Below are 84,607 nucleotides of genomic sequence, written 5' to 3'. Positions count from 1 at the left end.
CACGACTGGAGCTATACAGAGACGGCAGCATACATCGAAGCCAACGGGGGCATAGTTCCACCTCACTTAATGCAACAAGCCCGTATCGAGGCCGCCAGGCCGCCTGAAGTCGATGATGAAGAAAGTACCGTCGATCAAGATCAGTTGGATGAAGAGGCCAGGCAGCATCAAGCCATGCGGGATGGCAAAGAGGCGTTTATAGCGGAACGCCGCGCCCTGGTGGCGAAGATCGTGGATGACGGGAACTATGGGGACATCGATGCCGACGGCGATGGCCGTGAAGGTGAATTCATCGGTGCTGAATATGAGTCAGAAGAAGAGTTTGATAACGACCTGACAGAAGAGGAGCTGTATGGGCCGGAGGGCGGGGATTATGGCGCGTAGAAAGAAGATACGCTCTATAACAGCAGACCCTCGCTGGCGGGACATGGTTATTCGGTACCGGTATGATTGGGCGCGGGCATCCGTAGAGTTATTTGGCAAGATCCCGAGCTGGCAGCAAGAAGATATCATCAACGCAGCACAGGGAACGGGGAGCCGCACAACAGTGGCGTCTGGGCATGGTACAGGTAAGTCAGACATAACCTCAATCATGATCCTGTGCTTCCTCATGTTCTATCCGGAGGCCCGTGTTGTAATCGTCGCGAACAAAATTCAGCAGGTAATGACCGGCGTATTTAAGTACCTGAAACAAAACTGGAAAGAATGTGTCCGGAGAGAGCCGTGGCTCCAAAATTACTTCGTTGTTACCGACACTTCGTTTTACGAGATCACAAGTAAGGGATCTTGGACTGTGATGGCCAAAGGCTTCCGTCGCGGTAACGAAGAGGCGTTGGCCGGTGAGCACGCAAAACATCTTTTCTACATCATCGACGAAGCATCTGGCGTTAGCGATAAAGCATTCGGTGTGATCACCGGCGCACTAACTCAAGACGATAACCGGCTGTTGCTAATCTCGCAGCCTACCAGGCCAAGCGGGTACTTCTATGACTCCCACCACAAGCTTGCGCGTAACAAGGACAATCCTAACGGCGATTTCACGGCCATAACACTTAACTCGGAAGAATCGCCCTGGGTTAACGCCCAATTCATTCGCAGTAAGCTGCTTGAGTACGGCGGCCGTGATAATCCCGAGTATCAGATCAAGGTATTGGGCCTGTTCCCGAAAAATGCCAACGGCTTCTTGTTGGGCCGGGATGAGTGCGACAGGGCCGCCAGGCGAAAAGTCAGGTTACACAAGGGATGGGGTTGGATCGCGTGCTGCGACGTCGGGAACGGCCGTGACAAGTCGATATTGAGCATCTTCCGCGTGTCTGGCAGCAGGCTTACTCGCCGAGTTGTCCCGTTCAAAGTGCTGGAGATGCCTGGTGATTGCCATCCAACGAAGTTCGCACATGCCATATTTAACGAGTGCTCCCAGGAGAAGTACCCCAACATAACCATCGCGGTGGATGCCGACGGCATTGGTGATGCGACCGTTAGAGAGCTGGAATCGTTGGGCGTTCCTGTGGTTCGTATCAACTGGGGTAAGCCGATGCACTCCCGCGAAGATAAGCAACGATTTGCCAATCAGCGGGCCTTTGCCAACATCATGGCCCGCGATGCGGTTAAGTCTGGCCGGATGCGCCTGGATGCCAACCAGGCTACAGCCGAGCAGGCCAGCAAGATCCCGGTGGACATCAACGAAATGGGTCAAAACGTGATCATGAAAAAAACCGTCATGCGGCAGAAGTTGAATATCAAATCTCCAGACCGGTGGGACACGTTCTGCTTCGCTATGCTGGTGGACTATGTAGCAGCGAATGACGATACCGGGTTTGACCGTGAAAGCTTACGTGTTGATGCACTGAAGTATCTCGATGCATTTGATGATCCGGAGGAAGGAGTGGCATAACCTCCTTCCCGTTGCAACACATCAATTTTTAGCCTTTGGAATAGCTTTGCTAGTAATACGCGGAACTCGCTTCCTTTTCGCGTCAAATGCCTTTTTTTCTGCGGCGATCCTATCACTATCTGCACGTCCAGATCTTATGCGCAGGCGGAGCACTTCGCGTCGGGCCTCGTCAATTTCTCTCTTTAATTTTTCTTTTGCCTGGTTCACATCGTCGAGGAAGTAAAAAGACACGTTAGAGCTCGCTAGCGCGCAAGGCACCGGCTTAATGCTTGCATAAACATTAGACCGGACGCCTGCGGCGTTGTTTTCGACGATTGGCTCATATTTCAGTCGAGAGCCATTGATAACACAACCGTGGGCTCCCACCCGCGTGGATTCGATATCTATAAAGCCATCGAACTTCCCAACAAGAGTAGTCACATCTTCCTGTAATGCTTCGTTCTTGATCTTTACAATAACATCGGTGTAACCACTTTGCCGCCGCACGAGTATGGTGTCTTCTGGCATGGCTTCGAAGCGCTCTATATCGGCTTCATACACAGCGATCGCCGCATTTATCATAGCCAGTTCGCTTTTTGGCAACATTCCTGACTCCACTGTCCTGCGCATCCGTAGATGCTGGGTCAGCTTCTTTTGGAGTGTCAAGATCACTTTATCACGGTGCCACTTTATTGTGTTTGCCGCTGGTCTAATGATGATGCCAGCTAAGTCACCATCTGCCGCGATAATTGGTATCGGAGAATAAAACGATGGGGGCAAAGGCATAAGCTTCAGTGCGCGCCTGGACTCAGCAATTTGGTAGAAGAGCTCCCATTCCTTTTGTAGATGTCGCAGGCGATCCATCACTTCCGGATCATTGATCACTGCCACCGGCCGTTCCACGGCCTCTCCGCTGTCGTTAATGTATGCCGCATTGTCGTGTAAAATCTGAATCCACTCCCTTCGCACTTCTTTAAATGCTTTAAATGCGGTATCGAAAATGATGGAAGTATTCATTATGTAATTCATTCCCATACGTTAATAAGCGCTGCACAGTCCTTCCTATAACCCCGGAAGTCTAATTACCAATTAGTTTATTAGACCAACTTTATTTTAATACGTTTCAACACGAATTGAGAATGTTTTTTGCTGGTTAGATGAAATATGAGGGATTTATGAGACTAAACCTACATAGCCTCCACAAATGGAGGGTTTTTTTTATACTTTAGTACAGGGGGGGGGCCAGTCTATCGTACAGGTGGTTTCGCAGGAGCTAATCTGTCAATGCCCCCAGAAAGGGGCTTTGGGAACAGGACAAGCCGCTAAGCCATTAAGTTAGCAATGTTAACTATTGGCTTACGAAGCATTTATTTGGCTCAGGATCTTTATTCTCCTGTGTGCTTCCGGCATGCAGTCACATGGAAATTCTACGCTTAATACACACATCATTTCAGTGATAAAAGAAGATGTCCCTATAGTGATGAAATTTTCATTTGCCGATTTCAGTATTTGATCGTGATCAGGAGAGGTTAAAGAACTCACGAAATTCCCTTTAAAAGAATAGTCTGTTTTCATTCCATATCATACGTATTTTATATGGTTTTGGATCGGTGTCCATTACAAATTATATCAATGGATGACCGTTTTTTTGAGTGGGTGTAAACGAATCTCTTGCGTTTGCGTCCTGTTCCGCGAGTTTTGTCAAAAAACAGCATTATATCTACAGGGCGGCTTCTGAGCTTAATCATAGGCGTTCTTTACTTCCAATCAATGACTTTATATAATGGGAGTTATATAAAGTTATGCGGTTTGAAGGGGGAAGGGTATGGCCGTTCAATGGGCGTTTATCGCCCTGCATCAGCTTTTCTCCTGGCAGCTCGTCGACGGTAAAAATCAAACCTGCCTACGTCCGAATCACTAATAGGGGTTTAGACTCGCACGGGCCTCTTAGCTACTACCAAGAAAAATCCTATAAAAAGTAGCATTCGGAATCAGTATCGCTACAGAAAATCTGCAAGGTAATCCCCTTGCGAGTGACGTATTTTTCACGTAGCGCCACCAGCGTTAAAACGAAGGAAAGAACATGGAAAACCTCAACGGCCTGAATTCACTTATCGCCCTCGACGCACAGGACGATATATCCGCACGGCTGCGCGAGCTCGTTCGTGATAAAGGGGCTTTCGCTGCCAACACCTGGGAGCAGTTAATCAGCGTTATGCGAATAGTTGCAGCGTGGGCGAAAAAAGAAGGTCGAATTTTTTTCCCAATGAAAAGTACCGACCTCCGTGACTATATTTCCCACATGGAAGAAAAAGGTATGGCCGTCAGCACAATCCAGGTGCATACATCAATGATTGCTATGTTACATCGTGAGGCGCAAGTAGTATCGCCAACCTCTTCATCTACGGTCAGGCGAGCCATGAGGCTGACCCGCCGCTCCGCGCTTGTTGCCGGTGAACGCACTGGCCAGGCTGTACCGTTCCGGCGGGATGATCTGTTTAGCCTCGATGTACTCTGGGTTGCTTCAGATCGTGTGGCCATCATCCGCAACTTGGCTTTTCTCCATGTCGCATACAGCACTTTGCTACGTATGAGCGAGATCTCCCGCATCCGGGTTCGCGACATCGGTAGAGCTCCCGATGGTCGAATCATCCTTAATGTGGGCTATACCAAGACAGTTCTCAAAGCTGGGGGCGTAACCAAATCACTCAGTTTTCAGTCGAGTGAACGACTCACCAGCTGGATAAACATGGCCGGGTTGGCCGACCACCCCGACGCTTTTCTCTTCTGTGGCACCCACCGAACCAACAAGGCGATCATCAATACGACCAAACCTCTTACCGCCCCATCGATGGAAAAGATCTTTTCTGACGCATGGGCAGCACTGGAGAAAAACGACGTCAAGGCCAACAAAGACCGGTATACATGTTGGACTGGCCACAGCGCCCGTGTTGGAGCTGCACAAGACATGGCGGCCGCCGGTTACAGCGTGGCCCAAATCATGCAGGAAGGTACATGGACAAAGCCTGAAACCGTCATGGGGTACATCCGTCATATTGAGGCCCAAAAAGGGGCTATGTTGGACTTCATGGAGCATGGCAAGAAGACCAACTAACAAAAATAGCGTTAAACTAATTATAAATTAGATATACAATGACAACGTTGTTTTATCGGGGGGTCTTGTGTCTAAAATTCATGCATCCAAGGTCTTCATTTTGGACAACCGGCGAGTTACCCTGGCCGCCGGTTTTAAGCATAAAACCCCCGTTGTTGTACTGGGCCTAGAGCTGCCAGATCACCCCGCGTTACGAGATATATCGATAGACTACACAATGCTCAGCCTCGATCGTGCCATCACCTTTGTTGACCAGGCAACAGCTGAAACAGCCCGGCGAGGCATGCAGGATTGTGAGGCTAAATTCGCAGGGGTGCTTGCTCATCTCGCTACGGCGTTCGCTGGCTCAAACCACCCTAAAATTCCTTCCCGCTCTAAATTATTCAAGGATCACGAATGAAATACCGCTTAACAGATGACCTAAGCTTGACCACTACTGATCGCAATCTCGATATCGTTGAGGCTTCCAATGCGCTTGCACTAATTGCAGGCCTTAAACATGACCCGGTTGCCAGCCTGGGGCCAGCTAACGTGTTTGTTGCAGAAAACGGTTCTCGCACCTGGATCCGTAAACACCCAACAGAGGGCAGCGCTCCAGATTTCTCCGCGTATGAAACCATGCCCGAATTACGGCCGTTCGAGAATCTAGCGTTTGGCCAAAGCCTCGTCCGTTCGATGGGCTTAGTTGTTTCCCCTGTCGTTTTCAAAAATGGAGATCTAATCGGCCAGTGGTGCGTAGAGCTGAATACAGGTTACGGTGCCAACGACATGGCCAAAACAGGCCTGAAATTTGGCGCTACAGAGCCGGTTTCTGAGGTTTCGGGCGTATTAAGCCATGCCATCTGTTTTGCCGCGCTGCGCATCGCAGGTATCGGCCGCAAGGCATACGTGTTGCAGCCCGCCGTCGAAGGCGAAAATCTGACACTCCAGTTCATGAGCGACACGACTTATCAGTGGATGCTTGAAAATACGGATATGGGGAAGGACGTTTTTCATGTTCCGGCACTGGATGAATACGCGTTTACTGGCATTTCAGCTGAAGAAGCCGCAGCTAAAATTGAGGCCATCATGTCGGTCGAGAAAGCCCCCGAAGATGATGATGAGCCAGACCAGACCGAATTGTCCATAGCCACAGGCACTGCTAACGCTGAAGAACCTCCCAAGGTGGGGTGATTGCTGAATGTCTAATGTCATCTATAAACTAATTGTTTAATTATTTACATGGAATGAACTATGAATTTTGGGAAATTTACCGCGAAGGCTGGAATGGCAAAGCTCAGATGGTGTTTAGAGCTGGTGGCCATGCGATCAGTAAGGATTGTTCTGCTTCTGGCTACGCAAAAGCCGGGATCGTTGGCGAATCCATTATTCAGCCACACCTTGTTTTGAAGAACGCACAAGGCCTGATACAACCTGGCTGGGGTTTGTCCTTGAATGTCTAATTTTTTATTTACTTTTGCGCACCAGGCGGATAGTATCGATTTCGTATCTCATGTATGCCATCTCTTTGTTAGTTAGGTACCAAGCAGTCCTTGTAGCTTGAGGCGGTTCGGTTTTGGGGTTTTGCTTTTCGACACGAAACCACATTTTCAGCACGACAGCCGGATCCCCATGCAGCAGAAACCAACCGCCTTCGGGCGGTTTTTTTCTTTCTGTATGAGGTGAATTTTATGTCAGCCGCTTTACCCATCTGCGTCGCAACATTGACCGGCCCCAACGCTGTAATGCTTCGCGCCCTTTATAAAGATAACGTCCTGGTCATGGACGAACCGACTAAGTACGCTCCCACACTGACAGGCATCAACGACAATCTCGTTCCTTCGCTCCGCAAGTTCGCCAGCAGAGGCATGCTGACGATCGTCGATGAAGTCTCTGGTGACGTATCAAAAGCCACGGGAGCTAACCGTGTCCGACTTAGTGATAAACACCACACTGGCTCGCCAGTAATTTCCGTCGCTCTGGAACGCTATAACGAACTAAAACGCACTAAAGCCATAATCCTACCCACGACAGGCGGCCGCTTCGAAATCCCCCCATCGATCGTCGACGTCTCGTTTAACTCAAGTGGCGAAGCCGTCTACAACATAGCCTGGGCAGAAATCAAAGCGGAACACATTCTGACAATATTGTGTTGTTACGCCACGTTCTACCAGCCGGTGGGCAGCACTGGCTACATCAAAAAAATGATGAGTGCCCTACATCCCCAAAAAGCTGAAGTAAATACCGGGCCAGAATGGATTACCGAGGCAGTAATCAAAAAAGACATCCGGCCGGTGACACTGGCAGGAACACGACATGACGAGGACACAATCATCTTATGACCACTTACAACCGACTGGACGATCGCTGCATCGAAGACCCCATCATCCGGGCATACCTACACAATGAGGTGATCCGGAAATCCAATAGCCAGGATGTAGACCTATACCGTTACGATATAAAACCCGATGAGGAATACCGCCCTGACTTGGTAGCACATCGAATCTGGGGCATTTGCGAGCTGCGCTGGTGCGTTCGGCTGCTCGCCGGTACCGTGGCGGAGTACGAGCCGCTGCCGATTGGCCAAACCCTCTCTGCTCCTTCGATCGCATGGCTGCGTGAAAGGATCCGCCACTACGTTGATACCGGTGAATTACCGGCCATCCAGGCGCTGTAGGGGGGCTGGTGGACGGTTTCAGAAAGGATGATAACGGCCGGTACATCTCAGATGGTTTATCGCCTAAACAATTTGCACGCCTCTTCGACCAGATCCAGAAGGAGCGTGCGCATTCGCGTCGGCGGATGAACGGCAGCAGGCACCTCACGCCTTCCCTACTCAGAAATAAGCATTTAGACGACATTATTGGGCTCGGCAAAAAGAAAGACGGCACTTTCTTCACGATAGAAGACCTTAAACAGTTCGAAGCCAACCGGGGCCAGGCACGGAAGAAGTTCACAAATACCCAGCCAGGTATCACGTATGCCCAGCTCGTGGCCCACTCTCAAGCGATCGACGTCAAACGGGCAAACAACAACGTAGACGACGGTTCGGGCATTTCAAATGCCAGCTTTATCGGCTTACAACACAACGTGGCCCTGATCCGTGTAGCCGCGTCTAATCGTTCAATCGACAGCAGCCACTTGGTGCAACTCCGATTCGAAGAGTGGGATGAAGCCCTGGAGAATGTTACCAATGATCGTGCCGCACTAATGCGCCTGGTCAGAAAGCTGGTGGCCGGACGTGCTTCGATCAACTGCGACTGCGGCCGTTATATGTACTGGTACCGCTATATCGCCACAGCTGGCAATTTCACCATCTCCCCGCCCAAGGAATACGTCTTCCCCAAGATCAAGAACCCTAACCTGCGGGGTGTGGCGTGCAAACACATCATCCACGCATTCACCCGCATGCAGGGAGCTGGCTGGCAAACTCGGATCATTGAATCCCTCATCAAGGCCTCAAAGGGCCATCACTACGGCGACGATCGGAAGAAGACAACCGAATACTTCAGCGAGAGCGAAATTAAGCAGCTCAATCGCAACAGGAAAGGAAAGACCAACCATGCCGCGATAAAGGCCGAGTATCAGCGGTACCAGAAGCGTATCGATGCGCTACAGAGCAAGCTGACTGACAAAGATAAAACCAAGATCGATAACGCTCGGAAGAAGCTGGCCAGGGCGCGCCAGGTGACGGCGCAGGAGCGCGAACGCCGGAAAGCAGCTGAAGCTAAAGCCAAGCAGCACGCCAGCGACGTCGAAGCCTACAAGCGGCAGTTGTCAGACTTATTGAAGATGCAGAAACAGCTATTCATCGACGCCCAGGTAATGGCCGGTAAAACACCAGAAGAGGCGGCCAAGGCCTTCGAACTGCACATTAAAAGCACATTAGGGAAATAAAACATGAGCCGTTACAGCCAATTTTTCGAGCCGGAAAACGAGGAAGAGCTGCCGGAAAATATGCCTATCGAGATCAGGCCAGCACCGGAAGCGCCCACCAGCACGCCTGAGGTTGAACCTCCAGCCTTTACCAACGTTGATGATGTAAATATCAGCGATAGCGACAACGACGGCACAGAACCGCACGGGGAGCCGGATTCACCGGCTACCGCAACAATCCCTCACAGTATTGCATCACGGCCAGCACCGGCGCTAAAGAGCCGATATTCAGGGCACGCGCCTTTTAACGACATGGTGCGCAGAGATTGGCAGCGGGCCATTGCCGCTGACCCTGACGCTTTTGACGCCCTGCTCTACATCCCCAGCGATGCCGAACCCGTTGATTTAGACGACGATGGCCAGCCGGTTGAGCCGAGCTTCACAGAGATCGGTAATAACCAGAAAACGCTAACTTACGGTGACCCTGCGCCGGTGGCCATACTGGATTGCCCGGATGAACGTGCAGGCCTCAATGCGATGGATAACGACGGTGACCAGGATGGTGGCGTTGATGACGTCCTGTTGCTACGGATTTCCCCCCCTCTTGAGGCGATCGAAACGGGAGAAGACGACGACGGTAACCCACATCCGGCGGCCCGCGCCTTTGTGCCTGTTGGCTCTATTTTGGAATGGAACGAATCGTTATCAGAGGGTAACACGGTGCGCAGCTGGTGGTATGTCCACCGCATATTTACGTACGGTACCGCGTCAGTCGGATCGGTTTACTACTGTATCCCGGCGCGCAACTTTGAAGGATCTCCGGAGGCTACACAATGATGGAAAAACTACTATCCCGCTTCAACGAATTGAATTTAGAACCAACCGGCGAATTTGAGGTTTCTGGCTTCCAAGCCGTTGACGGTGCCATTGCAGCCTACATCAGCCGCATGTTTGACAATGCCAGGGTCAATACCAAATCCATAGAAAACGCCTCCTACGTACGATTTATCGGAGGCCCTGCGGCAAATCGAGTTGTCTTGGGGAAGTTTGACGATATAGTCGATTTTTTAAAATCCCTGCGGCGTTCCGATGCCAGGAAGGCCAAAACTGAAAGGCCAAAGAACCCCCAGGTACTGCCTGTGATCAACGTTTCACGCTCTTTCGATACCGCCTTCATGGGCCTAGAGCACAAACGTGATACCCCTGCCCCCCTACTGCTGGAAGTGGTCAGCGATGGGGATGACAAACCCTATGCCACGATCGGCACCACAAATGCTTCACTGACGTACTCGATCACAATACTGGCCGCAGAGAAAGAAACGCTCTCTCTGTTGATTAACACAATCGGCGTTAGCTTCAGATTTGCGGGGCACCGCTCACTATCAGCTCCGATTACGTTAGCTCTGGTTGAAACCGCGTTAGACGCAACATTTACGGATAGCCGCGACATTGCATTCACTGATATCTCGGCTCCGATCGGTGAAGAGCGTATTTTCGCAGCGCAAGCAGTCCTCACGGTATCCGCCGACGTTAAGATGGCCATGGCCGTTAACCCGAGAAAGATCCGCCATGAAGTCCTGACAGCAGTGAAAGAGAATTGATATGGCCGCACAACTGAACCAGTTTTTCCTACAGTCTGTTGTGATCGATGGTGAGGAGATCCCCAGGGAAATGGTCACGACCTCCACTTATTCCTCACACATGAACATGCGCGCGCCGGTGCTGGAGCTGCATGTCCGTGACGTCAACAATCAGCTGATGAACGAGAGGAAAATGAGGGAAGGCTCTTCCCTGGTGACCATCATGGGGGATAGTGAAAACGGGGCTGACTGGAAAGAGGATATGGTGATCGTGTCCTGCCCCTACGGCAATGATACGGTGCGTATTGTGGCCATACCTAAGGCTCTACATAAACTCCACCAGCGGGCCGTTACCCCTCGGTTTTTTGTCGACCAGAACCCCAAAGATATGCTTAGTACACTTGCCGGGGATAGTCTTCAACTGGCAGCCGACCCTTTCAACCAGATCACAACTTATCACCTCGACCCACGAGCAAAGCCGTCAGAGCTCATTGAGACAATAGCCCGCGATCATGGTGCGCGGGCCTGGATTTCCCGTGGCAAACTGAACGTCAGAACACTCTCCGCACTGGAGAGACAAAAACCCGTTGCTAAATACGAAACCAACAACCCGTCGGCTGAGAACCTATTCACAAAAACTCGGCACTTCACCCTCGATGAGGGCTATCTCGACAAGGTTCGTTACCGATTCTCCGCATACCATGAAACCGATGGGTACATTTCTATCGGCAAGAAAGAATATCCGATCAAGATGATTTCCAATGCCAATCGGGAGGTATTGCTGAACCAGTCATTAACCATGATCCCCAAGCTTGATGTTGAATGTGAGGGCAACTCCAGCCTCTCAGTTGGCGAAACCCTCACGGTGTTAATTCAGCGCTATGACACAGAAAGCGCGCTCGATGAGTCGGTGGAAACCAGCATGACCATAATGGGGGTAACACATTACGAAGATCGGCGCTCATACGTATGCCGGATGATATTGGGGGTAGTGAAAAGTGCCTAACAAGATCATTGGTAAACGGCGGGCAGTAATCGTCAACACAGCCCACGAAAGCGGCATGATGAAGGCACAAATACGGCTCATGCACGAGTGGGACGATATGCCTGATCGTGCTCTTCCCTGGGCAGAGTACCTGCTACCGATCGGGGCCGGTTTTATTCCGACGATCGCGGGCGATATGGTGTGGGTGGAATTCCCGTATGACGGAGACTCCCGTCGGCCGATGATTGTCGGCGCAGCACAAGACTGGGCTGGTGGAATCCCTAACGTACCGCCGGAAGCATCTGGCCAGGCTGGCCAATTCATCCCGCCCGATGTTCCTGATGCTCCACCAGCACCGCAGTTGAACCCTACAAAAGATGCCGTACTCAACCGCAACGGTCTACTTGAAGTGCGATCTGAAGGAGGTGGTTTTGCGATCACCCGCACCTCGGACGGGACGACGATTGGGATGAATGAATCAGGGCAAGCGTACATGATAAGCAAAGCCGATTTGTTCCTGAATGCCGGTGGTAAAGTGACGATAGTCGCCGGAAACCAGCTGGACATTAAAGCTGGTGGGAACATGAGTTTTTCCACATCTGGGACGATCAGTTTTAAAGGGGGACAAATCGCCTTTATCAAAGGCTAGGCACTCCAGCGCACCTGTGAACCTGGTGCGCTGGCCATTCCCTTAACCATCTGTACAAATGAACAAAAACTGGTATTGCCTTTCATTAGTCACGATAATCTAATTATGGATTAGATAATCGATGACAAAATAAGGACACACCCTTGTTTACCCTGTTCAAAAATGCGGCGGTGTATTTATATCGCGAAGGCACAATGGTGCCGGAAGACCTTAATGAGCAGCTGCAAGCATTGGCATTCACAGCGTGCGGCCCTCATGACATGAGCCGCAATGGATGGAAAGCCCTAGATGGTGAAGGACAGTACACGCTAAAAATTAATAATCACATCCTGCTTTGCATGCAAACTGAGAAGAAAATCATTCCCCCCGGCCATCTAAAAAAAGAGATAAATAGCCGGGTTAAAGTGATTGAAGAGGAGCAACACCGCAGGCTGAAGTACACAGAGCGCGCAACAATCAAAGAGGACATTCTGCAATCTTTGCTACCTCGTGCGTTTCCACGCAGGACAGAAACACAGATCTGGATAGACCAGGACAACAAACGGGTTATCATCGATACCGCCAGCACAAAGACCGCAGAGAACGCGCTCGCGTTGTTACGCAAAACCCTTGGCTCCTTGCCAGTTGTCCCGCTTACCCCCGAGAACCCTGTCGAGCTGGTCATGACGGAATGGGTGAAAGCGGGTGAAGCCCCTGTTCCACTCCACATGCCCGAAGAATGTGATGCCAAAATGGTAGATATTCTCTCCGACGGCGGCACGGCGTCATTCCGCAATGAGCCTTTGGGCAGCGAGATAATCATGTCCACTATGTCCAGTGGCAAGCTGGTAACGAACTTGAACTTGTACCACGCGACTAAGTTTCACGTTAACTTTACGATGACCGATAGTTGCATATTCAAACGCCTGAAGTTCTCCGATCTGTTCCTGGAAACCAACGACGAAATGCAGGACGAGGACGATGCTGGATCCGACGTTCGCAAGCGAGCCGATTTCCTCCTAATGGCGCAGACCGTCTCTGAAGTAATCAGCGACTCCCTTGCAGCATTTGGGGGTGAAGCAAAATGGAGATAAGCCTTGCCCTCGGTATCGACGTCAATAAGCGAGCTCAACTTCGGGAGAAGCCTACACGTTCTATGTTCAAGTGGGCCGGTGGTAAAGCCTCAATCCTTCAGACCATTGCCCAGCACCTGCCCGCAGGCAAACGCCTGATTGAGCCGTTTGTCGGCGGTGGCTCGGTATTCATGAATTTTGACTATCCAGCGTACCTATGCGGCGATATCAACAATGATCTGATAACTACCTACCGAGTGATCCAATCGTCGCCTGACGAGCTGATAGAGGCTCTTATTGATCTATTCGCCACAAAGAACACGGCTGATGGGTACCAGGCAGCCCGTCAGCGCTTCAACACGGGAAAAGACGACCTGGTGCTGGTGGAGCGTGCAGCTCACTTCATGTTTATCAACCGGCACGGTTACAACGGGTTAATCCGCTACAACCTTTCCGGGGGCATAAACACAAGTTACGGAAAATATAAAGCTCCCTATCTGCCAGCTAAGGAAATAAAAGCGTGTCACGCAGTAGCTGCTCGGTGTGAGTTTACCCATCAAAGCTTCCAGTCCTCGATCGACTGCGCTGGCCCCGGTGATGTAATTTTCTGCGATCCGCCGTATGAACCACTGGAGGGAAAAAAAGGCTTCACGACTTATGCCCCTGGTGGATTTAGTTTTGAGGATCAGCAGACCTTGATGTATCACCTGGCGGCCGCCCACTTACGAGGCGCTGCAATAGTTATCACAAACAGCCAGGCACCGAACATCGTTGATCTGTATGCCAAACACAGAATGACCATCCACGACCTAGAAGCCCCCCGCTCACTTAGCTGCAAAGGCGATACGCGGCAGAACGTTAGTGATTTGATAGCAACGTTATGACAATTTAGAAGGAAGGTACCCATGGAGAAAAAGAACGGTTTGGATGTCCTCGGGGAGCTGACTGGTATTTCCGGTGAGGACATGCGCAGTATAGCCACCAGCGTTAAGGCCAACTTCGATAAGCTTAACGCATGCCCCTACCATGAGTTTAAAGAAGACAACACAAGCAATCCTGCACATCGAAAACAGTACCGCTGCATTCACTGCGATGGCACCATCGATCAATCGCGGTATACCTGGCATGAAAAGGGCCGTAGGGCCAAACCTGGCTACTACCCACGGTCATGACATTCGCCAGTCTACCAAACACCATTTTGGTTAAGAAACATACTTAGCGTACGTTTTCGTACGATTGGGCTTCAGACCCCACCAAGCCCACCCCCGTGGGCTTGCGTCATCATTGTGAAACACTAGTTAGTAATTCATAATTCATAATTCATAATTATGAGTTAATAATCAGAGTTCCGTCATTGCAAATCGTCTAAGGATCCTGCAATTATACGGCCATTATGCCTACGGCCCTGCGCAGGAGAGACAATGCCTAATCGTATCCCGCTTGATCCCGTACTCCCCAAAGAATTCGATAACACGCCAAACGACGCACGTAGCAAAGCGCAATTAGATGCTTGGTGGGATCACCCCTACGGAGTGACACATACCTCCGGGCAAATCCACGTTCGCTGCCTGAATGGTGGTGCCTGGGATAGATCGTCAGTGCTCGGCATTGCTGACAGCTATGAAGATGCCTGCGCCCTGGCTGAAGCCGCCCAAGCTAAATGGGTTAGCCGAAGAGAGGAGCCCGTATTCAAAGTGATCGGGGATGGTACGTTTGCGCTTGTACGACCAGCACAAAGGCCTGACGCGGATGAAATCACAATTGAAACGTTCACATCACTGGAGGAAGCGCAAAAATACATGAATAGGCAGCCAGATAAAATAGATATTTTATATATATCGACCTTAATAACATCATTAATGTAAATGCATTCCTTGTTTACGTTTTGGCCTGGCACTTGGTTATGTACAGATGGTTTTTTTTGTGACTATAATCACGATGATCGTTATAAATACCAAGAATTTTGAAAAGGATTTTACATATGGCCAATTCGATTTATGTAGGTGTTACAGGTGAAAGGCAAGGGTTGATTTCTGGCGGGTGTTCAACGTTTGCATCAATAGGAAATAAGTATCAAAATGGACATGAAGACCAAATATTAGCACTTGCTTTCGAGCATGCTATATCAAGAGAGCAAAACGTTAATCACGGGCCTATTTCATTTGTTAAGCCAATAGATAAATCCTCTCCTCTTTGGGGTGTTGCTATATCAAATAATGAGTGTCTTGATGTGAAGTTCTATTTCTATAGAACATCGGCGTCAGGTACTCAAGAATTATACTACTCCGTGAAATTAACTAAAGCTTATATCAGCCGAATTAATACTATCTACCCGCATGCCATTGACCATGAGAAAAACCAACCTGAAGAAATGATTACTTTAAAATACCAAAGTATCACATGGGAGCACCACATTGCTGGTACTTCTGGTTATAGCATTTGGGATGAAAGAGTTATGTAACCCAAAGCCGCCCTGCTTATTTCCCCAGGGCGGCTTTAAAATTCAATACCAAGGGCAGTTTTTGAACTTTATAATAAACAAAAACACCCATGAAATTAAAAAAGCCACAGCACTGAGATTAACAAAAATCCCACGAAATTTTCTTACCGCCATGTAAATGACAACAGGAGAGAATGCCAATAATATTGCTATTGCCATGGTTCCCCTGTAGTCATCTACAATATAAACCCTAATTGCATCACAAACATTTTTAATTTCATCCCCATCAATATAGGACTCTTCACTTAAAGTGCTGAAAGCGAGTGATGATAACATTAGGAACCAAGTGTACATCACCATGATAATTGATATCGGTGTTATTTTCTTCATGTCATAGCCCAAGAATTTTCATTATAATATATCTTCTTTTGATTATAGTTCTTCCGTACGAACTATATTCTCTTATGGGGTCACCTATTTCCGCATTTATTGACGCTACAAAATCCCCCCTATCTCTTTGTATTCCTCGGTTATATCTTGATGCAGCTATAATTAGCTGCTCATCTGTTATGTTTAAAGTGTCAACTATGCCGGGGTTATCATATACTATAAGATCTCTAAGGTGTTTGGCGACTACGCTTATATTAAATTCATCATCCAAGAGGCAATTAGCTAACTGTAACTGCTTGGTTGTTGTTAATCCATCGGGGTCAATGCCGAGAGTTTCCGCAGCAGCTCTTAGCTGAATTGCCAAACTCCCAACAGATGTTGCATTGGAAATTTTATTTACACTATTATTGAAAAAATCCATGAGCTGATACGCTTGAAGCACGCCAAAGGCTTTCAGTCTCTCGGGGGCACCTGCCACTTCTGCTATTGTCACCCCAGCTAAAAGTAACACTGGTATTTTTTCCTGATGTGCATGTCTTATTATTCTGTCTTTATTATATTGAAGATATGCAGCTTTGTACGCCCATAACCTAGGCTCGCCTGTAACCTTAACTGGATCATCAGGGAACAATTTCCATAGGATTACGTCCCCCATATCCCATTTTGGAAATGTTGAACCAAATTTGCAAAATCTATTCATTACAGATGTTCCTTATCCTAGTTTCTAGCATCAAACTCTTCGTCAGCCCTGCGTTGTTCGCCAGCTGTGAATGCTGGTGGAGTAGCTGCATCGATTACCCCATTAAAACGGCACTCGTATCGCTTCGCTTTGCGCTTTGGCCGGTCGTCAGCATCTAACAATTCGCTCGTTAAATACATACTGTTTTTTTCCACAGCATGCAGATTATAAAGGCCGTATGACCCACCAGCCTGCGCATACTCAACAAATGATATAGTGACAACGCTCGCCCCGGCCTGGGTAGATTGTGAGGTTTTTACGTTATCTTCCCGTTCCCCATTCAGCGTTACGATTGTACGGCCTTGGCCATCATGCTGTTTATAGACCAGGATGTTATGCCGATCGCATTGAAACGATATCGCCTGCTGTGCTGCGAATGCCAGGGGGGTAAATAGAGATATAGATGCAGTTACCAGCAATGCCTTCATTTTCATAAAAATCCTTTCTGATTATCGCGGCCAAAAGCCTCCTGTTTGGTCGGTATTGTACCCGCGCAATTTAGCATACAGAAGCAAAACTCAGTTCGGGTACGGTTAGTCCTCCATTGAACAATATGCAGAGGCTACCTTGTCCCAACAAACCCAACCAGCGCCATATCAACAACGAGTTATCGATGAACGATATCAACTGGCCGAAAAGCTAAACGCGCTTTCTAACTTTCTGAACACGGCCATTTTTCTTTCTCTCCCCCAATGTGAACAAACCCTCTTGACCGAACAAAAGGGAATCATGGGTGATTACCTGTCGATTCTAGAGAAGCGTATTTCTCGTTTTACTAAGGAGTGCAACCAATGACACTTTCGACCGGAATCCTTTCAAACCCACATCTCATGACGATATTAAACCCGCAGCAAAAAGAAGTAGCACAAGCATTCTTCTCCCCTGGGGAAAACCGAAAAATAGTGGTCTTAACCGGCCCTACCTGCGGCATGTCGAATAAAATTACCAACATCGCAGTGGCAAATCTTATCGATAAGCGCCGCACGACGATCGTCGTGAGCAACAAAGCAGGCAAGTTCGGGCCAATTGTCATTTCAGCTCTAAACCAGGTGTTACCTAAAGATGAACCGTTGGTGCAGTCAGGAAACCTAATTTTTCAGCGACACGACGCCCGGCCGCGAGTCGTGTTTGTGACTCCCCGCGACTTCACGGACAAGTTCGCCACCAACATGATGGGGCAAAAGCTACCCATCGATATCATCTTCGACGGTCTGGGCGGCTTCTCTTCAAACGGCCATTGGCAACAAATAGTTGAGACGATTTACCCAGACACGATCCTCATCTGTGATGAACCACTGGTGCTAAACGGTGAAAAAGCGCTGGTGCATGAGCTGGCCACCAGCGAGGAATACCACGTCCTGCATCTAGCTACGAAGGATTCTCCGCTGTTAAAACCGAACGTCGATATCCATTCATTCATTAAGGCTGGCGAGACTGAAAATGACTTTCACGCCCGATTGAAAGGGACGTTTGCCTGATGTCACATATCTCAGTCATGGGGGCTATATGTTCAGGGCACGGGGGATTCCCCCCGCGTCCCTGCGTTGAAGGCGATCCATTGGTCACGATCAATGGCGTGCCGGTAATGGTCGATGGCAGTTTATTTAGCGCACACGCAGATATTCAATCTGTGCATGCAGGCGTAGCGGTTTCTACCCGGCCCTGGCTCACAGTTAACGGAAAGGGGGTGGTCTGCAAAGATGATCCCGTCTCCTGCGGCTCTATCGTGGCCACCGGCGATCCGCTGGTGGAGGTGTTCTAATGCTGGATAATCCCAAGCAAATTGCGGCGTTCCGTGAGCTCAATAAATCGGGGTTTACACCATCCGAGTCCGTTTCTGCTGCTGCGGCCGCTGGCAGCCAGGCGCAGAGCAAGTCTGCCGAGTTCTTGGCCCTGATCCTGCCCGAAGTTACGTACCCTTCCAGTATCACCGCAGCGATTAACCAGATCAAAGAGGTGGCCCGGCTCCTGGACGTAGCCGCAAGTGCCGGTAGTGGTTTTGCTGAAGCGTTTTCCTCGTACCAATCTCCCTCGGAACTGATCACCGTCAGCATCGGCTGGGATTGTTACCTGAAGGGAGAAAACAAACCTGTTACCACGCCACCGGCGCTGGTAACCGCGTTAGCAGACAAAGCTGTAGTGAAGTCGATGGCTGACGCTATTGCTAAAGTGATCCCGTCGCCAGTGGCCAACGCGATGAACGCAATTAACACGATCCTAAACGTCCCACCGGCTGGTGGTTCTGGCTCTGGTTCTTCCACAGCGCCACCAGCGCCCTCGCTAAGCAACGATCTGGTCAAAACCCTCATAACTACGTGCGAAGTCATGAAAAACGCGTCTAGTGGCATCCAGGGCGCTGCTAGCGCGGTGAGCGTTTTAACCCGAGATGGCAAGTTATCCGTTGACCAGGCGGCCAAGGCCTTCAGCAACGCAGTGGGAATATCTGTGTTGGATTCCATGGGTACCAGCTCCTCGATGCAGGGCGCGATTACAGCGATCACCCCCACCAGCGTGCTTAACGCCCTATTCGGAGGAAAATGATGTCCCCCCTACCCTTGGTTTTCAGCATTTTGAAAATCCCGAAGATCCGCCGAGCCGCATTGATCGGTGGTGTGGCGCTTTTAGTTGTGGCCACCGCCTGGGGTGGTTATGCAGTCATAGCCAGCAAGTTTGCAGAACAGGCGTCAGCCCTCGAAGAAACCCATGGTGCGCTTCGCAACGCCAACAACCGTAACGATGCCCTGACGTCGGCCTTGGCCACGACCGCCGCCGATCGCGACGACGCAGAGAATCGCCTGGTTGAGCTCAATAAGAAACGCGGCCAAGAAGCCGAGAAATTAGAGGAATTCAAACGTGAAAATGTTGTGCTGCAAGAAAAGCTCGCTCAAGCGATGGTCGATGATCCCTGCTCTATTCAGCCTTTGCCTGCCGCTGTTGTCCGGCTGCACCACGAAAGCATCAGTGCTTTTAACGCCAAATATCGCCCCAGACAGGCACAACAAGCCCATTCTACCGGCGGAAATGTGCCTTCTGCCGGAGGACTTGATCGCGCAGTACGGGCAGTACCCGGCACTATTCCTGCCAAAAGTAATGGAGAGCCTGGCCAAGACGAATAACTACAACATCACCGTTAACGAGATTAACGGGGCAGTTGAGTGACAATGTAACAAATGTATATGTTAGTATCTTCGTATGGCTAGGCTGATCACCGAACGCTCGGTTTCGTCGCCGGGCTGCCATACAATTTTAATGACGCTCAACGAGACGAGGTTGTTATGAGTAAATGGATGCAAACCAGAGTAATCGCTGAAGATATGGGTCGCTATTGCGGCCCTTTTTATTGGTCGGAGAACGCCCCTCATCCCACCCGCTGTTTGTAGATCTCGGCCGCCTGCTCAGCACCGGCCGCAGTCAAAGTTAGGTACAACCGCAGGCTATCATCACGCTCTAACGTAACAAGCCCGTTCTTGGCCATCGTTCTGCACGAAATGCTGTAGTTGTTGGGGAAAAGCTCACTCGGGCGGTTGGCGCTCACAATGTTAAACAGGCCCGTTTGACGGATCCCGCCGGTACGCCCCTTCAAGCGGAAGGCATGAAGGATAAACAGGGTATCCTTTTGAATTGCTGATAGTCTCATATGATTGATAGTCTCATATGATTTTTAGGCTGATGGATTAGCCTTAATCATATCATGTATGTTTAAGAGTGGTGTTGGGAATGTGTTTATAAACTGGATGGATACTTACCCGCGTGTTTATAAACTGGATAAATGATGTGTGCTGGCGCTCAGAACGAAGAAAATGTGTTTGTAAACGGGAAAAGTTATAGGTTTATCCCGGTACCCAGCGCCAAACTTTGCCAAATACCACCAGCCATCCCGTAAGCAAACACATTTTTACTTGAGCCAATCCAGTTTCTAAACACAAAATCACTCGTCGTCGTCCAGGCCTTCGATAGGGCTGACACCGGCTGGCAGATGGCACTTGGGGTTGCGGCCATGTATCAACACATGCCAGTCCTTGTCCCGCTTCTGAATTGAGGCATCGAGATAACCAGTGGCGATCAACTCTTCTACAGCCTTTTTGATAATGCGATTCTGCTGGTTCTGCGGAGAGGTAAGCACAAGGCGCTGCTTAATTCGGTAAAAAGACAACGGGATCGGCTTTCGTGGGAGGCTTTCGATGAACGTGTATAGCGCTTGCGCCGTCCCCTTGTTCGCCAACTTCCTGAGTACAAACATTTGTAGGAGCACCTGGTTGTCTACCTGGTACAGCTCCCACAGTGACTCATCGGCCGTAAGCTTGATAATGTCAGCCTTCACGTCCCAGTTCCCCTTTTGAAGCAAGCCGGTAACAGTCAGTTTGTCTTTGTTTTTTGAGGAAAGGCTAATCGTGGTACCGCGCAATCTGGTCAGCGAGTCGGAGATCCTCTCCCGCAGAACGCGCGTTTTCTCCTTGTCCGGGTATCCGGCAAACGTGGCGAACTCAGAGAAAGGCAGCTCGATCGTGTTTGTGTCCCGGCCATACTTCGAAAATGACAAAATGACCGCTACCCAGACCTTAAAATCAGTCTCCATCGAAAGCCTAGGCCCGCTTATCGTAATGTTTGAGTACCCTTCCGCCTGGGCTATATCAAGCTTGGATAGTTCCTCTGAGGCATCTATAGTAACGCTGTCTGTGTTCTTCCCTTTGCGCTTCAGGCTTGGTACGAACAGACCAAGTCGCATTAGCGCAACAGGCTGCACAGTGCTGTTTTTGTTGGGGGTAAGTTTTGTTTCACCTTTGGATGCAAGAACATCAATTAGACTTAAAGCATTGTTTTTAATGGTCATTAATGGGCTTCTTTGATGATCTGGGTTATGTGGACAAAAGGATCCTTTTACCAGTTTATAAACACACTTTATCCCGTTTGCAAACATATTCATCCCGTTTACAAACATGGTTATCCCGTAAGCAAACACACTTATCCCGTTTGCAAACACACAAGCGTGGCTACAGAGCGCATGGTTAGTGGCCTAAGCGGCTCCGGGATCTTTTTGGTGGTTCTGGGATCGTATTGGTTAATTTATTGGATCTTACACGGTGAATATGTGGATAAGTTCTACTGCATAACTCTAATTGGATGACCGGTTATCACAAAGTGGTTCTTTTTTTACTCAGCTACGCTACGCCAAGTCATAACCACGTCAGTGACAAGCTTTACTGCAAGCGGGTACTCAGAGAATTTCAGTTCTGGATGCTCAGCAGTGAGCAACAGGAATATTGTGAGGATACAATCGGATCTAGGGGCAACAAAGTGCCCGGTAATAACTGACCAGACATCATTGCTATCCAGCTGTAATACGCTAGCACCAGCGCCCGTGGCGGATTCATTACCTGACAAACATTTTTCATCTACCATAAACGGCACTTAATCCCTAGACATTCTCAACAAAAAACCAAAAAAAACGGCCGATCATTTGATCGGCCTCCCTGGAAAGATGTTGTGCTCAAGTTTTATTATGTTGGCGTGTTCTGTAATTCTGAACGCAGTCGATATTATGCAATGTTACACATGTCGTCAACTAATTAAGACGGCAAAAACATGATCACTAAACGTCTAAAATCTGCGCGAATCAGCGCCGGATTGACCCAAGAGCAACTCGGAGTAGCGGCAGGTATTGATGAAAGCACAGCTCGCGGCCGCGTATCGTCATATGAGACAGGTGCCTATCGACCAGTTTTTGAGACTTTGTGCTTATTTGCGAAGGTTCTTGACGTACCGGAGTGCTATTTCTACATCATTGACGATCAGTTTGCTGACGACGTTTTACAACTTTATCGCAAGCGTTATGAACCATTAAGCCCCTAAATGGGGCTTAATGGTTACTCGCGTTGGCTGGAGGCCATTTTCTCAAGCGGCTTTAATTTATTTTGCTGCTCTAACAGTTTCAGCATAGATACTGCTTTGCGTATACCCCGTGTAAAGCTCCCCTCTCCCAAAGACTTTATGAAATCCTCTTCCGGTGGAGCAATAAACGCAGATACCGTCTTAGCGTCCTTCTGCTTTTTTCTCGCTCCCCTCCGTGGCCAGAGAATTTCATCAAAGCTGGGTACCGGCTGCGGCGTCCGTAAATCGAAGCGAAGCACTTCACCCGTAGATGATGTGATTACACAAGCTTCAGCTGTCAAGAACAGATCCTTATCAGCAACCAGTTCGGAAAAATTACGAAAAGCCACATCTTTTACGCCGGAGTGCTGTGGCGTACTTGTCGCTCCGTTGCGATATTCCACGAAAACTGTGTAACGCATAACTAATCTAATCCTGTATTAGTTTATTAGATTTAGTTTAACAAACATCTAGTTAGAACCCCACGAATTTATCTTTCCTTTCCAATAACTCACTTTCAGTAACATCCCAACTGTCGAGAAGTAAACCCCTGTCTGTGCATTTTGATAGGGCGAAAAAGTGTCTGATCCAAAATTATTTCATGAGCGTCAAAAAGACGTAAATAAGCGCGCTGGCCGTGTGCTGGCGTTTACGAGCAACGCACCGATCAACGCTGCTATGAGTGTTGATGATCAAGTTAAAGTGATTTTCCAAGCAGCAATGCAAGACCCGATGTTTGAGGGTGTCAATGAGAATGCTGTTCGCCAGATTGCAACCACCTGGGCAGCGAGTATTAGTGACTATCGACGTGTTCATGGATGCAACCCACCAGCAGACCTGCTGGCCAATGCCCAAAAGGCTTGTGAAAACCTGATCCTAGAATCAGCTCCTGATCATAAACGCAGTGGCGACGGTGCCGCGATGCTGGAATCTGCATCAAGCGACATGCGAACGTCTGAAGGTGTTATGCGCCAAGCCATTTTCATGGCCATGATCCTACCTGCCGCCCTGGGTGCAGCCACCAGTGATATGTGTACTTTTATGCCGGTATCGCGTGACGAATCTGACTTCTATGAAGTCTATAACGTAGCTGGTTCGAAAATGGGTTCGTTCGATCGCGGTGACCAAATGGATCACCTTTCTGCGGGCATATTCTCGCAGATGGGCCGTATCTTCATGTTGAAAGACCAAGATTCAGTTGACGGTACAGCGAAAGAATTCACAATTGCGATCAAGGAGTTTGAAGGTCGTGACATGCCAGTGCGCCGAGGGCGCGTTCGCGTCATCGTGAACCGTCGCATCGGAAAACACTACGATGATGGTGAATGCAGTATCAATTTCAATGAAAAAGATGCCCAAGGCAACGCCTTTACCGTAACCGGAAAGGTTGATTACACCAAAGGTATTGTGGTGCTGAAATTCGAGGAGGCTCCTCCTGCCGGTACTCATATCGCTATGCAAGCCGAATTAGATGTTGAAAGCGATCCAGACTTGATCCCGGTAATTAATCAGGCAATGCGTAGCTGGAAGATGAAGCCTTCACAGTACATCCTTGCCGCTGAGCATACCGTCCAGGCCATGATGGATTTGCAACGTGAATTTGGCTTGAATCTGGCCTCAATGCAGTTTACCAGTCTGACGCAATGGTGCTCGCACGAGCAGGATATGAAGCGTCTGCGCAAGCTTGCTTTCCATACTGTACATAATTACAAGTACGACACGGCACTGCCGCAAAGTCAGCAGTGGGAGCAATGGTGCCTGCTGTTCCGTGGCAAGATTAACGGCATCTCAACAGATATGCGTGACCGTACCAAAAAATACGGTATTCGCGGTGGTTTTGCTGGTGGTGATGCAGCTGGTTACATTAAGTCCCTGCCTACCACCATGTTCCAACCAGCTCCGAACTACGTACAGACGTCATATGTACACTTCATCGGTATGTTGTTCGGTACGATCCGAATCTATGAAGTGCCGAAACCAATTTGCCAGCAATTCGACAAAGAAGGCTATCCGTTCTCCAGCAACGATATTCTCTTCTATTCTCGCGGTGAAAACCTCAGCGAGGCCGGTATCGTCGCCGGTGATGCCGTACCTGCAATTCCATTCACCCACCCAACCACCACTGCCCTGGTTAACCGCCAAACGCTGTGGGGCTCTGCAATCAACGAGATCCATCCACGGAACGGTGAAGACTACTTCGCTCGTTTGACCCTCGTTAACGAGAAGATCGGCGCTATCGATCCGCGCTCTGGGAAGTATATTGAGAAACAACCGGAGGCAGGCGCACCTTTCGTGCCGGTGGAGGGCGTGAGCCTGGTACCGAAGTCAGTAACACTGACCGTTGGCGAGAAGTTCAAATTGAGCCCTACGGTTCTTCCTGAAAACGCGACAAACAAGGTTTTCACGCTGATTTCTAGCGATGAGGTCGTCGCAGTTGTCGATCAGAGCGGTGAAGGTGAAGCGAAAGCTGTCGGTGTTGCGAACGTCACTATGACGAGCGAGGACGGTACAAAAACCGCCGTTGCAAAAGTCACGGTGAAGGCCTAACCCCTGGATTAAGCGCCCCACCCCATTGGGGCGCTTATAGGAATAAAAATGAATAAGATCCCTTACGCGATTGGTACTGCTGCCGGAACGGCAGTAGCTCCGATCGACGCATCAGCAACAATCGGCTCATTCTCAGGTGGAAGCTCTGTTTTTGCCGGGCTAGTTTTTTCCAAGAAAGGCAAGCCAAACACGGTATTGGGTATTACCCCGAATAACGGTAAATCTGTCCTTGGTGAGGCTCCTCGCCCACAAGAAGGCCCGTTTTTTGAACCCCTCCGACATGTCAACCAGGCGTTATCGGGTGGCAATGGCTATGTGGTACGAGTGCCATTCCCAGGGATGATGATCCCTGCGATTCATTTGACGGCTGATACTACAGGTACACCAGCTGTAACTACTGTGAAGGCAAGCACCAGCGCTACCGCATTTGGTGCAGATATTACGGTACCCACGAAAGCTGCAATGACGATCTATGTTGATGATGGCGACAAGTCTGAAAACCGCAAGCTGAGTTTAGAGCCAATCAAAACTAAGCCGGGCTTTTTCGCACTGAAGCTCATGGAAACGGATTCGCTGGGTGCAGTAACAACAATCGAAAGCTACGAAGTCTCGTTCAAAATCGATGCCATTGATGATATGAGCCTTTCTGCTTTCCTCCCCGACGTTCTGGAAAGAAATAACTCATGTCTACGCGCCTTAGCTTCAGAAACGGCGGTACTGCCTGAGACGTTCACCAGCATTAGCCAGGCCTTTGTTGGCGGTAGCGACGGTGATTTCAAAAAGCTCACAACGAAAGACTACTCTGCGTCTATTGCCGTGCTGGACGGCTCGATCGTGGATTACACCGCAATTTTGACGTTGGGCATTTATGACGCCGTGGCTATTGCCCAATTAGCCGATCTGGCCAAGGCTGTACGTGTCGACATGTTTGCTGACGTAGACCCTCGCTTGCCAGCTGATAAAGCGCTAGCGCAGTTGGCAGCGCTTGGCCTGGGTGGCAATGAAAACGTTACTGCTTACTACTACCCATATTCTTGCCGAGATCCGCTTGGGCAGTCCAATGTTGTGTTCGGGTTATCCGGCGATGCATTCACTGCAAAGGCAAAAGGTGTTGCCATGGTGCCAGACATTGGCGGCTGGCATTTCTCACCTGCGGGCAAGGATCGCGGTGTAATTAATCGACAAAATATCAAACCACTTCCGGCCGCTGCAAATATCGATCGTGAGGTCTTTGCAAAAGCACATCTCAACGTTGTAACAAGCAGCGGAGGCGTGATCTTTATTGATGATGCGCTAACAACGTGTGCTGAGGATAACTACAAAAAATATCAGCATGTGGTTTCTGTAATGAACTCCATTGCACGTAACTACTATGCCCTGGCCTCCTCCATCAAACATAGCCCTGACGGCATTACTCGTGAAGGCCTAGAAAAGGGTATGACCCGCCTTCTTGATCGCTATTACGCTGCCGAAGCGTTAAGAAAACCGCGTGATCCTGACCAGGGTGATGTCCCTTACATCTTAACCGTGACTAACACGGACTTTGATAGCTGGCAAACCCGTTGGGAAGTTTGTGTCGTGGGTGTTGCTCGCCGAATCGTCGGTATCCCTGTATTGCTGCGCTAAGTTGGAGAAAAAAATGGATATCTTGAAAAATACCGAAATTAACCCGCTTTACAACGCGGCTTTTTCTGCTCCACCAGCTGCCCCAGGGGACGGTGACGCAATGCTGGAGTCGGGCAAGGGCTCACCCTCTAAAAAAGAAAATGACGGCAAGCAGAGCCTCACTGACGCCATTCTGGAAGCGGTATCTAAACGCACTCGGCAAGATGAACGGTCGGTGGCTGCTTCGTTCCTGATCGAGTGGTCACGTTCCGCCAGCCCAACAAGTAGCGACATTGACGAGTTCGCGATGGTGATGGCAGGTATCAGCGATGATGAAGAGGATGACGACATCACCGATGCGGAAGTAGACGAGTACAACCGCATGCTGTCCATCATTGCTGACGCGGCTGTCTCCTTGGGAGCCGATCAAGACTCCGTGACCGAAATGGTCGATGACGAGGATGACGGCGCGGCGATCGCTGTTGCGGACGCCATCTCTGCTGCAACTGAAGATGACGATGAGTCTATCGCGATCTATACGGTCAGCGGCGATGGTGATGATGACGCGATGCTGGAGGCGAACAAAAAAGTCGTTCGTAATGGCCAGGTAAAGCTTATCCGCAAACGCCCGCGACCAAAACGTATCAATGCAGCGCAGCGTGCCGCTCTCAAAAAGGCGCGCCGCAAGTCGCATACCGCATCGGCTAATCTCTCACGCCGCAAATCACTGCGTATCCGTCGGAAACGTGGCCTATAAAGCGACCTGCCCACCCCTGCGGTGGGCATTTAGGAGGGGCCGGTGATTTGTGGTGCAATTATGCCCGACGGCGTAAGCCCGTTTTTGAAGGCTTACATCACATCGGGTGAACACATGGTTGTTGGGTACATCGGCGAGGGCAGTTCGGCAACGCTTGAAAGCTTGTGGACGTCTCCGTTCGAGAACAACTCCGTTGGCTCGATGGCGGGGATCAGCACGCTGGCGAATGCCACACAGGCAGTATCGGGAAGCACTTCAAAAGCGAAGATAAACAGCATGTTGGTCTGGGAGGGGCATAAGCCCCCGGAGTTCACTTTGTCTCTGCATTTTATGGCGCGAATCGATGCTCAAATCGAAGTTAACGCTGCGATCATGGTATTGCAGCAAATGGCCTCCCCCGACCTGAAAAACTTCCTGCCCGGGGGACGGCGGCCGAAACCCGTTGTTCTGGATATCGGCCGCCGCCAAAAAATTATGCATGCCGTTATTCAATCAGTGCAGTACGAACTTAACGCACCGCGCACGAGCACGGGGATGTATGCCCACAACACAGTGAACTTACAAATTTCAGGTATGACGGCTTACAACGAGTCGGAAATACCGCTTATGTACATATGAGGCAATTATGAGTGGATTTGGTAACACAAAAGCAGACGTCGGGTTTCTCAAGAAGCGTCTGAACCAGAACATCGCAGTAGGCGAAAAGCTGGTCAACTCGGAGTATTGGATGACGATCAAGGGGTATGAAAACCTGTCTATCCTGATCCGTACCGCGCAGCTCCCGGAGATGACCCGTGAAGATGTAGAAGACGTGGCTCCGGGGGGCATGAAGTTCAACCAACATGGGCCGCTGCGCAACAGTGGTGAAATCCAGGTGCAGTGCGTTGAAACCATCACCGGCGACGTTCTAAATTCGGTGAGAGACATGGTTTTCAACAAGCGCTATGTGGATATCACTATCAGCACGACAGCGGAATCCCATGGTGGTGAAGCTAAGGGACACACGCGCAACATGGAGCATTGTAAAGTTTACTGCGATGCCACTGATCTGGCGTCTGAAGACGTCACCGCCGTAGTTCGCCCTAGCCTGCGTATCGTCTACAGCTGGGTGGAGTAAAGCGATGACGATGACGCCGAACGAACTGCTTGAATCTGTAAAGCCCCGTTTCACACCTCTTCTGGTCGTTGAAACGAAGACGCTTGAAAGCCTGCTAATTAAAGCTCTGGCGGCTTATCAAGATAAAGCTGGATTAGTTCAGAAAGTTCGGGTCAATAAGGAGGCGGGGGTATCCCTGCCTTACCCCGATGACTATCTAGCGCTGGTACATGTAGTTGATAGTCGAGGAACGTTCGTCTATAGCGAGGATTTTGGCTCCTCGATCGACTTGGAATTGACCGGCCGCGAGCGTTATCCCTTTACGCTGAGCTATCTGGTTAATCTTCGCGATCGCCCGCTGGATAAATGGACTGTCCCCCCCTCAACAATCGGTATGATCCAGGACTACCTGGAGGCGTTGATTGCCATCCCAAATACCGAACGCCAACGCCGCGTTTCAATTGCAGGAAAGTTAGACACGTCTGCCCTTCCCGATGCCGTCACGCTTGAGCTACGTAAGAATGATCTGGAATTACAAATGGCAGCTAATCGGGCAATTATCGCCGGGGCCACATTATTTGGGTAAGGAGGCGTCGTAATGGGGCTTTTTGATGGTTTATCCAGTCGTTCCAGCTTCAAAAACTCAATGAAAAACATGCTCAGCAACGCTAAAGACACCGCTATTAACGGCTTTATGCAGGGGGCTAATGACGTTGTAAGGGATGCGCTTAATTATGCCCTCAACGGCGGGAATCTCGGTGGTTTTGCTGGTGGTGGGATCGTCAACGGTAAGGTTGGCCACAGCGGCGAAATTGCTTATGCAAAGAGCATGCTGGAAATGGCGATGCGCATACAGTTCTCCCAAGGCTGGCAATGGGTTGTTGAAGCCGATGGCATGAAAGACCTGTTTATGTTCGCCAAAGACGTTTCATACAGCGAAGGGACGATCGAGACGGATGCAAAAATCATCGGTGGTATTCAATTCAATAAGCCGACACACATAACGCCAGGCACCGTCACGATCACTGTACGTGATGATCAGACCGGCCGGATAGCTAAGTGGTTCGATGGCTGCAAAAGCCGCGTTATCAACAGAGACGGCACGATTAATTTAGCCCCCTACTACGTGATGAACGTTCGCGTTTATCGTGTTGGTTTTGATGGCAGCAAGTCTTTGGACGGCGAGTTAGCCGTTATCCCAACGGAACGCGGGGCAACGACACGGGCATATGACCAGGTTGGGGAATTCCTTTCATATCCTTTGACCTTTGTTTGCCACACATCTTCAGATACCAGCTTGAAAGGTATGGCGTCAGCGATGGCCATAGGAACGGCAGGCCGAGCGGTTGATACCTCCAGCATTATTAAATTTTAAGGTATATCGATGTTAATCCCTACCCTATTCCAGCCTTCTAGCCCACGAAACGAAATTAACTTTCGGGCTCCGACTGTCGATGATGCATTGCAATTCAGCGGAGTATCGACAGAGCAGGAAGAACAGACAACGACTAAATATCTCGATGCCATGCAAGTTGGTGATGTGCAGAGTAGCGCTAAATGGACAGCACAAGACCGCAGAACGGCGCTGTGGTGGATTTACACGCATTCGCAGTCTGAGGGCGCTTATCAAACGTTAAGTTACCAATGCGCGCACTGTAATGAGCTACACCATTACGATTTTGACATGGCAGACCTCGCTGACCAGGTGGAACTGCTGACCGTTCCGCCTTACGTCGAAGTAGAGATCCCGGTTAGAGGGGTTCCTTATTTGTGGAATCTGAAGCCACTGGACGGTGTGGGTATGGAGCATTTGGAAATGATGTATTCCAACCTGCCAGCTGAAGATGACCCGGACTATAAGAAAGAATTAGCGAACTTGAAAGTAGTCGAGATCACCTTGCAAGCGCACCTGGCAGACCAGCCAGATGATTTCCAGAAAGCCGCTGAAATGCGCTATGAACTTATCCGCAGCATGGACGTTAACTCCGAATTCGTGGCACTGGCGGCCAATGTGAAAAAGATGAACAAAACCCTGCACCACGGCCTCCCTATCAAAATCCACAAAGGCCAGTGTCAGTTGTACGTGAAACCTCATGAGTGCCCGACCTTGGCTAAGGAGGATAAGACGGTTTCAACCCGGCTGTTCTTTCAGTTTCGGGGTGTCGACTACCTTCCAGGCAATGTCGCTCAACTCCTGGGTGACCCTGATTAATAATCTGGCGTTATACGGTAGGCAACCGATCAGCGACATTGAAAAATTACCTCAGTGGCGTGCATTCAAGATTCTTGATGATCTGGTTCAAATGATTAAAAACTCGTCAGGGAAGTGATAATGCCAGCACGACAGATAAACGCTTCAGATACGCTGTTGGTCATCGATGCGATCGAGAGCGCCAGCGCCAAAGAGCTGGATGTTCTTTCTGATATCCATCGGGCTATCATTGGAAGAACAGCCACCAGCAGCGCAGACAGCCATAAAACCAAGCTGCAAGACTCCAATGCCTCAATACTCGCCAGTATCGCCCGTCGAGAAAGGGGTGGCGACACTTCAACGGTATCAGCTAATCGAAGTCAATTGCATGATTTACGCAATACTAGCGGTGAGTTGAAAATATCGATATCACCTGAAGTATTGCAAATTGGTGATAGTGGCAATCAAAAAACATCTTTTAGTAGGGTTTTTCCCCAGAAATCTGTTGCTGCCGCTGGTTTTGGTGAATTTAACAGTAAATTGCAATCAATTAGCAGCATTGTGCAACCGAAAAGCATTGGCGGAACCTCGAACCTTACGGGGATGGCTGGTGGTGCAACTGAAAATCATCATTTCGTCATCGGAAACACAGCAAGAAAATGGCAATTAAATGACGGTTCTGACAGGTTAAATAGAAATAAAAAACAAACAGATAACGGCGTCACTGGCTCCCGCGATTCGAGTGGCCGGTTTGTCTCTAGAGATAAAGTAGAAGCAGGTACCGAAAAAAAGAAGGATGACCAGGAAAAGAGCCTGATTAAACGGCTTTCGGCGTTCTTCTCGAACAAAAGCGGGGACGGCTCCACCGGCGAGGTGGCAGGGATGGCGGCTGGTGGTGTTCTGTACAGCGCCGGTAAAGAGGCCGCAGGCCTGGTTGGTGGTGTCAACAGTAGCGTCGTCAGTCTCAAAGAATGGCGAGATAAGCGCAAAGAACGGGCCAGCGCTATTTCAGGCGAGCCGATTAGGTTCCCTGGTATGGCGTCAGCAAATGCGCCCACAAAATCGCAACAGGCGTACAGTTCAAACACCACTAACAAGGTTGTGTCTGTACTGACGTCACAGCAGGAGCAGCTTGCTAAATCCGATGAAGAGATCATTCGGATTCTGGGCGATATACGCGATAAGTCATCGAAAGGCGCTGGCGGTGGCCGGGGCATTATTGGAAGCATTCTTTCCGCGCTCGGCGGCCGTGCTATTGGGAGAGCGCTAGGCTCCCGGATCATGAGCGGCATTGCTATGGCCCTCGGCGGAGGGGCGCTCGTTAAGCTGTTTAAACGCCTGGCTGGCGTTGGCCCTGGATCAACTACATCAAGGGGTGGGCGTGGCCGGTCTTCAGCTGGTGGCACACAAGACAAAGCTAAACCAAGAACCAAGGCTGGCAGGCCGAAGGCAAAAGGCGGAAAGCTGGCCAAAATAGCGGCCGGGGCCGGTGGATTAGCGGCAGGTACCTACGGGGCGATAAAAGGCGTATTTGGCGGCGGCGCAAATGATGATGCGGCCGAAATAGATAAGCCTGAGCCAAAAAAGAAAGAGCCGAAACGTCGAAAATCTTCCCGTTCTAAGCGTGGGCGGGCCAGAGCACGCATTACCACTGCGACCAGGGTGCCAGCTGGCGCAGCAGCTACCACAGCTGCCAAAGTGTCTACAGGCGTCGCGGCAGGTGCGGCAGGCGTAGCCGCTACCACGGCGGCCAAGACGGCAACCGGCGCAGCAGCAGCCGGTACCAGTACAGCAGCGGCTAAGGCTGCCACTACAGCAGCACAAGCTCCAGCCAGCGCAGCGGCGACCAAGGTTGCCACTGAGTCTACCGGGAAAGCAGCTGGTGAAAAGCTCGCAGGGAAAGCCGCAGGCAAGCTTGCAGCCAAGGGCGCGCTCAAAGCGATCCCAATCATCGGGACAGTGATCGGTGCAGGCCTGGATGCGGCCGATGGTTACACTGACGAGGAAGCGCAGCGGAGCACATTTAAATTAGCCGAGGGCCAAAAGGTTTCAGGCCGACACAAGACCGAATATGCCGCAGCGAACATAGTCGATATGGGTGGGCTGGTTTCTGGCGCTTCAGGCCTTCTGGCTGATGGGGCACGCGCCATAGGCTTGGATGGTGTAGCTGAGAGCTTGACGTTCAACACAAGCGATATTGCACAGGCTATTGATACCCGTGTGAGTGAGATCGATAACGGCATCAATAGCGTTAAAAGTTTCTTCGACCCAGGAAAAGATGGCCAAGTCGTCGATGCTATACGCGTCGGTGCGAATAAAACTGCCGATGCGGTTAAGGAGCTGGATAAATCGCTGAAGGGCATGTTCTCCTTCTCCGGGCCGGGTGGCGAGAATCCAGCCCAGGGAGAACAACCCGCAGTTCAAGGCGTGGCGGCTCCGGTACAGGGAGTGGGTTCAGCAGTAAGCTCGGTACCGCAGATAAAGGTGCCCCCAAAAAATAACGTCTCAAACGATTTGAATATTGGCGGTGCAAACGCTCGTAATAGAACGTTTAGAAACAACAACTTCGGTAACCTACAATTTGTTGGCCAAGAGGGGGCTGAGTTAGAAGCGCCCAATGCAAAAGGTGAACAGCGGTTCGCCAAGTTCGACTCTCCAGAAGAGGGGTTCCGCGCCCTGGCCAATCAGCTTAGTAGCTATGCTGAAGGCACATCTAAAGCTGTTGGATACCAGAAGCTTGACACTGTTCGTGGGATCATCACCAGGTTTGCGCCCGAGGGTGAGAACGACACAGAAGGCTATATTAAGCAGCTGTCAAAAACATTGGGCGTCAGAGAAAGCGATCGGCTCGACCTGGGCAATGCCGACGTGATGACAAAAGTAATGCGGCAAATAGCCACCGTTGAGGGGGGAGCTCCGCAGGTTTCTGACGAATTCATCAAGACCGCAATCGGGGAGCGTTCTGGCCGCAAATGGGTTGGTGAGTTTAACTCGGAAACGTTGGGTAAAATTAACGAAAAGCGGCAGGCAGAAGGCCTTGCTGCTATTTCTCACAAAGATCAGTTCTCCCGCCCAGAGAAGCGCCCTGCTGGCTCTCGTACCAGCGAGCTTGTAAGTGCTGTGGGTGCTGGTGTTAATGAGGTTGCTGGGGCCGCCGTAAGTGGATATGACACTGCTGCAACGTACTTGGGAGAGTTGGGAGGTAAAAGCGACGCGGCCCTGACTGATTTGTTTAACGTCGAAGGGTTGTCTGTTGTCGCACCAGATCGTGGGCTTACGTTACCTGTTGGTGCCAAGTTGCCACCAGGATTGCAAACTGCTTCGAAAGCGCCTGATGCCATTGGCGCTCTTCAGGGAAAGCAACAGACCACCAGCTATGATAGCGCCCCTGGTGTAGGGATTGGGGAGCGTCAGCCTTCTGTTGTCGACGGCACACGGAGTTTGCCGATGGGCGTTGTCCCGTACAGCAGCGTTAAGAAAGTGCAAAAGATACAACCAGGGGGGCAAGGAACGCCGCAAAACATCGTAGACGCCGGTAGCAGCAGCTGGTGGGATGGTTTCAGTGATGTAGTCATAGAGTCCAGCAAAACCGCTCTAGAAGGGACTGCACGCAATGTCTTGCAATCAGTCGGCGTGGATATCGATAATCCGCTGGGATCCTTTGCTGCGACAGCTGGCGATACTGTCGGCGGTGGTGTTTCCTCTGTGGTATCCGGGTTAATGGCCAATACGCCACTTTCGTTTTTAAGCGACACGGTATCCGGCATGTTAGGCGAAAAATCCAATAGCCTGACCCAGCAAGCGATCGGTGCTTTCCAAAGCACTCCGCCACCGGTTGTGCCGAACCTGGCGGCGAGCGGGGTTGCGCCGGTCTATCAGCGTGATAACGAATCTAGAAACAGTGATGACTCCATAGCCAGCTTGTTGGAGCGCATAGCAAAGGGAGTCGAGAAGCAGCTCAACATGAAGCCCGAGGCGAAGGAAACGAGCGTTAATGTTAATGCTACAACGCACAGCCCGCAGCCCGTACCACGCGCTGAAGTGCCAGTAGAGATATCTGATAGCGCCCTTGAAAGACTGTTTGGCTAACTTAAATCGCGGCAAGGATGCCGCGTTTATTCATACTTCACACTTAATTATCATACTTCATACTTCATAACTATTACTTCTTACTTCTTACTTCTTACTTGTGAATTATTGCGCCCCTTGCCAGAAGGGCGGCAATCGGCCAGGGCCGTCAATAACTCACTTCGCCTAAATTATGGTTCCAGTCCCTCTGTGTATTCAGGTGTAGAAATGAATGAAATAGACAGCCTTCTCCGCGTCACAGGGGAGGGGGTTACGGTCAAGTTGGGTGATGTTGAAGCCATGCAGGCCCGCATCGAAGACTGGCTTCATACGCCCGAAGGCAGCGTGTACGGGTACCCCTCCTTCGGTAACCCCTTGGCTAAGTACAAGCATGAGACGCTGGACAGCGTGCATACGCTCGTGGCCATGGAAAACGACATCATTATCAAAATGATGACGGATATTGCAGATCTGACCCTGGAAGGGATCAGGATAGAGCCCGTTGAAATTGATACTTTTGTTCTGATCATCGGCATACCCGATGATGAACTGATGTGGACGCTGAAAAAGGAATAACACAATGACTTTTCAAGACATATTAGATAAGTTCACGACCCTTATTGAAGGGAACATGTGGTGGCGTCGCTTTGTTAATAGCCAGTTTATGAACATGCTGGCGATCATGGCCAGCCAAGTTATTTATGCCAGTCAGACGGCTGCGGAAAAAGAGCTAACTGAAGGTTTTATCAGTACAGCGTCAAAACGTACATCTATCCTTGCGGCCGCAGAAGATCGCGGGTACATCGCCCGCCAGATTAAACCGTCGTACGGAACCTCCACGGTAACGAACAAGACCCAGCAATCGCTGTCATTGGCAATCTACACAAATCTCATATCAGATGAGCAAAAGCGCTATATGCTCATGGAGCCAGTGATCCTGAAGCCAGGAGAAGTAAAGACCGGGATGGCCACAAAGCAGTTGGAGCGTGAGCGTGTTGTTTTCGACGTTCCCAAGGAAACTGAGTTTTTGACATTCACCTTGTCCAAAGACATGACAAAACGATGTGTTGATATTGATGTGTTCGTCACGGAAACAGGCGTTTTGCAGCAATGGAAAGAAAACCATCAATTCCGCCTTTCCAACAAAGATAGCCGAGACTATGTGAAGTTTTACCGGCCAACGGAACAGATAGGCGTGCGGTTTGGCGACGGTTCAACAGGGAAAATGCCTGCAAGCGGCGAGCAGGTGATCTTAGACGTTTGGCTAAGTGATGGAGACATTACCCTGGTTCAGGGACAGTCACTGACGCCGTATGCTGAGTCCTCTTCGCTGGCAGGTAAGTTAGAGATCAAAACGGATACGCCTATCACCAATGGGGCGGGGTATGAGTCAACAGAAGAAACAAGACTGCGCGCACAATACTTTACTGCATATGATAATCAGGTGGTGTGGGATGGGGACTATAAACATTTCTTGAGAACTCATATTCCAAATTTAAATTGGGTAAATGTGTGGGGTGAAGAAGAACAGGAAAGGTCTACAGGAGTTAAGTCGCTTGAGAATATAAACAGAATTTTTTTCTGTGGGCATAAAAAAGGATTTTCTCAGTCGCAGTTGGGGGAGTTGATTATTTCAACTATTAAAACGATACCTAATAAACTGAACACGAATTTCTTTTACGTAAACTCTAAAGAGAAACCGTTTACAATATCAGTTAAAGGCAGTGTGCGGAAAGGCCTAGATGTAATCGAGGCGGAGAGGCAGATCCGTGAGCAGTTGGAGAATAAGGCTGGGCGTAACTCCAATAGATTTGAACGTAAAAATTCAGACGGTAAAAATAGCGTTGTTCATGATTATTCTGGAGAATCTTCTTATGTTTCTGAAAATAAAGTATGGGCGATAATAGAAAACACCAAACTATTGTCTGAGTTCAAGCTTGAAATTAAAAATCAGAGCCAGATAACGGCGCTTAATGATTTTATTTATCTGAATGTCACCGATTCTAAAATAGAGCTGGATTTTGGAGCTATGTAATGAAGGATAACTGGTTTAAAGAGCAATTGACGCCAGCAAAGCAAAACTCCGGCCTTTGGGCAGGATTTGCTGACGTAGTTCAGTCAATGTTAAGCAGCGTCGTCTTGCCTCTGATTGAGCGCACCGCCAACAGAAAATCTTTGTATTCAATGGGGAAAGACGATTTACGTAAAAAAATGATGGAGTTGGGAAAGTTCTTCTACATCGATAATAAGAATATTGACTCGCTGCCAGTGCTGCTATCTCAACGACTTGATGAAATCCACTTCAAAGGCACTACGCGTCCTATTGAGGCTACGTTATGGCGGGAGTTTAAAAACTTAACGGCCAAATGGGAGCCTCTTTATGCGCCGATTGACCAGGTTAAATATCCCTATGGTTCCTTTTTCATCACTGAACAATATCTGGAACTTTACAAAGAGAGTTATGGTGAATTCTTCCTGACATCCCGCGGGCGCATTAATATTGTTCTTAACGACCTTTACGCTCCGTATTTGGATGCTGAGCCGTCAAAAGTCTTGGAAGAGTTCATGCGGCAATTCAAAATGGTTATCAAGCCATTAATCCCGCTACATATCGTTTTTGACGGGGTGGGGTATCATCTGAATGTTGAGTTGGAGGAAAGGAATATCATCATCACGCTGTTTGGCGTGAGCTCCGACATCAAGAGCGGAACATGGTATTTGCAAAGCTTACAACCAGAAATAGTCCCCGAATCGCTCACCATCGAGCTAACTGCTACAGAGACAATTAACAACATTGCCAGGCCTCTCGAAACAACGCCTGTCTTCCTGGATGACAGGCGGCTTGATGCCTGGGTGCTTGATGTCGTTCCTACGCCGATGATCCAGACGACGCAGCCAGATGCAAGGCTGATCATTGCTGATGGTATAGCCACTCTTGTGACGCTTGGTTACCGGGGATGCAACGTAGAGTTCTCGACCGGCGGCATCACCGGTTTCGTGTTCCCTGAAGGTATCGATCGTGCCATTTTGCCTATATCGGCGGCCGACGTTGGGAAGATAAAGACAATTATTTATTTAGACACAATCTAACAGCCATGCGGGCTGATTTCCATGCTCGCGTTTTAACCCATATTTCATTTCAAAAACTCACTTTACGTACACTCGCCAGTTAATCAACCCAACCATTAACAGGCGTTCACGCATGGCAGAAATCAAAGCTGTTCAAACTGGTGGGAAGCTGTTTCGAGCTGCTCTCCTAGATTATTTTTACAACCGGCGCGCAGAGTCGGAGATCGGAGCGGGATCGCGATTTTTCATGGCCAAAGGCTACTTCGGCACATCAGCACTTGTTACCGTGAATCCGGCCGGTGGCTGGAATCTCGCTGATATCCCACCAGCTTACTCATTGAACGATCTGAAGGGGAAGTTTGCCGAGTGTAATCTCCTTTGCACGGCTAAAAATGGCCTGATCACCATCAACGCAGCATTACAAGATGCATTGCTGCCCGCCGACACGCCTTACAACTTCAATACGTTGATGCTGATTGATGGGGAAGGGAAGGCATTCGCTGTGCTGTGTTGCCAGCAAGATACGCTGTATCGAGGCAAATCCTTCACGGCGGTATTAACCATCGATCAGAGGGCTGGATAATGACTGCGATCACCACGTCGGGCGGTATCACTATTGTTGCGCCGCAGAAATCCACAGGCCTGAGAGCTGACGTCCAATATTTAGAGCCTTATGCCTCCTCAGCACTAAACCGAAAGGCCTACGGCATATTCGGTGCCGGTGTTTACCAGGGCTTCTCTGTCACACCGGGTAAAGGCCTGGCCGTGATCGTTTCGCCGAACGGTACCCGACCGGGTGTTGCATCCGTTGACGTCGATGGCCATCAGATCACCGTGCAGTTGTTGACGACGCAAACTGTTGCCGTTACCGCCGGAAAACTGAATATTGTCGTTTTAGAGGCAAAATATGCGCTGGGTGTCGCAACCGACCAGGTAGACGCCAATTCGAAGATTAAAGCCGCGACACTGAGGGTTGTTAATGATGAGAAAAGCATTGTTGATGGCATGATCGAAATTTGTCGGCTTAGCTTGGTTGCTAACGCCACCAGCGTGGCCGCTGCCAGTATTGACATCGATAAGCGGTTCTCTCTACGGGTGTCCTACGAGCCAACGGATGACATTAACGATGCTCGTGAAAATCGCTTGCTGACAGTCAAAGCAGGTAAATCATTTGTTCCTCTTGCTGGTGGGACAATGATTGGTGCGCTAGGAACGCCCCGAGTAGTGTTCCCCAACGATTCTAAAGCAAATGCCAGTACAGATATGGATCGCGCTGATGGCTTTACAGTTGAAAATCTGACAGCAGCGAATAAAGGGTACCCGGTTCCAGGTGGGTTAGGTACGTTGATGTCTGCCAAAGTTAACGAGGTCAGAAACGTACAGTTAGCGTTTGGTTCGGGAAATACCGCGTTTTACCTGCGCTCATTGAGAAAAGATGATCCAACTTCAGACAAGTGGGATCGTGTTTATACCCAGGCCTTTAAACCAACAGCGGCAGACGTTGGCGCACTGACCGACGTCCAGGCTGCGCAAAAATATGCGCTGCGCTCGATCAAGGTCAACAGCAAGCCGTTATCGGCTGATGTGAACTTGGTGGCAGGGGACGTTAATGCGTATACCAAGACTGAGGGCGATGGCCTTTACGCGGCAAAAGCTAGGAACCTAGCTGACCTAGCCAACAAGGCTGAAGCCCGGACTAACTTAGAATTGGGTTCGTCAGCGACGAGAAACGCCGGTAAAGACTCTGGAAATGTCATGATCAACGGCGATTTCGGTGTTGGCGGTGTAGCACCAATCTTGTCTTCGACAAATACGCTGACAATCATCAAGTCGCTTAATACGGGTAAATACGCTGTTAACGGCGACTCTACTGATATGCCTTCAACCGCGCTTGCCTACGAACTGGATTGGTCATTCACTTCGACTAGTAGTGGTGGTCATGGCTCTTTATTGGTCAAACCGTTGATCAGCAAAGGTCATGCCAATGACCGAGTATACCGAAATACATTAAGGAGAGGAGTCTGGCAGGGGTGGGTTGGGCTTTATGACACAGAAAACAAGCCGACAGCGGCCGACATCGGTGCGCTGACCGACGCTCAGGCAGCGCAAAAGTACGCGTTACGCTCCATCCAGGTCAACGGTAAGCCGCTATCAGCTAACGTGAATTTGGTAGCCGGTGACGTGAACGCCTGGAATAAAACCGAGGCTGATGGACGTTTCCTGATGTTGTCAGGCGGAACGGTAAAGAACCTGACGGTCAAAACAGGATCTACCGGTACAGAAAATACGGCTCTGTTAATTGATGGCGTTGAACACACTCCCCTGGTGTTGAAGCGAGCCAGTGCAACGGCAAACATCTCGATCGGGTTCCAGCTCGGTGGGGGGAAGCCGCTTTACCGGCTGGGGATGGATATCAATAACAACCTCGCCTGGGGCACGGAAGCTAATCAAACGAGTAATGGGGTTATTTATCATACGAAAAATAAACCAAATGCCGTTGATGTTGGCGCGGTGGGCATAACTGGCTCGACAATGACGGGGCCATTAGGAACGCCTCGCGTTGTATTCCCAATGGACACCGTAGCAGTGGCTGCTGATGATGCCAACCGCGCAGATGGTTTTACCGTCCAACAACTCACCGCAACGAACAAAGGATACCCGGTTTCCTTGGGTGTGCTGATGACGGCTAAGCTTAGTGAGTTCAGAAATGTGCAGTTAGCATTCGGCTCTGGGAGCACCCAGTTTTTCCTGCGCTCATTGAGAAAAGGCGAAGCGGCAACAGAGCCGTGGGATCGTGTTTATACCCAAGCATTTAAACCGACGGCGGCCGACGTAGGTGCGCTGACTGATGCCCAGGCTGCGCAAAAGTACGCGTTACGCTCCATCCAGGTCAACGGTAAGCCGCTATCAGCTAACGTGAACCTAGTCGCCGGTGATGTGAATGCCTGGAACAAAACAGAAGCGGATGCTCGCTATCTGATGCTCAGCGGCGGATTAGTAAAAGGGAGAGCAGGGTTTGCTGGTGGCCTTCATCTGGGTAACGTAAACACGCTTATAGAAGCCGGTAATGATGCCGCCGGGTACACGTCCAACAACTTGATGTTGAAAAGCTGGTACGGCATTGGTTTTGCTAATACCTGCACTACGACGGGGATCCAGGGCGTTACTGGTTTCATTAACGTGCGGTACGGCGATTTGCAGATGAAGCGCAATATCACTGCTGATGCTCAAATTATTGAAGCGGGGAAACGTGTTTACTCGCCGAATAACAAGCCTACGGCAGCCGACGTAGGCGCGCTGACCGATGCCCAGGCTGCGCAAAAGTACGCGTTACGTTCCATCCAGGTCAACGGTAAGCCGCTATCAGCTAACGTGAACCTGGTAGCCGGTGACGTGAACGCATGGAACAAAACCGAGGCCGATGCGCGTTTCCTGCTGAAGACTGGCGGCACCCTTACCGGAACTGTAAAAACTAGCGCAGAGATCCAATCAACTACTTTGAATAACTACCGTATTGTTTCAGGAGATTACGGCTCGTTTTGGCGGCAAGATGCTACGGCACTGTATCTGCTGCTGACCGCAGCCAAAGACCAATACGGGAATTACAATAGCTTGCGCCCAATGGCTGTGTCAGTGACGACGGGGGCAATGACGTTAGGCACGCAACTGACGTTTAGTCACAACGAGTGGATTAGAAAACTAGGTATAAATAACTATACAAGCGCCGGTCAAAACTACAACCAGACGAACGGAATGATTCTTCAAGGAGCTGGTGACCAATACGCACAAACGTATTTTCTTGAGACGATTGGAAAACACAGTGCGCTACGGTGGCGGGTTCGCAGCGGTGGTATAGATGCCTGGCCTGAATTTAGAAATGATGGAACCTTGCAACTGAGTGGGAGATGGCCCGCAATCCAAAATAATACGGGTACGACATGGCACCCAGATGGAAATATAGAAGGTTCGTGTTGGGGGGGGTATTTAAGTAACTGGTTAAGTAACAATACAGTTAGCCGGATGTCACGCGGCGCACAAGGCTCTATGACTATGGATGGGGGGTTAGTAGAAGCCCCTGCTGGCTGTGTTCTCACTGGTGGTAATGGTAATGAAGGAAACCAGGTTGGTGTGGCCCTGTACCGTCCGTTGCAAATATGGCGCAGTGGTGGCTGGGTAACAATAGAAGGATGATGGCATGAAACTTATTAATTTGCAGCGTTATACACCAGATGAGTATTTCAATGGTGAAGGTATTATGTATTTTCGTGATGCCACGGGTAAGGACTGGTTTAAACACCTTCCGGAGTTCACCAAAAAATTCAGCCTCGCAATTGATAATGACACGGGGGTGATTAGGAGTATTAGCAAGGATGCATCCCGTCTTTATCCTGTCGGTTTGACTGTTGTTGATGTGGATAATCTGCCCGATGGGTGTGATATTTTAGGTGATTGGATATTTGATGGTGAAAAGGTCATCTTGCGCGCCAAAAAATATGAAGAAATATTGGTGCAAGAGCAGCGATATAAAGACGTTTGCCTTGAGATAGCAACAAAAGCTATAGCACCTATTCAAGACGCAAAAGACTTAGGGGTTGCCACCAAGGAAGAGCTGGCAAAGTTGAAAGAATGGATGATCTACCGGGTGCAGGTGAACCGCATCGATGTGAATGCCAAAATCGATGTTGAGTGGCCTGCAACTCCGGAGTAACCCCTCCACTTGTACCTTCCTCTCAAAGCGCCTCCGGGCGCTTTTCTTTTTCCTGCAAGAAACAGCGTTCCTGGATGAAAAGTCACTTTTGTTAGTCTCGGTTTTGCATCAACAGAGCCGGAGGGAAACGTGCCAACAAGCACACAAACGCTCGTTATTGCTGTGCTGTTATCAGTCCTTGGGGGGCTGGCTGTTTATCTCCAGGGGGTGCGAGAAGAGCGGATCAAGCGTGACTGGTTCAATCTTTTTACTGAGTTAGTGATCGCCTTTGTTTCCGGCGTCATCGCTTATTACTCGGCCGTACACCTCCACTGGGAAGAGCCGCTTTTGCTTTTGGGAGTCTTGGTAGCAAGCAATAACGGCCGCGAAACGGTAACTGTGGCCAAAGAAAAGCTCTGGGTCGCATTACAAAGCATTTTCATAAAAAAGGGGATATAGCGTGATCAGTGAAGCATGCCTTGTGCTGGTAGTTACAGCCGCGCTGGCTGACCGGTACTTATTCAAACGCAGGAAAGTCATTGCGCAAGAAGTCGGGGAGGAAGAGTACATCGATGAGGTGATCCGCTTCCCCGTCAGCTTTAAGACAACGTGCAGGAATGTGAAGGGTGCCCGTGTCGAATACTGCCTCCGGGACAAAAAAGATCCCACGACGGTGATCACCGGCAAGGCCCGATCGCTGTTTATCTCTGCGAAAGGGGTAACGCGGGAATTTCTCTTCTTTAACCGCCGCTATCTGAAGGATGGCAATTGGGAATTGGTAGTGCGAATGACGCACGGCGATAGCCGGATCAATCCGCTTTATCGCCTCTTCCCGGTTCAGTCTGTCGTGACGAAAGTATTCGACATTCCGGCTGATAAGGTAGGCCTGCATGGCCGTTAATCTATTCTCTTCAAACGGTAAAACCTACCACGTCCTGGACTTCAACAACCTCAACGAAAAAGGCCTGGAGCCGCTGAAAAAGGCGATCGGAAAGGCCGGTACCCAGATCGTCAAAATCACCCCCGCTGGCACGGCACGAAAGAAAGACGGTATCCGCATGCGCACCTTCGGGATGAAGGTGATCGATGAGCAAGAAGTAGCAGTCCAGGTAAATGACTCCGGCGACATCTCCGCCATTTCACTGAATAAAAAACCAGTGCCGTTTACCGGGGCCAAAGATCTCGATGCCTTGGCCAAGATTATCGCCAGCGCGGTGTCAGCCAACGCCAGAGTTTTTGCCAAGTCCTTAGCCAGAAAGTTGGCCCGAGCGGGAAAAACCGCCGTAGAGCGCCAAAAAACCGGCCTTAAATCCAATGCGCAGCGCCTCACTGAACAAAAGGAGCGTATCGAGAGCGCACAGCAGAAGATCGTCGCCGCGCAGACCGTGGTTAATGAACGCACAAGCGATCTACAGGCCAAGCGCGCCCAGGCTGAAGACCTGAAAAATAAGCTGCGAGCGGAGCAGGCGCAGGGCAGAACGCTGAAAACTGAATACGAAACGTTAAAACGGGAGGTTGAAGCGTGAAAAATCCATACCATCCGAACAATGGAGTGATGATCGTCAATCGAATTGATCTCGATCCACGGCATGTTACCGACAGGGAATATGCCTCCTTGGCAGAAGGGGAGGGAGAGGCGCTAATGCTGGAAAGCGTCACTATCGAAGAAGTGGAAGACGCGTTTCTTGGCGAGTACCTGGCAGACGCGGGCAGAACTGCCATGTTTGAAGCGATCAGCACCACGAAAAACCGGCTCTCGCATACGATGCGTGCATTCGTTCGCGTCCTCAACTCCGGCCTGAACGGCTCGGGCATCAAAGCGGGGACGGACGAGGCGGGTGTTGATGACTCCGGCACAAGTACCGTTGGCGGCGCGCAGATCGGGAATGTGCGCAAAGTGGCCGGTATCCCCATCATGGCCGCCAAGATCCCGCTGACCGATGGCCAGAGTGTTTCTTTGCTGTTTCATAGCCCCACCGCTGAGGTGAAGCTGAAGCCGCTAGATGTGCTGGTGGCGTTTAAGTTCCTCGTGAATAAGCGAGACGTAACGCACGTTGTAGCGCCGATCGGCGGCCGGGACATGTCACTAAATCAGACCGCCCAGGCTCTTTCTAACCTGGTCGAAAAAAATAGCGCGAAGTTTGGCAAGAGTAAGGAGAGACACAGTAAGCTCAAGCTCGATGTTGAATCAACGGAGGCGGAGGCAGATAAGCTCGAAACCCAAGCGGTTGAAGAGATGGCTAAGGCCGATGAGATCGCGCCGAAACTGGCAGATATCGATACCGAAATCGAAGATTACACCAAAAGCTTAGGTCGTCAGCGCACTGAAAATGAGACGCTGGCCAACGCCATTAAGTCCCTGAAGGCAAAGCGGGCCAAACAGCATGGCCAAGAGCCCAGCGCTCCAGAAAATGGCGACAGTGCCGCAGCGAACGGCCACACCATCCCGCTTGTCGATGTTCAAACGGGGGCTATGAATCCCACGTTAAAAAAGGCATCGATATCTGGTGATAACCCGATCTGGTACTCGCAGAGCAACGCTGATTCCATCTCCTTAAGTGGATCCGTATCCATTGATGGCCAAGGCCCGTCGGCCGCAGCTGTAGAAAGTAAGGCAAAGTTCAAGGCAGCGATCGCAGCTGGCTACCAGTATTCATATTTCCGCATTTCAGGTCTGCAATACATCTACGTTTTTGTTAAGAACGGGCAGGTTCTGACTAAAGCTGGCATGGAAGCCTTCTCGACTCAACCCGAAGCTCAACAGCCAGAAAAAACGGACGACACTCCAGATCTCTCGGGGTTGTGGTATTACGGGATGAAAACTCGTCTTAATCGACGGCCTAGAGGAGGTGTTGCGTCGTATGGCGTTGATGATTTTAAGGCATTGATAAGCCAAATCCCTCGAACGTTTAAAGCTCGCGACATCCGGCATGGCGCTTTGGTGTTCCGCGCCCAGTTGAGCGCCGAAGTAATTGATGAATACGAGCTGGTGGATCTTCAACTGACCACTGAAGAAAAGCGGAAATTTGCAGACATTGCGGGGTTGCGCCTACTACCTGAACTTCCTCCGGAAAATGAGTACACCGGAGAGTGGTATTACGGCATGAAAGCGCGCCCTAACTGGCGGCCTGGTGGCGCAATTAGGACTCATGATCGTGAGGATTTTCAAGCCTTGGGAATAAAAACCCCGCGTAAATTCAACGATAGTGACATTCGGTACGGTGTTGCGGTGTATGACGGCCCATTGAGTGCTGAAAAGATTGATGACTACGAGCTGGTGAATCTTCAATTTACCGATGAAGAGATCCAGGCTATTGCAAACCTTGATTTTTTAAGGCCAATAATCGCTCAGCTAAAAGGCCGCGATCCTCATGCAACCAGCGCAGACTTCTTACGCGATTATCTAAGGAAAGGTGGCATCCATGCGAGTGAAGTTCCTGCGGGTATTTCGTTGGGTGGGGTTATTAGTGATTTGCGGCTTATTGGTCTTTCTCAGCGTACATCGCCTCTCGGGGCTTTAGAGGCATTGTTCAAAGAGGTTTCTCCAGCTGCACCGGCCGCAGAACCGCCAGCGCCTGAACCGGCCCCGGAGCCACCGGCACCCGAGCCGGTACCAGATCCGCAGGTAAGTGAAGCTGATGCGGCCGCCAGCCAGGCTATTGATTACTTGAATGGCGTTGTATCGCTGCAATCTAGCGACATGGACGAGATCCGTGAAGCTCGAGCAAGAACGCGGCAGGCGATCGCAGCGTTGACCAGTGCTGGCCGGTATGACGAAAACGAAAGCCTGGTGAATGACGCGGCACAGCATTTGTCCGATCTGCTCGCCGCAATCCAGCGTGAGGGGGCAGCATGAACTTATCAGCATTGGAACGGCTCGATCTGACCGACCGACTGGATGAGCTGATGCGCAAGTCAGCGGCCGCGAAAGGCCTGGATAAGTTGGACTGCGACGATCTTATCGATGAAGTGATGACGAAGCTAGGTTACGGCGTGGCCAAGGCAGCACCAGTGCCGCCGGTACCCGAAAAAAATGATACCAGGCCTCACGTTGTGACGGAGTTTTTGGAGGGGAAATACGACAGCTCGGAGAAGGTTAAATTTATCGACGTATTGGACGATTTGACGGCCTTCGTCGGTGAGTATTTGAGCTTTGAAGATGTACAGATCGGTGCGTCAAATTGGGTAAGACAGAACCACCCGGAAGCGGCGTAAGCAACATACCAACCCGCCTGAGAGCGGGTTTTATTTGGATAAAGTAATGCAGACCGTTATAAAAAAAATCCAGATGACCACCAGCATTAAGGCGCTGGTGGATGTGATAAGGAAGGCGTTTGGGGGCGGCCGGAAGTCCTATGTGGTGACCGGTAAAGGGGAGGAAGTAAAAACGCAGTTTGAAGTGGTTGATGCGTCAGAATTGCTTATTTCTAACCACCTCGATGGCCGTATTAACGAGGCCTACCCGCAGGAGCTCCAGCCACGCGATCGCACTCGGTTTTCCAGCAAGCTCCAGGTAAACAAAATCTCACGCTCATTACGTCCAACGCAGCTGACCGACTCCGGGCTATCGAGCCACGGAACACCGATCATCGGTGAAGATAACGCGGTTGAGTCCGGCAACGGCCGCAGCATGGGTATAATCCGGGCCTACGCGGAGGGTGGGGCAGACGATTACCGGGCATTCCTGATCAAGCATGCTCGCGATTACGGCGTTCGGGCCAGTGACGTCGAGCGGATGGAGCGACCGATCCTGGTGCGCCGTCGATTGACCGACGTCGACCGCGTGCAGTTTGCAAAAGATTCCAACCTGTCAGATATCCAAGAGATGGCCGCCAGCGAGAAAGCTTTCGTGGATGCCGAGAGCATTACACCGGCGATGATGCAGCTGTTTGCCCCTTCAGAAAGCGGTGATCTGCTGGCGTTCTCGAACGCCGCATTCGTTAAGGCTTTCATGGAGGAAATCGGAGCCACCGCTTCTGCCGGGCTATTGACGGAAGATGGGCGCCCAACTCGGCAGCTCATCGATCGGATGCAGAACAGCATTTTTGCCAAGGCCTACAAGGATAGCCGCCTGGTTAAGCTGGTATCCGAAGAGCCAGATCCCGATATGCGTAACGTTTTAACCGCACTTAACGTGGCCGCCAGCGACTTTGCCCAGATGGTGATGCTATCGGGCGATGTGCATCGCGATACCGTGGGATCGCTGGTGGATGGTGCCGGTGAGGCTACCGCTCTCAACGAAACCGCGCTCAGTGCCCTGAAGGATGCTATCGATCTGGTGCGGCAGTCTAAGGAAACTGGCCAGCATATTCAGGACGTGATCGCCCAGGTGGGCATGTTCGAGGAGGCCACGGATGAGGCAAAGGCTTTGGCGATCTTCATCGTTGGTAACAACCGCTCGGCGAAACGCATGGGCCGGGCTTTCAAGCTGATGGCCGAGCGTATCAAGGACGAACTGATCCACCAGCAGCAGGCGATGGGCGACATGTTTGGTGGCGGTAGCGTATCGCTCCAGGAAGTCCTGGAGTTGGTATCCGAGCAGATGGAAGCTGAGGGCGGCAAGGGGTTTGCGGGGGCGCTTTTCGAATCGTCAAAAAAGGGGGGCGACCCTGTACTGCCGGTGCTGAGAAATGCCAGTAACGTGCAGGGTATGAAGCGAATCATTGAGGCGCTCACTTTGGACAGCACCGGCTCGGTTGAAACGCTGGGTGCAGCCGTGCAGGCAGCAATCAGGACGCTGATAATGACGGCGCTCGGTGATGCCGCAGCGTTGAAGCGGTACCAGGTGTTAACCGCCAGCATTCTGGGTAAGAAACTTGATGAGTTCACTGCAAAATATGGGAGGTACAGCCTTTACGATCTTAAATCATTCCATAGCGCCCATCTGTTCAAGCAAGCAGATTGGTCGGCTCTCTTCAATTCTGGCCAGATTTTCCAGCTCCATGATCTGATCCAGCTGGTCATGGCCAACGCTGCGGAACGCCCGAAGGTGATAGCTGCGGCCCGTGAAGCCTATCCGGTAATTAAGAAGGTTATTGGTCGTTCCCGGACTTTGACGCACGGCTATGTATCAGCAATGGAGCTCATGCTGCCTCAATATCCACCGATTGATGTACATAGAGCAGTGGTAAAGGCCTCGTCGGATAAGGGGGAAAGCGCTCTAAGCGCCACGTCAGTCTATTTTGAGGTAATCAAGGACGTGGAGTTAGGGCGGGAGTTAATGGCAGCTGGTGGCGTAGCGGATGATGTCTCGGATACCAGGGCGCAGCATGCCGAAAGTGTGGAAAAAATTAAGGCCAACATCTACAAATTGTCAGAAAGGGACAATTTAGTCGTGAAATCGCTTCCTTACGAACTGCGTACCGTATTTCCAAACCTCCAGGCGTTGGCTCCGGTCAGGGAAAAGGCTGTATTCGGGAAAGCGTATGGTAAGCGTGTATCCATAACGCCGTGGCTCGAAAGGTATCAACCACAGAACATCCGTCAGCATGCGTCGGCAGTTAGTGCTGATAGCTCCCTGGTTGGCGAGATCCTCAACGAACTGGCGGATATGGCTGAACACCACCAGCGAGCTACTAATCAGCTCTGTGAAAAGCTGTGGTCAGTGGCGCAGGACATAATAGACCGCTCTGATGTTACTGAGGCGGAAGCTGCTGAGTGGATCAAGGGCATCAAGATAAGCAAAAAGGCGATCACCGCCATTGACGGTAAACACGGTGACGGTGCGTTTATGATGGCACTCACTGATATTTATCGACTTTGCCGAGGTGGAATTTCAACGCTTAAGGAGATCACTTACCGCGAGAAGGCCAGGGCGTCAGCCTGCGTAAATGATGGCTCTGTGTGTCTGAGTTCACGCGCTGACTTGGGGGTGTTGTGGCATGAGGTTGGCCATCATTTTGAGTACAGCCATCCAGACCGTCTAGAAAAAGCCAAAGCGTTCATTAACTCTTCAGAGGATGGGGGCTTGATAGATCTTGGCGGGAGGGAAATAGCCATTAACGTCAACTTTAGCGATCCTTACATAGGCCGCCTGTACGGCTCTAAAACCGTTGCAGGGACACGTTCTACCGAGATCTTCTCTATGGCCTTCCAGTGCCTCTACGAGCCGCGCTACGCCGGTAATTCACTACTGAATGGGGATGGGGTTATGGAGTACGTGCTCGGTCTGATTAAGGGGGAGCACAATGCTTAACGTCAAGATGGCTTTTGATAACCGGGAAGGGCTTCTTCAATTCGATACCGGCAGTATCACGGATGTGGCCATGCCGGAGCTGCATGGTGACATTAGCCTGGCGGAGCTTGTGGAAGAGGTCACGGCAGCGCACCTTAACCCGGTTCAAGGCTTCGTCCGTTCGGTCGAGGATGCAACGATATACGAGCTGGTGAACACCCTCCGCCAGGTAGGCTTTGTGCTGGAGCTCGATGACGAAGCACAGCAGCTGTTTGAGGAGGAGCAGGATCGGGAGGTAGAGGAGAGCGATAGCCTGGTTGAGTTCTAGATCACCCACTCTTGCTTTAGCGGCCCCTTTTGGGGCCGTTTGTTCTTCTGGTAGAAAGGCCGCCGGTGCTGGCCTACTGGTTTCACTATTCATATGGTATATGAATAAGGGGGCTGTGCCCCCGGCATGTTACTCTGACAGGATGCCACCAGCGTCAACGAAGACCTTCAACAGCTTTTCCAGCGAATTTTCATGCTGTTCGTAGTTGGCACCAGGGAACGAGGCCCAGGTCTTACGGCATTTATAGATTGCGCTCTCAATTCTGCCAGCATCGATGTCGTCCAGGGCACCCCGTTCCTTGATCTGCTGCATCGCAACAGCATCTTGGCTGGCGGGGGAGAAGTCCGTCAATTTGAGCTGCACCTTGTATGCTTTCCACCAGCGCTTCATAAGCTGATAGCGTCCGGATGCGCTCGACGTCTCGCCTTTTTTGTTAAACACCTTTGACGGGCGTCCATTCGCAAATGGGTGATCGCTGTAGTCAGTGAAAACTTCAAGCTTCATATCCAAACCTGTAACGATTACGTCATAGCCATCGTTTTTTGTCAGTTTGTGGGTGCTTGTGCCCTCGGAAAACGCGATCGTGGCGCGGAATGCCTTCCTGTTAATGTTCATCGTACAACTTCCATTCTGGTGATCGGCGATAGTGCCAACTAGAAGCCTAATGGAAGTGTGTTTTTGTACAGTGGTTATGCCGGGATCGGTTTTTTGCCAAACAGCGCCCGTATTGCATTCAGATGCCCGTGGATTACCGTTGCGTCCTTCTGTGCCCCGGCCTGCGCTTTTGCTAAGGCTTCGTCGTGGCGGCGACCCTCCTCGACGATCCTGGTGTGGTTGTACTGTGTTTGAGCGTCTTGGGCCTTCTTAGCCACGTAGCCCCTCGATCTGCGTTGCAGGAAAGATGCCGTCTGCTTGCGCTTGTGCGCGGCCCTAGTTAGCTCTGCGGCTTCAGCCTCACGCTTTTTACGGGCGGCGATCAGTTCGCTATTGGTCAAGGTGCGCCGCTCGGTACCGGATAGGGTTTTTCCCTGCGAAGCGGTTTCAATATCAGGGCCGGGGGTACCGGCAAGGTTTTGTTCTACTGCTTTTCCAGAGATCGTTACTTCTTTTTGTAGGTCACTTTGTCCTGTGGGGGATGCGTCATTTTGTCCTATGGGGGGTACCTTCTTATTCGTACAAATGTCCTTTAATTTCGACACTTTACGTATAAGCCCGCGAATAGGCGCAAGGGACAGTTCAACGAGTCTCTGTAGATCGCAGTGGGGGATCTTGCGGATGTTTTTAATCTGACTATCGCCCAGGTGAACAGTGAAGAATGCTCGCACAGCGGTAATGAATTCGTGGGTGAAGGTGTACAGGTTCGGCTGGTGGCCCCTGATGGAGTCGGTTACTACAATGCGGGTAACTATTCCGCTGGCTTCGATAATGCGCATGTACCGCTGTACCGTGCGCGGAGATACGCCGGTCTTCTCGGCCATCGTGTTTTTGCTGTAGTAAAGGCGATAAGCACCAGAGGCTGCGGCAACGTTGCAAATCTTCGATAAAAAGTCACATGCAGTACGCGGGAGGAGCGTTCCTTGGAGGTTCCTGATGTAGAATTCCAGCGCAATCCCTGTAACATTATCGCCACAAATGAATGGGTTACGTTGCGTTGTTGTTTTTTTGACGTTTTTTGAATGTGTGCAGTTGATACCAGCGATCTGCTGGGATAAAATAACGTCCGTTGTCATTGATTTGTGTTCCTATGTACCGTGCAAGTCATCGGGTCACATCCTTGATTTCAACCTTCTTTAACTCTCGAAGAAAAAGAAAAGTAGTTAGCTGCTAGGTTCGTCGAAAAACTTATCAGCAAGGTTTAGAAAATGAACGCCAGTTTGCAGCTGGCGTTTTTTTTCGCCTGAAAAACGGTAAATGTTCCTATCCATTCGCGATGAAAGGATCAGTGTAACGATCCTTCGCGATCCGTTGACAGGATGATAAGAGGTGATCGGCGTAAAAGACAATTAATTAATTAGATATACGTGTCCATTTGCCCGGTTATTCGCCGTTTCATGTATGGAAATACAGTGGCTTTCAGGATCCCCTGATCAAAAGATCAGGGAATTGTTGGTTACATGAAGCCTTTGAAACCGACTGGCAGGATAGGGGATATCTCCCCAATTTTTGACGTTTTAGCCGGTGCGACTTCACGACGGCCAGAATTGTTAAGCGGCAGTGAGCTAATGTGGCCCGTTGCGATCGATTCGAACATAGCCTCCACGGTCTTCAGATCATCTTCCGAGCTCATGCTCAACATTGCCGTCTTCTGCTCTTCCGTCAAGAAAACGGGCAGAGTCTTGATCGCCGACTCTAACATCGCGGCTCGCCGCTGGCGCAGTGCCTGTGCTTCATCGAGATCAGCCTTCTGCTGTTTGGCTTCTTCTTCGAGCTCCATCAGCCTGCCCTGCATGATCAGTAAATCGCTTTGCAGGTACATGTTCCGCTGTGCCGACTCGATCATGAGCTCGTGAGACTGCATCTGCTCGAAGTGCTTCAAAATGTCGGCAGCGCCTTGCTCTGAGTAGCCCGATTTAAGCAGTTCGGCCAAGCGTAAGGCGTGGGCGTCTGCGCTTTCCAGCATCGCTGCTTTTCGGTTGAGGCTAATGTAATTCGGTGTTGTCACGTAATCGAAGCCGTGGAAGCTAGACACCCTGGAAAGGGCCGCGTCGCTCCCTCCGGTTGCCCAGCTCCAGCCACCCGCATTCGAGCGTTCCATGCCGTCAACGATATGGCCAGGGTCTGTATCCAGGATTTCCTGCGTATGTTCGATGATCCCATCATCATCCATGCTAATTTTCAGCGTGCGGTTTGATGGGACGTTTTTCAGCATGACGGGTTTGCCGTCGATCGTTACGTAGCAGGCATCTGGAAGGTCAAGGCTTCCCGTCTCCTTGTGATATAGCGCCCGGTTCGTGTGGCTGTAGTAACCGAACATTTCGCCCAGGTTGATCCGCTCTTGGACTTCCGGCGAGTTAATTGTTGCGCGGATCGCGCTCATTAGGTAATTGCGGCCGTTGTGCGGCGTGTGTTTTCGAATGTTGTCTACGAGTGAAAATCGGTCAGTAACAGTTCGCAGTGCTTGCGTTGCCATGGTTTCCCCCCTGGTGGTGAATGACTAAAACGCGACTGCCAACGTTAGCGAAAGTGAGTTTATTATTGAGTGCGTTATTCAACTAATAGATAATTAGACATACGTGACATAGTGATTGTTGTTGACGTAAAACGGTCGATCGGGATAACGTTGCCGGGCTGCGGCAAAATCCGCAACCGGGTGTAGGAACCCGAATCCCCTCCGGCGACACACACGCGCTAGCGTGTTTTTTTGTGTCTAATGCCTGTGCATGTCCAAATTATGGTGGCTCAGGCGGGGCAGCTCTCGGGCTGGCCGGTATCCGTTGGGGCCGGTATTCCTACCCCCGTCTGGGCTACCACCAAATATAGAGCGTAGGAACTCTGGTGGTGGCTTCATTCCCCCAACGGAGCCATGTCATGTTCTTATTCAAATCCGCGGCTATCTGCCGCAGTAGTGAAAACCATCCCCACCAGCTGGTGGCCATTGTGAAGTTGCCACATGGGGAGGTTAGCGAATGTCTCTAAACCTATCCCGACAAGATGTGATCAACACCATGCGCACCAACTTCATTAACCCCCGAGCAGCTGACAGTGTCATCGTGCTGGCCATATTGCTGGCTGTTGACGCTGAGCCGGGGAACGACGCAGATTATGGCCAGCTGGCGGCCTTGGTGAGCCGCGTGGTAATGGATATTAACCACGGGCAAGTGAATCAAAAATGAGAGGGGAAAATATGTCTATCACAACCAAAGATATCGCTGAAGCAATGTATAGCAGCATTGAGGGTTATGCAGCCTACGTTGTTGATTCTATCCAATTCAGCATTGATAGAGATCTGACAGATGAAGAGCAGCAAAATGTCTACAAAACTGTCGAAGACGCTATCGATAAGGTAACAACCGAAATGGAACAAGGAGGCTAAATAACCCCGCTTGGAACCCATAGAAGGCCCAAACGGGCCTTATTCATATGATGGGGGGCGGGGATTACGTGGGACGGTTTGCCAGCAGTTCAGCGACCGCATCGGCGCATTGAGGGCGGATTATGTCAGCATTGTAGCAAGTAAAAATAATGCGCTTACTTGAGTCCGTATTCACATTCCCCTTTGTAGAAATAAAAAGGGTGCCAATGGTTTTTGAGTTTTTTACGGTCTAATGTCAGATGCTTAACGGTATAACAATCATCCTGATCTATCCCTAATTGCACATAGCCTATATGCTCAAATGATATTTTATCGTTAATGAAATGCTTATAATACACTGGGTGCTCCACCACGATATCAGGGGAGTTTTCCCCCATTGTTTCCTCACAATGTTCAAGCAATGCAGTTTCCATTTCTGAAAATGATTCGTGTCCGCGAATTTCAAAAATCATTTTATTTAATGAGTTTTCAAATCTGACTTTTGCCATGTTCAATTCCTTCTGTTTTAAAGGATTATCGCCTTTAGATTGTCGGAAACTGTCTTCCAGGTATATTCACCAGTTGCAGCGTTGACCGCGATGATTTGCATTTCATCAAACGAAATCCGTGAACTAATTATTTGTACGCCATTGCGCTTCAAAAAAACTTGAGCGACAAACAGCGCCGTTCGTTTGTTCGCATCGTTGAAGATGTGACCGCGTGCGATGGCTACCAGATATACGGCGGCCAGATCGTAAATGTCCGTTACACCTTCGTAATGATGCATGTTTAACACCCGGTGAATGATGGCATCGGCGCGGCCAGGTTCGGCCATGCCTGGAACGCCACCATCACGCGAGATTAAGAGGTCATGAAACTCGATCACTTCCTGTGAACTGACTAATTTCATCGTTTTGAAAGTTCCGTGTACGCCGTGCCGTGAGTCTGCATGATCTCGGCAAATTCAGCATCGAGCGCTGCTTTGCGATAACGCTCAAACTCGGTTTTGCTCACAACCACTGCTGATTCACCATTTCGCCGAGTGACTTCAACGGGCTCGCCAGTCGCCGCCATATCAAGGATTGCAGCAAGATTTTCCCGAGCATTGCTGTATGTATAACTGTTCATAGAACCCCCTTCTTTCACTTGTTCATGTCAATTGTACAGCTAATTTGGGGGGATGCAAGGATGTACAGAATGCCAGGAGTTGGGGATCACTCAGCCCGCCTCAGCGGGTTTTTTTATGCCTGATATTTGGCAAAAGGCCACCAGCGGCCCCTTGGCCATGGCTATTCGCCCATCACACTTCTGAAGACCGTCAGCAAATCATCCCGCGAAAGATCGTTCAGGCCAACATTCCCGCGCCTGGCGCTTTCCATCATCGGATCATCCGGCTCGGAGTTCGCCAGCTCGCTGTAGATTTTCGAGATAGTATCGTTGTTCATCTGTAGCATTTCGCCGAACAGTAGATTCATCAGAGCAGGGGAGCCAGCCATGCGAGCATTGTTCTGGATTGCATCGAGAATGCTGACAACCACCGAAACGTAGTTTGCGCGGCTCTCTTGTTCGCGGTTTGCTTCCGCCTGCAGGGCAGTGTTCACGGAGTTGAATTCGATGCGGAACGGCCGTTGGTTTTGCTGATAGACCTTGCCATATTTGTACGCGCAGTGAATATCGATCGTGCGGTACAGGAAGGTGCTGGCGGCCTGGCGGATCCAAAAGCTTCGTTGCGCTGACTGTATCGCCGTCTGTTGCCAACCGCCTTCGCCGAGGCCTCCGGCCATTTGATCTGCCCAACCCAACATTGTGGAGTCGGTACCAACAGTGGAGCACAACTGGCGGAGATGAAACATAACGTCCTCAATGCCGTTAATGTCGGCCGGGATCAGCTGCGTGTCCATCGTTATGCCCCCTTTGCCGTCTCCCATGATCGGAATTAGATGGTTATACACGGTGGGCATAACGTTGCTGTTGCGTGAGTTGCGAGAGATCTCTTCCGAGCTGCGCTTCAGTGATTGGCCAACGTTTCGGGTGTAGGCTGCGGCATTAACGGGATCGAGGTTGCTTGTGGTGATGGCGATCAGCCGGTCAATCTTGGCGGCATTGTTCCTGGTGGCTTTCAGCGCCCGTAAGGCGTCGCAAAGGTTAACAAAGGACTCGTAGCTGTACTCCAGGAACGACGTCCCGTAGTTTTGCGTCTCAATCAGCGCCCGCTGTGACGGATCCCCCAGCAATGAGTAACCCATGGTGCCGGTGTTCATCGGCCGGTTGTTAATGTCCGGCGTCCAGTAGGGAACCTTCATTGACACTAGTTCCCAGGGTTTGGCCAAAACGCGTTGGTTTGTTGTTGGGTCAACAAAATAATCGCCAGAAAACGCCGCCAGCTCGCCACCACGCTCATATTCGGTGATGAGGTGAGGCAAGGTATAGTAACTGGACTCCAGGCTTGTGATGCCTTTCCTGTCTTGCGCATAGGGCCGGATGTAGCTCACACCGAAGATGGCCATATTTAGCGCCCATGATGGCAGGCCGGTATTCAGCATCTCCCCGATATCGTTGATGATCTCGCTACAGCGATTGGACGTTTCTTTGTCGCCTGGATCAAGCGGTGCCAGGTTAAAACACATGCCGCTTTTTTTGTCCTGGGCGAGGGCGTGCGATACGTGGATATTGAGCGCGGCAGATAGCGTTGGTGATCTGGACATCTGGTCAAAGAGGGCGTACCGGGCCAAACGATCTGTTGGCAGCGTTGTACCTGCGCTGACGGTATCACCGGCACTTGATAAGCCGGTTCCCTGGTCATCGATAACCGTCGGCATTAGCGTACGGGAAACGACATTTCTGCCGCCGCCGGTGGCGATCACATTCGAGATATTATCCCCGTCATCGTGCCCGCCCATCATGCGGCGCAGTATGTTTACAGGACTCATCTTGGAAGGCTTCTTCACGATTAAAACTCACAACGTTTAGTGTCAATTATTTAACCCTAATGGATGTGAGTTTTAGTTGAGCTATGAGAGCAGGAAATGATCGGCCGGATATTATTCCGGCGCTACGGACTACAACGTCTGTAAAACAGATAATCCGGGTCATCCGGGCTATTACTGCACGCCGTAAACCTGCGGTGTTTGGTGTTGAAAAACGGCCGGGCGTGAGCATCGAGCGCGAAAGGAAGGAGGCGAACCAGGCGGCGCTGGCGCTATTGGATAGCTTGCCGGATGGTGCCGAGCTTACCGAGGAACAACGTAGCATCTTGGCCAGGTACACCGGCGAGGGCGGGATCGGCGGCAGCGAGTACGAATATTACACCCCACAGTCTGTGACCGAAGGGATCTGGGATCTGCTGGATGCCTACGGCGTGGCCGGGGGCATGGTCTTGGAACCTTCCGCCGGTACCGGCGTATTCCAGGAAACGAAACCCACCGGCGTCATCATGCAGTCGGCCGAGATCAGCGAAGTATCCGGCCGGATTAACCGGCTGCTGCACCCCGAAGACGCGGTGAACATCAACGCTTTCGAATCGCTGGCCCGCGTCACTCCTGATAACAGCTTTGATCACTGCGTTGGCAACGTGCCGTTTGGCCAGAGCCGTGGCAAATTTGCCGAACTTGATACGGTTTACAAAGACGAGTCCTTAGCCGGGTATTTTGTGCTGCGCCCGATCGACAAAGTGCGATACGGCGGCTTGATTTGCCTGATCGTGCCCAACGGCCTGACACACAACACGTCTGACAGAAAATTACGGGAGAAGGTATCCAGAAAAGCCGAGTTCCTGGGCGCGCACCGGCTACCGTCCGGCACGTTCGAGAATAGCGGCACAGCAACGGTTGTTGATGTGTGGGTACTGCGCAAGCACTCCGAAGAGATGACCGAACGGATCATGCATGAGAAGGACAGCGTGCTGGAGGAAGCCAACGTCTTGTGGGACACGTTTATCCGGGGCAAGTGGTTTGATCGCGACGGCCGCCGATTTGTCCACGGCGAGATGACCACGGTCGGTAAGGATAAATTTGCCCGGATGGTGGTTAAGCCCGACGGGATGGTGAACGGGGCCGCGATCAAAACCGCGTTGGCCAAAAAGTTTGAGAGCCGGATCAATTGGGATCTGTTGTCTCTTTCCGAGCCTGAAGTGGCCACCGCCAGCGAGGGTGAAAAGCGGCTGTTTTCCGGCGTTTGGTATGAGTTCATCGGCGGGCAATGGCTGGTGGATGACTCGGCCAACTACGGCGACATCGATGCCGCAAAATATGGGGCGAAGAGCTATAACGATCTGGCGCAGCGGGCCACCAGCGTCGAAGGCCTCTTATCTCTCACACCGGCGCAGCTGGAATCTACCTGGTTAGATTTCCCCGGCGCGATAGCCAACGAATATCACAGCGTTATTGATTTTGCCATGCGCCAAAAGCCTGCAATGCGTGAGCGCGTGCTGCGGGGATCATTGATCGGCGTCTACATCAAGAACGTCCAGGACAAGATCGCCACCGGCTGGCAGGCTGAAGCCCTCGACCGGGAGCTGGCCGATGCACAACGCATGGTGAGCGAGGAGGTTCTCGCACGCGGCAACCCGCATGCCGGGCGTTCTGCCAGGGTGTCCGGAGATGGTGCCGCCGGTTGGCTGGTGTTCAAAGCGAGCGTGACAAAAGACGGCGAACTGTCGGCGCTGCTGCGCGGGGATTTGGATAAAGGGAACACGAAGGCCTACGACGATACCGATCATGAACAGGTAATACGCTACCTCTTTAACCAAATCGACCTGGATCCTATTGAGCTTCAGTCATTCCGTAATGCGTTCGCCGGGGAGCTGCCCGCCAGTGATACCGAGTTACTGAGCTTGTTGGCCACGAAAGACGGCATAGCGGTACAGCCAGACGGCACGTTGATGCCCATGGATCGGGCGACGAGCGGCGATATTGGCATACTCAATAGCCAGCTGCTTGGCGCGCTGGATGGGACACCGGACGGGGCGGTAAAAGACAACTATCACCGGCAACTGGCAGAGATCAAAGCACGCCGGAAATGGACTAAATCGGACGATATCGACTTTTCGCTGAACGATCGCTGGCTCGACCGGAGCATTATCCAAGAATTCCTGCATGAGCGCGGCTACGGCGACCTGAAGTACATACAAAGCGTCCAGGTAGAGAATGGCGAGCTGGTGTCTGAGGATGGCTACAAAGGTAAGGACGGGGTATTCACCGGCTACCGCTATAAAACCGTTAAAACCAGGAACAAGGAAACCGGCGTTGTTGAGTACGTTTATAAGCGCGTGCGTAACAGTGATGGATTCCTGGATCAGTTTGAAAACTACCTGAATGGCGTTAAGCCACGCGGCGTTAATGCTGATCAGTACCTCGACAGCATCCGTGCCCTGGAAGCCGATTTTAACCAGTGGGTGCGCAAGCACGACTCCCTACCGTCCCTGACGCAGCAATACAACGACTCGTTCAACGCCTACATTCCCTTCAGTCACAGCGAAGAGCCATTGAATCTTAGCGGGATCTCGGGCAACCGCATCCCATTCAAGTACCAGAACGCTGAAGTACGCCGCCTGTCGGAAGACGGCCGGGGGATCTCCGGGTTTGGTACCGGCCTGGGTAAATCCACAGTAGGCCTGGCGCTGGAAGCGTACAACTTCGAGAACGGGCGGAGCAAGCGCACAGCCAACGTGGTACCGAAGTCAGTGCTTGAAAACTGGTATCACGAAGCGCAGGACTTCTACGACAAAGCCGCTTTGTCGCAGATCCTGTTTGTCGGCCTCGATGAGGTATTGGGTGATGACGGTAACGTAATGCGGGTTCCGGTGCTCGATGAGAACGGGGAACCGGCAATTAACCCGACCACAGGGAAGCCGATCTATCGTAACGCTGTGAAACTGGCTTCAGCGGAAACGGTGAAAGAGCGGATGAACATGATCCCAATGTCCAATTACCGATCTGTTCTATTGACGAAGGAGCAATTCGCGGCTATCCCGCTGCGCCCGGAAACGGTCAAAGAGCATGCCCGTGATGTACTGTTTGCCGAAGCCCAAGTGGGCCGTGTCAATTTGTTGGGCACAAAACACCGCGACGCGGCGAAGCGCAACAGCATACTGGCCAAGGCCAGTAATACCGGTACCGACAAAAAGCATGATTATCCGTACTTCGAGGATATGCATTTTGACAGCATAATTGTCGATGAGGGCCATAATTACCGCAACAGCTATGCCTCTGGCCGTGAGGCCTCCCAGCTCGCATACCTACCAACCAGCCCCGTGGCGAAAACCGCACGGGATATGGCGCTAAAAACCTCTTACGTCTCCAAAAACAACAACGGGCGCGGCGCAGTATTACTGACCGCTACACCGCTGGTTAACTCGCCTATCGATGCCTTCAACATGCTGTCACACGTCGTCAGCAGCGAAGAGTGGCAGCGCATGGGGATACTGACACCGGATGATTTCGTCAAGGTATTCGGTCAGACCGATCAGGTGACGGTACAGAAGATTTCCGGCGAGGTAGAGAGCAAGCAAGGGCTGGTGGGCTTCAAGAACCTGGACGGCCTGCGCGGTATATTCCACCGCTGGACAGTGCTGAAGACGGCTAAAGACGTCTCCGACACGGTGAAGATCCCGGAGCTCGATGAAAGCAACGTTGTTGTTCCGATGACCGACGAACAGGCGGTTGTTTACGAACAGCTTCGAAAGCGTGCTGATGCCTTGTCAAAAGGGGTAGACGCGGAAGGGGAAGAGGAAGAAAAAGACTCCATCTTCTCCATCATCCGCGACATGGATCGTGTTTGTTTCGATCCAGACGTTTACCACCGCCAGATGACTTTCCGTTTCCCGGCAGACAAAGCGGATGCCGTGGCACAGCTGGTGGAGTCATTGCCGCAGTTTGTTGGCCAGCGTGACGACGAGAGCGACGTGGTGGCCACCGCCGTAGAACGGGTGGAAGTAAACCCACGTATCACAACCACTAGCCGGTATGTGCAGTTGATTGTTGCCGACGCGGCAGAGGGTGAGGTACTGAAACGCCTCAGCAAAGCAGGTCTGCTATCAACCGACATTTCGCATCCGATCCCGCCGAAGTACAGCGCGCTGGTGGAGAATCTCAAAGGCGGGCTGAAAGCCGGTAAGCAGATCATATTCACCGATGAGAAGACCCAGCACGGCAAGTTAGCGCGGGTGTTGGCCAGCGCCCTCGGAATGGATATAGCCGAGTTTGGCATCCTAAACGCCACAACGGTTTCTGAAGCCGGTAAGAAAGGGAAGGGGCCGAAAGCAGTCAAAGAGCCGACGGAGCCGAAGGAAGACGCAACTGATACCGAGCTGGCGGCGTACTACCAGGCTAAAGAAGCTTTTGATGAGTATGTGGCCAGTGTGTCCGAAATCTCGTTGGGAGGACTGGAGCAGATCGCCGCCAACTATAACGAAGGCCGGACGCGTATTCTGATCTGTAATAAAAAGGCCGAGGTGGGCATTAACCTGCACCACGGTACCGGTGGTGTTCACCATCTGACTCTGCCCTGGACGCCAGCCAGTATTGATCAGCGCAATGGGCGCGGTGCGCGAGTGGGTTCAAAAGCCAGTTCGGTGAAGGTCTATTACTACTGCGGTAAGGGTTCATTCGATGAATTCCGCCTCGATACGCTGAAGCGTAAAAAGGACTGGATCACCGAGATCATGACGTCTGATAAGGCCCGGATGTCAAACGCTGACGCCAACAGCCAGGACGAAATGCGCTTGTTGCTGGCGGCCGATCCGGAGGAATATGCGCGCCTGGTGGCGGAGGCCCGCCGCAAAGCTGAAGCGGTTGCGCGTGAAAAATCCCGGCAGCGTGCTGAAGCTAACTTGTCCGAGTTCCTCAAGATGAGCCACGCAGATAAAACCAGTCTGTGGAGCCTAGAGAACAACCTAACAGGTGCCAAAAACCAGCAGGCAGCCGCCACGACAAGACTTGATGATGCACGTAAAAAGCTGCAAGCGAGCATTGGAACCTACATGGAGGATAGTTCTCGAAAACTAGTGAATTACGCGTTACAAGATCTTCAAGACCAAAACAAAAAGGTCACTCGTTTAGAGCGGGTTATGTCACGTACGCGTAAAGCAGCTGATCGCATCAAGCAGCTGAAGCCAGAAATAGAAAGGGCCATAGAGGCCGGTTTATTGAACGTCGACGTCGATATCCTGACCCACGGAGATCTCTATGCGCAGTCTGCGGCCGGTCGCATGTTCAAACGTGGTGGCATCTACAAAAGATCCCCAAGAAGTAAGGCATACGTACGGCTGACAAAGATCGACATTGATACCGGCACGGCAATAGCTGATGTCATTTTTTTCGAGGGGGAAACGCTCGACTCGCTGATGGCCAACATACCGATAAACCTGAGCGACCTGGGGGAGGACAGTGATGTGCCAGAGGCGGAGGCCTCATTGAGAGCATGGGCGGCCGTTGGCCATTACAGCCACAGTATTGCTGAACGGATGTCAAAAGCGGAGTTTGCTAAATACCTGGCCAACGGCTGGCTGGTTTTGAGTGATAGCAGCGTCGTATACCGGAATGATGAAGGCAAACTGATAGCGCGTGGCATGATTTCCGCTTCGTCCAGGGGGATTTCGGCGGATGGCCGCAACTGGCTACAGGCTAATGCCGAGCGTGTTGTGTATCCAGATACCCAAGATGATGTGTTGAAAACCGCAGTGGCCAGCTGGTGCCGGTCGGATGGCGGTACCAGGAACATTGAACCTTTCCTGATTGCGCTTTTCGGCCGGGAATGGCGCACGGAGATCAGCAATTACGGAGAGATCGCCAGCGCCAGTGCTATCAACGAGATCGTTGCGGCGCACGTTGCGCAGGCTATCGATAAAACTGACTTTCGACGTTGGGATTTCAACGGCAATAATCCGGAGCAGTATGGCCAATACATGATCCTGGGCAGTTATGACGCAGGCCAATACATGGGCAATGTGTTGAGTATCTATAAAACGGACTACATTCCAGGCCAGTACCGCAATACCGAAGCATTTCAGCCGGTGCTGGAAGCAGCGTTCCGGCAGAAGGTGCAGGAGCACAACGATCGGGTGATCCAGAAAGCGAAGGACGTTGCTCACGCCACCTGGTTGGAGTATTTGGATAATCTCGGCCTGCCAGTGACAGAAGTGTATGAAGTGGCTCAGACATTTTCGCCTTCTTCCCGCGTATTTTCGTCGGCGTACCGCAGCCGGATGGGGGGATCTGTCAAATATGAGGAATATGGCCTGGCGGCGATGTTCGCACATGCAGTGATCATGGGGCTGGTGGACAAAGAAAGCATCACAGAGGCGGCGTTCAACGGCGGCGATGCGATGAAGGACATGATCGCCCGTATCGATGCCGCGTTTAGCGCTGCCAATGAAGATCACGACGGCCTCATGCTGAAACTGAAGGTTATGGCCGGGCTGATCACCGCAGAAGAGGCCCAGGCTGAAACGAAAGCCGTTGAAGCTGCGAAGGAGGCCCGCAAGGCTGAAGCGACGGAAGTAGCCGAGGCCTCGACCAGTACCGACACCATCACAGTGCGCAAAAATACACAGCCGCTGGTGGGCGGCAAGGCCGCAAACAAGTACAGCTATGGCCCGGATGAAGCCTATGCATTCCAAGACAGCGACGGCATCGGCGGCGCGCTGTATCAGGCCAAGGATAGACTTAAAGACGATTTTGGGGCTAAATATTTGAATGGTAAACGGGCGGGCATGGAATTCATGGGCAGTTGGTGGATTATCCCCGCAACACATGACCTGGCAGACGTTATGGCCGTGATCGCTGAATACCGCTAATTTTAGAGGAGCCGCCCCCGACCGGGGGCGTATTGAATATGACAACATTGATCGACACCGTGCAGCCGTCGGAAGACTACATTGAAAAAATACTTTATTTGCATGCTCTTGAAGGCCGCAGCGAGGAGGAGTTTGTCACGGTATACCTTACCGGACTTGCGTCTCGCTTAAAGGCTAATCCGGCTCTGTATCGAGTATTTGGGCCGTGGTGGCCAACGATTAAGACTATGTTTATTCATGAGTTTGGCCCGGAAGTATTCGCTAACGAAGTGGCACAGGATGTGCGGGCGATTTATAGCCTTTCTCGCCCAGCTCTGTCGATGGTGGCCGCGCACCTGTATAGCGAGGAGCGGATCGAACGTGGCCTCTTCTATGCGCCGCAGCACGAACTTGCAGTGCATGCAGAGGCGGATGATACCGAGCCGTATATTTATTACTGCGACGATGACCAAATGGAAAAACTGATCGCCTGGAAAGGGGCCGTAGCGTGAGGGAAAGGCAGTGGTATACATGGCTGGATTTGGTCGCTATGGCTGACAGCCTGGGGTATGAACTGACCATTAATAACCTGCGGGTAGGCCGTATCATGCGGCTTACCAGCAAAACCGATCCTGAGTGCTGGGGTACCGTTGCAGATCTGAGTACCGGTGAGCCTGTAAAAGGGGTGCGCCATTATTCGCGAGGGGGCTGGGATTGGGCGTTACCCGACAACATAAGGGTTATAGAAGAGGCCCGGAAGCGGGAAATCGAGAGAGCTTAGGCTCTCTTTTTTTTATGTATAAAAACATACAGTTATGAATCGTTAATCATGCATTTGAAATCAAAAGCATGATTTTTGGTTGCGTAAGTCTAATTAATAATTGTATAGTTGCCTTGTGCCGGAAAACAGGCACAAAAAAACCCGCCGGAGCGGGTTTTAATGAGGGGTTGTCGATTGGCGAAAATTTCCAACCCTGTGTTACCTAACAAGGAGAATATTATCATGGCGAAGAATCACGTGTCCATGCCGGTTGATTATGTCAACGTCCAACCAGCGCGGCGTCCAGTAGTTTACCAATCCTCTTCTGTTCCTAAGGCGCTACAGATCATCGGGATGATGTTCGGTACCGTCGGTGTAATGACCTTACTTAATGCCGTGTACGTACTGGCTACTCGTTAAACCCACAGCCCCGGTTGGAACCGGGGCAATACAGAAATAGAAGAGGTTGGTTATGAGCAAGAAATACGGTATTGCGGTATTAAAAGCGGCATTGGTATCCCTGGAAAAGCGCACTATCCAATATGTCATTGATGAGGCTATGGCCTGCGCAAACAAACCTGATGTTAGCGAGTTCGTGCGCGATGTTATTACCAAGGCCATGCAGAGGTGCTGGCGTAAAGCAGTAATGCGGGAGCGTATCGCCACTCAAATTGTTGTGCTGGAAACCGGTTCTGAAGAACAGGCCACGGTGCAGGGCGCTGACGCGCCAAAAACGAACTGCAACGTACAGCCGGAACCGGTGCTAGTTGCATCATTCAAGGCATATAACGTGTACGACCTTCGTCAGCATGTCATGAGCGTTAGCCGCAGGCAGGCAGACTCGTTGGAGTTTGCTATGGAGTACAAATCTCGCAGCCATGGCATTCAATACAAGATGTTCAAGTTGTCGAGCGTCGCCGCCTATGCAGCTCAATACAACGAGGACGAAGCGGAAGCGGTGGCCAGAGCCAGGAGCTTTGGCCACGAACTGTATTTTATGGTTCCACTCGGATGTTCTCTTACCAGCCAAAAGCGGTCACATGCCAATAAATACCTGGTTAAACCTAACCAGTTGATCAGTTTTGATGGCCAATTGCTGCGTGTTGAGCCTGCATCTAACAAAAATATCAAACTGGTACCGATTGGAGAGGCCGCGTGAACATCATGGAAAAAGCCACTTTAAATCAGTTTGCTGCCAAGGTACCGATGTACAAAGTTGCCCTTGCCAGCACGTCACATATATCAGCAGAAGATACGGCAGTGATCATCGGCATGGCGTGGGATAAGCAAGAACAAGAGGGTCTTGGCTGGCTGCTTTGCTCGGGTAGTGGCTGGGTCGTCATTCCTGTAGAGGAGGAGGAGGACTGGGTAGACATTTTCACGAAAGGTGGCATTAGCGGGAGTACCATTGCGGCTATCTCTGTGCTACTTGATGCTGGGTTTCACGCTGTCAATTTTGATGATGGGGCGGCGGTGATCCCCGGATTACCTGTATTCAGCTGGTGATCGCAATGCGTCATACTTCATATTTCATACTTCATAAGTGTGATTTGTGAAGTATGACTTTACAGACGTATGGTTTCGTATAATATTCAGTCATTGCAGGGGATTGCCCCTTTAATATTTCATACGTATGAATTCATAACTCATAATTCATACGTATTAATTAATAAATCATATCGAGGTTCTGATGATCCACGTTATAGGCTCTAACAAGGGTGGATGCTCAAAAACCACCACGGCTATAAACCTGGCGGTAGGCTTGGCAATGCGCGGTAAAGATATTGTGCTGGTGGATGCTGATATGCAGCTCTCTGCATCACGTTGGAACGCAGAAAGGGAAGCGTCAGGCCTGAAGCCCTTGATCACGCTCATACAGAAGACGGGCAATATATCGCAAACATTGCGTAGCCTGGACGAAAAATACGAACATGTGATTGTGGACGTTGCTGGCCGTAACAGCCGCGAGCTGATCACCGCTTGTACGGTAGCCCACCAGTTGATCGCGCCTCATCAGTCCTCACAACTAGATCTTGATACCATGATGGAACTGCAAGAGCAGTTGATCAGCGTGCGCGATTTAAACCCTGATCTGAAAGCGTTCTGTTACCAAAGCATAGCAACAACCAACCCTTTGTTGGCGGGTACAGAGCGTAAGGAGTTCCTGGAGTTCGTGTCAGAGTTTGACCAGTTGGTACCGCTGGAGTCGAAGAGCTGCTTCAGAAAGGTTTACCGTGATGTGATGGCAGAAGGTAAATCCGTGCTGGAAACTGACAATGAGAAAGCAAAAGTCGAGGTCTGGGCTTTGATTGATGAGGTATTCAAATAATGGCGTTGAAGAAACCTAGTGAGCGTGCGAGTTCTTCCCCCGTTCGACGTGCGCCAGTGACCGAGGCTGAAGTAGAAGCGTTGGCCCAACGCTTGGCTGATCGTCCGTACGGTCAGGAGAATGAAGGCGCAGGCGTGGCACAGGTTGAACCAGCTCATCAAGACGAGCAAATGGGACGGACTACGATATCGTGGCCGTTGTCACTTCAACGCCGAGTTGAGGATGTGGCGTTGGCCAATAAGCGATCCGGGAACGGGCCAAAGAGCACAAGTGCATTGATGCGCGTGGCAATGGAGCAGTATCTGGATAAAAGTAATAAGTAATAATTCACATTTCATAAATATTAAGGGTGCCTCAGGCATCCTTTTTTTTGTCCAAAAAGATGATAGTCTAATTACTAATTAGACAAACAAGGACAATTACAGGTGAGTCTCTTAATCGAACGTAGCGCAGGGAAGTTCTACGCGGGGAGGATCTTCCATGGCTACTTCCCAAATGGGGAGTGGTTTGAAACCGCTCCGCCGCATTGGGAGGTGGGGTATTTCCCTGTTGACCCCCGGTACCTGAACGGAACAGGCAATCACAAGTATCAGGTCGCGCCCGGCAAGAAGATCCCCGGCGCACCAGCCCGCTTCGAGAGGCAAAAGGAAGCATTTGATTGGCTGAAGGAGAACATCGATCGCGTGAATGACGAGATCATGGCTCAGACAGAAATAGACAAAGCGGTAGCGCGATAATCAACACAAGATTGGGTTAGGAATGGCACGTATAGAAAAAAGGATAGAAGCTGGGGGCATTTACCGATTGAATGCCTCACGTTCCAAAAAGGTACCAGCGGAAGGCGATAAAACGGATTTCGATCCGATGGCCAAGCTAAACCAGGCGCGTGAACTGCGCCGTTCACGCAGAGGCTCCGATGTTGAGATTCAGTGAGGAGTGGCTTGCGGAACGCCAGAAAAAACAGGGTGCTCGTGTTACTCAAAAACGGAAGGGAACGAACGTCCTCGGTGAAGCTATCAAGTCCGTCGCGAAGAAGTCTCCCCATGCGGTCGCGCTGGCTCTCCTGGATAAAAACCCCGACCTGGTGAAGGGCAACCAGGAGCATTACGAACAAGTGCGAGTTTTCTATTATTTTGAGCGTCATCACCAGGGGATTTATACCCGTCTGCACTCAACGCCGAACGGTGGGCATAGAGGCAAAGCATCAGCTGGGAAGATAAAAGCGGAAGGTCAAAAGAAAGGGTACCCAGATATGTCGCTCGATGCGGCGCGGGGTAAGTATCATGGTCTGAGGATCGAGCTGAAGTACGGCAAAAACTCGGCATCTGAAGAGCAAAAAGAGTGGTTGCGCCTGCTGACGGCGGAGGGGTATTACTGTGCGCTGTGTGTCGGGCATAATGAGGCTATCGACGTGCTTATGACGTACTGGCATCTGGAGCCTGGTGCATCGATGCCCGGCCGGGAGCGTGATGAAGCATGGCAGATGTGAAAAGGGTTTATCTGTGCGTGCCCTACGGTGCCGATGATGAGCTGGTGCGAAAAAGGCTTTGTAACATCAAGACCACGCTTGAAGAGGCTGGATACAGCGTAACAGAGCCGCCTAGCACGACGCCTGGCCAGTCGATGGAAACTGCCCTCATGATGCGTTTAGCGCTGCTGGTGGTGTGTTCTGTGGTCTGGTTCCCTTGCGACTTCCAGCGATCGGCGGTTTCTGTTGCTGAATACAATTATGCGTATGCAATGAATAAGAAAATAGAGGTCGATCCGGCCCGGAGGTTACTTGATTAAAAAATTCCTTACTCGGCCTCGGATGATCGGTGCCGCAGTGTTTACCGGCTTCTTCGCTGTGAACATACTGCCGCTGTACGTTTTCGATTTGAAATCAGACCCGGTGGCAGTGGCTTTAAACGTGGTTGCCGCCTTCCTTTTGTCATGCTACTGCGCGATGAAAATCAAGTAATATCAACGCTAGCACTCTGTCACCCGATAGACGTGTGCTAGCATCGTCTGCATCATAAATATTGGAGGCGTTATCGTGATCGGGAAGAGTTGGGGTGACGTTAGCTACAACGGGAAAACATACGACTTAAAACACTTACACCCGTTCAGCTTTCAGGCGAAGATCAACGGTGCAGATGTGGCGGTTTCTGTCGCGTTCTCTAACCACTGTTTTACGGATAAAAAAGGCGAAGGGAGTCCATTGATGGGCAATCGCTATTTCTGTGAGGCACGGTATCAGTGCAGCCTGGAACTGCCTAGCATGATACAGAAGCGCCTAATTGATGGGCATATCGTGCCGCACTTCGATAAAAACAGTAACGAAGTGTACTACTACGCGGAGCTTTATGATTATGCGGTGTTTTTTGACCTACGCCCAGATGTGAACAACCCTGGTGGACTAACGTTGTTCGTAACATCGGCATATGAACTGGATCAGTGGGGAAAGGGTACCGTACCACGAGGGAATGCAGTTAAGTTCACCTACATTGGCCATCTTCGCTTAAGCGGCAATACTTACTTACCTACTAAAAAGCAAAGAAGGCGCTGATAAATCAGCGCCTTAGTGCTAAAGCAGACATCGATGATGTTTTTAAACTTAAAGTATCCGGCCTCACCTTTGGTTATCCCGCTCTCAGGCTGGGGGAGCTAAGGCGCTTTTCAGCATCTACATGCTCCGGTATCAATACCCCAACTTTCATTGGTTCCGGTCAGTATCGACAACCTAATGATAGCCCTCCGCGACCAAGATTACAACCAATACAGCCCCCTATTTGCTAGTAACCTGCCTACTACGCCATGCGTGCCGCCAGAGCGTGATTTGTCACAGATGTCTAATTAATTAATGCAATTCATTCTGATGTTTTGTACTATTTGCACTAATAAATTAATTAGACAAATAAGGACATGGAGGTAGGGCGGTGTTTAGACGTAAGTATCACTGGTTTTCACTGGTGTTCCAGAAGAGTGATGGGCAGGAGCAGATTTGCGTACGTTTCCGGCATTACCGTCTTGGCCACCGCCGAATTGAGGTGATCAAGAGCGAATTGGGCCTCGAGCCAGGTGCGGCGCTCGTAAGTGTGATGTACCGAGGGAAAATGACGAAAAAGCAATGGGAGACAGAAGGGAATGACTGATACAGCTTTAGTAGCAGAGCAGGAAAAGGTATTCGCCCCGGAAGCGGAAACCCTAGTAGCACAGATTAACTTTCTGAAAGCGGAAACCAATTTCTGTAGCCATGTAGCCGGTAACTCTATTTTTCGTGCCAGCATGGAGCGCATGGAGGAGGATCTGGGCAAGCTTGCTAGAAACTTCGTTGCCTTCGATGACCGTGAAAAAGCCGATTACAATCAGCTGGTGGACGTTGTTGAAGCACGCGATAGCACGATCACCAATTTGCATCTCCAACTCTCCATAAAAAACGACGAGCTCAATGCTCTGCGCGTTGCATTAAGCGAATCAGCAAACATCACGGCAGAAGAGCGGAACAGCCTGGATCGTGAGATCGAGCGACTGAAACAGCGTATCGATGCTATGAAAGCTGAGCAGGCTGAAGCCTTGCGCCGGTTGAGCGTTAAGCTGAAAAGTGCAGAGGACGAACTCAGCGAGGCCCGCGCCAAGATAGCCAATTTGCGCACTAAACTGGGCAAAGAAATGCATGCGCACGACAGCACCACTGTGTCGTACAAAAAAATGCAGCTCGACCACATAACACTGCTGCAATACCGCGATTATTCCCGTCGTGAGAAGGACATTATCAACGGTTCCTGCGGTGACAAATTCTGGCAGAGTGAAACGTACCCAGGCCTTAAGTTCTACATCCACTTCTTCCTGTACCCGCTGACATATCCAAATGTGCAGCAGGATGCCGACCAGCCATCGTTCGTTAATAACCTGACCTTCCACATCAACGTGCGCAGTACGTACGGTGTAGACCTTGTGGGGCGCATTAGCGAGTGGGGTGTTGTTCAGTACCAGAACCTGCCTCTTTTCAAAAACGAGATCCCCGAAGAGCTCTACAACGAATTAACCCGCGCCCACCACGAGCTGATCGCCGTCACCAACCCGCACCTTGCTGCGTTCTTTGCCTACGCCGACAGCGTGAAGCTTGTCGATGTCCCGGAGCTGAAACCAGCTGACGTGGCCAAGATGGCCGAATTGGAAATTACTACTCTGGCGCACCTGGGCAACGCTTTCACGACCGACCTGGAGAAGCTGAAGGGCATCGGTGAAGTAACGGCCCGGAAGCTCCGCGCCGTAGCCTATGTCTACAAAGCAGCATGGGAAGCTGAGTTCGGCGCAGTTGAGATCGAGAAACCGCTTTACGTCGAAACCTCACACACCATTGAAGACACCATCAACCGGCTGGTGGGCCTGCCTACTCAAGAGGGACGACCGCAGGCAACAGTTGGCCGCAGTAAAAAGCACCGCAAAGGCAAAAGGTAAGGGATTACATGTATAACGTTATGATTGATATTGAAACGGGCGGCACCGGCCCACAGGCACCTATTCTTTCGATCGCCGCCGTGCCGTTCGACCTGAACTCCGGCGAAATAGGGCCAAAATTCTATGCAGTTATTGATCTGAATAGCGAGTTGGCCCTGGGTGCAAAGCCTGACGGCGATACAATTTATTGGTTGTTAAGTCAGAGTGCAGAAGTTCGTGAGGCACTCACGCAAAAACCTGAAAATAACGCAGTAGTCCTTAAGCGCCTGACCAGTTTTATTAAAAAGCATAGTAGTAAAGAATTGGATCATGTGCAGGTTTGGGGAAATGGCTCAACGTTTGATAACACGATAACTCGCACTGCATACCAACGCTGTGGCCTCTTACCATTCTGGGCGTTTTGGAACGATTGTGATGTGCGTACAGTCGTTAAAGCGGGTAGGGCTATTGGTTTCAACCCCAAAAAAGAAATGCCATTCGAAGGTGAAAAACATCATCCCGTTGATGATGCTATTCACCAAATAAAATATCTCACTGCAATCTGGAAACGTATTACAGCCCCAAGAGGTTAATTATGGATATATGGGGTTTATTTACCCAGGGACTTCCGTTTCTTCTGCTGGCGATTGGGTTTTTAGTGTGGGTGGCCTCCGCAGTGTGGGTAGCTGCCGCATCAGACAAAGAATATAGGGAAAGGCCTGAATCAAAAAACTATGACTAATAATTAACTTCTGGGGTGTTCAAAGTGGAAAAAAACGAAAGCTTCAATATAACTACTCAAAAATTAATTGCTCTTTGTGACTTTATGGGAATCTCCACCAAGGTAGATCCAGGGGTAGGCCTGGTCACAGAAGTAATTATCCGCCAGGGTGTTATTGCTGGTGAGAATGGAAAGCCGAACTATCATGGCTGGCTTGCAGAAGATGCTATTTATCCTGAAGAAGGGGCGATCGCCCTGGAGAATGTAGGATGAAAGCGCGCCCAGTCTTATTCGTAGATGGGCGTTCATGCTGGAAGCCATCGCTTCACATGCCGCGTTTGGCATCGCGCATCTTGCTGGAAATCACCGCCGTTCGCGTTGAGCGGTTGTGCAGCATGAGCCAACAAGACGCCCGTGCAGAGGGCGTAATTGCTGCCTCTGGCCCAATGGAAGCTGGATTGGCATTCCGTGGACTGTGGCTATCAATCTACGGCTCGGAAAGCCCCTGGGTATGGGTAATCGAGTTCAAGCGCGTGGAGGCCCAGGGATGGAGGTAACGGCTAATTCTTACTTCTGCGGTGCTGGCTTAATGGATATCGGCCTGATGGAGGCCGGTATCCAAATCAACCAGGCGTTTGAAATGGACGCTGACGCCTGTAAGACATATCGCCACAATCTTGGCGGCCATATTAAGCAATGTGATTTGACACAGGAGCTGGTGCTGGAGCAGGCGGAATGCCACGGGATGTTCTTCACATATCCCTGCACCAAGTATTCAACGATCGGCGATATTCATGGAACGCGTACTGGTGACGAGCTTTATCTTCATGCTCTGCGCCATATGTTCATTGCTCGCCCTGAGTTCTTTGTTGCAGAGAACGTCCCCGGCATGCTGGCTTTCCCGATCGTCATGGAAGCTATGACAAAGATGCCTGACTACTACGTGACAGTGTTCTGCCCGGTTAAGTCAGAAACATGGCTGCCACAGCGTCGCAACCGCCTAATCATTATCGGCACCCGCCGCCCGTTTGCTATTCGGCCGCCGGAGAATACCAAGCCGATAGCACTCGCTGACATTTTGGAAGATGAGCCGAAAGTTACGCTGCCAACGGCAATCAAGGCCCGAATGAGCGGGGCTTATCGTGATCTACCAATTATCAGCGATCCGGCAAAGGGTGACGTAGCTCCGACGTGCATCGCTCACTATGCGAAAGATAAAAGCACTCGGCTGGTGGTTGATAAGCGCTTTCCGCTCGGTGTTCGCCCGTATTCAGTTCGCGAATATGCCCGCCTTCAGGGCGTTCCTGACTGGTTTAACTTCCCTGTATCCGACTCTTCGGCCTACCGGCAGATTGGTAATGGAGTAAGCAAGCAAGTTGGCGAATGGGCAGGTAGAGAGATTATCCGTTACATGAATCAAGTTAGAGAGGCTGTGTGATGGTTGTTGAACGCGAGTATTTCGTCATTAGCGTTGGCCATACGCAGCGTAGTAGCCCTTATATCCTTTTGTGGGCGGCTAATAATTCGGGTTACCGAGGACGCTTAGAAACAGCTGGCCGTTACACGGAAAGCCAAATTAGAAAGCAGCTGGATTACTACAACAACGGCTGCGACACAGTAGCTGTTCCTTGTGATGTGGCAGAGCCGCTTTCTATCCCTGTTGCACTGAGTCATGCGAGCCATTTCAGTGCGCTGATAATGAGATTGAAAACGAATACGCGGCATGAACAAAAAGTTATGTAGTGATGACGCATGAGGAGAAAGGAAATCAATGGCATTTATATCGATGAACGAAATATCAAAACACATTGTCACCTCAAGCAAAACAGGCAAATTCTTAACAATAAGAAAAAACAGGGTTGCCTACATATCTAAGAGTGTTTTGGCTGGTGAAAAGACAGTGGAAATGCAAATCAACGTTGAGAAAAAGGAAGTAAGGCTACGCCTCGGCGAAGGATTGAGAAATAAACTCTGTGGCCCCGGCGGTATCGGTGGGCAATTTACCGTCCCTTCTGCGGTTATTGAGGCAATTATCAAACCGGAGAAAATAAACAGACGTATCGATCTTGAAAAGAACAGCGATGGCTGGTGGTACGGTAGCTATAAATCTGAGGAGGAATAGGGTGGTTATCAATACAAAATGTCTAGCAGGAAAAGCACTTAATTGGGCCGTGGCCAAGGCGCTTGATATCGATATGTTCATAAACCCATTCAACGAGGTTATGGAAAAGCAGCCAGAACATGGCCCCGTTCGCTTTGAACCATCGACTAATTGGGGGCAGTGCGGGCCGCTGATCGAACAGTTCGAGATATCACTTCAGCCCCCAACTACACGGCATTTGAATTTTGGGCGCGGTAGAGGCCGGTGGGAAAAAATCGAGCATTGGACAGCGATTGTACCAATCCAACACACTAATCAAAATGACCTGAAGTCTATTGGAGAGTTGGAGATCCCCAACATCGGGAGGGCAACCGGCCCGACCCCACTAATCGCCATCTGCCGTGCAGTAGTAGACGCTAAATTAGGTGAGTCAGTCACAGCGCCTAATGACCTTTTGGAAGCCTGGTGGGCGTCGGTCTTTAACAATGGAGATATCGAATGATCGCCCATGGGATCCCCATCCAGAAAACAACCATCGATATGGCCACCAACTGCGTAGAAAAGACCGAAACCGTTGCGGCTCAAGTCGTAACGTCGGTTCGTCCTGGTTGTTGTGAAGCTTGTGGTATGAAGCACGCGCCTGATGAGCCGCATAACCTGCGGAATTTTTGGGTAACAGAGCTTACAGCACGCGGTGAAATGGCTGGTGGTGAAAACGGATGATCAAATTTAGCGAACTAGATGAGTTAGGGCTTAGCAAGGTACCGGACTTTGAGATTAACAAGCGCGTGGCTGAGTCTCTCGGCTATATCGCCAGAATAGCCCCTCATTATCCGGAGAGCGTCGAGTTGTGGCGCTTTGAAACCACTTTTTATGACAAGGGGAACAAGTACCAGGGCAATGCTGATTACTGCAATAACGCTGAGCAGGCCTGGCCGATTATCGCTGAGAACAAAATTTCACTGGTGCCTTACCGTTTTAATGGCGGATTTTGGGAAGCTCACGACAAATATGGAACGGGCAGGTCGGTACCGGATAAAAAACCGCTCCGCGCCGCGATGATCGTCTATTTGATTGCACAGGAGCAGCGGGCATGAATAAGGATAACGAGCCGGTCAGCATCGAGGAGCTGCGTGAATACATCGCAGAGAGCAAAAAACTCTGTGAAGAAGGCTTACCGCTGCAAAAGCTCGTCCGTATTGCCAGCGAGCTACTGGCTCGGCTAGAGAAACAGCCAGTTTACTGGTTGTGGGAGCACCGCAGTAATGAGTCTTTTGTAACCTCAATTTCACCCGAGAGATACCCTTCGGCCAGCAAACTGCTGTCTGAAGGCTGGATGGTGCGCGGGCTTGAGTTCAGCACCGCTATTGAACTGAGGCGCAACGATGAGCCACTGCACTGATATCGAGGTACCAGCTCAACCGGTGGCGTGGCGGCATGATGGCGGGCCATTCGCTGGCATAGCAATAACGCGGTCTGAGAACGTCGCTAAGGGCTGGATTTCCCGAGGCTGGAAAGTTACCCCCCTTTATCAGCAAGACTGTGTAACAGCCTTACAGGCCGAAATAGAGCGACAGAAAGCGATCGCGGCCGAGTATCAACAACTGATTAGCCACATGAACGCTGGTGGTGATTTTTTCGCATTTCAAAGGAGCATAAGTCATGGATAAGAGCAAAGCCGTTTGGACGAATGAAAAAAGCGATGAAGCCATCATGCGGCTGATGACCGACTGCGGTATGCCAGAAAATACAACGCTCTACCGGGCATTCAAGCAGTTAGAAAACGAAATTGTGCAATCTGCCTGGGCAGCGCTGGCGGAGCAGGACGAGCGCACCATTGCCTGTGTTAATGCCTTTGCTGGTATCGATACTGAACGCATCGCGGGCAAAAGCCTGGGCGAGTTCCTTGCCGGTGAGGTGCGACTCAACAAGGCTGAGGCGAAACCAGACGGCAGCTTTGGTTTCTCGTTCTCCGGGTTTGCCGTCCGGCTCATGGCAGGAGCCTTTGCTGAGCAGTTCAAAGCCTCCGGGGCGATCAATTACCTCGAACTGACATTCAAACATGACGATGTGGGCCCAATGACGGTCACTATGCAGCGCGTCGAGGGCTTAACACCGGTGCAGAAACTGGCCGCAGCAGAGCAGCGCGCAGAAGCAGCGGAACTGCGAATCCTTAAAGCAATTAATCAGCGCTGGTGCCCCGACGTCGATCCAATCACCGGCCGTAAGCTCTTCATGTGGCTTAACCATCCAGACCTGGGCTATGTGCCGACGTATGGCGGCCCGTATGACAGTTATACCCTGGCAGAGCGCGATAACGCTGGTGGCTTTTCTGTGCATCGTTATGACCATGATCGTGGCGCTTGGGTTGAGGATGAGTGTGTTTGTGTGCAGGTCGTAGAGGAATGGTTGCCGTCAGACCAGGTGGAGCTTGATGAATATGTGAAAGAGAACGCACCAGGTGCGGAACGATCGGCGGATCCTGGGTTACAGCATCCGATCATCACAAGCCCGGACACAGACCCACGACGAGGAGATTTCAAGTGTGAGTCCACTGGCGAGTTCTATCGGACACAGATGGGTTCCGTGCCTGGCCGCGAGTTTATGCTGTATCGAAATGAGGCTGAATCGCTCTATTTAGGCCTGCGTGACGCGCTTTGCTCAACTGCAAAGGAGGCATGATGGCCAACCGCATACAACGGAGAGTATGTTAAGGACATCCTTCCTGGTGATAACGCTGATTGCGAAGCTGATAACTCCGGCATGCCAATCATCGACAATCCTGGGTTTTGCTCTTATGCCGATGACTGCGCCGGTGTTCTGTTCACTAACGAAGGCAAAGCACTGCTTGAGGAGGGGTAATGGGAATGTTTAAGATAATGTTCTGCAAACACGAATATCTACTTATCAGAACAATTCACGGTGATGAAGCTCTGTATGCTCGTAGCGAATGGAAATGTAACAAGTGTGGCCACAACAGATACAGCCAGTATCTTGAGCGAAAGCAGGGTGATGCATGAACATATCAACTGAGAAATTGAAACAATGGATCGACCGCCTACGGATATACGCCATCCTGATGGGGCATTAATCACCCATGAAAACCAGTGCTATATCGGCATGACGGAAGAGCAAGAGCGGCTTGCTCGTTCTATTTTCACCGATTTGCCGGAAGATGAGCTACCGTTGTTGCGGGAAGATCGAGGAGGTTGGTTTTATTATCGAAAACTCAGCCTCAGAGCCGACACCAGACCAGCCATTCACGATAATGATTTCTGGTAGTAGAGCATAGAATGCAAAAGCCCCAGCGAGTGGGGCTTTTCGGGGTCTGAGGGCCAATGGAACGAAAACGTACGTTAAGGAGATAATTCATTGTTTAAATTGAAATTTAACGCTTTTTCTGCCTGTACGGCAGTGAACCTACAATAACTCAAACACCGTACTCTGCCAACGCTTATTAGCGCCACCCTCGGCGCTATTACTCATAGGATTTCAGCATTGCGTCCAGGTATGACGCCTGGGTGAACTCCCCAGGGCAATTACTAGCAATTTCAGTCAGCCACTGCGTGTTAGCATCTAGATCCAATGATAGGGTCATGTACCCGTCTATCAGCGCCATTCCAGGGCCAGAGGTGCGCCCAATACTAATTTTTTTATCATTACGAACTCGCTCAACACTTACGCCAGGCACTGATACATTTCGCCCCTTGATCTCAATGTTATTAGCCTTGCAAATTGCATCGGCAATGAGAACGGAAGCGTAGAGAGGGTGGGGGTCAGAAGGAAACTCTACGGATATGGATCCTGATAGTTCTTGCTCTTTCGTCAGTACGTCTTCTCCGCCTCGCACGACAACAGACTCTACAACCGCACTATAGATAACGGTTGCACGAACCGTTTTAACTGTTTTCTCCAGTTTCATTATGGCGTTCCTTCTGCTTGTATTACGAATAGTTCCAACTGCTTTGTTTTTATCAAAAATAGCTCCCAGAAGCCGAGGTGCATCTTTCTGTCACCGGCTTCCCATTGTTGCCATGTGCCAGCGGCAGAATGTACCAGGGCAGCAGCTGCGCCTTGTGTTAACTTAGCCGAATCGCGGGCGGCTCTTATTTCTTGTGGTGTCGGTGATTTTCTCATTATCTTTTTAACTCGACTTTGACCTAGAGCCGAGCATTGCGGCGCGGCAGGTCTTTTGGACAAATGCCTCATACTGAGCAATTAAATCATCGTCAACAGGGCCACAGTCAACTAGGTTCTCTACTATCTCCTTTGCCAGTTTGCCAAAATCTAGCGACGCTGGTGTAGGTGGGGCGGTGAAATATCCCCTGCCGCGAGGGTAGTCCTTACCGCACGGCGAATACAGTTCCTCCCCGCCACGGGTAACACGGCACAAATACAAATCAGCCTGTTTGCTCTGCGCCTCCCTTTCTGACAGCAATTCCCTACGGAGCGATATCAATTCCAGCGCAATAGATTGCTGCTCTTCTACGCTCGCGCTGCCGTGCATTGATACATCGCTGGCGATAGTTACCGTTGATCTGGTCATGCATCACCCCTTAGCCGCATACGCCTTGGACAGCATTAGGAAAATAAATATCCTCGCTAAATCCGTGTCCGGTTTTGTTAAGCGCCGGAACTAAGTCGACATCCGCCGCGTCGATCTCATCTTGATAGTCCGTGTCGTAAAGCCCGACACAATCATCACCGATGGTATAGAAGCCGATCCGCTTAGATGGGCATTTTTTTAGAAGGGCGTTCACTTGCTTAACCCACTTCGCTTCTTCTGCTGTTAGCTCGGCCATGTCACTCTCCCTTCAGTTTCAATACGTGGCGCTTATGCTCTTCGCTCTGCGGAACGCCGGTAAAGTTGACCGCAATAAAATAATTCAGAAGGTCATTCCGGCCAGCGTCATCAAGTATCACTGCGGGCAGACTGGTCTTGCCGAATGCGAGTTGTTCAGGCCTGCTCAGTTCGCGCCAGTATACCGGCGTGCCATCGATGATAAAGGGGATGCTGTTTGTGATAAAGAGCTTCAGCGTTGTAAGACGCTGCTTACCATCGACTACTTCCAGATACGGGCCTTCTTTTTCACACCAGTCTGGGGTTTTGGCAATGGCCACATGGCCAAGTGGAAAGCCAGCAACGATCGCATGCAAAAAGGCCTGCTGCTGTTCTTCCCCCCAGACGTAACCGCGCTGGTAGTCAGCGTCAAAAAACATAGCGTCGTTCTTCAGCCAGTGGATATAGCCATCTATGCTATATTCGCTTGTGCCAGCTCGAAACTGCCGCAATGAACGGATACGATTTTCCATCACTCCGCCTTAAAGTCGGTTGTTTTTAGTCCACGACACGCCAGCCAGATCCCCCAGCATTGACGGCAAGTTACCTTTGCATTTTTTGACGCAGGCCTTGATGATTGTTCTGAGCCTGAAACGCCACCATCTAAGCCGCACAATGTCACATAATCCGATCCTTCAATGCCGTTCCTGATATGCACAAACTCTTCGTCGCCATCTTCCAACATTGTCACAATCACAAACCGTGGCATATCATTCCCCCTCGACCTCATCACCTGCAACATACGTATTATTCCATAGCCCGCTCTGACCACTGAGCTACACCACAACGGGGAGAGCACTGGAGTCGCTGCAACGCATATCATCGTTGCCGTTCCCCTGGTGTTGGTCGGCCTTTCGCGCTTCCGCGTACGGCTCCAATGCTCTTTCCGTTGTGCGCCCCGTAAGGCGCGGTGGGTATTAATGGCTGCGTGGTTCAATCCACAAACTAACGTTGTGGTTTCCTTGGAAGTTCCAGTCCTTATTCACAGCTACATGCTGCGGCCCTTGACGGGTAGGATAAGAGCTCAACGCATAATTACGGATTTCCTTGATGCGGAAACGAGCTCCGTGCGCGTAAACGATGTCTCCGACGCGCATCTGTGTAATGTTGACGTGTTGTTTTTCCATCGTGCAATCCTCTGTTCTTGTTTAGCTATTAACCCATTCGTCATAGGTTTTCAGCGGCTTGCCTGTCATGAATTCGTTACCTTTACCATCGTCAGCGCAGGCTAGGTAAATTTGGTATTCGCTATCGTTGTCGCCGCCAATCTGCTTTTTGTTCGAGTTGCATCATCAAACCTTCTATTTTTCTAAACCCAAGGCTTCACGGATTTCCGCTGCGCGCTGTTCACTGCCAGCGGCGAGCCCGGCGTTATATGCGCCTTCCACCATCGCGTTGATCATTTGCCAATCATCGCGATTTAGCTTTACTGTCAGGCTTGCTACTACGGTGCCATTCGCCCGTTTGAATGCTGTAGCGCCTTTAAGCATGTAAAATTTGTTTAGTAAATATCCCATCGTGAAACCCTCTTAGTGGTATTAACGAAGCGCCCCGTAGGGCGCGGCTGATTAAAATGGGATATCTGAGTGGGTATGTTCTGCTACTGATTGAGGTTCTGTTTCAAGGTACCCTGTCAACGTCTCAGCAATTCGCCGAGCATTAACAATCACCTTGATGATGTGATTAGCCACGCGAGGGCCGTTGTTGAAAGCATCACGTTTGTATTGTGCGATTACGTCCTGTTGGTTATTGCGTACAGCTTCTGCACTCATCCAGTAGCAACGTCTGTCGGCAAGTTTCTGCGCCAGCTCATCAATTTCGTGATTCATTACCAGTGCTGCGGCATGAGCCTCAAAAATAGTGTTCTTTTCTACCATCTCAGCCAGGCGCATCAACTCATCGGCGATAGTTCTATTCAGCTTGCTAAATTCTGCTTGGTTCCAGGTATCGAGGTTGGATTCAACATAACCAGTAGCCGCTTGGCTCATGTCGTTATAAAGGTTTGCATCTAAGGTAGTGCTGTTCTCGCACTGGAAAGCATTAGCGACTGAATCAATGATGAGGCTGGCCATATGGTCAGCGCTCCGCCAATTCTTACGCCAGGCACTTGTAAGGTAACCAACAAGATCAAGGGATACACCAGCAGCGGTGACTATATCTTGTGCTTTTATCAGTGCGTTGATTGCTGTCTTGCTCATTGTCCAGTCCTTCTTGAAGTTAGCGGCTAAGTGCTTCCATGAGCATGACAATACCCTCATTGAGGGTGCCTGTAAACAAATAATTAGACAATTAGACTAACGAGGACAAGAAAGCCACGCCTGGCCTTTAACACTTGTGAACTTTGCCTGGCTGTTTAGATTGATACTTCATAAACCGGCCGTTATTATCGTTATGTAAAATTAATTAGTTTATTAGTGACAAGCGGTAAGGAAAGTTGCTATGCAGGAAAAGTGCCCGCGCATCAGTAGCGCAGAAGTCGCCGATTTTATGCTGCGGTTGAACCGGCCGGTGTCGGCCCCAGAGTTAACAGTCCTGCTTCAGAAAGCCTATCCAGGCCTCCTCGTTGAAAAGAACGACATATACATTCGCCTGAAGGGGTTTTACCGCTCCGCGCAGGCTGATTGTGTACTAGACGATGATGTGCGGCCTAGAACGTTCCACCTTAAGGCGATCAGCAGCCACTATTTCAAGTTCCGCAACGGCCGGAGAATCGATCTGTCGACAACAGTCATCAAAGAGACGTTACTGGGCGAGGAAAAAGAAAAAGCCACGCTAAGAGCAATGGCTTTTGGTAGGGAACTATTTCATCGGATATTAGCTAAACGTTCGCTTCTGGCTACCCTTTAGCGGTAAACGTTCGCCTCTTGCTACCTTTTGGCGGCATGGCCATCACGCTGGTGGATTCGCCTTCAACCGATTCTGCAACATCAGGCTGTGTAGGTTGCTTGCGTGCTTTGACAGGTGGCGCTGAAGTCAGATCGGGCTCGGATCGCTCAGGTTCCTGCGGCACTGGCGTAAGAGCATTGGCGCTGTTGCTAGTGCTGGTGGGCCGGACACCGCAGAACAGTTCCAGGGCGCGCAAAATCATTTCGGCCCTTTCCGCTTTATTGGCGTTAGCAAACGTCGAATTATCCAGCGCCTTGAATGCGCTATCTAAGCCGCTCTCAATAACCATGTTACCGATGCTGATCGAGTTGAACAGGAGAGCCTGCCGCGATGCTAGCGCGTCTAGTTTCTGGTGCTTATCGACAAAGCGTTTACCGTAGTAGCTGTGCACGGCAACCTTGTCTAGATTGAGCTGGAGCAAGCGGCGTTTGTTATCAGCCATAAATTAAGCCTCTATTTCAGATTGTTCGTCTTCTACATCATGCCGGGCGAGTAAAGCTAGATAAGCGCCACGCGCAACAGCAGTCTCAGGCTGGTGGGGCACAACCACGTTATCATGCCAATCGGCAAAGTTAGGGATCCCACGGAGCAGGCCGCAAATATAATAAGCGCCGCCACCGACAATAATCAGGGCATCAATGCTGCCAAGCGACTTAACGATCGTTTTAAGATAATAGTTAATTTCGCTGGCAAAGCTGGCGGCCGCCGCAGTGATGATGTCATCGAGATAGATTCGCTTATCCTTCAGCGCCTCGATAGACGAACCGTAGTAGCCCTTGCGAACGATCGCATCGATATCGTCAAGCGTCATGGCGCGGATCTTTTCTACCGGGATGCCAATGGTTTCTGCCTGGGCCAGCATTTGCAGCTTCACTGCTTCAAGCATGATGTGTACACCACGCGGCGTAGTTCCGCGTGAGAACAGGGTGTGGTTATCACAGTCCAGGTGCGCTATGTCGCATGTATAGCGGCCAATATCAACGATGGCCACATCCTTGGCACCAATCAGGTAAGGGTTGTCTTGCCCGTCTTGGGTATACAGCGCGGCGTTATAAGCTGTCACAGCCTCGGGCATGATTTCGACGCATACAATGTCAGGAGCCGCGATATCGCTGGTGGCGTTTGTGACAGCAGTCATTAAGGATTTACGCTTCAGTTCGATTTGTTGGCGATTGATAGCGTTGTTATCGTCGTAATACTGATCGGCCGGCAGCGTGTCGGCGATAATAACTTTGCGGCCGCCAAGCTTAAGTGAGGTTAGGGCGTTCACGACCAGCACGCGGCAAGCGGCACTCAGCTGATAGTCTGGTGTCCGGGTATCAATAGCCCCGACCGCTTTATTCATCACTGTGTAGGTTTCCAGTTCGCCGCTGGCACCTATTGTCACCCAGTTAGTTTTCGAGTCACTCTCATGCGCCTGGCCAAGCACCCGCGATACAAACGATGGAGTGACACGGATTTGTACCGCGCCTTTGTTTTCCATGACTGTTGCAACGTTGCCAGAACCGCAGTCCAGAGCCACATAAACCGGATTGTTTTTACTCATTTTTTCGCCTTTCTCTGTTAGGTAAACACGGCGAGAAGATTATCGCACCGGGATCCCTTAATCAAGCGAATACCTGATAATCAATTGCATTTTATTGGTTAATGATTACGAAAACATGATTGTAGATAGGGGTGCCGGTTTCATTACTCACTTTTGATATACAGCCTGCCATGTATTGAAAAAAGGCCTGAGTAGCATCAATGAGTTGGGACGAACACAGAGAACGTTTTGCCGCGCTTCAGAGCGAGCGGGGGATCACTGTTAAGGAATATGCTGAAGCGCACGGGTTGAACCCCAACACGGCCCGCAGAGAGCTGAAAAAGAAGGCCTCCGCCGAAGGGCAGGCTCCCCAACCCAAACGCGGCAAAAAAGCCGTGGCCAAAAAGATCACGAAAGGTGATCAAAAGCGTGATCATTCAGGTGATCACACCGTTGTTGATGATAGTGATCATGTGATCACTGCCCACAGAAAAAGCCGCGCACGTCGCGCCAGAACTGGTGATGCGCCATTTAGCGCTGACACGCCAGCCTCAAAAAGATCACAAAAAAGTAGTGATCATCGAAGCGACAAAAAGATCATATCACCCGCGTCTAATGGGGTTGACGATACAGCCCTCGTCCATGTGCCTAAACCCCGGGGCGGTCGCCGGTTTGGGCAGATGAATGAGGATTGCATTATCCACGGTCGTTACGCATCGCCGCGACCGCAAGATATTGAAGACGCCCTGGAGGAGATGAGCGATCCCAATTTTCTGAACACTATCGAAGCTCGTTCCATGGCGATGGTCTACTCCCACTTAAAACTCATGGAGCGGGCCCGAAATCGCTCTTTAGATTTACTGGACGAGGAGGCGGAAGATCACGCCGGTGAAAAAAAAGAAGACAGAGGCACTCACCCCGATCACAAAAAGTTGCAGATGTTACTCAACGTCAGCGTGGGAATTGGAGAGACAGCAAAGTCATTAAGCGCCCTGCGATCTGCAATGCTGAAGGCCCGCCGAGAGGAAGAAGTCCACAGCATCAAGATGAACACGCTTAATCTGATCTCGATGGCTTACGAGCAGCAAAAGGAACACGACTGGAGCTATACAGAGACGGCAGCATACATCGAAGCCAACGGGGGCATAGTTCCACCTCACTTAATGCAACA

96 protein-coding genes and 2 pseudogenes are annotated in these 84,607 nt (G+C 50.7%); 76 read left to right on the top strand and 22 right to left on the bottom strand.

The genetic code is table 11. The annotated features are described in order from the left end of the window. Positions 1-69: 69 nt before the first annotated feature. Both KAJ71_RS20755 and KAJ71_RS20750 read left to right on the top strand, forming a co-directional pair. On the top strand, positions 70-384 hold the full coding sequence (locus KAJ71_RS20755) for a hypothetical protein (protein WP_248947427.1): 315 nt from the start codon (positions 70-72) through the stop codon (positions 382-384). Further along, positions 374-1,894, top strand: a complete 1,521-nt coding sequence (locus tag KAJ71_RS20750) for a terminase (protein WP_248947426.1) — start codon at positions 374-376, stop codon at positions 1,892-1,894. The genes KAJ71_RS20755 and KAJ71_RS20750 overlap by 11 nt, the downstream gene beginning before the upstream one ends. 21 nt (positions 1,895-1,915) lie before the next feature. Here KAJ71_RS20750 and KAJ71_RS20745 read toward each other — a convergent pair whose 3' ends face one another. Next, on the bottom strand, positions 1,916-2,890 hold the full coding sequence (locus tag KAJ71_RS20745; RefSeq protein ID WP_248947425.1) for a hypothetical protein: 975 nt from the start codon (positions 2,888-2,890) through the stop codon (positions 1,916-1,918). Between the two features lie 1,066 nt (positions 2,891-3,956). Between KAJ71_RS20745 and KAJ71_RS20740 the strand changes: the two genes are divergently transcribed. From KAJ71_RS20740 to KAJ71_RS20665, 16 genes are all read left to right on the top strand, one after another. Continuing rightward, on the top strand, positions 3,957-4,988 hold the full coding sequence (locus KAJ71_RS20740) for a tyrosine-type recombinase/integrase (RefSeq protein ID WP_248947424.1): 1,032 nt from the start codon (positions 3,957-3,959) through the stop codon (positions 4,986-4,988). A gap of 67 nt (positions 4,989-5,055) precedes the next feature. Further along, complete coding sequence (locus KAJ71_RS20735) at positions 5,056-5,388, top strand: hypothetical protein (protein WP_248947423.1); 333 nt, start codon at positions 5,056-5,058, stop codon at positions 5,386-5,388. Next, the gene (locus KAJ71_RS20730; RefSeq protein WP_248947422.1) at positions 5,385-6,161 is read left to right on the top strand and encodes a hypothetical protein; all 777 of its coding nucleotides are present in this window, start codon (positions 5,385-5,387) and stop codon (positions 6,159-6,161) included. Before KAJ71_RS20735 ends, KAJ71_RS20730 begins: the two co-directional genes overlap by 4 nt. A gap of 53 nt (positions 6,162-6,214) precedes the next feature. Next, entirely contained in the window at positions 6,215-6,430 is a 216-nt protein-coding gene (locus tag KAJ71_RS20725; RefSeq protein ID WP_248947421.1) for a hypothetical protein, read from the top strand. Between the two features lie 228 nt (positions 6,431-6,658). Continuing rightward, on the top strand, positions 6,659-7,309 hold the full coding sequence (locus KAJ71_RS20720) for a maturation control protein (RefSeq protein WP_248947420.1): 651 nt from the start codon (positions 6,659-6,661) through the stop codon (positions 7,307-7,309). Between the two features lie 146 nt (positions 7,310-7,455). Further along, complete coding sequence (locus KAJ71_RS20715; protein ID WP_248947419.1) at positions 7,456-7,644, top strand: hypothetical protein; 189 nt, start codon at positions 7,456-7,458, stop codon at positions 7,642-7,644. An 8-nt stretch (positions 7,645-7,652) separates the two neighbouring features. Further along, positions 7,653-8,864, top strand: a complete 1,212-nt coding sequence (locus tag KAJ71_RS20710; protein WP_248947418.1) for a phage tail protein — start codon at positions 7,653-7,655, stop codon at positions 8,862-8,864. A 3-nt stretch (positions 8,865-8,867) separates the two neighbouring features. Beyond that, the gene (locus tag KAJ71_RS20705) at positions 8,868-9,680 is read left to right on the top strand and encodes a phage tail protein (protein WP_248947417.1); all 813 of its coding nucleotides are present in this window, start codon (positions 8,868-8,870) and stop codon (positions 9,678-9,680) included. After that, positions 9,677-10,444 (top strand): hypothetical protein, encoded by a 768-nt coding sequence (locus KAJ71_RS20700; RefSeq protein WP_248947416.1) that lies wholly within the window; start codon positions 9,677-9,679, stop codon positions 10,442-10,444. Before KAJ71_RS20705 ends, KAJ71_RS20700 begins: the two co-directional genes overlap by 4 nt. Position 10,445: 1 nt before the next feature. Next, on the top strand, positions 10,446-11,429 hold the full coding sequence (locus KAJ71_RS20695; RefSeq protein ID WP_248947415.1) for a hypothetical protein: 984 nt from the start codon (positions 10,446-10,448) through the stop codon (positions 11,427-11,429). 55 nt (positions 11,430-11,484) lie between these two features. Next, positions 11,485-12,057 carry a baseplate protein gene (locus KAJ71_RS20690; RefSeq protein WP_248947414.1) on the top strand — a complete coding sequence of 191 codons (573 nt, stop codon included), beginning with the start codon at positions 11,485-11,487 and terminating at the stop codon, positions 12,055-12,057. A gap of 143 nt (positions 12,058-12,200) precedes the next feature. Continuing rightward, a complete protein-coding gene (locus tag KAJ71_RS20685) occupies positions 12,201-13,130 on the top strand; it encodes a recombination-associated protein RdgC (protein ID WP_248947413.1) in 930 nt (309 codons plus the stop codon). Further along, the gene (locus KAJ71_RS20680; protein WP_248947412.1) at positions 13,121-13,993 is read left to right on the top strand and encodes a DNA adenine methylase; all 873 of its coding nucleotides are present in this window, start codon (positions 13,121-13,123) and stop codon (positions 13,991-13,993) included. Before KAJ71_RS20685 ends, KAJ71_RS20680 begins: the two co-directional genes overlap by 10 nt. 21 nt (positions 13,994-14,014) lie before the next feature. Then, positions 14,015-14,281, top strand: coding sequence for a hypothetical protein (locus KAJ71_RS20675; RefSeq protein WP_223665856.1), 267 nt, complete (start codon positions 14,015-14,017; stop codon positions 14,279-14,281). A 249-nt stretch (positions 14,282-14,530) separates the two neighbouring features. Next, on the top strand, positions 14,531-14,974 hold the full coding sequence (locus KAJ71_RS20670; protein WP_248947411.1) for a DNA-binding protein: 444 nt from the start codon (positions 14,531-14,533) through the stop codon (positions 14,972-14,974). A 116-nt stretch (positions 14,975-15,090) separates the two neighbouring features. After that, on the top strand, positions 15,091-15,570 hold the full coding sequence (locus KAJ71_RS20665) for an Hcp family type VI secretion system effector (protein WP_248947410.1): 480 nt from the start codon (positions 15,091-15,093) through the stop codon (positions 15,568-15,570). A 42-nt stretch (positions 15,571-15,612) separates the two neighbouring features. Here the strand turns inward: KAJ71_RS20665 and KAJ71_RS20660 are convergent, their stop codons facing one another. The 3 genes from KAJ71_RS20660 to KAJ71_RS20650 are packed head-to-tail and all read right to left on the bottom strand — an operon-like array spanning position 15,613 to position 17,112. Beyond that, positions 15,613-15,939 (bottom strand): DUF2645 family protein, encoded by a 327-nt coding sequence (locus KAJ71_RS20660; RefSeq protein WP_248947409.1) that lies wholly within the window; start codon positions 15,937-15,939, stop codon positions 15,613-15,615. Between the two features lies 1 nt (position 15,940). Continuing rightward, positions 15,941-16,639 (bottom strand): hypothetical protein, encoded by a 699-nt coding sequence (locus KAJ71_RS20655; protein WP_248947408.1) that lies wholly within the window; start codon positions 16,637-16,639, stop codon positions 15,941-15,943. A 17-nt stretch (positions 16,640-16,656) separates the two neighbouring features. After that, positions 16,657-17,112: a hypothetical protein gene (locus KAJ71_RS20650; protein WP_248947407.1), complete on the bottom strand. Its 456-nt coding sequence runs from the start codon at positions 17,110-17,112 to the stop codon at positions 16,657-16,659. Between the two features lie 133 nt (positions 17,113-17,245). Between KAJ71_RS20650 and KAJ71_RS23690 the strand changes: the two genes are divergently transcribed. The 5 genes from KAJ71_RS23690 (at position 17,246) to KAJ71_RS20630 (ending at position 19,794) form a co-directional block, all read left to right on the top strand. Next, the gene (locus KAJ71_RS23690; protein WP_375540746.1) at positions 17,246-17,473 is read left to right on the top strand and encodes a crAss001_48 related protein; all 228 of its coding nucleotides are present in this window, start codon (positions 17,246-17,248) and stop codon (positions 17,471-17,473) included. Then, positions 17,470-18,156 carry a hypothetical protein gene (locus tag KAJ71_RS20645; protein ID WP_248947406.1) on the top strand — a complete coding sequence of 229 codons (687 nt, stop codon included), beginning with the start codon at positions 17,470-17,472 and terminating at the stop codon, positions 18,154-18,156. The genes KAJ71_RS23690 and KAJ71_RS20645 overlap by 4 nt, the downstream gene beginning before the upstream one ends. An 80-nt stretch (positions 18,157-18,236) precedes the next feature. Further along, entirely contained in the window at positions 18,237-18,440 is a 204-nt protein-coding gene (locus tag KAJ71_RS20640) for a PAAR domain-containing protein (protein WP_248947405.1), read from the top strand. Then, positions 18,440-19,219 (top strand): hypothetical protein, encoded by a 780-nt coding sequence (locus tag KAJ71_RS20635; RefSeq protein WP_248947404.1) that lies wholly within the window; start codon positions 18,440-18,442, stop codon positions 19,217-19,219. Before KAJ71_RS20640 ends, KAJ71_RS20635 begins: the two co-directional genes overlap by 1 nt. After that, positions 19,216-19,794, top strand: coding sequence for a hypothetical protein (locus KAJ71_RS20630; protein WP_248947403.1), 579 nt, complete (start codon positions 19,216-19,218; stop codon positions 19,792-19,794). Before KAJ71_RS20635 ends, KAJ71_RS20630 begins: the two co-directional genes overlap by 4 nt. Positions 19,795-20,606: 812 nt before the next feature. On the opposite strand, the gene KAJ71_RS20625 is transcribed toward KAJ71_RS20630, so the two are convergent. Beyond that, positions 20,607-21,509, bottom strand: a complete 903-nt coding sequence (locus KAJ71_RS20625; protein ID WP_248947402.1) for a RepB family plasmid replication initiator protein — start codon at positions 21,507-21,509, stop codon at positions 20,607-20,609. Positions 21,510-22,261: 752 nt separating this feature from the next. Here KAJ71_RS20625 and KAJ71_RS20620 point away from each other — a divergent pair. After that, positions 22,262-22,528, top strand: coding sequence for a helix-turn-helix transcriptional regulator (locus KAJ71_RS20620; RefSeq protein WP_248947401.1), 267 nt, complete (start codon positions 22,262-22,264; stop codon positions 22,526-22,528). A 14-nt stretch (positions 22,529-22,542) separates the two neighbouring features. Here the strand turns inward: KAJ71_RS20620 and KAJ71_RS20615 are convergent, their stop codons facing one another. Beyond that, the gene (locus KAJ71_RS20615; protein ID WP_248947400.1) at positions 22,543-22,968 is read right to left on the bottom strand and encodes a hypothetical protein; all 426 of its coding nucleotides are present in this window, start codon (positions 22,966-22,968) and stop codon (positions 22,543-22,545) included. Positions 22,969-23,125: 157 nt separating this feature from the next. Between KAJ71_RS20615 and KAJ71_RS23550 the strand changes: the two genes are divergently transcribed. From KAJ71_RS23550 to KAJ71_RS20505, 22 genes are all read left to right on the top strand, one after another. Further along, positions 23,126-25,093, top strand: a complete 1,968-nt coding sequence (locus tag KAJ71_RS23550) for an Ig-like domain-containing protein (RefSeq protein WP_248947399.1) — start codon at positions 23,126-23,128, stop codon at positions 25,091-25,093. Between the two features lie 48 nt (positions 25,094-25,141). Next, entirely contained in the window at positions 25,142-26,719 is a 1,578-nt protein-coding gene (locus tag KAJ71_RS20605) for a phage tail protein (RefSeq protein ID WP_248947398.1), read from the top strand. A gap of 13 nt (positions 26,720-26,732) precedes the next feature. Continuing rightward, entirely contained in the window at positions 26,733-27,455 is a 723-nt protein-coding gene (locus tag KAJ71_RS20600) for a hypothetical protein (protein WP_248947396.1), read from the top strand. 60 nt (positions 27,456-27,515) lie between these two features. Further along, positions 27,516-28,073: a hypothetical protein gene (locus KAJ71_RS20595; RefSeq protein ID WP_248947395.1), complete on the top strand. Its 558-nt coding sequence runs from the start codon at positions 27,516-27,518 to the stop codon at positions 28,071-28,073. A gap of 7 nt (positions 28,074-28,080) precedes the next feature. Then, the gene (locus KAJ71_RS20590; RefSeq protein WP_248947393.1) at positions 28,081-28,572 is read left to right on the top strand and encodes a baseplate protein; all 492 of its coding nucleotides are present in this window, start codon (positions 28,081-28,083) and stop codon (positions 28,570-28,572) included. Positions 28,573-28,576: 4 nt separating this feature from the next. Then, complete coding sequence (locus KAJ71_RS20585) at positions 28,577-29,137, top strand: hypothetical protein (protein ID WP_248947392.1); 561 nt, start codon at positions 28,577-28,579, stop codon at positions 29,135-29,137. A gap of 12 nt (positions 29,138-29,149) precedes the next feature. Then, on the top strand, positions 29,150-29,926 hold the full coding sequence (locus KAJ71_RS20580) for a phage tail protein (protein WP_248947390.1): 777 nt from the start codon (positions 29,150-29,152) through the stop codon (positions 29,924-29,926). A 9-nt stretch (positions 29,927-29,935) separates the two neighbouring features. Then, on the top strand, positions 29,936-30,763 hold the full coding sequence (locus tag KAJ71_RS20575; RefSeq protein WP_248947389.1) for a hypothetical protein: 828 nt from the start codon (positions 29,936-29,938) through the stop codon (positions 30,761-30,763). A 120-nt stretch (positions 30,764-30,883) separates the two neighbouring features. Continuing rightward, positions 30,884-34,831, top strand: a complete 3,948-nt coding sequence (locus KAJ71_RS20570; RefSeq protein WP_248947388.1) for a hypothetical protein — start codon at positions 30,884-30,886, stop codon at positions 34,829-34,831. A 207-nt stretch (positions 34,832-35,038) separates the two neighbouring features. Beyond that, positions 35,039-35,386, top strand: coding sequence for a hypothetical protein (locus tag KAJ71_RS20565; RefSeq protein ID WP_223665785.1), 348 nt, complete (start codon positions 35,039-35,041; stop codon positions 35,384-35,386). Between the two features lie 4 nt (positions 35,387-35,390). Further along, a complete protein-coding gene (locus tag KAJ71_RS20560) occupies positions 35,391-36,845 on the top strand; it encodes a baseplate protein (protein WP_248947386.1) in 1,455 nt (484 codons plus the stop codon). Then, the gene (locus KAJ71_RS20555; protein ID WP_248947385.1) at positions 36,845-37,900 is read left to right on the top strand and encodes a phage tail protein; all 1,056 of its coding nucleotides are present in this window, start codon (positions 36,845-36,847) and stop codon (positions 37,898-37,900) included. Before KAJ71_RS20560 ends, KAJ71_RS20555 begins: the two co-directional genes overlap by 1 nt. 112 nt (positions 37,901-38,012) lie before the next feature. Continuing rightward, entirely contained in the window at positions 38,013-38,462 is a 450-nt protein-coding gene (locus KAJ71_RS20550; RefSeq protein ID WP_248947384.1) for a phage tail protein, read from the top strand. Then, a complete protein-coding gene (locus KAJ71_RS20545) occupies positions 38,462-42,070 on the top strand; it encodes a phage tail fiber protein (protein WP_248947382.1) in 3,609 nt (1,202 codons plus the stop codon). The genes KAJ71_RS20550 and KAJ71_RS20545 overlap by 1 nt, the downstream gene beginning before the upstream one ends. A gap of 4 nt (positions 42,071-42,074) precedes the next feature. Then, positions 42,075-42,587: a tail fiber assembly protein gene (locus KAJ71_RS20540; protein ID WP_248947380.1), complete on the top strand. Its 513-nt coding sequence runs from the start codon at positions 42,075-42,077 to the stop codon at positions 42,585-42,587. Positions 42,588-42,716: 129 nt separating this feature from the next. After that, the gene (locus KAJ71_RS20535; RefSeq protein ID WP_223665791.1) at positions 42,717-43,025 is read left to right on the top strand and encodes a phage holin family protein; all 309 of its coding nucleotides are present in this window, start codon (positions 42,717-42,719) and stop codon (positions 43,023-43,025) included. Between the two features lies 1 nt (position 43,026). Next, positions 43,027-43,467: a hypothetical protein gene (locus KAJ71_RS20530; RefSeq protein ID WP_248947379.1), complete on the top strand. Its 441-nt coding sequence runs from the start codon at positions 43,027-43,029 to the stop codon at positions 43,465-43,467. Then, the gene (locus KAJ71_RS20525) at positions 43,457-44,092 is read left to right on the top strand and encodes a defense against restriction DarA-related protein (RefSeq protein ID WP_248947378.1); all 636 of its coding nucleotides are present in this window, start codon (positions 43,457-43,459) and stop codon (positions 44,090-44,092) included. Before KAJ71_RS20530 ends, KAJ71_RS20525 begins: the two co-directional genes overlap by 11 nt. Further along, a complete protein-coding gene (gene darA / locus KAJ71_RS20520; RefSeq protein ID WP_248947376.1) occupies positions 44,089-46,422 on the top strand; it encodes an antirestriction phage head protein DarA in 2,334 nt (777 codons plus the stop codon). The genes KAJ71_RS20525 and darA overlap by 4 nt, the downstream gene beginning before the upstream one ends. Further along, a complete protein-coding gene (locus KAJ71_RS20515; RefSeq protein WP_248947374.1) occupies positions 46,419-46,781 on the top strand; it encodes a ddrA in 363 nt (120 codons plus the stop codon). Before darA ends, KAJ71_RS20515 begins: the two co-directional genes overlap by 4 nt. A 46-nt stretch (positions 46,782-46,827) precedes the next feature. Continuing rightward, positions 46,828-49,761: a hypothetical protein gene (locus tag KAJ71_RS20510; protein ID WP_248947373.1), complete on the top strand. Its 2,934-nt coding sequence runs from the start codon at positions 46,828-46,830 to the stop codon at positions 49,759-49,761. Further along, positions 49,754-50,068 carry a hypothetical protein gene (locus tag KAJ71_RS20505; RefSeq protein WP_248947371.1) on the top strand — a complete coding sequence of 105 codons (315 nt, stop codon included), beginning with the start codon at positions 49,754-49,756 and terminating at the stop codon, positions 50,066-50,068. The genes KAJ71_RS20510 and KAJ71_RS20505 overlap by 8 nt, the downstream gene beginning before the upstream one ends. A 129-nt stretch (positions 50,069-50,197) precedes the next feature. Here KAJ71_RS20505 and KAJ71_RS20500 read toward each other — a convergent pair whose 3' ends face one another. The 3 genes from KAJ71_RS20500 to KAJ71_RS20490 form a co-directional block, all read right to left on the bottom strand. Beyond that, on the bottom strand, positions 50,198-50,683 hold the full coding sequence (locus KAJ71_RS20500; RefSeq protein ID WP_248947369.1) for a glycoside hydrolase family 24 protein: 486 nt from the start codon (positions 50,681-50,683) through the stop codon (positions 50,198-50,200). A 74-nt stretch (positions 50,684-50,757) separates the two neighbouring features. Continuing rightward, complete coding sequence (locus KAJ71_RS20495) at positions 50,758-51,798, bottom strand: helix-turn-helix domain-containing protein (RefSeq protein ID WP_248947368.1); 1,041 nt, start codon at positions 51,796-51,798, stop codon at positions 50,758-50,760. Positions 51,799-52,178: 380 nt separating this feature from the next. Next, positions 52,179-53,198 (bottom strand): head processing protein, encoded by a 1,020-nt coding sequence (locus tag KAJ71_RS20490; RefSeq protein ID WP_248947367.1) that lies wholly within the window; start codon positions 53,196-53,198, stop codon positions 52,179-52,181. 252 nt (positions 53,199-53,450) lie between these two features. Between KAJ71_RS20490 and KAJ71_RS20485 the strand changes: the two are divergent. The 3 genes and pseudogenes from KAJ71_RS20485 to KAJ71_RS20475 all read left to right on the top strand — a co-directional run. Further along, positions 53,451-53,568, top strand: a pseudogene (locus tag KAJ71_RS20485) (ash family protein); the annotation flags it as partial. A 126-nt stretch (positions 53,569-53,694) separates the two neighbouring features. Beyond that, positions 53,695-53,901: a hypothetical protein gene (locus KAJ71_RS20480; RefSeq protein WP_248947364.1), complete on the top strand. Its 207-nt coding sequence runs from the start codon at positions 53,695-53,697 to the stop codon at positions 53,899-53,901. A gap of 11 nt (positions 53,902-53,912) precedes the next feature. Further along, on the top strand, positions 53,913-54,101 hold the full coding sequence (locus KAJ71_RS20475) for a hypothetical protein (RefSeq protein WP_248947363.1): 189 nt from the start codon (positions 53,913-53,915) through the stop codon (positions 54,099-54,101). Positions 54,102-54,256: 155 nt separating this feature from the next. Here the strand turns inward: KAJ71_RS20475 and KAJ71_RS20470 are convergent, their stop codons facing one another. From KAJ71_RS20470 to KAJ71_RS20455, 4 genes are all read right to left on the bottom strand, one after another. Continuing rightward, positions 54,257-54,589 carry a hypothetical protein gene (locus tag KAJ71_RS20470; protein WP_248947362.1) on the bottom strand — a complete coding sequence of 111 codons (333 nt, stop codon included), beginning with the start codon at positions 54,587-54,589 and terminating at the stop codon, positions 54,257-54,259. Positions 54,590-54,606: 17 nt separating this feature from the next. Further along, on the bottom strand, positions 54,607-54,990 hold the full coding sequence (locus tag KAJ71_RS20465) for a type II toxin-antitoxin system death-on-curing family toxin (protein WP_248947361.1): 384 nt from the start codon (positions 54,988-54,990) through the stop codon (positions 54,607-54,609). Further along, positions 54,987-55,208: a type II toxin-antitoxin system Phd/YefM family antitoxin gene (locus tag KAJ71_RS20460; RefSeq protein ID WP_130955036.1), complete on the bottom strand. Its 222-nt coding sequence runs from the start codon at positions 55,206-55,208 to the stop codon at positions 54,987-54,989. Before KAJ71_RS20460 ends, KAJ71_RS20465 begins: the two co-directional genes overlap by 4 nt. A 161-nt stretch (positions 55,209-55,369) precedes the next feature. Further along, a complete protein-coding gene (locus tag KAJ71_RS20455; protein ID WP_248947360.1) occupies positions 55,370-57,010 on the bottom strand; it encodes a phage portal protein in 1,641 nt (546 codons plus the stop codon). An 83-nt stretch (positions 57,011-57,093) separates the two neighbouring features. On the opposite strand from KAJ71_RS20455, the gene KAJ71_RS20450 reads away from it, so the two are divergent. From KAJ71_RS20450 to KAJ71_RS20330, 25 genes and pseudogenes are all read left to right on the top strand, one after another. Next, positions 57,094-63,873: an N-6 DNA methylase gene (locus KAJ71_RS20450; protein ID WP_248947359.1), complete on the top strand. Its 6,780-nt coding sequence runs from the start codon at positions 57,094-57,096 to the stop codon at positions 63,871-63,873. 38 nt (positions 63,874-63,911) lie between these two features. Next, positions 63,912-64,364: an olxA gene (locus KAJ71_RS20445; protein WP_248947358.1), complete on the top strand. Its 453-nt coding sequence runs from the start codon at positions 63,912-63,914 to the stop codon at positions 64,362-64,364. 491 nt (positions 64,365-64,855) lie between these two features. Beyond that, positions 64,856-65,032, top strand: coding sequence for a hypothetical protein (locus KAJ71_RS20440; protein ID WP_248947357.1), 177 nt, complete (start codon positions 64,856-64,858; stop codon positions 65,030-65,032). Between the two features lie 52 nt (positions 65,033-65,084). Then, complete coding sequence (locus tag KAJ71_RS20435) at positions 65,085-65,771, top strand: hypothetical protein (RefSeq protein WP_248947356.1); 687 nt, start codon at positions 65,085-65,087, stop codon at positions 65,769-65,771. 5 nt (positions 65,772-65,776) lie between these two features. Then, complete coding sequence (locus KAJ71_RS20430) at positions 65,777-66,118, top strand: DUF5983 family protein (RefSeq protein WP_446033332.1); 342 nt, start codon at positions 65,777-65,779, stop codon at positions 66,116-66,118. Between the two features lie 184 nt (positions 66,119-66,302). Then, on the top strand, positions 66,303-66,941 hold the full coding sequence (locus tag KAJ71_RS20425; protein WP_223665812.1) for an AAA family ATPase: 639 nt from the start codon (positions 66,303-66,305) through the stop codon (positions 66,939-66,941). Beyond that, positions 66,941-67,264, top strand: coding sequence for a hypothetical protein (locus KAJ71_RS20420; protein WP_248947353.1), 324 nt, complete (start codon positions 66,941-66,943; stop codon positions 67,262-67,264). The genes KAJ71_RS20425 and KAJ71_RS20420 overlap by 1 nt, the downstream gene beginning before the upstream one ends. A 102-nt stretch (positions 67,265-67,366) precedes the next feature. Beyond that, positions 67,367-67,678: a hypothetical protein gene (locus tag KAJ71_RS20415; protein ID WP_223665814.1), complete on the top strand. Its 312-nt coding sequence runs from the start codon at positions 67,367-67,369 to the stop codon at positions 67,676-67,678. 22 nt (positions 67,679-67,700) lie between these two features. Then, entirely contained in the window at positions 67,701-67,874 is a 174-nt protein-coding gene (locus tag KAJ71_RS20410; RefSeq protein WP_223665815.1) for a hypothetical protein, read from the top strand. After that, positions 67,858-68,430, top strand: coding sequence for a VRR-NUC domain-containing protein (locus tag KAJ71_RS20405; RefSeq protein ID WP_248947352.1), 573 nt, complete (start codon positions 67,858-67,860; stop codon positions 68,428-68,430). Before KAJ71_RS20410 ends, KAJ71_RS20405 begins: the two co-directional genes overlap by 17 nt. Beyond that, complete coding sequence (locus tag KAJ71_RS20400; RefSeq protein WP_248947348.1) at positions 68,418-68,729, top strand: DUF4406 domain-containing protein; 312 nt, start codon at positions 68,418-68,420, stop codon at positions 68,727-68,729. Before KAJ71_RS20405 ends, KAJ71_RS20400 begins: the two co-directional genes overlap by 13 nt. A gap of 247 nt (positions 68,730-68,976) precedes the next feature. Then, positions 68,977-69,489 carry a YjaZ family protein gene (locus KAJ71_RS20395; protein ID WP_248947347.1) on the top strand — a complete coding sequence of 171 codons (513 nt, stop codon included), beginning with the start codon at positions 68,977-68,979 and terminating at the stop codon, positions 69,487-69,489. A gap of 578 nt (positions 69,490-70,067) precedes the next feature. Next, positions 70,068-71,384: a coiled-coil domain-containing protein gene (locus KAJ71_RS20390; RefSeq protein ID WP_248947346.1), complete on the top strand. Its 1,317-nt coding sequence runs from the start codon at positions 70,068-70,070 to the stop codon at positions 71,382-71,384. 8 nt (positions 71,385-71,392) lie between these two features. Further along, the gene (locus KAJ71_RS20385; protein WP_248947345.1) at positions 71,393-71,956 is read left to right on the top strand and encodes a 3'-5' exonuclease; all 564 of its coding nucleotides are present in this window, start codon (positions 71,393-71,395) and stop codon (positions 71,954-71,956) included. 173 nt (positions 71,957-72,129) lie between these two features. Then, complete coding sequence (locus tag KAJ71_RS20380; RefSeq protein ID WP_248947343.1) at positions 72,130-72,357, top strand: hypothetical protein; 228 nt, start codon at positions 72,130-72,132, stop codon at positions 72,355-72,357. 35 nt (positions 72,358-72,392) lie between these two features. After that, a pseudogene (locus tag KAJ71_RS20375) lies at positions 72,393-72,641 on the top strand (ASCH domain-containing protein); the annotation flags it as partial. Then, positions 72,596-73,522 carry a DNA cytosine methyltransferase gene (locus KAJ71_RS20370; protein WP_311295076.1) on the top strand — a complete coding sequence of 309 codons (927 nt, stop codon included), beginning with the start codon at positions 72,596-72,598 and terminating at the stop codon, positions 73,520-73,522. The pseudogene KAJ71_RS20375 and the gene KAJ71_RS20370, both read left to right, overlap by 46 nt. Continuing rightward, entirely contained in the window at positions 73,519-73,827 is a 309-nt protein-coding gene (locus tag KAJ71_RS20365; RefSeq protein ID WP_248947340.1) for a hypothetical protein, read from the top strand. The genes KAJ71_RS20370 and KAJ71_RS20365 overlap by 4 nt, the downstream gene beginning before the upstream one ends. Positions 73,828-73,855: 28 nt before the next feature. Continuing rightward, the gene (locus KAJ71_RS20360; protein ID WP_248947339.1) at positions 73,856-74,206 is read left to right on the top strand and encodes a hypothetical protein; all 351 of its coding nucleotides are present in this window, start codon (positions 73,856-73,858) and stop codon (positions 74,204-74,206) included. A 1-nt stretch (position 74,207) separates the two neighbouring features. Further along, entirely contained in the window at positions 74,208-74,687 is a 480-nt protein-coding gene (locus KAJ71_RS20355) for a phage protein NinX family protein (protein ID WP_248947338.1), read from the top strand. Further along, positions 74,684-74,908, top strand: coding sequence for a hypothetical protein (locus KAJ71_RS20350; protein WP_248947336.1), 225 nt, complete (start codon positions 74,684-74,686; stop codon positions 74,906-74,908). Before KAJ71_RS20355 ends, KAJ71_RS20350 begins: the two co-directional genes overlap by 4 nt. Next, a complete protein-coding gene (locus tag KAJ71_RS20345; protein WP_248947335.1) occupies positions 74,905-75,282 on the top strand; it encodes a phage protein NinX family protein in 378 nt (125 codons plus the stop codon). The genes KAJ71_RS20350 and KAJ71_RS20345 overlap by 4 nt, the downstream gene beginning before the upstream one ends. Continuing rightward, positions 75,279-75,587, top strand: a complete 309-nt coding sequence (locus KAJ71_RS20340; protein WP_248947334.1) for a hypothetical protein — start codon at positions 75,279-75,281, stop codon at positions 75,585-75,587. The genes KAJ71_RS20345 and KAJ71_RS20340 overlap by 4 nt, the downstream gene beginning before the upstream one ends. A 260-nt stretch (positions 75,588-75,847) precedes the next feature. Beyond that, on the top strand, positions 75,848-76,867 hold the full coding sequence (locus KAJ71_RS20335) for a hypothetical protein (RefSeq protein ID WP_248947333.1): 1,020 nt from the start codon (positions 75,848-75,850) through the stop codon (positions 76,865-76,867). A 363-nt stretch (positions 76,868-77,230) separates the two neighbouring features. Beyond that, the gene (locus KAJ71_RS20330) at positions 77,231-77,467 is read left to right on the top strand and encodes a hypothetical protein (RefSeq protein WP_248947332.1); all 237 of its coding nucleotides are present in this window, start codon (positions 77,231-77,233) and stop codon (positions 77,465-77,467) included. A gap of 196 nt (positions 77,468-77,663) precedes the next feature. Here KAJ71_RS20330 and KAJ71_RS20325 read toward each other — a convergent pair whose 3' ends face one another. The 7 genes from KAJ71_RS20325 to KAJ71_RS20295 form a co-directional block, all read right to left on the bottom strand. Further along, positions 77,664-78,107, bottom strand: coding sequence for a hypothetical protein (locus KAJ71_RS20325; RefSeq protein ID WP_248947331.1), 444 nt, complete (start codon positions 78,105-78,107; stop codon positions 77,664-77,666). A gap of 222 nt (positions 78,108-78,329) precedes the next feature. Continuing rightward, a complete protein-coding gene (locus KAJ71_RS20320) occupies positions 78,330-78,731 on the bottom strand; it encodes a hypothetical protein (RefSeq protein WP_248947330.1) in 402 nt (133 codons plus the stop codon). A gap of 10 nt (positions 78,732-78,741) precedes the next feature. Then, the gene (locus KAJ71_RS20315; protein ID WP_248947329.1) at positions 78,742-78,987 is read right to left on the bottom strand and encodes a hypothetical protein; all 246 of its coding nucleotides are present in this window, start codon (positions 78,985-78,987) and stop codon (positions 78,742-78,744) included. A gap of 1 nt (position 78,988) precedes the next feature. Next, positions 78,989-79,498, bottom strand: coding sequence for a DUF262 domain-containing protein (locus KAJ71_RS20310; RefSeq protein ID WP_248947328.1), 510 nt, complete (start codon positions 79,496-79,498; stop codon positions 78,989-78,991). A 444-nt stretch (positions 79,499-79,942) separates the two neighbouring features. After that, positions 79,943-80,152 (bottom strand): hypothetical protein, encoded by a 210-nt coding sequence (locus KAJ71_RS20305; protein ID WP_248947327.1) that lies wholly within the window; start codon positions 80,150-80,152, stop codon positions 79,943-79,945. Between the two features lie 174 nt (positions 80,153-80,326). Then, positions 80,327-80,542 (bottom strand): hypothetical protein, encoded by a 216-nt coding sequence (locus tag KAJ71_RS20300; RefSeq protein ID WP_248947326.1) that lies wholly within the window; start codon positions 80,540-80,542, stop codon positions 80,327-80,329. A 51-nt stretch (positions 80,543-80,593) separates the two neighbouring features. Then, on the bottom strand, positions 80,594-81,223 hold the full coding sequence (locus KAJ71_RS20295) for a hypothetical protein (protein ID WP_223665837.1): 630 nt from the start codon (positions 81,221-81,223) through the stop codon (positions 80,594-80,596). A gap of 241 nt (positions 81,224-81,464) precedes the next feature. Here KAJ71_RS20295 and KAJ71_RS20290 point away from each other — a divergent pair, with 241 nt between their 5' ends. Continuing rightward, the gene (locus KAJ71_RS20290) at positions 81,465-81,872 is read left to right on the top strand and encodes a hypothetical protein (protein ID WP_223665838.1); all 408 of its coding nucleotides are present in this window, start codon (positions 81,465-81,467) and stop codon (positions 81,870-81,872) included. Here the strand turns inward: KAJ71_RS20290 and KAJ71_RS20285 are convergent. Both KAJ71_RS20285 and parM read right to left on the bottom strand, forming a co-directional pair. Beyond that, positions 81,862-82,353 carry a hypothetical protein gene (locus tag KAJ71_RS20285; RefSeq protein WP_248947325.1) on the bottom strand — a complete coding sequence of 164 codons (492 nt, stop codon included), beginning with the start codon at positions 82,351-82,353 and terminating at the stop codon, positions 81,862-81,864. The genes KAJ71_RS20290 and KAJ71_RS20285 overlap by 11 nt on opposite strands. 3 nt (positions 82,354-82,356) lie before the next feature. Then, positions 82,357-83,457: a ParM/StbA family protein gene (gene parM, locus KAJ71_RS20280; protein WP_248947324.1), complete on the bottom strand. Its 1,101-nt coding sequence runs from the start codon at positions 83,455-83,457 to the stop codon at positions 82,357-82,359. Between the two features lie 200 nt (positions 83,458-83,657). Between parM and KAJ71_RS20275 the strand changes: the two genes are divergently transcribed. Continuing rightward, positions 83,658-84,607 (top strand): transposase (locus KAJ71_RS20275; protein ID WP_248947323.1); only part of this gene is annotated, 950 nt, incomplete at its 3' end.

The sequence above is a fragment of the Serratia silvae genome (assembly GCF_023282985.1).
Classification (GTDB): Bacteria; Pseudomonadota; Gammaproteobacteria; order Enterobacterales; family Enterobacteriaceae; genus Chania; species Chania silvae.
Note: the sequence above shows the minus strand (reverse complement) of the source record. Positions and strands in the feature narration are given on the sequence as shown.

Excerpts from the sequence above, each read along its gene's own strand:
- KAJ71_RS20755 (WP_248947427.1), top strand. The coding sequence starts at position 70 with ATGCAACAAGCCCGTATCGAGGCCGCCAGGCCGCCTGAAGTCGATGAT.
- KAJ71_RS20750 (WP_248947426.1), top strand. The coding sequence starts at position 374 with ATGGCGCGTAGAAAGAAGATACGCTCTATAACAGCAGACCCTCGCTGG.
- KAJ71_RS20745 (WP_248947425.1), bottom strand. The coding sequence starts at position 2,890 with ATGAATACTTCCATCATTTTCGATACCGCATTTAAAGCATTTAAAGAA.
- KAJ71_RS20740 (WP_248947424.1), top strand. The coding sequence starts at position 3,957 with ATGGAAAACCTCAACGGCCTGAATTCACTTATCGCCCTCGACGCACAG.
- KAJ71_RS20730 (WP_248947422.1), top strand. The coding sequence starts at position 5,385 with ATGAAATACCGCTTAACAGATGACCTAAGCTTGACCACTACTGATCGC.
- KAJ71_RS20725 (WP_248947421.1), top strand. The coding sequence starts at position 6,215 with ATGAACTATGAATTTTGGGAAATTTACCGCGAAGGCTGGAATGGCAAA.
- KAJ71_RS20720 (WP_248947420.1), top strand. The coding sequence starts at position 6,659 with ATGTCAGCCGCTTTACCCATCTGCGTCGCAACATTGACCGGCCCCAAC.
- KAJ71_RS20705 (WP_248947417.1), top strand. The coding sequence starts at position 8,868 with ATGAGCCGTTACAGCCAATTTTTCGAGCCGGAAAACGAGGAAGAGCTG.
- KAJ71_RS20700 (WP_248947416.1), top strand. The coding sequence starts at position 9,677 with ATGATGGAAAAACTACTATCCCGCTTCAACGAATTGAATTTAGAACCA.
- KAJ71_RS20695 (WP_248947415.1), top strand. The coding sequence starts at position 10,446 with ATGGCCGCACAACTGAACCAGTTTTTCCTACAGTCTGTTGTGATCGAT.
- KAJ71_RS20690 (WP_248947414.1), top strand. The coding sequence starts at position 11,485 with ATGATGAAGGCACAAATACGGCTCATGCACGAGTGGGACGATATGCCT.
- KAJ71_RS20680 (WP_248947412.1), top strand. The coding sequence starts at position 13,121 with ATGGAGATAAGCCTTGCCCTCGGTATCGACGTCAATAAGCGAGCTCAA.
- KAJ71_RS20675 (WP_223665856.1), top strand. The coding sequence starts at position 14,015 with ATGGAGAAAAAGAACGGTTTGGATGTCCTCGGGGAGCTGACTGGTATT.
- KAJ71_RS20670 (WP_248947411.1), top strand. The coding sequence starts at position 14,531 with ATGCCTAATCGTATCCCGCTTGATCCCGTACTCCCCAAAGAATTCGAT.
- KAJ71_RS20665 (WP_248947410.1), top strand. The coding sequence starts at position 15,091 with ATGGCCAATTCGATTTATGTAGGTGTTACAGGTGAAAGGCAAGGGTTG.
- KAJ71_RS20660 (WP_248947409.1), bottom strand. The coding sequence starts at position 15,939 with ATGAAGAAAATAACACCGATATCAATTATCATGGTGATGTACACTTGG.
- KAJ71_RS20655 (WP_248947408.1), bottom strand. The coding sequence starts at position 16,639 with ATGAATAGATTTTGCAAATTTGGTTCAACATTTCCAAAATGGGATATG.
- KAJ71_RS20650 (WP_248947407.1), bottom strand. The coding sequence starts at position 17,112 with ATGAAAATGAAGGCATTGCTGGTAACTGCATCTATATCTCTATTTACC.
- KAJ71_RS20645 (WP_248947406.1), top strand. The coding sequence starts at position 17,470 with ATGACACTTTCGACCGGAATCCTTTCAAACCCACATCTCATGACGATA.
- KAJ71_RS20635 (WP_248947404.1), top strand. The coding sequence starts at position 18,440 with ATGCTGGATAATCCCAAGCAAATTGCGGCGTTCCGTGAGCTCAATAAA.
- KAJ71_RS20630 (WP_248947403.1), top strand. The coding sequence starts at position 19,216 with ATGATGTCCCCCCTACCCTTGGTTTTCAGCATTTTGAAAATCCCGAAG.
- KAJ71_RS20625 (WP_248947402.1), bottom strand. The coding sequence starts at position 21,509 with ATGACCATTAAAAACAATGCTTTAAGTCTAATTGATGTTCTTGCATCC.
- KAJ71_RS20620 (WP_248947401.1), top strand. The coding sequence starts at position 22,262 with ATGATCACTAAACGTCTAAAATCTGCGCGAATCAGCGCCGGATTGACC.
- KAJ71_RS20615 (WP_248947400.1), bottom strand. The coding sequence starts at position 22,968 with ATGCGTTACACAGTTTTCGTGGAATATCGCAACGGAGCGACAAGTACG.
- KAJ71_RS20605 (WP_248947398.1), top strand. The coding sequence starts at position 25,142 with ATGAATAAGATCCCTTACGCGATTGGTACTGCTGCCGGAACGGCAGTA.
- KAJ71_RS20600 (WP_248947396.1), top strand. The coding sequence starts at position 26,733 with ATGGATATCTTGAAAAATACCGAAATTAACCCGCTTTACAACGCGGCT.
- KAJ71_RS20595 (WP_248947395.1), top strand. The coding sequence starts at position 27,516 with ATGCCCGACGGCGTAAGCCCGTTTTTGAAGGCTTACATCACATCGGGT.
- KAJ71_RS20590 (WP_248947393.1), top strand. The coding sequence starts at position 28,081 with ATGAGTGGATTTGGTAACACAAAAGCAGACGTCGGGTTTCTCAAGAAG.
- KAJ71_RS20585 (WP_248947392.1), top strand. The coding sequence starts at position 28,577 with ATGACGATGACGCCGAACGAACTGCTTGAATCTGTAAAGCCCCGTTTC.
- KAJ71_RS20580 (WP_248947390.1), top strand. The coding sequence starts at position 29,150 with ATGGGGCTTTTTGATGGTTTATCCAGTCGTTCCAGCTTCAAAAACTCA.
- KAJ71_RS20575 (WP_248947389.1), top strand. The coding sequence starts at position 29,936 with ATGTTAATCCCTACCCTATTCCAGCCTTCTAGCCCACGAAACGAAATT.
- KAJ71_RS20570 (WP_248947388.1), top strand. The coding sequence starts at position 30,884 with ATGCCAGCACGACAGATAAACGCTTCAGATACGCTGTTGGTCATCGAT.
- KAJ71_RS20565 (WP_223665785.1), top strand. The coding sequence starts at position 35,039 with ATGAATGAAATAGACAGCCTTCTCCGCGTCACAGGGGAGGGGGTTACG.
- KAJ71_RS20560 (WP_248947386.1), top strand. The coding sequence starts at position 35,391 with ATGACTTTTCAAGACATATTAGATAAGTTCACGACCCTTATTGAAGGG.
- KAJ71_RS20555 (WP_248947385.1), top strand. The coding sequence starts at position 36,845 with ATGAAGGATAACTGGTTTAAAGAGCAATTGACGCCAGCAAAGCAAAAC.
- KAJ71_RS20550 (WP_248947384.1), top strand. The coding sequence starts at position 38,013 with ATGGCAGAAATCAAAGCTGTTCAAACTGGTGGGAAGCTGTTTCGAGCT.
- KAJ71_RS20545 (WP_248947382.1), top strand. The coding sequence starts at position 38,462 with ATGACTGCGATCACCACGTCGGGCGGTATCACTATTGTTGCGCCGCAG.
- KAJ71_RS20540 (WP_248947380.1), top strand. The coding sequence starts at position 42,075 with ATGAAACTTATTAATTTGCAGCGTTATACACCAGATGAGTATTTCAAT.
- KAJ71_RS20525 (WP_248947378.1), top strand. The coding sequence starts at position 43,457 with ATGGCCGTTAATCTATTCTCTTCAAACGGTAAAACCTACCACGTCCTG.
- KAJ71_RS20515 (WP_248947374.1), top strand. The coding sequence starts at position 46,419 with ATGAACTTATCAGCATTGGAACGGCTCGATCTGACCGACCGACTGGAT.
- KAJ71_RS20510 (WP_248947373.1), top strand. The coding sequence starts at position 46,828 with ATGCAGACCGTTATAAAAAAAATCCAGATGACCACCAGCATTAAGGCG.
- KAJ71_RS20505 (WP_248947371.1), top strand. The coding sequence starts at position 49,754 with ATGCTTAACGTCAAGATGGCTTTTGATAACCGGGAAGGGCTTCTTCAA.
- KAJ71_RS20500 (WP_248947369.1), bottom strand. The coding sequence starts at position 50,683 with ATGAACATTAACAGGAAGGCATTCCGCGCCACGATCGCGTTTTCCGAG.
- KAJ71_RS20495 (WP_248947368.1), bottom strand. The coding sequence starts at position 51,798 with ATGACAACGGACGTTATTTTATCCCAGCAGATCGCTGGTATCAACTGC.
- KAJ71_RS20490 (WP_248947367.1), bottom strand. The coding sequence starts at position 53,198 with ATGGCAACGCAAGCACTGCGAACTGTTACTGACCGATTTTCACTCGTA.
- KAJ71_RS20480 (WP_248947364.1), top strand. The coding sequence starts at position 53,695 with ATGTCTCTAAACCTATCCCGACAAGATGTGATCAACACCATGCGCACC.
- KAJ71_RS20475 (WP_248947363.1), top strand. The coding sequence starts at position 53,913 with ATGTCTATCACAACCAAAGATATCGCTGAAGCAATGTATAGCAGCATT.
- KAJ71_RS20470 (WP_248947362.1), bottom strand. The coding sequence starts at position 54,589 with ATGGCAAAAGTCAGATTTGAAAACTCATTAAATAAAATGATTTTTGAA.
- KAJ71_RS20465 (WP_248947361.1), bottom strand. The coding sequence starts at position 54,990 with ATGAAATTAGTCAGTTCACAGGAAGTGATCGAGTTTCATGACCTCTTA.
- KAJ71_RS20460 (WP_130955036.1), bottom strand. The coding sequence starts at position 55,208 with ATGAACAGTTATACATACAGCAATGCTCGGGAAAATCTTGCTGCAATC.
- KAJ71_RS20455 (WP_248947360.1), bottom strand. The coding sequence starts at position 57,010 with ATGAGTCCTGTAAACATACTGCGCCGCATGATGGGCGGGCACGATGAC.
- KAJ71_RS20450 (WP_248947359.1), top strand. The coding sequence starts at position 57,094 with ATGAGAGCAGGAAATGATCGGCCGGATATTATTCCGGCGCTACGGACT.
- KAJ71_RS20445 (WP_248947358.1), top strand. The coding sequence starts at position 63,912 with ATGACAACATTGATCGACACCGTGCAGCCGTCGGAAGACTACATTGAA.
- KAJ71_RS20440 (WP_248947357.1), top strand. The coding sequence starts at position 64,856 with ATGGCGAAGAATCACGTGTCCATGCCGGTTGATTATGTCAACGTCCAA.
- KAJ71_RS20435 (WP_248947356.1), top strand. The coding sequence starts at position 65,085 with ATGAGCAAGAAATACGGTATTGCGGTATTAAAAGCGGCATTGGTATCC.
- KAJ71_RS20430 (WP_446033332.1), top strand. The coding sequence starts at position 65,777 with ATGGAAAAAGCCACTTTAAATCAGTTTGCTGCCAAGGTACCGATGTAC.
- KAJ71_RS20425 (WP_223665812.1), top strand. The coding sequence starts at position 66,303 with ATGATCCACGTTATAGGCTCTAACAAGGGTGGATGCTCAAAAACCACC.
- KAJ71_RS20420 (WP_248947353.1), top strand. The coding sequence starts at position 66,941 with ATGGCGTTGAAGAAACCTAGTGAGCGTGCGAGTTCTTCCCCCGTTCGA.
- KAJ71_RS20410 (WP_223665815.1), top strand. The coding sequence starts at position 67,701 with ATGGCACGTATAGAAAAAAGGATAGAAGCTGGGGGCATTTACCGATTG.
- KAJ71_RS20405 (WP_248947352.1), top strand. The coding sequence starts at position 67,858 with ATGTTGAGATTCAGTGAGGAGTGGCTTGCGGAACGCCAGAAAAAACAG.
- KAJ71_RS20400 (WP_248947348.1), top strand. The coding sequence starts at position 68,418 with ATGGCAGATGTGAAAAGGGTTTATCTGTGCGTGCCCTACGGTGCCGAT.
- KAJ71_RS20390 (WP_248947346.1), top strand. The coding sequence starts at position 70,068 with ATGACTGATACAGCTTTAGTAGCAGAGCAGGAAAAGGTATTCGCCCCG.
- KAJ71_RS20385 (WP_248947345.1), top strand. The coding sequence starts at position 71,393 with ATGTATAACGTTATGATTGATATTGAAACGGGCGGCACCGGCCCACAG.
- KAJ71_RS20370 (WP_311295076.1), top strand. The coding sequence starts at position 72,596 with ATGGGTAATCGAGTTCAAGCGCGTGGAGGCCCAGGGATGGAGGTAACG.
- KAJ71_RS20360 (WP_248947339.1), top strand. The coding sequence starts at position 73,856 with ATGGCATTTATATCGATGAACGAAATATCAAAACACATTGTCACCTCA.
- KAJ71_RS20350 (WP_248947336.1), top strand. The coding sequence starts at position 74,684 with ATGATCGCCCATGGGATCCCCATCCAGAAAACAACCATCGATATGGCC.
- KAJ71_RS20345 (WP_248947335.1), top strand. The coding sequence starts at position 74,905 with ATGATCAAATTTAGCGAACTAGATGAGTTAGGGCTTAGCAAGGTACCG.
- KAJ71_RS20340 (WP_248947334.1), top strand. The coding sequence starts at position 75,279 with ATGAATAAGGATAACGAGCCGGTCAGCATCGAGGAGCTGCGTGAATAC.
- KAJ71_RS20335 (WP_248947333.1), top strand. The coding sequence starts at position 75,848 with ATGGATAAGAGCAAAGCCGTTTGGACGAATGAAAAAAGCGATGAAGCC.
- KAJ71_RS20330 (WP_248947332.1), top strand. The coding sequence starts at position 77,231 with ATGGATCGACCGCCTACGGATATACGCCATCCTGATGGGGCATTAATC.
- KAJ71_RS20325 (WP_248947331.1), bottom strand. The coding sequence starts at position 78,107 with ATGAAACTGGAGAAAACAGTTAAAACGGTTCGTGCAACCGTTATCTAT.
- KAJ71_RS20320 (WP_248947330.1), bottom strand. The coding sequence starts at position 78,731 with ATGACCAGATCAACGGTAACTATCGCCAGCGATGTATCAATGCACGGC.
- KAJ71_RS20315 (WP_248947329.1), bottom strand. The coding sequence starts at position 78,987 with ATGGCCGAGCTAACAGCAGAAGAAGCGAAGTGGGTTAAGCAAGTGAAC.
- KAJ71_RS20310 (WP_248947328.1), bottom strand. The coding sequence starts at position 79,498 with ATGGAAAATCGTATCCGTTCATTGCGGCAGTTTCGAGCTGGCACAAGC.
- KAJ71_RS20305 (WP_248947327.1), bottom strand. The coding sequence starts at position 80,152 with ATGGAAAAACAACACGTCAACATTACACAGATGCGCGTCGGAGACATC.
- KAJ71_RS20300 (WP_248947326.1), bottom strand. The coding sequence starts at position 80,542 with ATGGGATATTTACTAAACAAATTTTACATGCTTAAAGGCGCTACAGCA.
- KAJ71_RS20295 (WP_223665837.1), bottom strand. The coding sequence starts at position 81,223 with ATGAGCAAGACAGCAATCAACGCACTGATAAAAGCACAAGATATAGTC.
- KAJ71_RS20290 (WP_223665838.1), top strand. The coding sequence starts at position 81,465 with ATGCAGGAAAAGTGCCCGCGCATCAGTAGCGCAGAAGTCGCCGATTTT.
- KAJ71_RS20285 (WP_248947325.1), bottom strand. The coding sequence starts at position 82,353 with ATGGCTGATAACAAACGCCGCTTGCTCCAGCTCAATCTAGACAAGGTT.
- parM (WP_248947324.1), bottom strand. The coding sequence starts at position 83,457 with ATGAGTAAAAACAATCCGGTTTATGTGGCTCTGGACTGCGGTTCTGGC.